Source organism: Sphingopyxis sp. (assembly GCF_016704835.1).
Lineage (GTDB): Bacteria > Pseudomonadota > Alphaproteobacteria > Sphingomonadales > Sphingomonadaceae > Sphingopyxis.
This window is the reverse complement of the sequence record NZ_JADIZJ010000021.1, coordinates 848,927-962,748: the sequence shown is the minus strand read 5'-3', so window position 1 is coordinate 962,748 and position 113,822 is coordinate 848,927. Positions and strand designations below refer to the sequence as shown.

111 protein-coding genes and 7 pseudogenes (2 of these 118 running past the window's edge) are annotated in these 113,822 nt (G+C 62.2%); 61 read left to right on the top strand and 57 right to left on the bottom strand.

Annotation, left to right across the window (positions count from 1 at the left end):
* Both IPF76_RS19840 and IPF76_RS19835 read right to left on the bottom strand, forming a co-directional pair.
* Positions 1-1,336 (bottom strand): annotated as a pseudogene (locus IPF76_RS19840) (type IV secretion system DNA-binding domain-containing protein) (it extends 1,014 nt beyond the left edge of the window).
* Positions 1,323-1,613, bottom strand: a complete 291-nt coding sequence (locus tag IPF76_RS19835; protein ID WP_019054076.1) for a hypothetical protein — start codon at positions 1,611-1,613, stop codon at positions 1,323-1,325. The pseudogene IPF76_RS19840 and the gene IPF76_RS19835 overlap by 14 nt, the downstream one beginning before the upstream one ends.
* Positions 1,614-1,896: 283 nt before the next feature.
* Here IPF76_RS19835 and IPF76_RS19830 point away from each other — a divergent pair, with 283 nt between their 5' ends.
* The gene (locus IPF76_RS19830; RefSeq protein WP_293847356.1) at positions 1,897-2,313 is read left to right on the top strand and encodes a hypothetical protein; all 417 of its coding nucleotides are present in this window, start codon (positions 1,897-1,899) and stop codon (positions 2,311-2,313) included.
* A 160-nt stretch (positions 2,314-2,473) separates the two neighbouring features.
* Here IPF76_RS19830 and IPF76_RS19825 read toward each other — a convergent pair whose 3' ends face one another.
* Both IPF76_RS19825 and IPF76_RS19820 read right to left on the bottom strand, forming a co-directional pair.
* A complete protein-coding gene (locus IPF76_RS19825) occupies positions 2,474-2,785 on the bottom strand; it encodes a hypothetical protein (RefSeq protein WP_066213957.1) in 312 nt (103 codons plus the stop codon).
* A 421-nt stretch (positions 2,786-3,206) separates the two neighbouring features.
* The gene (locus tag IPF76_RS19820; RefSeq protein ID WP_066213954.1) at positions 3,207-4,250 is read right to left on the bottom strand and encodes a DUF2493 domain-containing protein; all 1,044 of its coding nucleotides are present in this window, start codon (positions 4,248-4,250) and stop codon (positions 3,207-3,209) included.
* 691 nt (positions 4,251-4,941) lie between these two features.
* Between IPF76_RS19820 and IPF76_RS19815 the strand changes: the two genes are divergently transcribed.
* Complete coding sequence (locus tag IPF76_RS19815) at positions 4,942-5,211, top strand: hypothetical protein (RefSeq protein ID WP_066214091.1); 270 nt, start codon at positions 4,942-4,944, stop codon at positions 5,209-5,211.
* On the top strand, positions 5,192-6,577 hold the full coding sequence (locus IPF76_RS19810; protein ID WP_293847353.1) for a Fic family protein: 1,386 nt from the start codon (positions 5,192-5,194) through the stop codon (positions 6,575-6,577). Before IPF76_RS19815 ends, IPF76_RS19810 begins: the two co-directional genes overlap by 20 nt.
* A 129-nt stretch (positions 6,578-6,706) precedes the next feature.
* Here IPF76_RS19810 and IPF76_RS19805 read toward each other — a convergent pair whose 3' ends face one another.
* Positions 6,707-7,102, bottom strand: coding sequence for a hypothetical protein (locus tag IPF76_RS19805; protein WP_231729311.1), 396 nt, complete (start codon positions 7,100-7,102; stop codon positions 6,707-6,709).
* Between the two features lie 340 nt (positions 7,103-7,442).
* Between IPF76_RS19805 and IPF76_RS19800 the strand changes: the two genes are divergently transcribed.
* Positions 7,443-7,757, top strand: a complete 315-nt coding sequence (locus tag IPF76_RS19800; RefSeq protein ID WP_231729310.1) for an AbrB/MazE/SpoVT family DNA-binding domain-containing protein — start codon at positions 7,443-7,445, stop codon at positions 7,755-7,757.
* Positions 7,744-8,133, top strand: a complete 390-nt coding sequence (locus IPF76_RS19795; RefSeq protein WP_066213946.1) for a type II toxin-antitoxin system VapC family toxin — start codon at positions 7,744-7,746, stop codon at positions 8,131-8,133. Before IPF76_RS19800 ends, IPF76_RS19795 begins: the two co-directional genes overlap by 14 nt.
* 9 nt (positions 8,134-8,142) lie before the next feature.
* Here the strand turns inward: IPF76_RS19795 and IPF76_RS19790 are convergent, their stop codons facing one another.
* The 4 genes from IPF76_RS19790 to IPF76_RS19775 form a co-directional block, all read right to left on the bottom strand.
* Complete coding sequence (locus IPF76_RS19790; protein ID WP_066213943.1) at positions 8,143-8,640, bottom strand: MucR family transcriptional regulator; 498 nt, start codon at positions 8,638-8,640, stop codon at positions 8,143-8,145.
* 244 nt (positions 8,641-8,884) lie between these two features.
* Positions 8,885-9,139 carry a hypothetical protein gene (locus IPF76_RS19785; RefSeq protein ID WP_066213941.1) on the bottom strand — a complete coding sequence of 85 codons (255 nt, stop codon included), beginning with the start codon at positions 9,137-9,139 and terminating at the stop codon, positions 8,885-8,887.
* A gap of 101 nt (positions 9,140-9,240) precedes the next feature.
* Positions 9,241-9,576 carry a single-stranded DNA-binding protein gene (locus tag IPF76_RS19780; RefSeq protein ID WP_066213939.1) on the bottom strand — a complete coding sequence of 112 codons (336 nt, stop codon included), beginning with the start codon at positions 9,574-9,576 and terminating at the stop codon, positions 9,241-9,243.
* A 493-nt stretch (positions 9,577-10,069) separates the two neighbouring features.
* Complete coding sequence (locus IPF76_RS19775) at positions 10,070-10,414, bottom strand: thermonuclease family protein (RefSeq protein ID WP_066213936.1); 345 nt, start codon at positions 10,412-10,414, stop codon at positions 10,070-10,072.
* Between the two features lie 401 nt (positions 10,415-10,815).
* Here IPF76_RS19775 and IPF76_RS19770 point away from each other — a divergent pair, with 401 nt between their 5' ends.
* Both IPF76_RS19770 and IPF76_RS19765 read left to right on the top strand, forming a co-directional pair.
* Entirely contained in the window at positions 10,816-11,004 is a 189-nt protein-coding gene (locus IPF76_RS19770; RefSeq protein ID WP_066213442.1) for a hypothetical protein, read from the top strand.
* Between the two features lie 171 nt (positions 11,005-11,175).
* Positions 11,176-12,402, top strand: coding sequence for a DUF1173 domain-containing protein (locus IPF76_RS19765; protein ID WP_293847350.1), 1,227 nt, complete (start codon positions 11,176-11,178; stop codon positions 12,400-12,402).
* A 19-nt stretch (positions 12,403-12,421) separates the two neighbouring features.
* On the opposite strand, the gene IPF76_RS19760 is transcribed toward IPF76_RS19765, so the two are convergent.
* From IPF76_RS19760 to IPF76_RS19710, 11 genes are all read right to left on the bottom strand, one after another.
* Positions 12,422-12,922, bottom strand: a complete 501-nt coding sequence (locus tag IPF76_RS19760) for a hypothetical protein (RefSeq protein WP_293847348.1) — start codon at positions 12,920-12,922, stop codon at positions 12,422-12,424.
* A gap of 88 nt (positions 12,923-13,010) precedes the next feature.
* Positions 13,011-13,523, bottom strand: a complete 513-nt coding sequence (locus IPF76_RS19755) for a hypothetical protein (protein ID WP_292949319.1) — start codon at positions 13,521-13,523, stop codon at positions 13,011-13,013.
* A 37-nt stretch (positions 13,524-13,560) separates the two neighbouring features.
* A complete protein-coding gene (locus IPF76_RS19750; protein ID WP_066213449.1) occupies positions 13,561-14,079 on the bottom strand; it encodes a hypothetical protein in 519 nt (172 codons plus the stop codon).
* Positions 14,076-14,420: a hypothetical protein gene (locus tag IPF76_RS19745; protein ID WP_066213452.1), complete on the bottom strand. Its 345-nt coding sequence runs from the start codon at positions 14,418-14,420 to the stop codon at positions 14,076-14,078. The genes IPF76_RS19750 and IPF76_RS19745 overlap by 4 nt, the downstream gene beginning before the upstream one ends.
* Positions 14,421-14,427: 7 nt before the next feature.
* Entirely contained in the window at positions 14,428-14,712 is a 285-nt protein-coding gene (locus IPF76_RS19740; RefSeq protein ID WP_082739420.1) for a hypothetical protein, read from the bottom strand.
* Positions 14,709-15,185 (bottom strand): hypothetical protein, encoded by a 477-nt coding sequence (locus IPF76_RS19735; protein WP_066213455.1) that lies wholly within the window; start codon positions 15,183-15,185, stop codon positions 14,709-14,711. Before IPF76_RS19735 ends, IPF76_RS19740 begins: the two co-directional genes overlap by 4 nt.
* Positions 15,186-15,275: 90 nt before the next feature.
* On the bottom strand, positions 15,276-15,623 hold the full coding sequence (locus tag IPF76_RS19730; protein ID WP_066213458.1) for a hypothetical protein: 348 nt from the start codon (positions 15,621-15,623) through the stop codon (positions 15,276-15,278).
* 162 nt (positions 15,624-15,785) lie between these two features.
* Positions 15,786-16,310 (bottom strand): DUF736 domain-containing protein, encoded by a 525-nt coding sequence (locus IPF76_RS19725; protein ID WP_066213464.1) that lies wholly within the window; start codon positions 16,308-16,310, stop codon positions 15,786-15,788.
* A gap of 165 nt (positions 16,311-16,475) precedes the next feature.
* A complete protein-coding gene (locus IPF76_RS19720) occupies positions 16,476-17,150 on the bottom strand; it encodes a hypothetical protein (RefSeq protein ID WP_156445383.1) in 675 nt (224 codons plus the stop codon).
* An 82-nt stretch (positions 17,151-17,232) separates the two neighbouring features.
* Positions 17,233-17,553, bottom strand: coding sequence for a hypothetical protein (locus IPF76_RS19715; protein WP_293847344.1), 321 nt, complete (start codon positions 17,551-17,553; stop codon positions 17,233-17,235).
* Between the two features lie 18 nt (positions 17,554-17,571).
* Entirely contained in the window at positions 17,572-17,994 is a 423-nt protein-coding gene (locus tag IPF76_RS19710; protein ID WP_066213815.1) for a DUF3768 domain-containing protein, read from the bottom strand.
* 106 nt (positions 17,995-18,100) lie between these two features.
* On the opposite strand from IPF76_RS19710, the gene IPF76_RS19705 reads away from it, so the two are divergent.
* The 6 genes from IPF76_RS19705 (at position 18,101) to IPF76_RS19680 (ending at position 25,670) form a co-directional block, all read left to right on the top strand.
* On the top strand, positions 18,101-18,577 hold the full coding sequence (locus IPF76_RS19705) for a hypothetical protein (protein WP_066213812.1): 477 nt from the start codon (positions 18,101-18,103) through the stop codon (positions 18,575-18,577).
* A 188-nt stretch (positions 18,578-18,765) separates the two neighbouring features.
* The gene (locus IPF76_RS19700) at positions 18,766-20,127 is read left to right on the top strand and encodes a metallophosphoesterase (RefSeq protein ID WP_066213810.1); all 1,362 of its coding nucleotides are present in this window, start codon (positions 18,766-18,768) and stop codon (positions 20,125-20,127) included.
* Positions 20,127-21,155: a GTPase-associated system all-helical protein GASH gene (locus IPF76_RS19695; RefSeq protein WP_066213807.1), complete on the top strand. Its 1,029-nt coding sequence runs from the start codon at positions 20,127-20,129 to the stop codon at positions 21,153-21,155. Before IPF76_RS19700 ends, IPF76_RS19695 begins: the two co-directional genes overlap by 1 nt.
* A gap of 104 nt (positions 21,156-21,259) precedes the next feature.
* The gene (locus tag IPF76_RS19690; protein ID WP_293847340.1) at positions 21,260-22,183 is read left to right on the top strand and encodes a hypothetical protein; all 924 of its coding nucleotides are present in this window, start codon (positions 21,260-21,262) and stop codon (positions 22,181-22,183) included.
* The gene (locus tag IPF76_RS19685) at positions 22,180-23,025 is read left to right on the top strand and encodes a hypothetical protein (RefSeq protein ID WP_066213802.1); all 846 of its coding nucleotides are present in this window, start codon (positions 22,180-22,182) and stop codon (positions 23,023-23,025) included. The genes IPF76_RS19690 and IPF76_RS19685 overlap by 4 nt, the downstream gene beginning before the upstream one ends.
* A gap of 2 nt (positions 23,026-23,027) precedes the next feature.
* Positions 23,028-25,670 carry a hypothetical protein gene (locus IPF76_RS19680; RefSeq protein ID WP_066213797.1) on the top strand — a complete coding sequence of 881 codons (2,643 nt, stop codon included), beginning with the start codon at positions 23,028-23,030 and terminating at the stop codon, positions 25,668-25,670.
* Between the two features lie 205 nt (positions 25,671-25,875).
* Here IPF76_RS19680 and IPF76_RS19675 read toward each other — a convergent pair whose 3' ends face one another.
* The 7 genes from IPF76_RS19675 to IPF76_RS19645 form a co-directional block, all read right to left on the bottom strand.
* Positions 25,876-26,100 carry a hypothetical protein gene (locus IPF76_RS19675; RefSeq protein ID WP_066213821.1) on the bottom strand — a complete coding sequence of 75 codons (225 nt, stop codon included), beginning with the start codon at positions 26,098-26,100 and terminating at the stop codon, positions 25,876-25,878.
* A 22-nt stretch (positions 26,101-26,122) separates the two neighbouring features.
* Complete coding sequence (locus IPF76_RS19670; protein ID WP_231729300.1) at positions 26,123-26,728, bottom strand: hypothetical protein; 606 nt, start codon at positions 26,726-26,728, stop codon at positions 26,123-26,125.
* Positions 26,729-26,738: 10 nt separating this feature from the next.
* Positions 26,739-27,395: a hypothetical protein gene (locus IPF76_RS19665; protein WP_066213793.1), complete on the bottom strand. Its 657-nt coding sequence runs from the start codon at positions 27,393-27,395 to the stop codon at positions 26,739-26,741.
* 88 nt (positions 27,396-27,483) lie between these two features.
* Entirely contained in the window at positions 27,484-28,395 is a 912-nt protein-coding gene (locus tag IPF76_RS19660) for a zincin-like metallopeptidase domain-containing protein (RefSeq protein ID WP_066213788.1), read from the bottom strand.
* 119 nt (positions 28,396-28,514) lie between these two features.
* Positions 28,515-28,742, bottom strand: coding sequence for a hypothetical protein (locus IPF76_RS19655; RefSeq protein ID WP_066213784.1), 228 nt, complete (start codon positions 28,740-28,742; stop codon positions 28,515-28,517).
* Between the two features lie 73 nt (positions 28,743-28,815).
* The gene (locus tag IPF76_RS19650; protein ID WP_293847337.1) at positions 28,816-30,495 is read right to left on the bottom strand and encodes an ATP-binding protein; all 1,680 of its coding nucleotides are present in this window, start codon (positions 30,493-30,495) and stop codon (positions 28,816-28,818) included.
* 107 nt (positions 30,496-30,602) lie between these two features.
* Positions 30,603-32,687, bottom strand: a complete 2,085-nt coding sequence (locus IPF76_RS19645; RefSeq protein ID WP_231729299.1) for a ParB/RepB/Spo0J family partition protein — start codon at positions 32,685-32,687, stop codon at positions 30,603-30,605.
* Between the two features lie 353 nt (positions 32,688-33,040).
* Here IPF76_RS19645 and IPF76_RS19640 point away from each other — a divergent pair, with 353 nt between their 5' ends.
* Positions 33,041-34,036: a hypothetical protein gene (locus tag IPF76_RS19640; protein WP_292949485.1), complete on the top strand. Its 996-nt coding sequence runs from the start codon at positions 33,041-33,043 to the stop codon at positions 34,034-34,036.
* Positions 34,030-34,785, top strand: coding sequence for a hypothetical protein (locus IPF76_RS19635; RefSeq protein WP_066213774.1), 756 nt, complete (start codon positions 34,030-34,032; stop codon positions 34,783-34,785). The genes IPF76_RS19640 and IPF76_RS19635 overlap by 7 nt, the downstream gene beginning before the upstream one ends.
* 180 nt (positions 34,786-34,965) lie before the next feature.
* Here IPF76_RS19635 and IPF76_RS19630 read toward each other — a convergent pair whose 3' ends face one another.
* Positions 34,966-35,412, bottom strand: a complete 447-nt coding sequence (locus IPF76_RS19630; RefSeq protein ID WP_066213771.1) for a MarR family transcriptional regulator — start codon at positions 35,410-35,412, stop codon at positions 34,966-34,968.
* 91 nt (positions 35,413-35,503) lie between these two features.
* Here IPF76_RS19630 and IPF76_RS19625 point away from each other — a divergent pair, with 91 nt between their 5' ends.
* The 3 genes from IPF76_RS19625 to IPF76_RS19615 all read left to right on the top strand — a co-directional run bounded on the left by IPF76_RS19625 (position 35,504) and on the right by IPF76_RS19615 (position 41,398).
* Entirely contained in the window at positions 35,504-36,676 is a 1,173-nt protein-coding gene (locus IPF76_RS19625; protein WP_082739431.1) for an efflux RND transporter periplasmic adaptor subunit, read from the top strand.
* The gene (locus tag IPF76_RS19620) at positions 36,663-39,809 is read left to right on the top strand and encodes an efflux RND transporter permease subunit (protein WP_082739430.1); all 3,147 of its coding nucleotides are present in this window, start codon (positions 36,663-36,665) and stop codon (positions 39,807-39,809) included. Before IPF76_RS19625 ends, IPF76_RS19620 begins: the two co-directional genes overlap by 14 nt.
* Positions 39,810-39,934: 125 nt before the next feature.
* Complete coding sequence (locus tag IPF76_RS19615; protein ID WP_066213818.1) at positions 39,935-41,398, top strand: TolC family outer membrane protein; 1,464 nt, start codon at positions 39,935-39,937, stop codon at positions 41,396-41,398.
* Positions 41,399-41,422: 24 nt separating this feature from the next.
* Here IPF76_RS19615 and IPF76_RS19610 read toward each other — a convergent pair.
* A pseudogene (locus tag IPF76_RS19610) lies at positions 41,423-41,731 on the bottom strand (transposase); the annotation flags it as partial.
* 116 nt (positions 41,732-41,847) lie between these two features.
* Here IPF76_RS19610 and IPF76_RS19605 point away from each other — a divergent pair.
* Positions 41,848-43,144, top strand: a pseudogene (locus IPF76_RS19605) (IS110 family transposase).
* A gap of 209 nt (positions 43,145-43,353) precedes the next feature.
* On the opposite strand, the pseudogene IPF76_RS19600 reads toward IPF76_RS19605, so the two are convergent.
* Positions 43,354-44,137: pseudogene (locus tag IPF76_RS19600) on the bottom strand (IS3 family transposase); the annotation flags it as partial.
* Between the two features lie 200 nt (positions 44,138-44,337).
* Between IPF76_RS19600 and IPF76_RS19595 the strand changes: the two are divergent.
* On the top strand, positions 44,338-45,213 hold the full coding sequence (locus IPF76_RS19595; protein ID WP_066213761.1) for an alpha/beta hydrolase: 876 nt from the start codon (positions 44,338-44,340) through the stop codon (positions 45,211-45,213).
* Between the two features lie 506 nt (positions 45,214-45,719).
* On the opposite strand, the pseudogene IPF76_RS19590 reads toward IPF76_RS19595, so the two are convergent.
* The 6 genes and pseudogenes from IPF76_RS19590 to IPF76_RS19565 form a co-directional block, all read right to left on the bottom strand.
* Positions 45,720-47,449 (bottom strand): annotated as a pseudogene (locus IPF76_RS19590) (strawberry notch C-terminal domain-containing protein).
* 157 nt (positions 47,450-47,606) lie between these two features.
* Positions 47,607-48,611: a tyrosine-type recombinase/integrase gene (locus IPF76_RS19585; RefSeq protein WP_024921905.1), complete on the bottom strand. Its 1,005-nt coding sequence runs from the start codon at positions 48,609-48,611 to the stop codon at positions 47,607-47,609.
* Positions 48,571-49,522, bottom strand: a pseudogene (locus tag IPF76_RS19580) (tyrosine-type recombinase/integrase). Before IPF76_RS19580 ends, IPF76_RS19585 begins: the two are co-directional and overlap by 41 nt.
* Positions 49,516-51,063, bottom strand: a complete 1,548-nt coding sequence (locus IPF76_RS19575; protein ID WP_293847333.1) for a tyrosine-type recombinase/integrase — start codon at positions 51,061-51,063, stop codon at positions 49,516-49,518. The pseudogene IPF76_RS19580 and the gene IPF76_RS19575 overlap by 7 nt, the downstream one beginning before the upstream one ends.
* A gap of 144 nt (positions 51,064-51,207) precedes the next feature.
* Entirely contained in the window at positions 51,208-53,664 is a 2,457-nt protein-coding gene (locus tag IPF76_RS19570; protein ID WP_293847331.1) for a strawberry notch family protein, read from the bottom strand.
* Between the two features lie 54 nt (positions 53,665-53,718).
* Positions 53,719-54,108, bottom strand: a complete 390-nt coding sequence (locus IPF76_RS19565) for a toprim domain-containing protein (RefSeq protein ID WP_293847329.1) — start codon at positions 54,106-54,108, stop codon at positions 53,719-53,721.
* 593 nt (positions 54,109-54,701) lie between these two features.
* On the opposite strand from IPF76_RS19565, the pseudogene IPF76_RS19560 reads away from it, so the two are divergent.
* From IPF76_RS19560 to IPF76_RS19520, 12 genes and pseudogenes are all read left to right on the top strand, one after another.
* Positions 54,702-55,914, top strand: a pseudogene (locus IPF76_RS19560) (AAA family ATPase).
* 291 nt (positions 55,915-56,205) lie between these two features.
* Entirely contained in the window at positions 56,206-56,421 is a 216-nt protein-coding gene (locus tag IPF76_RS19555) for a ParB N-terminal domain-containing protein (protein WP_366499748.1), read from the top strand.
* Entirely contained in the window at positions 56,418-56,975 is a 558-nt protein-coding gene (locus IPF76_RS19550; protein ID WP_293847325.1) for a hypothetical protein, read from the top strand. The genes IPF76_RS19555 and IPF76_RS19550 overlap by 4 nt, the downstream gene beginning before the upstream one ends.
* 155 nt (positions 56,976-57,130) lie before the next feature.
* The gene (locus tag IPF76_RS21035; RefSeq protein ID WP_366499747.1) at positions 57,131-57,382 is read left to right on the top strand and encodes a hypothetical protein; all 252 of its coding nucleotides are present in this window, start codon (positions 57,131-57,133) and stop codon (positions 57,380-57,382) included.
* A complete protein-coding gene (locus IPF76_RS21030) occupies positions 57,352-57,510 on the top strand; it encodes a replication initiator protein A (RefSeq protein WP_366499746.1) in 159 nt (52 codons plus the stop codon). The genes IPF76_RS21035 and IPF76_RS21030 overlap by 31 nt, the downstream gene beginning before the upstream one ends.
* A 67-nt stretch (positions 57,511-57,577) precedes the next feature.
* Positions 57,578-57,850, top strand: coding sequence for a replication initiator protein A (locus IPF76_RS21025; protein WP_366499755.1), 273 nt, complete (start codon positions 57,578-57,580; stop codon positions 57,848-57,850).
* Entirely contained in the window at positions 57,819-58,283 is a 465-nt protein-coding gene (locus tag IPF76_RS21020) for a hypothetical protein (protein WP_366499745.1), read from the top strand. The genes IPF76_RS21025 and IPF76_RS21020 overlap by 32 nt, the downstream gene beginning before the upstream one ends.
* A 1,600-nt stretch (positions 58,284-59,883) precedes the next feature.
* Positions 59,884-61,005 (top strand): Mu transposase C-terminal domain-containing protein, encoded by a 1,122-nt coding sequence (locus tag IPF76_RS19540; protein WP_293847323.1) that lies wholly within the window; start codon positions 59,884-59,886, stop codon positions 61,003-61,005.
* Between the two features lie 37 nt (positions 61,006-61,042).
* A complete protein-coding gene (locus IPF76_RS19535; protein ID WP_293847321.1) occupies positions 61,043-61,546 on the top strand; it encodes a TniB family NTP-binding protein in 504 nt (167 codons plus the stop codon).
* Positions 61,527-61,649: a hypothetical protein gene (locus IPF76_RS19530; protein WP_293847319.1), complete on the top strand. Its 123-nt coding sequence runs from the start codon at positions 61,527-61,529 to the stop codon at positions 61,647-61,649. The genes IPF76_RS19535 and IPF76_RS19530 overlap by 20 nt, the downstream gene beginning before the upstream one ends.
* A 20-nt stretch (positions 61,650-61,669) precedes the next feature.
* Positions 61,670-61,870, top strand: coding sequence for a hypothetical protein (locus IPF76_RS19525; RefSeq protein WP_293847317.1), 201 nt, complete (start codon positions 61,670-61,672; stop codon positions 61,868-61,870).
* An 82-nt stretch (positions 61,871-61,952) separates the two neighbouring features.
* On the top strand, positions 61,953-62,894 hold the full coding sequence (locus IPF76_RS19520; RefSeq protein ID WP_293847315.1) for a hypothetical protein: 942 nt from the start codon (positions 61,953-61,955) through the stop codon (positions 62,892-62,894).
* A 193-nt stretch (positions 62,895-63,087) separates the two neighbouring features.
* On the opposite strand, the gene IPF76_RS19515 is transcribed toward IPF76_RS19520, so the two are convergent.
* On the bottom strand, positions 63,088-63,525 hold the full coding sequence (locus IPF76_RS19515) for a hypothetical protein (protein WP_293847313.1): 438 nt from the start codon (positions 63,523-63,525) through the stop codon (positions 63,088-63,090).
* A gap of 58 nt (positions 63,526-63,583) precedes the next feature.
* Entirely contained in the window at positions 63,584-63,874 is a 291-nt protein-coding gene (locus tag IPF76_RS19510; protein WP_293847311.1) for a hypothetical protein, read from the bottom strand.
* Between the two features lie 211 nt (positions 63,875-64,085).
* Between IPF76_RS19510 and IPF76_RS19505 the strand changes: the two genes are divergently transcribed.
* On the top strand, positions 64,086-64,643 hold the full coding sequence (locus IPF76_RS19505) for a hypothetical protein (protein ID WP_293847310.1): 558 nt from the start codon (positions 64,086-64,088) through the stop codon (positions 64,641-64,643).
* Between the two features lie 139 nt (positions 64,644-64,782).
* Here the strand turns inward: IPF76_RS19505 and IPF76_RS19500 are convergent, their stop codons facing one another.
* A complete protein-coding gene (locus IPF76_RS19500; RefSeq protein ID WP_293847308.1) occupies positions 64,783-64,944 on the bottom strand; it encodes a hypothetical protein in 162 nt (53 codons plus the stop codon).
* 19 nt (positions 64,945-64,963) lie between these two features.
* Between IPF76_RS19500 and IPF76_RS19495 the strand changes: the two genes are divergently transcribed.
* Positions 64,964-65,188, top strand: coding sequence for a hypothetical protein (locus IPF76_RS19495; protein ID WP_293847306.1), 225 nt, complete (start codon positions 64,964-64,966; stop codon positions 65,186-65,188).
* A gap of 12 nt (positions 65,189-65,200) precedes the next feature.
* Here IPF76_RS19495 and IPF76_RS19490 read toward each other — a convergent pair whose 3' ends face one another.
* Positions 65,201-66,451, bottom strand: coding sequence for a hypothetical protein (locus IPF76_RS19490; RefSeq protein ID WP_021224334.1), 1,251 nt, complete (start codon positions 66,449-66,451; stop codon positions 65,201-65,203).
* A gap of 542 nt (positions 66,452-66,993) precedes the next feature.
* Here IPF76_RS19490 and IPF76_RS19485 point away from each other — a divergent pair.
* A complete protein-coding gene (locus tag IPF76_RS19485; protein ID WP_066213715.1) occupies positions 66,994-67,224 on the top strand; it encodes a CHAD domain-containing protein in 231 nt (76 codons plus the stop codon).
* A 109-nt stretch (positions 67,225-67,333) separates the two neighbouring features.
* Here the strand turns inward: IPF76_RS19485 and cueR are convergent, their stop codons facing one another.
* The 5 genes from cueR to copC all read right to left on the bottom strand — a co-directional run bounded on the left by cueR (position 67,334) and on the right by copC (position 71,659).
* Entirely contained in the window at positions 67,334-67,732 is a 399-nt protein-coding gene (gene cueR, locus IPF76_RS19480; protein WP_066213712.1) for a Cu(I)-responsive transcriptional regulator, read from the bottom strand.
* Positions 67,729-67,932 (bottom strand): DUF2933 domain-containing protein, encoded by a 204-nt coding sequence (locus IPF76_RS19475; protein ID WP_293847303.1) that lies wholly within the window; start codon positions 67,930-67,932, stop codon positions 67,729-67,731. Before IPF76_RS19475 ends, cueR begins: the two co-directional genes overlap by 4 nt.
* The gene (locus tag IPF76_RS19470; RefSeq protein ID WP_293847301.1) at positions 67,929-70,274 is read right to left on the bottom strand and encodes a heavy metal translocating P-type ATPase; all 2,346 of its coding nucleotides are present in this window, start codon (positions 70,272-70,274) and stop codon (positions 67,929-67,931) included. The genes IPF76_RS19475 and IPF76_RS19470 overlap by 4 nt, the downstream gene beginning before the upstream one ends.
* Positions 70,275-70,338: 64 nt before the next feature.
* Entirely contained in the window at positions 70,339-71,271 is a 933-nt protein-coding gene (gene copD, locus IPF76_RS19465; protein WP_293847299.1) for a copper homeostasis membrane protein CopD, read from the bottom strand.
* Positions 71,272-71,275: 4 nt separating this feature from the next.
* Complete coding sequence (gene copC, locus IPF76_RS19460; RefSeq protein WP_193829114.1) at positions 71,276-71,659, bottom strand: copper homeostasis periplasmic binding protein CopC; 384 nt, start codon at positions 71,657-71,659, stop codon at positions 71,276-71,278.
* Positions 71,660-71,797: 138 nt separating this feature from the next.
* Here copC and IPF76_RS19455 point away from each other — a divergent pair, with 138 nt between their 5' ends.
* From IPF76_RS19455 to IPF76_RS19425, 7 genes are all read left to right on the top strand, one after another.
* Positions 71,798-72,076, top strand: coding sequence for a hypothetical protein (locus IPF76_RS19455; RefSeq protein ID WP_293847297.1), 279 nt, complete (start codon positions 71,798-71,800; stop codon positions 72,074-72,076).
* Complete coding sequence (locus tag IPF76_RS19450; protein ID WP_293847295.1) at positions 72,073-72,513, top strand: periplasmic heavy metal sensor; 441 nt, start codon at positions 72,073-72,075, stop codon at positions 72,511-72,513. The genes IPF76_RS19455 and IPF76_RS19450 overlap by 4 nt, the downstream gene beginning before the upstream one ends.
* Positions 72,510-73,079, top strand: a complete 570-nt coding sequence (locus IPF76_RS19445) for an RNA polymerase sigma factor (protein WP_293847293.1) — start codon at positions 72,510-72,512, stop codon at positions 73,077-73,079. Before IPF76_RS19450 ends, IPF76_RS19445 begins: the two co-directional genes overlap by 4 nt.
* A gap of 61 nt (positions 73,080-73,140) precedes the next feature.
* Complete coding sequence (locus IPF76_RS19440; RefSeq protein ID WP_293847291.1) at positions 73,141-74,895, top strand: copper resistance system multicopper oxidase; 1,755 nt, start codon at positions 73,141-73,143, stop codon at positions 74,893-74,895.
* Positions 74,892-75,947, top strand: a complete 1,056-nt coding sequence (locus tag IPF76_RS19435; RefSeq protein WP_293847289.1) for a copper resistance protein B — start codon at positions 74,892-74,894, stop codon at positions 75,945-75,947. The genes IPF76_RS19440 and IPF76_RS19435 overlap by 4 nt, the downstream gene beginning before the upstream one ends.
* A 413-nt stretch (positions 75,948-76,360) precedes the next feature.
* Positions 76,361-76,561, top strand: a complete 201-nt coding sequence (locus tag IPF76_RS19430) for a hypothetical protein (protein WP_041550295.1) — start codon at positions 76,361-76,363, stop codon at positions 76,559-76,561.
* Positions 76,562-76,687: 126 nt separating this feature from the next.
* Positions 76,688-77,116: a DUF411 domain-containing protein gene (locus tag IPF76_RS19425; protein ID WP_293847281.1), complete on the top strand. Its 429-nt coding sequence runs from the start codon at positions 76,688-76,690 to the stop codon at positions 77,114-77,116.
* Positions 77,117-77,486: 370 nt separating this feature from the next.
* Here IPF76_RS19425 and IPF76_RS19420 read toward each other — a convergent pair whose 3' ends face one another.
* Genes IPF76_RS19420 through IPF76_RS19410 form a run of 3 tightly spaced genes read right to left on the bottom strand, consistent with a single transcriptional unit; the run spans position 77,487 to position 78,414 of the window.
* On the bottom strand, positions 77,487-77,669 hold the full coding sequence (locus IPF76_RS19420) for a hypothetical protein (protein ID WP_066213678.1): 183 nt from the start codon (positions 77,667-77,669) through the stop codon (positions 77,487-77,489).
* Positions 77,666-77,974 (bottom strand): DUF3147 family protein, encoded by a 309-nt coding sequence (locus tag IPF76_RS19415; RefSeq protein ID WP_366499754.1) that lies wholly within the window; start codon positions 77,972-77,974, stop codon positions 77,666-77,668. The genes IPF76_RS19420 and IPF76_RS19415 overlap by 4 nt, the downstream gene beginning before the upstream one ends.
* A gap of 29 nt (positions 77,975-78,003) precedes the next feature.
* Positions 78,004-78,414 (bottom strand): helix-turn-helix domain-containing protein, encoded by a 411-nt coding sequence (locus tag IPF76_RS19410; protein WP_066213673.1) that lies wholly within the window; start codon positions 78,412-78,414, stop codon positions 78,004-78,006.
* A gap of 71 nt (positions 78,415-78,485) precedes the next feature.
* Here IPF76_RS19410 and IPF76_RS19405 point away from each other — a divergent pair, with 71 nt between their 5' ends.
* The 9 genes from IPF76_RS19405 (at position 78,486) to IPF76_RS19365 (ending at position 88,627) form a co-directional block, all read left to right on the top strand.
* On the top strand, positions 78,486-79,127 hold the full coding sequence (locus IPF76_RS19405) for a cation transporter (RefSeq protein WP_066213721.1): 642 nt from the start codon (positions 78,486-78,488) through the stop codon (positions 79,125-79,127).
* 25 nt (positions 79,128-79,152) lie between these two features.
* Positions 79,153-79,503 carry a DUF3703 domain-containing protein gene (locus IPF76_RS19400; RefSeq protein ID WP_156445382.1) on the top strand — a complete coding sequence of 117 codons (351 nt, stop codon included), beginning with the start codon at positions 79,153-79,155 and terminating at the stop codon, positions 79,501-79,503.
* Complete coding sequence (locus tag IPF76_RS19395) at positions 79,500-79,889, top strand: hypothetical protein (RefSeq protein ID WP_293847279.1); 390 nt, start codon at positions 79,500-79,502, stop codon at positions 79,887-79,889. The genes IPF76_RS19400 and IPF76_RS19395 overlap by 4 nt, the downstream gene beginning before the upstream one ends.
* A gap of 65 nt (positions 79,890-79,954) precedes the next feature.
* Complete coding sequence (locus IPF76_RS19390; protein WP_066213667.1) at positions 79,955-80,413, top strand: hypothetical protein; 459 nt, start codon at positions 79,955-79,957, stop codon at positions 80,411-80,413.
* A gap of 1 nt (position 80,414) precedes the next feature.
* Entirely contained in the window at positions 80,415-81,626 is a 1,212-nt protein-coding gene (locus IPF76_RS19385; RefSeq protein WP_066213665.1) for a TolC family protein, read from the top strand.
* A 3-nt stretch (positions 81,627-81,629) separates the two neighbouring features.
* The gene (locus tag IPF76_RS19380) at positions 81,630-82,511 is read left to right on the top strand and encodes an HlyD family efflux transporter periplasmic adaptor subunit (RefSeq protein WP_293847257.1); all 882 of its coding nucleotides are present in this window, start codon (positions 81,630-81,632) and stop codon (positions 82,509-82,511) included.
* A gap of 104 nt (positions 82,512-82,615) precedes the next feature.
* Positions 82,616-82,810: a hypothetical protein gene (locus IPF76_RS19375; protein WP_293847255.1), complete on the top strand. Its 195-nt coding sequence runs from the start codon at positions 82,616-82,618 to the stop codon at positions 82,808-82,810.
* A gap of 1 nt (position 82,811) precedes the next feature.
* Positions 82,812-86,066, top strand: a complete 3,255-nt coding sequence (locus IPF76_RS19370) for a CusA/CzcA family heavy metal efflux RND transporter (RefSeq protein WP_293847253.1) — start codon at positions 82,812-82,814, stop codon at positions 86,064-86,066.
* A 107-nt stretch (positions 86,067-86,173) separates the two neighbouring features.
* Entirely contained in the window at positions 86,174-88,627 is a 2,454-nt protein-coding gene (locus IPF76_RS19365) for a heavy metal translocating P-type ATPase (protein ID WP_293847251.1), read from the top strand.
* A 212-nt stretch (positions 88,628-88,839) separates the two neighbouring features.
* Here the strand turns inward: IPF76_RS19365 and IPF76_RS19360 are convergent, their stop codons facing one another.
* The 5 genes from IPF76_RS19360 to IPF76_RS19340 form a co-directional block, all read right to left on the bottom strand.
* Entirely contained in the window at positions 88,840-89,895 is a 1,056-nt protein-coding gene (locus IPF76_RS19360; protein ID WP_293847249.1) for an ArsO family NAD(P)H-dependent flavin-containing monooxygenase, read from the bottom strand.
* Between the two features lie 3 nt (positions 89,896-89,898).
* Positions 89,899-90,135 carry a thioredoxin family protein gene (locus tag IPF76_RS19355; RefSeq protein WP_293847247.1) on the bottom strand — a complete coding sequence of 79 codons (237 nt, stop codon included), beginning with the start codon at positions 90,133-90,135 and terminating at the stop codon, positions 89,899-89,901.
* Positions 90,136-90,147: 12 nt separating this feature from the next.
* A complete protein-coding gene (locus IPF76_RS19350; RefSeq protein ID WP_293847245.1) occupies positions 90,148-91,194 on the bottom strand; it encodes a permease in 1,047 nt (348 codons plus the stop codon).
* 1 nt (position 91,195) lies between these two features.
* A complete protein-coding gene (locus IPF76_RS19345) occupies positions 91,196-91,522 on the bottom strand; it encodes a metalloregulator ArsR/SmtB family transcription factor (RefSeq protein WP_293847243.1) in 327 nt (108 codons plus the stop codon).
* Positions 91,523-91,996: 474 nt separating this feature from the next.
* Positions 91,997-92,887, bottom strand: coding sequence for a hypothetical protein (locus tag IPF76_RS19340; protein ID WP_293847241.1), 891 nt, complete (start codon positions 92,885-92,887; stop codon positions 91,997-91,999).
* A 479-nt stretch (positions 92,888-93,366) separates the two neighbouring features.
* Here IPF76_RS19340 and IPF76_RS19335 point away from each other — a divergent pair, with 479 nt between their 5' ends.
* The 4 genes from IPF76_RS19335 to IPF76_RS19320 all read left to right on the top strand — a co-directional run bounded on the left by IPF76_RS19335 (position 93,367) and on the right by IPF76_RS19320 (position 99,790).
* The gene (locus tag IPF76_RS19335; RefSeq protein ID WP_293847239.1) at positions 93,367-94,668 is read left to right on the top strand and encodes an acetyl-CoA hydrolase/transferase C-terminal domain-containing protein; all 1,302 of its coding nucleotides are present in this window, start codon (positions 93,367-93,369) and stop codon (positions 94,666-94,668) included.
* Between the two features lie 87 nt (positions 94,669-94,755).
* Positions 94,756-96,318 (top strand): L,D-transpeptidase family protein, encoded by a 1,563-nt coding sequence (locus IPF76_RS19330; RefSeq protein ID WP_293847237.1) that lies wholly within the window; start codon positions 94,756-94,758, stop codon positions 96,316-96,318.
* 118 nt (positions 96,319-96,436) lie between these two features.
* Positions 96,437-97,138 carry a VIT family protein gene (locus IPF76_RS19325; RefSeq protein WP_006952127.1) on the top strand — a complete coding sequence of 234 codons (702 nt, stop codon included), beginning with the start codon at positions 96,437-96,439 and terminating at the stop codon, positions 97,136-97,138.
* A 66-nt stretch (positions 97,139-97,204) separates the two neighbouring features.
* The gene (locus IPF76_RS19320) at positions 97,205-99,790 is read left to right on the top strand and encodes a cation-translocating P-type ATPase (RefSeq protein ID WP_006952126.1); all 2,586 of its coding nucleotides are present in this window, start codon (positions 97,205-97,207) and stop codon (positions 99,788-99,790) included.
* 136 nt (positions 99,791-99,926) lie between these two features.
* Here the strand turns inward: IPF76_RS19320 and IPF76_RS21015 are convergent, their stop codons facing one another.
* Both IPF76_RS21015 and gdhA read right to left on the bottom strand, forming a co-directional pair.
* Entirely contained in the window at positions 99,927-100,283 is a 357-nt protein-coding gene (locus IPF76_RS21015) for a DUF5655 domain-containing protein (RefSeq protein WP_366499744.1), read from the bottom strand.
* A gap of 156 nt (positions 100,284-100,439) precedes the next feature.
* Complete coding sequence (gene gdhA / locus IPF76_RS19315) at positions 100,440-101,789, bottom strand: NADP-specific glutamate dehydrogenase (protein ID WP_293847233.1); 1,350 nt, start codon at positions 101,787-101,789, stop codon at positions 100,440-100,442.
* 122 nt (positions 101,790-101,911) lie between these two features.
* Between gdhA and IPF76_RS19310 the strand changes: the two genes are divergently transcribed.
* Positions 101,912-103,507, top strand: a complete 1,596-nt coding sequence (locus IPF76_RS19310; RefSeq protein ID WP_293847231.1) for an FMN-binding glutamate synthase family protein — start codon at positions 101,912-101,914, stop codon at positions 103,505-103,507.
* 144 nt (positions 103,508-103,651) lie between these two features.
* Here IPF76_RS19310 and IPF76_RS19305 read toward each other — a convergent pair.
* A protein-coding gene (locus IPF76_RS19305; protein ID WP_293847229.1) for an IS3 family transposase occupies positions 103,652-105,015 on the bottom strand; the annotation gives its coding sequence in 2 pieces (ribosomal slippage) (positions 103,652-104,667 and positions 104,667-105,015; 1,365 coding nt in all).
* A 760-nt stretch (positions 105,016-105,775) separates the two neighbouring features.
* On the opposite strand from IPF76_RS19305, the gene IPF76_RS19300 reads away from it, so the two are divergent.
* From IPF76_RS19300 to IPF76_RS19280, 5 genes are all read left to right on the top strand, one after another.
* Positions 105,776-107,536, top strand: a complete 1,761-nt coding sequence (locus IPF76_RS19300) for a poly-beta-hydroxybutyrate polymerase N-terminal domain-containing protein (RefSeq protein WP_293847227.1) — start codon at positions 105,776-105,778, stop codon at positions 107,534-107,536.
* 2 nt (positions 107,537-107,538) lie between these two features.
* Positions 107,539-108,957, top strand: a complete 1,419-nt coding sequence (locus tag IPF76_RS19295) for a bifunctional enoyl-CoA hydratase/phosphate acetyltransferase (RefSeq protein ID WP_293847225.1) — start codon at positions 107,539-107,541, stop codon at positions 108,955-108,957.
* A gap of 1 nt (position 108,958) precedes the next feature.
* The gene (locus IPF76_RS19290) at positions 108,959-110,176 is read left to right on the top strand and encodes an acetate/propionate family kinase (protein WP_293847223.1); all 1,218 of its coding nucleotides are present in this window, start codon (positions 108,959-108,961) and stop codon (positions 110,174-110,176) included.
* Positions 110,148-110,921 carry an enoyl-ACP reductase FabI gene (gene fabI, locus IPF76_RS19285; RefSeq protein ID WP_293847221.1) on the top strand — a complete coding sequence of 258 codons (774 nt, stop codon included), beginning with the start codon at positions 110,148-110,150 and terminating at the stop codon, positions 110,919-110,921. Before IPF76_RS19290 ends, fabI begins: the two co-directional genes overlap by 29 nt.
* Before the next feature lie 161 nt (positions 110,922-111,082).
* Positions 111,083-112,171, top strand: coding sequence for a phospholipase A (locus tag IPF76_RS19280; protein ID WP_293847219.1), 1,089 nt, complete (start codon positions 111,083-111,085; stop codon positions 112,169-112,171).
* Between the two features lie 882 nt (positions 112,172-113,053).
* On the opposite strand, the gene IPF76_RS19275 is transcribed toward IPF76_RS19280, so the two are convergent.
* Positions 113,054-113,822 carry the 3' portion of an ABC transporter permease gene (locus IPF76_RS19275; protein WP_281824808.1) on the bottom strand. 356 nt of this gene lie beyond the right edge of the window, so only the last 769 of its 1,125 coding nucleotides appear in the window; its start codon lies beyond the right edge, outside the window; it ends in the stop codon at positions 113,054-113,056.

Below are 113,822 nucleotides of genomic sequence, written 5' to 3'. Positions count from 1 at the left end.
CGCGGTTGAGGACGAGTTCGTTGTGCGAGGAGGTGATGAACAGGATGCTGCCCGGCTTGTCATCGTTGCGGATCCACGTTTGAATCGAAAAGGGCTCCTTGCCCTCAGGCAGGAAGCGCAGCGCCTGGGCATTGGTGTTGAACACGGCCCGGATCGACTCTGCCATCTTGGCCGCTTCGGGCGCAGTCAGGGGATCGGCGACGGTGTTTTCGAGCATCTTGTGGACCTCCTTGAGGTCCGCCATCATCAGCCGGCTGGCGAGCGCCTGGTTGGTCGCCTGGCCATCCTTGATGAGCTTGATGCAGGTCTCGACAAACAGCGTGCGCGCAGCGAGCATCCAGAACGGCTCGGCCCCGCCGCCATCGGCCGGAAGCAGGGCAGCGGCGATACCGGTAAAATCGGCATGGTTCTTCGCCTCGCCGAACACCGACCAGGATGGGCAACGCTCATCCATCGGGTTGAGGATCACGTCGGTCTGGGGATTGTAGAACGCCTCGACGTAGGCACCGGTGAGGTCGAAGACGACGGCGCGATCGCGGCGCATACGCATCTGGGCGATCAGCGCGCGCATCTGGGTGGTCTTGCCGGTCCCGGTCGAGCCAATCATCATCGTGTGCGACTGTTCGGTACGCCAGGGGAAGGCGACCCCGGCGAGCGAATAGGCGTGGTGAATGCCGGCCGCTTTGCGCGGGGCAAGTGGCATCGCCATGACCTCGTCGAAGCTCATGTCGGGAAGCCGCTCGGCGATTTCCTGTTCGAGCGCAGCCCGGTTGTGGGCATTGATGACGCCTGCCAGCTCTGCGCCGTCGACCAGCATTGCACCGCGCTGGTGACGTTCTTCGAGGATCGACTTGCCGCGCCGCTTCGAGAAGTCGACGAACCAGATGGCGAGCGGTACGGCGAGGAACAGCGAGATGAACAGCGAGCCCCAGACCGCGCGCATCATCCGGTTCCAGGCGATGGCAACATCGGGGTGTGAGGCGACCATCGAAATCGGCGCCTGGATCACTTCGCCAGAGGGCAGGGTGAGGTTGATGACCTTGCCGGGATTGAACTCCATGAACCCCCATCCGGCGGCGTAAATCCGCATGAGAATCATCTGCACTTCGTGTTCGTGGAGACGCAGCGCGAGCGCGACCGAGAGCACGAGGAGGAAGGTGAAAAACCACACCATGAAAGGCAGGCGCGCGGAGGCAAACCACATCAGGAATTCATGGGTGATCAGCTGCGAACCGCGGGTGAAATCACCGGCATTGCGCGGCATGGTCCCGCGCGCCGAATGGTGCTGCAGCTTGCCCGGCCGAGCGCGGTCGGACCAGGTGTCAGGCCCCGCCATGGAAGGCCTCCATGCGCCGCTCGGCTTCGGTCAGAAGTTCGGTGTGCACCTCGGGGTATTCGCGCTGGACGATGAGGTCGAGCGCGAGGAAGGTATACTCGGACGAGAACTGCCGCCGGCGATCCTGCTCAGATGAACCGGAAAGGTCATCGATGAAGCGCTCGATGGCGATTCGCAGAAGCTTCGATCGGGAGATATTGCGCGAGACCGCAGCGGCATTGGCCGCCTCGGCAACGGGTCCGGGAAGCCGGACCGAAATCAGAACTGTTTCTGTCATCACCAAACCCTTCGAAAAGGGCCCGGTGGAGATTGCGCCTGGATGTTTTAGGCCATCGCCGATGGCTTGGCAAGGGAAGGGGGAGCCGGTGCCTGCCGTATTCAAATGTATTACGCGAAAAATGGCGCAATTGCTTCATCTCCAATTGTGTTCAGCGATTATCATACATTGTGATACAGGGATGCCATTGCTGTATACGCGCGCAGTTCTGCCAATTTCTCTTACTGCCGTGCAGTGTACGGTCTGCACCTTTACCCCTTGATCCGATGCAACTTGGTTCGCGTTGGATTACTGGTTTTTTCAGGATCGAGGATCGGGCCTTCAGTGCCAGTCTCTAGGCGCAGCAGGGGCAATCTATGCTTCGCAGGCGTCGGCAAATTACAGATGGTTTGAACAAGAGGACTTGCCAACAGGCTTTGGCGTTGTGATGCTTTTGCCGGGAGGTTTCAGCGCCAACCCACGAGGTATCATCATGGCCAGGAAAGGAAGTCTTGAAGCGGAACGACAGGCAATCGCAAGGGAGCGAAACGCGCTGGAAGCGCGCGAAGCGAAGCTGCGGGAAAGCGAGCAAAATGCCATGGCCGAACTGCTGAGAAAATCGGCACTCGGCAAGGCACCGTTCGAGCGGGTTGAAGGCTTCTTCGCCGCACTCGGAAAGCTCGGCCTGGACGAAGCGGAAAAGCGCTTGGCGAAAAGCTGAAACCGGTCTCGCGAGAGACCAGCGCAGCCGGGGTTCCCAAAATTACTGCCTGCATCCGCAGGCAGTCGAGGGGGCCCCGGCTGCGCTTTATGGACCGGAGCAAAAAAGGGGCCGGAGAGCCCCTGACGAGCCCTCCGGCGCCGTTCGAAGTTTCTGCATGTCAGAACGGGCAGTCCGCGTCCCATTCGGGATCCATCACCACGCTCATGAAGCTCGCGGCGCGGGCGATGTTCGCCTCGTCGAAATCGTCTGCCATCATGCCCGGCACCGTATGGACGATCCGGTCGATCAGGTGCTGGGGCAGCGCATTATAGTCGCCCTCGTCGATAGCGACGAAGCAGCCCTCGTCGTCCTCGATAACGTGCTGGTCGAAGAAGCTGTGCTGGGCCCGGACGGTGGCGGCGCGCAGTGCGGCGTCATAGCTGATGGGATCGAAAGCCGGGATGTCGAGTGCGGTCGTAAGAGCGTTCATGGGAAGCCTCCTGTCAAAATCATTGAAGAGGCCTCCGAAAAGATGACCGAGCTTGGCCCGGGTCAGGAACGGGCCGCCCGCGGCCCGCCGCGAAGCGGGGGTGGGGGAGCCGATTTTTTCGCATTCTTCATGCGGAAAAATTGGGGGAACCGCCCTTCTTGACGCGGGACAATGGCGGTCATCATGCTTGGAATTCTGCGAGAGTTTTAACCCCTGTTGGTCCGCACCGCCGGTGGGTCCAAGTGCTGGCCTGCCGCCCGGCCGATGCGAAGGCTGGGAAGCGGGCAGGCCGACAGGCCGTCACCCGGGGCCCAGCGAGCGAGCCGGGTCAGACCAGGGGCGTTCCAATCGACAAAAAAGAAGGGCATCCGGCGGTTAGACCGGACACCCTTCGGTAAAGTCGGATCACGTTGTCTCCCGCTCAAAACGGCGGGAGATCGTCACCATTGACCGTGCGCTTTGCACCGCCGCGTTCTGCCTGAGCCGGTGCTTTTGACCGGGCTGGGGGAGCCTCGTTCTGGGCACCGGCCTCGCGCACAATGTGCATCGGCACGCGCGCCTCGCGCAGCCGGTCAGCGAGGTTCGCCTGGATGCCGCCGCCGCTGCACACCACCGCCTCGACCGGCTTGAAGCTGAGCATGCGCGCATTGCGTTGGTAGGGCGCCGAAGGACCCCGCGAGGCATCGGGCTTGCACAGGATGACGGGGACGTTCTTGCTTGATGCCCAGGCCGCCGCGATCACGTCAGCGCCCTTGTTCTGTGCGGTCGTTGCCAGCACCATCGAGGGGATGCGCGTCCGGATTGCGTTGAGGTAGTCTTCAACCTGAGCAATGTCGGTGAACTGCTGCCCGCCCGAGAACACCACAACCGGGCCCGTGGGCGCAAACTGTTCGCGCCGCTGCGCCTTTTGTGCTGCAAGGTAATCGCGCGCCTCGATCATCGAGGCATTGGTCTTGGACGACACCCGCGAGCCGCGCACTGGTGAGAAGGGACGACCGGTCTCCACGAGGTAGATCTTCGCGGCATGGTCGCGCATGCATTCCATCGCGTCGCGGCACTCGGCGAGGCTGCGGGCCTGCATGGTGAGGTCTTCCAGATCGGTCGCATAGACTTCGCTCGGATCGTATTCGCGCAGCTTTTCCTGCAGCCGGTTCGCCATCGAATCCTCTCTGTTGTCGAGGCGCTTGGCGACCACGTGGAAGCTGTTGGCAATGCCCCAGGCGACCTCGCTTGCCATGTCCTCCATCCGGGTGTCGCGGAACAGGTCGAACACCGTTGCGAGCATCATCTCGATTGCCGCCTGCGCCACTTCGGGGTCGGGCATTTCGGCAGCGCTCGGTTCATGCTCGATCGAGAGCTTGGCCAGCTCGGTCTGCTCCATGAATGCGGCAGCATAGTCGGGAGTGGCAATTTCCCGCGCATAGTGTTCGGCAAGGTCGGCGAAGTTCGAGAAACGGTCCGTCATGATAACCTCCAAAAGGAATTGTCTCTCATCACGCTGATGAAAGATGCCCATCGGAGGGACGCCGGAGTCAGGCAGTCAGGGACGGCGGCGCGCACGCGCTGCCGCCGCGAGCAGCGGGCGTGGGGGGAGCCGATTTTTGCTCGCAAGGCGGTAGCCGCAGCAGGCCAAAATCGGGGGGCACCCGCGATCCTTGACGGCCGCCAATCTCCCAGGCGTCATGCTATGGCGATGCTGATTTCGCTCAGCCAACGAGATGAGAGAGAGATTTAGGTTTTGCCCCCGAACCCCCGAGCCTGAAAGGATTGGGGGCGTTCGGGGTTAACCGCAAAACGCCGCCCTGCTGTGGTTCTTCCGCGATCCCGCAAAACCCCCCGCCGCGGCGCGTATCGCGCCCGCGCGGGGCACGAGGGAGCGCTCTGGCCAGCGCCGACGACGGCGCGGCCAGCCTGACGGGAATGGACCCCTTGCCGGAGCAAGTCCGTCGTCCCGTGAAACCCGTGCTTGTCGCGGGGCGCGGGACGGCGACGGAGCCGGAGGCAAGAGTGCCGGCGGCCCAGGGCAGGAAACTCCGCACCCGCAGGAGCGCGCACAAAGGGCGCGCGGGACCGAGTGCGCCATTCTTGACAGGGCCGCTCAATCTGAAATGGCTGCCGTGGGCAGCATAATCGCATCGCTGGAGGGAAGTACCGCCATGGAGTTCGACGACCAGATGCGGCGCTTTTTCGGGACCGATGATCTCGGAGCGGTTTCGTCCGAAGGGCTGGCCAGCGGGATAGAGCGCATGCTGGTCGAGTTCGGTCTCGAGACAGACAAGGGACGCAGGTTCGCTATGTGGTCGCTGCTCTACATGCTGGGTTCGGCGCCGGACCTCGATGTGGCGTTCAAGGACCCTCGCGACCGCGAAGCGGCGCGGACATTCATGGATCTGCTCGATCAGGCCAATGCCGGCGAGCTCGGCTGATCGCATGCCGTTCAGGCAAAACCGGAACCTCGACGAGGATCCCGAACGGCTCGTGCGCCGAAACTGGTATACCTTGATCGCGTCCTATTACCCAGATGCAATCATTGCCGACCGGACTGCACTGGAGAGCAAGCCGGCCGAAGATGGGTCGGTCTTTCTGATTTCGGCAAAGCGGCGCGACACCGAACTTCCGGGACTGGTATTGCGACCGCGGCCAGGACCCGGCGCGCTGGACAGCGACCGCGTTTTCGGAGGCGCGCGCCTCGCTTCGACAGCGCGTGCCTATCTCGAAAACTTGCGGCCTTCGAGAGGTCGTAAAGACCGCACATCGCGAGTGATCGAACGCGGAGAGTTGGAAAGACGGCTCGATGCGATGATCCGCCAGCAAGGGGAGGCGGGGGTCAATCGACTGCGCGACGACGCGCGCAGGATCGCGCCCGAGCTCGGTTACGAGGCCGAAGCGGACGAACTTGATAACCTGATCGGATCGTTGCTCGGGACGCGCGAAGCGGAAATGCAGAGCGAGATTGGCAAGGCACGGCTTGCCGGGCATCCATTCGATCCGGATCGCATCAGGCTATTTGAGGGGCTGTTTGCGGCGCTTCGCGAAACCATGGTGGAGATGCGCCCGGTTCCGCCCCGGACCGCCGAGGCCAATGCGACACTGGCGTTCTTTGAATCGTACTTTTCGAACTTCATCGAAGGTACCGAGTTCAGCGTGGAGGAAGCGGCACAGATTGTCTTCGACGGGGTCATTCCGAACGAGAGGCCAGAAGACGCCCACGACGTGCTCGGAACTTTCCGCATTGTTTCCGACCTGCAGCAATTGAAAGCTCTGCCGTCCGATTTTGGCGGCTTCCGCGACTTGCTACGAAGGCGTCACGCTTCGGTCATGGAGGCACGGCCCGACAAGCTGCCCGGCGCATTCAAGGAACGGGGAAACCAGGCCGGGGCTACCGTATTCGTGCATCCCGACCTCGTCGACGGAACCCTCGAGCGAGGTTTTGAATTTCTGAATGCGCTCGACGATCCGTTCCAGCGCGCGGTTTTCATGATGACACTGGTAAGCGAAGTTCACCCGTTCGCTGACGGCAACGGCCGCGTGGCGCGCATCATGATGAACGCTGAACTTGTTGCCCGTGATCAGGAGCGGATCATCATTCCGACAGCATACCGGACGGACTATCTCTCAGCGCTCAAGGCATTCTCGCACAACGGACAGACAGCTCCGCTGATCCGGATGCTCGATGTCGCGCAAGGCTATACGCACAGCATCGACTGGAGCACACTTGCCAGTGCGAGGTCTGCCCTGATGGCAACCAATGCATTTGCCGAAGGCGAGGACGCAAAGCTGCGGCTTCGCTAGTTCAGTTTATCCCACAGATCGGCGCAAGCCGGAAAATGTGGGATAAATCGGTCGTCGGTGGGCCGAGTGACATCTCTACTTGGCGGCGAAATCGAAGATTGATAATAATGATTATGTTAAATCAACAAGTTAGGCCGCGAACAGCTCGCCCTGACATCTTGCTGAGGATGGAATAACGCTCTGCGTTGCCGCAATCTTCCCAAGCGCCCTGAGAACGACAGGCCGAACCACATAGACCGCATGACGCCCACCGCCGCGGTTCTCGTGATTGGTGGCATAACCCGCATAGTGGCGCGTCACGAGCCCGGCACGCACAAGGTCCGAGATCGCCCGGCTGACATTGGCACGGCCAACGGCCAGGACCTGCTCTTCGACCGCGTGATCGACACGTGCTGTATCGGCGTCAGGATCGCCGGTCAGCTGGTGCTGAAGCGAGATCGTTACGCGGGCCCTCAGGCCTGCGCGGCGCACGCTTTGCTCGCTCATGGGAAGAAGCTGGGTGCATAGCCAGTCGCGTAGCAGCATCGGGGCTTCTCCTCGGCCGACGAGCGGACCGGCACGGCCACGGGCGTCGGCTGCTTCAGCCACGAGCTGGAGGACAAGGAAGGCATATCGCGGGCGTTTCGATGCCGCAGCCAACGCTGCATAGATGGCTCCCACGCCGGAAATGTGTGTTTGGTCCTGCATGGATCAGTTTTGAGCACAAAAGGTGAATCTTGTGAATCCCCTTTCGCGTGCCTCGTACGGTTTGTCAGTTCTGACACTCTACCCGCCGGGTAAAGTGTCACAAACGACAGAACCGGCACAATCGCACAATATGAGAAGCAGCGATGGCTGTTCTCAGCATGGGCTTGCCAAGGATCGGATGCGCGGCTATCTTACTTTCATCTTACCGCTGGAGATCGAGATGGGTATGCAGGAGCGGATCACGACGGTGATCTCGACAAAGGGGCAGGTTATCCTGCCCAAGGCTATCCGCGAAGGGCGACACTGGTCTGCAGGCACCCGGCTGACCGTGGAAGACACGCCCGATGGGGTGCTCCTCAGAGCTACCCCGGCCTTTCCCGAAACCGTGATCGATGCGGTTTTCGGCTCCATGCGCCACAGTGGTCCCGCGCTGTCGCTCGAGGAGATGGATGCAGCTATCGCGAAGGAAGCAAAGCGCCGTGCGCGCGATTGATACCAATATCGTCGTCAGGTTTCTGACCGCCGACGATGAAAAGCAGGCCAAAGCGGCGCGCAAGGTCATCAAGGAAGGCGACGTATTCGTTGCAACGACCGTCGTGCTCGAGATCGAATGGGTCCTGCGCGCCGGTTACAATTTCACGCCCGCGGCTATTGCCGACGGACTCCGCGCGATCGGTGGTCTTCCAGGTATCACACTGGAGGAGCCGGTCGAAGTTGCCCAGGCGCTCGACTGGCTAGGCGAAGGGATGGACTTTGCCGATGCGTTGCATCTGGCCAAGGCCGGGCATTGCAGCGCTTTCGTGACCTTCGATCGAAAGCTCGCAAAGCGGGCGAAGGGGCTTGCCCCCGTGCCAGTCGAGGTTCCCTGAACTGAATACTCAGGAACCGTCCAGCACCCCTCCCGAAACCACACCTTGCGAGCCGAAGGCGACCCCAAGCTTCTTGCGTGTTCGCTTCAGCTTGGCGGGTGCAACCACAGCCACTTGACGCGGTTTGCGTCCGAGACCGATCTTGAGAGCAAGTTCCTTGCGGCGAGCGGCATAGTCCGGCGCTACCATTGGATAGTCAGCAGCGAGGTTCCAGCGGGCGCGGTATTCGGCCGGAGTCATGCCATGATCGGTGCTGAGATGGTGCTTGAGCATCTTGAACTTCGCGCCGCAATCAAGGCAGGTAACCGCATCGGGTTTGACTGATGCGCGCACCGACACGGCGGGCGTACGGACTTCCTCGGTCGGCTCGGGCACCTGACCAAGCGAAGCCAGCGAAGCGTAGACCGACTGGATCAGGCCTGGCAGATCACCCGCCGCGACCGAATTGTTGCTGACGTGGGCTGAAACAATATCGGCGACATGATCCAGGAGCATTTCATCGGCCATTGCGTGCGGTCTTTCTCTAATTGGCGATGGCGGACCCTATGGGCCGCGGCCGCCAAATGCCAGTGCCGTTGGCTTGCGCTCCAGATCGACATGCGCAAAAAAATGGGGCCAGCTTGCGCCGGCCCCTTGGAAAGTTTTGGGAGAGGATGCCTGAAAGGCACTCCTGATATGGGGTGACGCCTTAAATGCTGCAAATGCGAAATAAGGTCCGGCAGTTGAATTTTGTGCAACGCGGCATCCACCTTCACCCCGGCGGTCGGTAGCGCGGGGTCGGATCGGCAAACCGGCGCGGATGAGCGAGTTCGGTGCGGGCGACACGGAACGTGTAGCCATCCCATTCGCGCCAGGGATGGTAGCGGCCTGCCTCATCGAGGCGGCCATAACAGACCCGCGCGAGGACGGTTGGACAGGCAGGATCGTCTTCAAGCAGCGCCACCGTGAAGGTGCCGCCCATGCCGCTCGGCGTATCCCACACCGGCGTTTCGGCAGTGATCGTCATGGGGAATTCCTGTCTTTGTGAGAAATCGGGGGTGCAACGATCCGGCAGGGATTGGCCTCACCCCCCGTTGGGAGGCGGCGCTGCCGCCTCCCGGGCTCCGGTCAGAGGAAGAGGACTTCCTCGGCGACGATCTCGACCGCGTAGCGTTCGACGCCCTCGCGGTCGGTCCACTTCGAGTAGTGGAGGCGGCCCTGGACCTCGACCATGTCGCCCTTCTTCTTGTGCTTGGCGACCGAAGTGCCGAGGCCGTTGAAAGCGGTGACGCGGTGGAACTCAGCGAGGGTCTCGGTGTAGCCGGCCTCGTTCTTGACCGTCTTGCCATCGACCAGCTTGGGGCGGTCGGTGACAAGGGTGAAGGAGGTAATCGCGGTTTCACCGGCGTGACGGGTTTCGGGTTGGCTAGCGATGCGGCCGATCAGGATGACGAGGTTCTTCATGGGGTTTCTCCGTGGCTTGAATTCGGCGGAACCGCCCGCCGATGAAGACCACAGGCAGGGCCAAAGGCCCGGGCCCGCACCGAACGCCAAAAATCAAACGGGCGTGAGGGAAACCCAAAAGCGAGGAGTGGTGCGGCAAGCCCGCAGGGCTTCACGGTCCGCTGCTTTTGGGTTGCGGCCAGGGACTGGCGCTGCAGGGTTCATCGGCAAACGAAGGGCGGTTTCGTCAGTTCAGGCCGCAGGTTCCCAGGCGTTCCTACCCGTCTGCCTTGGTTGCATCCCGTCAGGGCACCCCGGCACCACGCCGGTGTCCATGCGCACCCTCCCCTCGAAGCGGTACTCCCGCCTGCGCATGTCCGGGCAAGTCAGAACGAGATCGCACGAGAAACCTCGATTTCTCTCCGCTTACCGCAACGGCCTTGTGCGTCAGCACCTGCACGAAGAGCGGGCTGATCCGGAAATTTCAGAGTGCCACCGCGTGCGAATGGGCGCGTCAGCGCCAGGGCTTCGCGAGGCCCTGCGCGATCAGGTAGTCGCCGGCGTCCACGCCGTTCACCGAGATTGTGGCAAGCGTCCGCCCATAGGGATCGGTGCCAAGCCGCGTGATCATGACCCGACCGCGCGAGACAAGCCGGACGAGCGCCACGCGCGCCGCCTCGCCTGCCCGGTAATCGCACCAGGCATAGGACACCCGGCGATCCTGGCACTTGGGACTGCCCGGCAGTTCAGGCGCGTCGATGTTGGCGACGCGCACCCGCTCGCGGCCGCAGCGGATGGTGTCGCCGTCATGGACGGTCACGGAAACGCACAAGGCTGCAGCGGCAAGAACGACAGGCATCGACAATCCCTAGCGCGGCCGCTCTGTCGAACCAAGCCCTCCCCTCTTCCCGACTGGCCCCGATCGTCACCCGAAGGGCCGGCATTCTTGCCGGCGAGGTTGGGCGGGCGGCGGCGCGAGAGCGCCGACCGCGCGCCCTAGCGAGTAGAGCGGGTCGCCCCAAGCCCCGCGCGGGGCGCGGGCGTAGGGGTGCCCCCGCCCTCTCCCCTGCCCTTTGCCTCCCAACACCCCAACCACCTTTAGCCCAATACCGATGTGCGATTGTCGCCCGCATGGCGGGCCCACCGCGTCAGTGGATTGCAGCAATGCTCGACCAGCGGCTCTAGAAAGGCTATTGGGGGCCGTTCTGGAAGCGCCCGCAGGGGCAGTGTTTCCATGCGACTGGCAAGGGAGAATCGCGAATGGATCAGGAGGTCCAGATGCCGAGCGCGCGCATGGTCGCTGAGGCCATGGCGACAGTACTGGCAGGCAAGCTCGCCGATCAGGCCGCGAGCGAGATCGTGCTGAGCCGCGAAGAAGCCGCACTGTGCCTCGGGCTTGCCGAGGGAATTGCCGAGAGCCTCGCGCACGAGGCGGGCCAAGCGGACTGACCAAGCGAATCTGGCGGTAGGTTACGCTCTGCGCCGCCGGCCTTGCCGGGGGTCACGGGCAAGGATAGACTTGGCCCAGCGCGCGCCATGCGGGCCGCGTCAGACAAACCAAAGGAGAATGCGCGAGAGGTCGAACGGGCAGCGTCGATCGCGAGAAATTGGAGATCCCCAATGATCCAGCGATACCGTGTGCTCGGGAAGGTCGTCACCGGCGGCCAGGATGACCTGCAGGCTGTGCTCGGCGCAGCCTATGCGCGCAAGGAGCGGGTGCTCTGCGAATGCCGCAGGCACGAAGAGCTGCCGCTCTATATCAGCCACCGCCATGATCGCTACGTGCTGGCGCGCTGGCCAGGTTCGGGCGCACGTCATGCGACGGCCTGCGACCATTACGAGGCTCCGGACTTCCTGACCGGCATGGCCCAGGTCCGGGGAAATGCCGTGATCGACGACGAGGCTTCCGGCGAAACGACGCTCAAGCTCGCCTTTCCGCTGTCACGCGGTGCGGCGCGGCTCGCGCCAGCGGCGCTCACCAACGACAAACCGACGGTCAAGTCCACAGGCCAGAAGCTGTCGATGCGGGGGCTGCTCCATGTCCTGTGGGACCGGGCCGAACTGACGCACTGGCATCCCAAGATGGCGGGCAAGCGCAGCTGGTTCGTGGTGCGCCGCGCGCTGCTCGAAGCCGCGGCCAGCTGCAAGGTCAAGCAGGAAGCTCTGTCCCATGTCCTGTTCGTGCCCGAGACGTTCCGGCTCGAGGACAAGGAGGACCTGCGCGCGCGCCGCCGGGCGGCGCTTGAGCGCGTCTACCGTTCGCGTGACGAGTTGATGGTGGTGGTGGGAGAGATCAAGGAAATCGCCCCGGCGCACGGCGCGGAGCGCATCGTACTTCGTCACGTCGGCGACATGCCGTTCGTCATGGACCCCGACATGGCGCGCCGCTTCCACAAGCGGTTCGCGGGCGAGCTGGCGCTGTGGCAGGCACAAGGGAACCAGGGCCACCTCGTCGTTGCCGGCTCGTTCGCGCGGCGCAGGCAAGGGACATTCGACCTGATCGAAGTGGCGCTGATGCCGGTGACCGGCGAATGGCTGCCCTACGAAAGCAGCGACGAACAGTACCTCATTGCCAAGACGGTCGCTGAGAAGCGCCGGTTCGTGAAGGGTATGCGGGTCAACCTCGATGCCAGCGCGCCGATCGCCAGCCTGGTGCTCAAGGACACCGGCGAGGATGCAACCGCGATCCATATCCATGATGGCGATACTGAGGCCAGCGAACCGCTCGAGGCGCTGCTCGCCTGCGAGGGCGTAACGCACATGGTGTGGAAGGAAGGCGAGCCGCTGCCGCCGCGTGGTCCCCGGCGCCGAACCGGCGACACCCCTCCGGACCGCGCCGCCGCGTGAGTGGGCACGCACCCAGGCGTCAACCGCCGTTCGGCAAGGGCTTTGTCGGTAGCAGGTCGATCCGGCGCACAGCGCCGGGTTCGGAGCGGAGCGCGGCAAGGCGCGTCTCGACCGAGGCCGCGTCCTCGGTGATCTCGATGCGATTGAGCCCGATCAGCGTCCAGACCTTGTGCTCGGGACGCGCGGCGGTGTGGGCCGCGTAGGCGAGCGGCAGCTTGTCGGGGTAAAGCCAGAGGAGAAGCACCGGCACGGCGGAAAGGTTAGGCCTGCCCTCGACATCAGTGACCGACAGCAGGTTGGTCACGGGATCATAGCGGCAGTCGATCCCGAGCGGCACGGGGTGGCCGATGATCCCGAGCAGCGCCTCGCGCGCGTTTGCGCCGAAGGTCGCGTCCAGTTCCGGCCCCGGTTTGGCATCCGGGTCGGTTTCAAGCTGTGCCAGGAAGATGAGCACGGCGAACAGCCGGGCAGCATCGTCGCGCGTGCAGGGAATATCGAGGGCGAGGTGGATTGCGGACATGGGAGTTCCTTCGCGGGAAGCGCACAGCCGCCCCAGACTGGCGCTGCCCAGCGCAGCTGCGTCGGGGACCGGAACGGCAGGGCAATGCTCAGAGTGAGAGGTGGCGTTCGACGTGCGCACGCTCGCGCGGACGCTGGAAATTGTAGACGGGAACGCCGTGGGCAGCGGCGATGCGGATTGCCTGACCGGTCCCGCCCGAGGCTTCGCCATCGGCGGTCCAGCACAGGACGAAGTCGGCGGGCGCATTGAGCTCAGGCCCCAGCACCTGGAACACGTTCCGGGTGTGCAAGGCCTGGATGAAAGGATCGAGTCCGGCGAAAGCGGGGTGCGCCGCGGCAGCAATGGCCCGTGCGCGCTGCCACAGCTCCGGCGGCAATGCGTCCGGGTGGAACTGGCTCGCCGAGCCCCGCCAGCCCGGCGCAGGCAGGAAGATCTGCTTGTCCTCCCCCGCCCCGCGTTCAAACGCGCTGTCGGCGCCGATTGCATGGCCGGAGCGCAGGAGGTAGCCGCGTTTGAGCAGGGCGAAGGCAGCGCGCGTCATCAGCGCGAGCACTTCGGGCGGGGTGCGGCGTGCACCGATTCCGGTGTAAAAGCGGGGCATGGCAGGTCTCCTTGTTCGCCTGCCCGCCGTGTTCCCCCTACCCTCCCGTCGGCATCGCCGGGGTAACGCCCGCCCCGCGTGCGGCCAGCATGGGGCCGTAGGTAGCTTCAAGATTGCGGTGGAGGACCGCGTTTGCGGGCGGAAAGATGCTGCCGTCGTCGCGCGGCCGCGTGATCTGGAACGCGCCAGCGATCACCTCGGCAAAAGGGCGCACGCATGGAAATCCCGAACCTGCGTAAGTGACCGGCGGCGGGAACCCCGCGCTGATCCAGCTTGACGGCACGTCCAGCCCATTGAGCCAGCGCCGGGCGCTGGGCGGCAGTACCGCCACCAGCGAGACGATCCACAGCGTCCGGTACGTCCCGAAATCATGAGCGTTGGCGATCGCCGCGAATTCCAGCGGTTCAGGCGGCGGGCCGTTGACCGCGATCACCGCTGCCTGAAAGGCGCGCAGCTCATGTCTGTTGACGCGCTCGAAATCGGGGGTTCGGCCGAGCTGGGCGCAGGGCTCGTTCGCTGGCCCTGCCCCGAGTTCGAGGAGCCTGTGGCGGGTCACGCAGCAGCCTCCCCTGCCCCATCGGGATACCAGGCGAGTTCCACCGCGTAAGGGTTATCGACATCGTAGGCGGCGATACGGGCCGAGGTGATCCAGGTCTCCGGATCGCGCAGCGCAACATAGCCGCCGTAGAAACGGCCATCGCGGCTGACGAACTGGGCGTGGATGTCCTCGGCTACCGCTTCGGAGACGAAGAAGCCGGCCGCGCCGCGGATATGGGCCGGGGGAAGAACACCCAGCATTTCGTCATGGAAGACCTCGGTCACCCGCGAGAGCGGGAACTGCGCGAGCGTGCGGCCGCGTTCATCAGACGGCGACGCTGCAGAATCGGGATCGGTCATGGGAGCCTCATTCGTAACGGGGTGGGGCTTGCGGGAAGCGGGGCGGAGCCATGTGTTCGAACAGGCAGGCGCGGTAGCGGCCGCCGACGTAGAGCACGGAATCAAGGCGGCAATGGCCGCGCTGGACCAGGTCGAGCAGCCGATTGGCGCGCACCGCGAGCCGCGCTGCAGCAGCTTCGGTAAGGCAGACCCGGTGTAGGCGGACGAGTTCGCCGGTGTCGAACCACCATCCACCTTCCTCCGGCCCGCCGTAAGCGCGATCGACCGCGTAAAAGGCGACGACGTATTTCATGGTAGAGCGCCCTCCCGGGGCGGTTCGGCGCGTGAGATAATGACGAGCGGCGGGACGGTGATCTCGGCCTTGGCCATCGCCCGTTTGAGGTCACGCAGCCGGGTGAAGCCCCTGATCCAGGACGGCGGGAAGAGGACATATTCGTCTTCGCTCGCCGTGTAGTCGCGCATGGGCCCCGTGCCGTCGAACACGACAATCTCGGGGAGATAGGCCCCGGGACAGCCGCCCGACCAGCGCCGGAAGATCAACCCGTGCTCGATGCAGAACGCGTCGACCTCCGTGACCTGCCCACCGTTGAGTTCGGTGCCGTAGAGCTCGAGCGACTCGCCCTCGGTTACCGCCGCCGGACCGAACGGCTCGCCGTCCCATTCGGTGCGCAGATCGTATTCCTCGGCGCAGGCTGCGAGGTCGGCCAGAAGGTCGCGGCGCAGCGCGCCGCCGATGGTGATGTGAACGGGGGCTCTGTCGCCCATGGTACGTGTCCTTTCGCAATAGGTTGATCCGACCGCGATCGCCCCTCTCCCCTCACCAGCCTCTTGCGCGAGCAAGGGCGTCCGGCGCGTTCAGGCTGGCAGCAGCGGCACAAGGTTGGGGTCGAGCGAAAACCCGAGGCAGCGCGCCAGCTCGGCCGCGTGCTCGAAGTCGGCAGTCGTCACATGAAGCAACCGGGCGATGTCGGCCAGCGTCTCGCTTTCGCGGGGCGGCGCTACGCTGTGAAGCTTTCCTGCTTCTGCGGTCACCGCGAAGGGCCAGGTCATGGCGACGGCAATCACGCGCTCGGGCAGCACGATCAGGGTATCGCCAGTTTTGATGCTCTCGTCGCATTGCGACGCGTCATAGGCATTGCCGGTAGTCGCAAAGGCATGGTGCCGCCGCGTGTCGAAGGCGAAGCGTTCGCTATCTGTGAACATGAAGTGTCTCCGTTGCCGCCCATGCAAAAGAAGAGGCGGAACGCCGGGCGGGGGGATGGCCGGCGTTCCGCCTCAGGCCGCAAGTGGGGCGAGCCTGCGGCCATTGCGTGGGAACGGGGACCCGCGATTGGGTCCCCGTTCGGTCGGAGGTGCGGGATGGACTCAGGCGTCGACGAGCGGCGGCAGCGCGCCTTCGTGTTCGGCGCCGTCCTTGGCATTGGCGCGGCCGCGCTTGCCCGGCGGCGTAGCGGTGCTGTCGCCGAGGCCATCGCCGTTATGCCCGTCACTGGCCTCACCGGCATCGGCTGCCTCGCCGCCGGTGAACATGTCGCCATCGCCGTATTCGCTCGAACCCAGCTGGCTGTTGCGGCGGCGCGGACGCTGCCAGGCGATGGCCATCGTGCCGTCCTCGCGCGGGAAGGCGGCGATATAGAGCGGCTGCGACATCGACGGATCGTCGATCTTGCCCTGGTAGAAGATCTCGCCGGTCGAGTTCGAGGCGAGTTCGAACAGAGCGCCGACGGCAACCCAGCGGCGCTGATCGTTGAGCGCGACGATTTCGTACTTGGGCGCGCGGGCGTTGCTGGAGCTGACCGGCCGCAGGCCGATGGTGCGCGTCATCGTCAACGTTTCGACAGTGCCGATCAGCTGGCCGCTGGCGTTCTTCTTGATTTCACCGATGTTCATGGACGTTCTCCTGGTAGGACTGAATGTTGGATTGAATGCGACCGAACCCCTTGTCCGATCACTCATTCCCCCCCCCCCCTTCCCTCCCGGCCGTCAGGCCGAGCTGCGGGCCCTGCCCGCAGTCCTTCTCTGGCACCCTCCATCGGGGACATTCGTCAGCGTGTTTCAGGCGGGCAGACATGCAGGCAGCGCGAGCCATTCGGGCTGGTCGCCCGCAATTGGCAGATCGGTGCTCAGCGCCTGGTTCTCGGTGAAGACGTCGGCAGTATCGAGCGTTCCAAACCCGTCTTTACTGTTCCAGAACAGCAGACCCTCTTCGGGATCACGCGTGGCGATGACCAGTTTGGGGGCGAAGTGGACTGTATCGTGGACCTTGCTGGTCTCGATCCAGTGGATGCCGGCGGCATCGATCATAAACCCGCCGCCGCCGAAGGCATCCGGCTGATGACGATCGCTGTCGTAAGACCAGGTCGCCGCTACCGGGAGCGACTGCGTGATCGTGCGGTGCAGCAGGGCGGCAACCGCGTCAGGCTCGAACTGGTCGGCGGTGGCGAACACCCGGACCGATCCGTCATCCTGCTCATCGAAGGCAAAGTCGGTGCCAAAGGTCGGGAAGTCGCAGTCGGGGAAGATGGCGAGGAACCCCGATATCACTTCCTCGCCGGTAGGCGGGAAGATCATCCGAAACGCCTCAGACAAGCCAAGCCAGCGCTGGATGATGGTTTCAGCGTCGGGTTGATCTTCGACGAATTGCGCCAGCGCGACGGCCTCGCGCAGCAGGCCGCATTCGTCGGCGGTGATATGCAAGACAAAGCAGGAGTGCGTGTAGCAGTTGGACATGGGTGGTGATCCCTTGTTGGATGGAACCGGGCAAACGAGATCGGTGCCCGGGAGCGGACAGCGCCGGTGGGCGGCGTGCGGTTCAGCCAGGGGCTGAACGGGAGCGCCCGAGGAGTTCTTCGAGCAGCTTGCTTGCCGGTCGGTCCGGATTGTGGGGACAGGCGAGCCGGTCGATCTCGAGTTGGCGCGCGAGGCCATCCGGAATTTCCGCATAGGCAGAAGCTATGGCGATGATCTCGCACGGCGCGCCGATCTCGCGCGGACTGGTCCCGCGCCACAGCCGGATGTCGGGCTCGCGGTCGCGGTCGGGCGTACCAAACACCGTCACGAAATAGGTGCCGAGGCCCGGGTCCCAGCCCAGCGCGATCTCGAACAGGTCGGTGTGATGGGCGAGCGGCCGCAATGAAAAGCGCGACATGGCTCAGTAGTCGGTCGCGAGCATAATGGTGACGACACGGAAGCTCGTCTTGGCGTCCCAGGGCGTCTCGGCGCCCCATGAATAGGTTCCATCGTTCTCGTAGACATCGACCTTCCAGAAGATCTTGCGCTCAAGATACGTCACCACCCCGAAGTCCCGCTCTCCGTGTGGATCGTTGCCAGGATCGATCGGGGTCTCGTTGATCAACCGACGCATGGCGCACTGGCCCTGGAACAGCCTGACCTGGCGGATCGCGGGATCGTCCGAGCCCCCTGCCAGCAGGTCGGCGAGCGCACGGGTGAGCACCGTCCGGGAATTTGCCAATGTGCCGGACCGGGCAGCGTCGTTGAGCCGGGCAACTTCGGCGGTCCTCGTGGTCTCTTGGGCTTCGGGCGACGGGGCGACGGGGGCGACGCTGGTGGTCATGGGCAGGCTCCTTCAATTGATCACCGGTTCATCCCCCCTCCCCTCCCTTCCCCAATTGACGGGGTCAGAGCGTTCACGCTACGTTCCGAACTCGAAAGGAATTGCGATGAAGTTGGATGACGTTCTGGGCGGGTTCGATCTCGACACCGTGCTGCGCGATGTGTCGTGTGACGCAGTCAGACGCGCGATTGCCGCGCTGTGCATCGGGGTTGGTATCGACGATGCCTGGCTATCTGTGCGCGAACTGCGCGAGGCAGTGTCCCTGGTCCACGAAGGCGCGGATGGCGGACGCGCGCGGCTTGCAACAATCCTGAGCACGGCTTGCGACGATTTTCAGCGGGCGATTTATTACTGCCTCGCCGGGCGAGGCGTCGGCGAAATGGCGGAAGCGATGGATTGGCTGCTGGCCATCCTCAAGGCGCGTGGCCGCACGGCTGCCTGGCTGAGCCGGTTACGCGTTCACCGCAGGGATTTGGTATCGCCCTACGTGAGCGAGGCCCCCGACGGGCCGCTAGTGTCACCCGATGCGGATTTTGAGCTTGGCCGCTCATGGTTCGTTGATCGGGGACCTGGTTCATACTGAAGGTGAGTGTCGCAACGTTCTCCGACCTGCTGCCGCGCGCGAAAGACAAACAGGCTTCGTCCACAAACGCCTTTAGCCTCAGATAAACCGTACCGTTCGTCATTGATATTTGGCATTTCCGATAGAAATACTCTCTGCGAGCACCTACATCCGTTCCTGTCGCACATTGATTGCGAATTGGGGGGTTAATGTCGGCCATCTTCGTCCACGTATCTGACATTCACTTCGGGCAGGAACGCGACCATGTCGTTCACATCCATGACGATGTGAAGAAGGAGTTGGTTGCGGACGCTGCGGAGGTGATCGCCGGTTCGCCATCCGGCGCGGCGCAAGGAATCCTCGTAACGGGCGACGTCGCGTTTTCGGGCAAGGCCGAACAATACGAAGCCGCCGGCAAATGGCTGGATGCACTCGCTGAAGGGATTGGGTGCCCCATACATCGGGTTCAGATGGTCCCCGGCAATCACGACCTCGATCGGGACAAGCTATCTATAGGCGGAAGTAAACTCCTCGAGTTCATCCGGGCGGGAGGTCCGGCGGAATACGAAAAGGTCATCGCAAACGAGAATGACCGCGCGACGCTCTTCTCCAGGTTCGAGGATTACGGCCGGTTCTGCATTGGCTACAATTGCGGACTCGATGAGGAAGCGAAATACGCGACTAACCTTCGCATTGAAGTAGGGCGGGACCGCTGGATCAGGTTCATCCGGCTCAATTCCTCGCTACTTTGCCATGGCGAAGAGCGCGACGACCAGCCGGAGCTGGTGATGGGCGAACGTCAATTCGTTATCCCCCGGCACGCAGGTGAGGAAAACGTCGTCCTCGTCCATCATCCGCTGAACTGGTACAAGGATGCTGTTGATGTGCGTCAGTATGTGCGCAGCCGGGCGCGGGTGTTGATCTCCGGCCACGAGCACGATCCGAAAGTCGAGGTCGAGGAGGTCGAGGAGGGCTGCGATCTCATGATGCTCGCAGCCGGCGCCGCTGTCCCGTTCAGGTCGAATGACATCTTCACCTACACCTACAACGTCATAGAATTCGACTGGGACGAGGGCACGGACAATCTCGTCGTCACAATGCACCCGCGCACGTGGAACCCAGTGAAGACCTGTTTCGAGCCGGATAACAAGCGGCTGGGCGGGAAGAAGCCGCGTTTCACGCTAGGTTCGCCGAACTTCAAGAAGATCGGTCAGGTTCCAGTCCGTCCGGGGCAGATAGCGGATGTCGTTGAGGATGATTCTGCGGCTGAACCGGTCGTCGAGTTGGTCCCCGCCGAAGGCTTTGAGACCAGTGCAGAGGAGACACCGCCAATGCCGCCGGATGCCGAAGGCTACGAACTCGCCCTGCTGCGATTCTTTCGCGACCTCTACGAAAACGAGCGGCTGAAGATCCTCGTCGAACTCGATGCCATCCCGGCCGAGTCTAACGAGCGGATCAACCAGGGCTTGGAGCGCAGGCTATTTGACTGGCTCGCCCGGGAAGGCAGACTCCCCGATTTGATTTTGATGATCGACAGGCTGATAGGCGAACGAGACGAGAGGGACGCGTAATGGACAACCTTCCAGTACACATGAGGATTACTTCGCTCACGCCGACGAACGAGGACGTCGATGCGCGGCGGACAACTATAGGCGAGCTTTCGGGCGTGTGGGGCAAGATTAGCAACATCGGCGAGATCCTCTGCAAGGCGGAGATGATCGCACAGTCACTGGGGGGTGACGGCCAGCCCAATGAGAACCTTGGTATGGAAGTGCAGGAGGGATTGCAGAAACACGCATCCGCCTTTCTATACGAGGAGAGCCCGCTTGATGTCGGCGTATGTGCCGGTCTCGCAATCGTATCCATTCTTCGCACAGCGCCGAGCACGAGCGGGTGGACCACCGCAGATGTCTATTCGAACGCCGTATGGTCGGCATTGGCTTTCCAGCCGCCGGTGACAGAGGAGAAGCGCGAGAAGTTGCGTCGCGAGGTGCTTGATCTTGCGCAGCAGCGTAGCCGTTCGGCTGCGAACAAGGTGCGTGAACGAAGTGTGGTTCCAGACATGGGCGACTTGACCGTTACGATTGCTCAGGAAGGCAATCCTACCACGACGTTCAAGAAGGCTACTGGGGGCACCATTGAGGCGCTCCGCCGTAACGCTACACTTGATCGAGAAGAGTTAGACTTCCTGTGGTGGGTGCTGTTGAATCGCAGTCGGCTGCTTAAGCGCCCAATCGGCGCGATGGCCGAGCCGTTGCGCCTCGTCGCCTCCGGTATCGAAGCAGCAAGCCACCTGCGCCGGCTTCCCGCCGACCTGCACCACGATCTCGTGCTCCGCACAGTCGAAAAGGACCCCGAGCTCGATCTGAAGGAGTTGATAGGGGTGATCGGCGAAGACCGGACCTTGCTTGCAGCCTCCTTCAACGCGAGTCGCGTTGCCGATCACTCGTCCGTATTTCCGCTCCTCCACGCCCTCACCACAGGCAAAGTCGATGCTACAGGATCCGGCGAGAAGCGAAAGGCATCTACATGGGCTGGCCGTGCCCTGCTTGAGGCAGGTCTGAATCGTATGTGCGATCAAGGGATCATGAAGCTGTGAGCTCCGCTTGCAGTTTCGATGGTTGTGCGGTCGGAGAGACTGGTGTGTGTGCACTGGAGCGTGATCCGGTCACCTGCGAGAACCGGATCGGCAAGGCGGCGGCAGTGACCACTGGTGTTTCGGTCGATGTAGTCGATCCGTCCGACCCAACTACTTTGTCAGCTATAGGCTCACCCGTGCTCGAACGGCCGACTGGCACCTCCTCATTCCCTTCGAGTCGAATTCTCGGTCCCGACGCAATCTCCAAGATGATGGCCTCGCGCTACGTGACAGTAATCGGTATCCTTGGCGATCCGGAGTCGGGCAAGACTGCCTGCCTTGCCAGCCTATACCTGATGATCTCGAACGCTGAACTGGCAGGATGGAAATTCGCCGACAGCAAGAGCCTAATGGCTTTCGAGGACATCGCGCGCGGCTCGCGTGAGTGGAATGCGGGGAACCCGCCCGAGCAAATGACTGTTCACACTGAACTGTCCGACGAACGGCGGCCCGGGTTCCTGCATTTGCGCCTAGTCCGAGATTCGGACGGCCGGAGGGTCGATCTGGCTCTGCCCGACCTACCAGGGGAATGGACTACGGAGTTGGTCAGCACCTCGCGGACCGATCGCTTTGAATTTCTAAGAGCCGCCGAGGTGATCTGGGTCGTGCTAGACGGTCGCGCGCTTGAGAATAAAGAGCGTCGGCAGGGCGTCATATCGCGGGTAGGCCAGCTTGCTGGTCGGCTTGGGACGCTTTTCAGCGGTGAAATACCGAAGCTGATGCTCGTGATCACTCATCGCGATTCCGGTGAGCTGTCGGCCGCCGTCACGACCCGCCTCACGGCGGAGTTGGCGAAGCGCGACGTGGCAGCAACCGTCCTGGCGGTTGCGCCGTTCTCCGATAACGACGAGCAGGTGAAAGCTGGCTTCGGCCTCGACGAACTTATCGCGGCCTCCACTACCAGCGACCTGCCTGCCATGGAATTCTGGCCCTCCTCTGACCCTGTGGAGGGCTCTCGCTCATACATTGGGTACAGGAGGGATCGGTGAACCGCTCGATCGTGCTTCTTGGCGGTCCCGACTCCGGCAAGACTAACTTCGTCGGGCGCGTTTGGCCTGCGCTCGACGCCGGAACCGGCCGATTGCATGCGGCCGTGCAGCCCGAGGACATCCGCTTCGTCCTCGATGTCGCCGATCACTTGTATTCCGGCAACTTCGCGCCGCGATCCGAGCACGCTGACGACCGGCGCGACTTCGAGGTGGTCGTGGCGGCCGAAAAGGGTGGAGAACAAACGACGATTGTGATTCCCGACATCTCAGGGGAATTATGGCTGAACGCAGCCGAGCATGGCGAAGTCTCGACATCGCTGATGGAGGAAATGCGTTCGGCCAACGGGGCATTGCTATTCGTCCGCGTCAACTCGGAAGCTGACATCCGCCCTTTGAACTGGGTGACTTCGAAGCAGCATCTCGCCAAGCTTGGCAATGCCGAAGATCAGGGGCTCCCAACCCAAGTCATGCTGTGCGAGCTGCTTCGATTCCTTGAGACCTCGCTATCGAAACGCCCGGACGGCCAGCCGCCTCGTGTCTCCATCGTGGTCAGTGCCTGGGACATCATCGATCAAGAGAAATTCGTGATGGGACCGAAAGCTTGGCTCGAACGCGAGTATCCGCTGCTCGCGGGTCGCCTAGATGACATTGAGGGGATCGATCTGCGGGTCTTTGGCCTCAGCGTGGTCGGCGGTGATCTAAAGGCCGACGAGAATTGCCGAGACGATGTGCAGGAGAATGGATTGGACGGTCGGGGATGGGTAGCCGTGCAGGATGACGAGGGCATCTGGCACAAGGATCCAGATCTGACTCTGCCAATTGCGTGGGCGGTCGGTAGCTGACCGTGATCATCGTCGAGCGTCAAGTCCATGGATACCGGCAAGGGCATCAGCTCCTCGCCGCATCTGCGCAGCTTCCAAAGGAGGACCAGTCGGTCATTGATCGGCTGTCTGATGTCGCAGGGCCGCTACGTCCACGTGAAAGGTTTGAATCCTATCTGACGGCCTATCCACTCCCGAGTGGCGAAAGCTTCGTGCTGGCGCGGACATGGCAGGACCTGACGGTCGCCCGCGCCGGATGCGTGCGGACCTTGAGTCTGATCATTCCCATGAAGGGCTGGGCAGAGGCTGAGGGGCTGTCGGCCTATCTCGAACTGGTAGACATCGATCGGCTTCCTGACGCCAGCGACGCGACCCGGGTCGTTGTGCAGACGACGTCGCCGGAGCCTCTTCCGCCCGTACCAGGGTTTGTTGGTAGTGAGCTGCTGGAAGCGCTTTTCCTCGAAGAGTCGAGACCGGTTGTCGTTCTTGATGCAGTCGCTCCCGATCTTATCGCCACGCGCCTGCTTACCGCACTGTGGCCTTCGCTTCGCCGGCAATTTGCGTTATCGACATTCGCGCTGTCACCCCGCAAGGTCGCGGGCCGCGATTTCGACCTAGTGTTCGCGCCGAAGGATGCGCGGGCGAAGTTCGCGGATTGGAACGGTCGCCGTGTGGATGGCCGCTCGATTCAGGGTGGTCGGCATCGGTGGACCGATACGATCGTGTCCCGAGTTTTCGACCAACCCTTTCCGAAGTTGCTCTCCGCCAACGAGATTGGATTGGTTGGCGGAGGCGATCAGGACATCGATAACGCAGCCGCGTTTCGCATCGCACTGCTTTGGGACGAATTGGTCGCGAAGCTGCACACCACGCCGACGGCGGCGCTTGGGCTATTGGACATAGCCAACTCCGGCAAAGTCCGTGACTCTCTCGCCCTTGAAGCGGTCGAGCCGTCGATTGCGGATGCTGCGCACCAGGCTTCCGTGACTTTCCCCGAGGTTGAGGCATGGAGCTTCCTCGGCGCCATCGCCCGGAAGCTTCAGGGACGGTCGATGCCCAGGGGCCTAGCTGCGGTCGCCGAGGCGGTCGAGCAGCTCGCTGCGCGTGCGCCGGAGGGCGCCGTGGCGCTTCTTTCACAGGAGGATCCGCGCGGTGTAGCCGCCGACCTGCTGCCGAGGATTGCGTCGGGCATTGGAAACACGTTCACGGACCGTTCGCAGCGAGCGCTGCTCGAAGCTGATCCTGCGGTGCTGGGGCGGCTGCTGGCCCAAGGTGGGTCTCTGATCGGGCGTATTGCCGATGACCGCCCACTAGTCGAACGCCTCGAACTGGTCCTCCCGCAGCTGGATTCTGCCACTCTCGATGTGATTTGCCGGGTATTGTTGCCGTTTTTGACAGAGGATTGGCAGATTCCCGCCGCCGAACCTCTGCTCGACCGGCTGGACGGGTCGCAGTTGGTGATGGAATTACGGCACCTTGGTGAGGTCAACGACTTTGGTGCGGAACAGCTCTCCGGATTGGTTTTGGACAAAGCGCTTTTCGCCTCTTCAAGAATGGATGTGCGGGCGGCGCTTGTATCGCTTTCACCCACTGCACGTCGCGATGTCATGATTACGCGGACACTAATTCCCGGCGTCGAAGATGCGCGTTGGCTCGCGGACAGCGATGCGCTCGATCTGGCAGCAGTAACTGCGATGCTGCTCGATCTGCTGCGTCAAGCCGACGACCGTCAGTTCGCTGCTATACTCATTGACCAGCAGGTAGGGGAGCGCGCGATCGACATGCTGGCGACGCGGGCTCCCGATCTGCTGCTACGTGCCGTGTCCGGCGATGTTCTTCCGATCGCGAGGTTTGTCACAATCCTGCCGCGCGTACTCGATGGGCTGGCCGACGACACAAAGGTGAAACTTGCAAAGCATGCTCTCAACCGTTGCCTCGGCTGCCGCTTCGGCGATGGCGAGGTTGCGTTCCTAGCATCGATGCTCAGCACAGTGGGAGACCAACTTGATGGCGCGTGGGCTGCCCGAATCGGCTTGGAGAAGAACGTCGATGCGGTGATTGCCAGCCGGAACATGGTTGCCTTTGGGAAAGCAACACATCCGGCGAGGCTTCGGTTGATCTGGTCGATCGCGGAGGTAGCTCAGATCCTGCGGGATCGTCGCGGCTTCGATCTGAACAAGGAGGCGGTCGAGGCCTGCGCAGCCTTCATGTTCGACGCTGAGAAGGTCGCGCCAAAGGCTCTCTTGGCGGCTGCAGGCTACCTCTTGCCGACGCTGCTGCGTTCGCGCAACCAGCCCGTATCGCTGATGATCGCAGCGGCGTTCCCTCCTATGCATCGTGAGTTAGCGAAGTCTGACGACGTTCCCGAAATCTTCAAGTTCATACCTTTTCTAGACTGGGATCGATGCAAGGCGGCACGGCGTGAGCTCGTCGACGCCTTTATGTCATCGACGTGGCCGCCCCACGACCTCGCCCTGACCGCGTGCCGCACCAACGAAGTGGCCAAGATCTTGCGGCGAGTGGCCAAGCAACACAACGGTGAGACTTACATCAAGCGGATCGCCTCCGACCTCGATAAGCTGCCGGAAAACTGCAGGAAGGCCGTCAAAAACGTGATTTCTCAGGCGCAGGCCAATCCTGCGGCGAAGTACGATTGGCGCGATTGAGCACGTCGTCGTGAGCGTTCGGACAAGCTAAGGTCGCCGTCTCGCGCTATCCGGCAAGTGTCATCTCGCCATGCCCGATCAGGGTGATAGGGTCGGGTTTGTCGGGGGGATTGCCTGATCGGGCGTCATGTCCCTGCCCAGCGGTTAAAGATTGCACATGCCCGAAGATTAGGCAGATGCGACGGGAAAGGCGATAGGCAGCCGATCAGGGCTCATCATCATTGCAGGTGACCACCCGCGAGACCGTGCGCCCCTGCGGCGCGTTGCTGGCCAGCACGACCCGGAAGGGCTGAAGCGGATTGCCAGTCTTGACCACCGCGGTGTCGCTGAGGATGCGGTCGGCCACCTGCGTCGCGACGCGGTTGGCGTTCTCGATGCTGCACAGCTTGGCACGCTTGGCGGAACGCTTGGGAGAGACTGGGTCTGTCATGGTCTTGCTCTGATGTCCGCTGTCATGTGGCATGGGGCGCAAGCGGCGCAGGAACGATCGTCCACGCGCGCGTCATCAGTGAGGATATGCGCACCCCGACGCCGTCGCTGGCCCGGCGCAAGCTTACCTTTTTGCCCGCTTGCACGACCCGGAAGCTGCGTTCGGCTTGGCCATCGGTGAACGTCAGCGCCTCGGGCAGGACCAGAGTATCGCCGGGGGCGGGTTTGCGCCGCGTGGTGAGCGCGAGACGCTGGCGGCATTGCTCGCGCCACTGCGCCGCGTAGTCGTTGCCGGGTGGCCCCAGAAGATCGAGGATCGAAGCCGGGCAATCGTATTTGTAGGGGCCCATCATTTCGTCCTGGTCCTTGTAGGCGAAGAGGTAGCCATCGCGAGCGGCGGGATTCCATTTGATCAGGCAGATGATCGCGAATGTCTGTTCCGGGCCGTCGGCCGTGTAGCTCTGGCAGGCGGCGTAATATGCGTTCGAGCGAACGGTCGACTTGAGCACGCGAAGGCCCTTGTCCCGGCCCTTCTCCGGGTCCGGCGTATAAGTGCATTGGTTGTCGAGGTAAGCCTTGGGCGTGGCAAAGGTCGCCATGCCGGATCGGGTCATCGAGAGCCAGCCCATGAGGGTTCTCCTATACGAGTTCAGGTTGTCGGCGCGTAATCGCAAGGCCCGTTTCCCGGGTGACGAGCGCTGTGAAGCGGACGGGATCGACGAGGACGGCGATATCGCAGAAGTTGTTGTGCTCGCCCCGGTAATCCTGGCGACCTTTGCAACGGCGGAACATGACCTCACGGCCGTGTCCGAACGAAGAGGTCGTGACCTGGATGTATATCTCGTCGGCGTGGAGGGTGATTTCACCGGAGACGGCTGGGCCTGCCATGTTGTTGCGGAGGTCATATTGATCATGATCCAGCCCCAGATGGCGGGCGGCGATGCGCAGCGCCGAACGGGCTTCGCGGTGGAAGGCACGTTTGGCTTCCGGGTCATAGCTGATCCCGCGGCGGGCCAGTGCGACAAGCGCGGGCTTGGACTTCAGTTCGTCGATCCGGGTGAGGCACTGCCGGCGCAAGGGCAGATCTTCCTCATATGTGGCATCGGCCGGATTGCCGAGTGCGATGCGCCCGACATGCCGGGCGAGGAGGATGGTTGCCGGGTCGCGCGCAGCATCAACGCCTGCATTGCGTGCATCCTGCATCGCATCAACCACGGCCTGGGTGGCGGTAGCGATCGTGCACAGCGCGTCTGGTTGGAGGGCACGGCGATAGCGAAAATCGAGGTCATAGTTCATGGCGGCTGGCTCCTTGACGCACTTGGGCGCAGCCCTTCGTCCCCCCTCCCCTCACCCTCGGAATCCGCGTCAGCGGGTACGCTCGTGTTCAGGCCGCCTCGCGCACCGACTCGATGAGCGCCGGATCGAACTGGCGTAGCCACTTGACCGCCTGTTCGGCCTTGGCCGCAGCGTGAAGGATCGCGGTTTTGTCGGCGCGCAGAATTTTGGCCCAATGGTGAATGTAGGAAGCGTGGCTGTCGTGGAGTTCATTCGGCAGCCCGTATTCGGCGCACAGAATCGACTGCGCCAGCCCGGCGAGCAGCTCCTCCGCCGCGTATGCGTCGTCCCCGAAGCGCTTGCCGAACTGACGATCGAGACGCGAGCCATGGCCCGTGGCGTGGGTCAGCTCATGGCACCTCGTCGAGAAATACGCCTCGATCGAATGGAACGCATGGGGATCCGGCAACGTGACCGTGTCGGTGCTTGGGGTGTAATGCGCACTGCTGCCGCCGTGGACCACCTTGATGGGGATGGCGTCGAGAAACGCGCGGACATTGGCGGAGAGTTCGCCGATCGCCCGAGGATCGGGCGGCTCGGGATAATAGTGGGTGGGCAGGCCATCGATTTGCGAAGCGTTGAAGACGTGGTTCCACTTCATGAAGCGGATCGTCTTTTCGGTGGTTTCCCCGGTGAGCTGGTCAGTGTCGGACTTGCGCGCCGTGTTGTAGTAGACGCTGAACGAGCCGCTTTCGCCTTTGCGGACCTGACCGCCAAGCTCGCTGGCCTGCCGGTACGTCATCCAGAAAGGGCTGGTGTAGCCCGTGGTATCGGCGACGGCCCACAGGAAGAAGCTGTTGATCCCGGTATAGGGGATGCCCTGATGTCGCAGCGGCCTGGTGCTGGACGCCGACCAGGGTTTGAGCCAGGGGGCTGTGCCCTGCTCGATCTTCTCGAGGATCAGGTCGGTAATGGTCTGGGCGACGTCGGGGCGCGCTATCACTGGCCGGGTGCGGCTCATGGGAAATCTCCGAGGGCGGCCGGTGCAGGCCGCTCCCGCACCTTCAAACCGTCACCCGAACCCCCACCCCCTCTTCCACTCTCGGCGTTTCGGCAGGCATGCCGGTCCATTCGCCCGCCTCAAGTTTCCTCGAACGCCGTCGACAGCGTGTCGTAATGAATGCCGATACGGACAAGGTCCGCGTATGACAGGTCGGTATGGTCGTCTTCATCGGCGGGATGACTTTCCCATGCTTCCCAGAGCCTGAGAGTCTTGCCGTCGGGCAGGATGATCGCGGTCCCGGTGGCATTGAGCCGCGAGCCCTCGGTCACGTCGATCGTGCCGGTCAGTTGGTAGTTGAACTTCATGGCAGTTGCTCCCCGAAGTGTGGGATACCAACCACGGCTGCGACCTGGGCGGCGTCAGGTTCAGGCGCGCCCGTCATTGGGGCTTCGCATCTTTCGCGGGGCCAAGTTCAAGGCTGGTATTCTCGTGGGACCAGCTGAGCTGAAGCGTACGCCCGTGCGGGATGCGCCAGGCAACGCGGTCGGCGAACGCCATCCGGATGCCCGCGATGATGGCCGCGTCCTCGCCTTCGAGAATGGCATGGGCGCGCACCGCTGCGTCATGGCGGAACCGGGTTTCCTGCGTATCGTAGCTGTCGGCGTCGGAATCGTCCGATGGCGAAAAGATGGCATCGATGATCAGTTCGGTGAGATCGCCGGGATCGATACTGGCGGTGCGGGTCAAGGCGATCCGCGCCTCGTCGGCGTCAGACCAGCAGTTCTCGCCTTCCTGGATTGCAAAATCGGACAGCAGATTGAGGCGCTTGTCATGCTGATCGGTCAATTCGATCGTGATGACATCGGGCCGGAAGGTCACCGCATCAGTCTCGCAAGCTGTCTCGGATCCGTCGTGCTGACGATGGGTAACGCCAGTCTGGGCGTAGCAGGACAGCGCAACGTACCAACTGTAGCCCTGATACTGCGGCACGGCCGCGAAGAAGGTGATGTCGGCGGGCGCAATGAGCCGGTTGGAATCGATGGAGCGGTCATCGCCGTGCGAGAATGCGATGGCACGGCCGAAAGTCACGGAATCGCAGGCGTCTCCGTCATCATAAATGGCTGCCGTCGGATCAATTTCGGCATAGGGCGCGATTTCATGGTAACTGTCGCGCGCGCAGTGTCCTTGCCAGGAGGGTAATTGCCTTGCTGCTTCGGGTAGCCCGCAACCGGCAAGCCGCGCGGCAAGCCAGTCCTTGTGGGCAAGGCGATGGAACGGTTCTTTGCTGATCGCAGAGTAAATCGCATCGGTGGCAATCTCCATGAGCCGATCGAGCGCGGGGTTGCGGTAGATTTCCTTGCGGGCCGGAAGGACAAGAACGAGCTCGGGCGCGTCGATGATATCGACCTTTACGCGCCATAGCGTGTGGTGGACTTCCTTGATGCTCGGCAGCTTGTGCCTGAGCGTCAGCCCGTGAAAATTGATCGTGGGCACATGATCGAGATTGACGTTTTTGTAGACCCCGATGCGGTAGCCTTCGCGCTCGAGGACGGCATGCGCGCCTTTGAGAAAATCAACGCGCGGCAGTGGCTCGTCGTTGTAGGTCACCTGCAGCGGAAAATGCAACGCAGCGGCTTTGACTGCTCGGTCGAGGTGCCCATCCCTGATGGCGTCGAAGGTGAAGGAGATCGTTGTTCCGCGCGGACCCTGCCAGGGCAGGACATCGATGTCGGCCTCACCCGTCCAGGCCGGTCCGGTAATCGCCAGCGAGAACGACGCTGTGGCGCTGGCCGAACTGACGACAGTGTCGCGCCCGGCCAAACTGAAAAAGCCCATCCCGGCAGGGTCCTCGCGGGCACGACACTCATCCGACCAGTCCGACTGGCCAAGCGAAACGAGATTGGCCGGATCGTCGATCCCCGCCCCGTCATCGCTGACGGTAATCACGCAAGCATCTTCGAGATGCAGCGCCGAAATGGCGACCATGCTCGCGCCAGCACGGCGGGCGTTCTGCAGCAGTTCGTTGAAAATATCGTCGAGCGATCCGTTGAAAATGCGGGTGACTTTGGAGATCGCCTCGGGCGAGACCCGGGCGCGCAATTTGGTGGCGGTATTCATGGGGGCGGAGCCTTCAAATGAGTAAATGGGGGCCGCCGCGCATCACAATCAGGATGCGCGGCGGCCAGTTTGCCCGGAAAATCAGGTGGTGCAGTCAGGCGAGGCGGTCAGGCGTCGAGCAATTCGGGCTCATCGACGGCGTCATTGGACAGTTCGTCCTCGCCGACATGCTCTGGAGCCCCTTCGCCGGAGGGTTCGTCAGAGACTTCAACCACGGCCGCGTTCTTCGGCTCGACCCCACCTTCCCTTGCAGCCTCCCCGGTCGCGATGACGCGGAACCGCATATGATCGGGAACCCATGCAAGCGCGGCTTCCTTGACCTCAGGCGCCACGATGGTCTCGCCCGCGAACAGTCGTTCGCAGGAGGCCGAGAGGTCGCCCTTCTTCGAGCCCATGAAACTCGCCGCCATGGTCGGACCGCCAACTTCGTTGATGTGCGCGAGCAGCGTCTGCTTGCTGACCCGGTCGAAGTAATTGGCCGCGGTCGGCCGCCAGTGGCTTGCCGCGTTGATCGCCATCAGGCTCGCCAGATGATCGTGGAGATCGATGGGTTCCGCGCCGGACTGGCCGGGCTTGCGCGGCGCACCCATGCTGGCTTCGAGACTGCGCGCGGCGCAGTAGGAGAGCCAGCTCGCCTTGGCATCGTCGTCGAGCGCGCTGAAGGCGGTGAAGCGATCGACGGTGCGGTCGTGTTCGGTCCAGCTGGTGTCGAGCGTTTCGCGCATATCGGCCATCAGCATGTGCGCCGGGGATTCCGGGTAGTTTGCCAGATAGAGCGAAGGCGAAGGAGCCCGGATCGTGGTGCCATGCGCCTGCGCGCCGTACGTATGGCCCGCATCGGCAATCGCGAAGATCATGTAGTCGAGCGCGATCGCCGGGTTCGAAGCGAGATTGATCGCGAGGATATCGCGGCGCTGCACCGCCAGTTCGTCGACCAGCTTTTGCGACAGCGGTTTTGGCTTGTTGTCGTCAACTGGTTCGCCATTGCCTTCCGCGCCGCCCGGACCCGCCGCCTTGCGCCGTTGCATCGGCTTGTCGCTGTAGAGGCCACTGTCGATCACCGGTGTGCCATCGGCATTGATAGTGATGAAACAGCCGACATTGGGCTTGAGTTCGTCCGGTATCACAGGCGGCTTGTCGTGGATCGCGTCATAGGCTGCAGTTGCGGCGTCCCAACGTGCCTGGAAGTCGGTTGCGCCAACTTCGTCGTCCTCGTCGATATTCTCGCCTTCGGCTTCGAGCGCCGAGATGGTTTCCAGCAAGTGATCTGCCTGGGCCTGTTCTTCGTCCGAGAGCGGCGCTGGATCGAGGTGAACCTGGTGGAGTTCTTCGCTGGCGCTGTAAGGCACGCGGGTTTCAAGGACGGGACGGACCCAAGCGTAGCCGCTACCCGCAGCGACATCAGCGGCGAAGGTCTGCAGCTTCTCGCCCGCGATGCGCTGGGCGATCTCGGGATCGATCCAGGTCTCGCTGGCGTCGTCGGTGAACAGGTCGCGTTCGATGCGGCCGCCAGCCGCGAGGTATTCTGCCTCGGTCGCGAGGCGGGCGATCGGCGAATTGGATTTGATCGCACTGTTGGTGATCATGCGGCGAATGGAGTCGGGCTGGTTGCCCTGCCAGCTGTTCGACAGCTCGTTCCACACCAGCATCTGGCGCTCACGGTTCGGGCTTGTCGCGTAGGCCTTGGCAACGTCCAGCGTGATCTTGCCTTCCTCGAGCGCGGTGAAGATCGGATCGGCCAAATCTGCGAGCCGCATACGGCCCTCGATGAACCGCCGTGTCCGGCCAAAGCGCTTTGCGATCGCGTCGAGATCGCTGCCTTCGCCCACGAAGTGCTTGTAGGCGCGGATTTCATCGGTCGGGGTCATGTCGAGACGAATGATGTTCTCGATCAACGACAGTTCGGACTGCTCAGCGGCATCGATGTCGAGCACCCTGCAGGGCACCTCGTAACCCTTGTCGATCTTGCCGCCCGCGAGAAGAAAATTGAACGCGCGCAGGCGGCGGCCACCGGCTGTAACGTCGAACATCCCCTTTTTCTTGGCAGGGACAACGATCAGGTTCTGCAGCAGGCCCTTGGCCTCGATGCTGGCGGCGAATTCCTCGATAAAGAGGTTGCTGTCGTTCTTGCGGACATTGGCTTCGGAAAGCCGCAGCTTGCCGAGTGGGATCATCTGGATATCGTTCATCATGGTTCTCCTGAGACCGGAATGGCCGAGCCCATCGGCTCAACCCCTTCCAGCCCCCCTCCCCTCACGGTTTCAGGATTTCCCTGGTCTTGGAACGGCAACGTCGGACGCCTAATGGCGCGGTGTGCCAATGCGGCTTGTTCGGACGGTGAGGCATAAATGCCGGATTTATACCTCACGCGGAGGGCGCATCTGCACCGACTGCGCCGGCCTGCATGCGGAGAATTTGGGTTCCGGGCCGCTGTATCGTGAGCTATTTTTTGTATGGCGCCCGCCAATCTAACATCACAATAGACTTTTAACAGTAGTAATGTTAGATAGGCCTTGTGATGTTAGAACGAGTCCCTGAAGCGCGGTTGGAAGCGCTCGCCGAGGCTGCGGAAGCGTATGTCGATGACACGTTCGGAGAGCGGCTTGGCCTCGTGCCGGTCGCACCCACCAATCTGCCTCATTTCATCATTGACCGCTACGCGATCTGGCAAGGTTCGCTGAATGGCCGCACGCTGCTGCTCATGGCCATCAAGGAGATCCTGCCGCCGGGATCAGGGGCCACGGCGCAGTATTTGAAGCACCGCGACCTGGTTCAGCGCGAACTCGGGGCCGACCTGGTGCTCTTGCTACTCGACCGTGCCCCGAACGCGATCCGCCGTCAGATGGTGGATCGCAAAATCGGCTTCATCGCATCGGGCGCGCAGCTTTATGTCCCCGAGGCGTTCCTGGATTTGCGGGAGCGCGCGCCGGCATTCGCGATTGCCAGCGCCGCGTCGATCAGCCCCACCACGCAATTCCTGCTGCTTGCAATCATGCAGGGCCGCGGCCTGGGCGATCTAAACCTCACCGAACTTGCGGACGATCTCGGCGTATCGATCATGAGCATCAGCCGGACCCTGGATGAGCTAGAGGCGCTCCAGCTGGCAAAGGCTCACCATGTCGGTCGGCAGCGCCGTCTGCACATGCTGCTTCGTGGCCAAAAACTATGGGAAGCTGTTCAGGCGCAGCTCCAATCGCCGGTTCGCAAGGTTCGGGTCGTCTACGCACAGGACGGGGAGAAGATCGGACCGCTTGCCGGGACAAGTGCGCTTGCCCGCTACACCATGCTGGCCCCTCCCCGGACCGAAACAAGAGCCATTCTTGCGGCGAGTTGGAAGAGCCTTGCAGTGGCAGATACGCTGAGGCCTGCCACGGCCTTCGATGACGAGCGCATCGAGGTTCAGACGTGGACCTACGATCCGCGGATTCTCGCAAGGAATGGCGTTATCGACCCCCTCTCGCTGTACCTCAGCGTCAGGGGGAGTCCGGACGAACGCGTTGCACAAGCGGCGGAAGAATTATTGGAGCCATTTGAATGGTGATCGGGGTCGATCGCTTTCGGGCGCACTTTGCGGGCCACGAGCATCAATACGTGTTGATCGGCGGGGCTGCCTGCGAACTGATCATGGACGAGGTCGGCCTCGACTTTCGTGCTACCAAGGATTTGGACATCGTCCTGGTTGTCGAAGCGCTGGACAGCGCCTTCACCGAGCGTTTCTGGGCCTTTGTCGAAGAAGGCGGTTACGAGGTCAGGGAGCGCAGCGAGGGAGCGAAGGTTCTGTACCGCTTCCAGAAGCCTAAGGCGGGGGATTTTCCCGCAATGCTCGAGCTGTTCTCGCGCGCGCGCGAGGGACTGAAGCTTTCGGAGGATGCCCACCTGACGCCGCTCCCAATCGACAAGGCAGCCGCCAGCTTGTCGGCAATCCTACTTGATGAGAGCTACTACGATTTTCTCAAGTCGATGGTCCGCGAAGTCGGCGGCATCCCCGTGCTTGGCGAGGCGGCAATCATCCCGTTCAAGGCACGCGCTTGGCTCGATCTTACCCGCCAGCGCGAAGAAGGAGGCAATGTCGATGAGAAGAACATCCGCAAGCACCGCAATGACGTGGCACGGCTGCTGCAGCTGCTGAGCCAGGAGGCCCGTTATGAATTGCCCAGCTCCGTCGCTGACGACATGCGGTCGTTTGTGGAGCAGGCAACGGCCGAGGCCGATTATGACCCCAGGCAGTTCAAGGTGAACATGACGCGAGACGACGTCGCCACAAGGCTGCGTGCTGCCTACCAGTTGTGAGCAATGAGGTTCTGCAGAGCCGAAGCCCACTCGGGTGTCAGACCCGCCCCCCTATCTCGAACATTCGAAGTGAGGATGGAACTCACCGACAACTGCCATCCGTTCACCAGCCATTCTGACAGCAGCTTCCCTCCCGATCCAAGACGTCTGCGCGCCCGAGTTCTGACGACGGACAGCGTGTCATGATCGACGAAGGTTAGCTGCCAGCATTTCAAGTGTCTTACGGAATTCGTTGATGCGGTCATCAGGCATATCCCGGAGCAATTCGGTATATGTTGCATCGGCTTCGAGACGCAGCCTGGGCAGCAAATCCCGGGCCTTGGGCGTGGCATGAACAAGCTGCAAGCGCCGATCCTTTGAAGAGCGCATCCGTTGGACCAAACCGTTCTCCTCCATCTTGTCCAGAGCAAGGCCAATCGTCATGCGTTCGAGTTCGAGGCACCGCGCCAATTCGGTCTGCGACATCCCGGGATCACGCAGCAGGTAAGCGAGGATACGCCATTGGGTGCGACTGAGGCCATGCGCATGCGTGCGTTCGTCGAACTTTCGACGCAACGATCTCGGCACTTCTTCCAGCAGGAAGGCGAGTTCGTCGAGTGGAGTGGGAAAGGTTTCGTCCGCCTTCATTTTGCAAGCGCCTTATGAGCCACCATCACGGTCCCGCAAAGCATTATTAAAGCGCTTTACGATAATCCCTCTTACAGTCTATGCAGCGTCCATGCATCCCACTGCCATTAAACTCAATCCCAGACAAAAAGGATTGCCACGTCAAGCGGCGGTGGCCGCGCTGCTTCTTCTCTCCCTTGCCGGCTGTGGCTCGCAATCTGGTGATGCGGAAAAAACCGCAGCCGCCTCGGGACAAGGCGCAACCGAAGTCGAAACAGTGATCGTCGAGCGGTCGAACTTGTCCCAACCGGTTCAAGGGCGAGGAACGATCGCGGCATTCCAGCGCAGCAACCTCGGAGCGCTTGTCCAGGGGCCTGTCGATCGAATCTTCGTCCGCGTTGGAGACAGAGTCGCCAAGGGCGCACCTCTGTTTCGCACGAGGCAGGCGGACTACCAGCGCAGGCTGAACGAGGCTCTCGCCGCGGTGAGGCTCGCCCGGGCAGAAGCGCAGCAGGCCGAACGCACCAATGAGAGGGTTCAGGCGCTGAAGCCGCGCGGCTTCGTATCGCTATCGCGCGTCGACGAAGCTGAGACGGCGGTCGCAGTTGCCAAGGCTCGCGTTTCTCAAGCCGAGGCCGTGGCCGCGACTGCACAGCAAGCGCTCAATGACACCATTGTGCGAGCGCCCTACGACGCCGTGGTGACGAGCCGCAATGTCGATGAGGGTGTCTACCTCAGCACCTTTGGAGTGGGTGGACAATCGTCAATTCTGGAAATTCAGGAAGTCGCTTTCGTCGCGGCGATCGTCAGCTTTCCTCAAGACAAGCTCGGGCAAGTCCAGCGGAACCAGCCCGCACACCTGTTCATCGAGGGCTTCGCCAAGCCGTTCGAAAGCTACGTAGCGGTCATCAATGATCGAGTGGATGCCCAGGCGCGGACCGTCGAGGTCAGATTGCCGCTGCGCAATCCCACTTATGAGGTGAAGCCCGGACTTTCGGTGCGCGCCGAAATCTCGGCACCGCCGACACCAGCGCTGATCTTGCCTCGCCGCGCCATCGCCGGAGACAGCGCCGCGCCCTTCGCTTTCGCGGTCGCCAATAGCAGCGTCCGCAAGGTCGCGGTTCGCATCCGGTCGATCGATTTCGACCGGGTGGAAATCCTGTCGGGCCTCAATGCGGGGCAGCGGGTCGTACTCAATCCCCCGTCGATGTTGCATGACGGGATGAAGGTGAAGGAAAGACGGGCAGTGCCCGCGAAAACTGGTTCAGACAATGTGGCTCGTTGACGTTTCGATCCGGCGACCGGTCTTTGCCACAATGATGATCAGCTCGTTGGTGGTCATGGGATTCGTGGCCTTTCGAGGTCTGGGCGTCGATCTCTTCCCGAAGATCGAATTCCCATATGTTTCAGTGCAGACCACGCAGCCGGGGGCTGCCCCCTCGAGCATCGAAACCGAAGTGACAGACAAGATCGAGGAGGCGGTCAATTCGATTTCGGGGATCCGCCAGCTCCGGTCGGTCAGCGCGGACGGGCTGTCGCAGGTCAACATTGAGTTTGAGCTCAATGAAGATCCCGATGTGAAGGCGCAGGAGGTGCGCGACAAGATTTCCGGAATTGTCGCCGATCTGCCTGACGATGCGGATGCGCCCATAGTTGAACGGCTCGATCCTGACGCGGCACCTGTCGTTTCGGTGATGATTGCCGGCGAGCAGCCCGTCGCGGAACTGACTCGCTTTGCCGATGAAGTAGTCAAGGAACGGCTGCAGCGCATCTCCGGAGTCGGCTCGGTCACCCTGGTTGGCGGTCGCGACCGGGAAATGCGAATCTGGCTCGATCCATCGAAGCTGAAGGCGGTTGGCCTGAGCGCGCCCGATGTCCTCAGGTCGGTCCGGAACGAAAACGCCCAATTGCCCGGCGGGCGGTTGGAAACCGAAGCGCGACAACGCGAATTCGGTGTGCGCACGCTTGCCGAGGCCCGCACCGCCGAAGAGTTCAAGCAGATGATGCTCGCCCATCGCGAAGGCGGGCGCAGCACCCGGCTCGACGATATTGCCCGGGTCGAGGATTCCGTGACCGACGAACGAAGCTACGCACAACTCAACGGCGTCGTCGGTGTTGCGCTCGAAGTGCGGCGCCAATCCGGGCGCAACACCATCGAGGTGGCCAAGGCCGTCATGGCCGAAGTCGCTGAGCTCCAGCAGAACGCGCCACAAGGCATGCGTCTGGTCGTAGCCCGCGACATCTCGCGCTTCATCGAATCCTCGATCGATGACGTACTGTTCGATCTGGTATTGGCCGTAATCCTCGTTATCGGAATCACCTTTTTCTTTCTGCTGTCCTGGCGAGCGACTGTCATTGTCGGACTGGCGATCCCGACCTCGATCATGGCGACTTTCTTCATTTTTGGGGTGGCCGATTTCACCGTCAATATCATGACGATGCTTGCCCTGACGGTCGCCGTCGGGTTGCTGGTCGACGACGCCATTGTTGTAGTTGAGGCGGTCGAGCGCGACATCGAGGCCGGCCTGAGCCCGCCTGAGGCGGCCGCTTCTGCCACCCGGCGAGTGGCGCTTGCGGTTCTGGCAGGCACATTTGCTACGTTGGCGGTATTCGTCCCGATCTCGGTGATGGAAGGTATTGTTGGACAATTCCTGATCCAATACGGGCTGACCATTGTCTTCTCGGTCTCGGTATCGTTGCTCGTTGCGCTTACGCTCACACCGATGCTGGCATCGCGTTTCATGCGGCTCGAACATCGTGACCACGGCTGGCTTGGGCGGATCGAAAACTTTCATCGGCGCATGGCGGAACGCTACGCTGAGCTTGTCGCCTGGACTTTCAGTCACACAAAGCTCGTCATTCTTGCTGCGGCAGGGAGCCTGGTGATTGGCGGTATTTTTGCCTCAATGGTCCCATCGACCTTCCTTGGCGAAGCGGACCGCAGCGAGTATCTCGCAACGGTTAAGCTGCCTTTGGGCACTGGCATCGCCACTGCCCGCGATGCGGCTCTGCGCGCTGATGCGGCCCTGCGCAGAGACGATCAGATCAAACTGGTCTTCATCACGGCTGGCGCCGGCATAAGAGGGCGCACAAATCTTCTCGAATTCTACGTCGAGACGACACCCAAACGTGGTCGGTCCGTATCGCAAGGCGAACTCATGAACCGCGCACGTACGACACTCACCAAAACCTTTCCCGAGGCGGTTGAAATTTCGATCAACGAAGTGCCTTGGGTGTCGGGCGGCGGGGTCGCCATGAATCCGATAGAACTGGTGGTCAGCGGCAGCGACATCAACCGGATCGCCCAATATGCCGCGACGCTGGAAGAGCAGTTCCGCGCCGATCCATTATTCACCGACATTCGCTCGACATATGAGGGCGGCCGGCCCGAGGTCCAGGTGAGGTTGGATCGGGCCCGAGCAACCGATCTTGGCGTTGCTGCGCGCGAAGTCGCGAGTGCCACGCAGATCATGCTGGGCGGAGTCGAGGCCGGGACATTTGAGGTAGGTGGCAGGCGCTACGATGTGCGGGTTCGTATGGAGGAAGACCTTCGCCAGTCGCTTTTCGATCTTGGCCAATTACCGGTTCGTTCCGCAAGTGGGGCACTGGCAGACATGGCTTCAGTCGCAGACATCGGCGTGGAATCCGGGCCTACGCAGATCGACCGGCTCAACCGTGCGCGTCAGGTCACCATCATCCTCAATCTCCCACCCGGAACCGCGCTGGGCGATGCGGACGCGCGCGCCGACGAGATCGTCGCGGACTTCCCGCCGCCTGCCGGAATGACTATCCAGAAAGAGGGCATGGCGCGCCGACTGGGCGACACGTCGTCGGCAATCATAGCCGCCTTTGTCCTCGCTTTGATCGCGCTCTACATAGTGCTCGCCAGCCAGTTCGATCGCTTTGCTCAGCCTTTGCTGATCATGCTGACCGCGCCGCTGTCCTTTTCGGGGGCGTTTTTTGCCATGTGGGCGGCCGGGCAGCAAATGAGTCTCTTTGCCCAGATCGGTCTGCTGGCCCTGATGGGTATCGTCATGAAGAACGGCATCCTCCTCATCGACCGTGCCAATCAGTTGCGCGAAGAGGGACGTGGGGCACACGAAGCCATGTTACAGGCTGCGCCAGAACGTCTCCGTCCGGTACTGATGACCGCGATGGCTGCCGTCTTCGGGATGATTCCGGTCGCCCTTTCCCAATCAGACGGAGCGGAGTGGCGCAATCCCATGGGCTTCATCATCATCGGTGGCCTGACGACATCGACCTTGCTGACGTTGGTGGTGATCCCGGCAATCTACGTGGCCGTGGCGGGCGTCGGAAGCAAGTTGGCCGGAATTTTCGGAAACAGGGGCCGGTTGATCGACGTCGTTCCAGAACAAACTCCAGATTCAACGTCTCCTCACAAACCGCGGCTGCCATGAAGCAAAAGCGCACCGGCGTGCTGATTGGCCCGGCACTGACTGAAAAATACGGCTGGAAAGAGGGCGACCGGGTGCCGCTGAAGTCGCTGCTCTCGGCCAATCGCGATCGCGCTACGGGCAACCTGATGTTGAGACAGTACTCATCGTTGAAGCCCGCCCTGCTGGCAGGACTTGTTGCCGCATTGCCTGCGCCGTTGCTGGCCGACGATCTGCGCGATGCGCTAAACGCGGCCTATGCCACCAACCCGTCGCTGCAAGGCGCGCGGGCCCAGCAGCGAGCGACAGACGAAACCGTGCCGATTGCCCGCGCCGCCGGTCTGCCCTCGCTGCAGGGCGCATCAAGCTACACCGAATTTCTCAAGAACAGCGCCAACAATTTTACCTCGCCCGACCGCGCTTTCGATTCCTCCTTACAGCTTAGCGTGCCGGTCTATTCGGGCGGCGGCGTGAAGAATTCGGTGCTCGCAGCAGAAACGCGGGTGAAGGCAGGGCAAGCCGATCTGCGCGGTGCGGAGTCTGGTATATTCAGCCGAGTTGTCGCCAGCTACATGGACGTGATCCTTGCCGAAGCCGTCGTGGGCCTCAATCGCAACAATGTCGAAGTCCTCACAGTCAACCTGCGGGCAACGCGTGACCGTTTCGAGATCGGCGATCTGACCCGCACCGATGTGGCCCAGTCGCAGGCTCGGCTGGCGCTCGCTCAGGGCGATCTGCGCTCTGCACAGTCCAGCCTGATTGCCGCGCGCGAGTTCTATCTGTCCATAGTTGGCAAGCCTCCCGTGGCGCTGCAACCGCCGCCACCGCTGGCCGGTCTTCCGGACACGCCGGCTGAGGCCACCCAAATCGCGCTCGACAACAACCCAGACCTGATCGCAGCGCGTCAGCGCAGCACTGCTGCTGGTTTCGATGTGAAAGCGGTGAGTGCATCGCGCCTGCCACGGATTAGTGTGTTCACCGGACTTGGCTATACCGACTATCTTGGCACGCTCGGTGGCACAGCAGCCGGCACCGGTGCCTTTACCCAGAGCCAGACGACAGCACAGGCAGGCATTCGCGCGTCCATCCCCATGTTCCAGGGCGGGCTTCCCGCAGCCCAGCGCCGTCAGGCACAGGCGCGGGAGAACGCGACGATGGAGCAAGAGATCGCCATTGAGCGTGAGGTCATCGCCACCGTCCGCGCTGCCTTTGCCTCTTGGCAGGCTACCGACGAGATCATCGCGTCGAGCCAAAGCGCAGTCGATGCTGCAACTCTCAGCCTTGAAGGGGTGCGCGCCGAAAACAGCGTCGGCAACCGCACCATTCTGGATATTCTCGATGCCGAGCGTGAGTTGCTTCAAGCCCAGACCCGCCTCGTCACTGCGCGGCGCAATGCCTATGTCGCGGGATTCTCGCTGCTCTCAGCGATGGGCATGGCCGAGGCACGCGACCTCGGCCTCGATGGTGGCCCGCTGTATGATCCCGATGTCAACTACCAGCGCGTGCGCGGCAAGGTGTTCGACTGGGACAGTGACCCGGCACCCGTCGCCAAATCCACGCGAACGGTTGACTCGGCACCGCAAGACGGGGCACCGTCTGACGTGCCGGAGTGAACGACGGCACTGGCTGAATATTCGCTAATTATTTTCAGTTTGCGTTGTTTGGAGGCCCCCATTTGGGAGGGATCCCTCCGACTCTAGTCGGATACTGGCTTCAGCCCTAGTATTGCGTGATAGCCTGTAACCTTGGGAAAGTGGACCATACGTCCTTAAGGTGGTTCCCTCGGCAGCCTTGGCATCGACGGCGCGGTAAATGCCCTTCAGCGCGGTCACCAGCGGCTTGCGGTCTTTCCATGAGAGGAAGTCCGTCGAGTTCCGGAGCAGATGGACGATGCAGGTCTGGACCATGGCCTCGGCGAAAACGGCGGTGATCGCCTCGGGCGATCCGTGCCTTGGAAAACTTCGTCCTCATCATCGCTCACTCCGTATCCTGGCCCTATGATCTAACTGGAATTTTCCAGCTCAAAACGGTCCAAGATTCCGGGCGCAGGTCATGACCGACCATGACCAAGCGTAGTTCTACTCCCGCCGATGCCGTGCTGGTAGCCATCGATATGTCCAAGCACCGTCAGGAGGTGCTGATTGAACGCCCGGAGGGTGGCCGGCGGCGGCGCATGACGGTGATGGCCACCAAGGCGGATTACGACCGTCTGGCGGCCGACCTGGCGGACATCGGCAGACCTGTCATCGTCGGCTTCGAAGCCACCGGCAACTACCACCGCACATTGGCACACCGGCTGCTATCTGCGGGATTCGAGCTTCGCTTGATTTCGTCGGTCGCGTTGGCCCGGACGCGCGAGGCTCTGCACAATGGCTGGGACAAGAACGATTCCAAGGACGCCCAGGTAATCCTGCACATGCTGCAGATCGGCGCGACCCAGCGCTACGTCGATCCGCTGGCCGCCGGTATCAACGATCTACAGGAGATGTCGAAGACGCACGAAGCCATTTCAAAGGCTAAGACCCAGACATGGCATCGGATCCTGACACACTATCTCCCGCTGTACTTCCCAGAGATCGAGCGCTTCGCAGGCAACAGCAGGTCGGATTGGTTCCTGGCCTTGCTCGAGCGGTTTCCAACGCCAACGAGCATGACAGCGCTCAGCCAGGAGGCCTTCACGCGCGAGGCGTGGTCACTGGTCGGCCGCAAGGTCTCTAAAGCCCGCTTAATCAACGATATTTACGAGACTGCCTGCGCGTCGGTTGCATTGCCGATCGGCGAAGATTCCGTCTCCATCGCCATGTTCCGCATGGTCATCGCGCAAGCGCGAAGCCTGATCCGGCAACGAGACGAGATCGAACGAACAGCCCATGCCCTGCTTAGCGAGAACCGTGATTACCAGCTCCTGCGAATGATCCCCGGGATTGGGCCGATCAACGCGCTGACCATCCTCGCGGAGGCCGGCGACCTTCGACGATTTGCTCACCACCGCCAGTTTTTGAAGTTCTGCGGCCTCGATCTTGCCACATGTCAGTCCGGCACATTCCGCGGGCGGACCAAGCTTTCAAAGTACGGCAATGCTCGGCTCCGCCGTACCTTCTGGATGGCAACCCAAGTTGCCATCCGCCAGCGCGACAACAGCTTTCGCGACAAGCTCGGGCGATACGTCGCCGGGCATGCAAACGACCCTGATCGCCGCCGAAAGGCGATGACCGCACTCACCGCCAAGATGGCGCGTGTCGCACACGCCGTCATCAAGACGGGAACCGAGTACCGTCCGTTCCTGGAACGGGCGGACACCAGATGGAAGGACCCCTCTCTGTGGAGCCGTGAGGGCGCAGCTGCGACCCTGTAGATAATGTTCGGGCCTTCCATCTGGCATCTGCATCTCATCTTAAGGACGGTGAGGACCACGACCCCCAAGATCGATGGATCCTGTGTTTGCTATGGCCGAGAGCACATTCCTTGACGATGGAAGCCATCTGGATCAAAAAGACAGCAGCGCCGATCCTGATCGGCGCAATGAGATCTGCTGGCCTGTTGCCGCTGCTGCTTCCCAACATAGGACGTTGTCGCTGACGATCATGCCCGGCTTGCCGCGCTCGACGATCAGATCGCTTAGCTCGCGCACGACCCTGCGTCCCGAGATCGACGTATCCGGCACCGCACGCAGGCACTCGCGGGTTACATCGTCGACGATGTTGAGCACCCGGAACCGGCGTCCGGACGCCATCTGGTCGTGCACGAAGTCCAGGCTCCATCGCTGGTTGGGCAGCGCCAGCACGGGCGCCGGTGCGCGTGCACCAATGGCGCGACGCCGGCTCCGCCGACGCCGGACTTCCAGCTTCTCCTCGCGGTAGAGCCGCTGCGTCTTCTTGCGGTTGATCACCACGCCCTCGCGACGCAGCAGGATGTGCAATCGGCGATAGCCGAACCGACGGCGCTGCTGCGCGAGCTCGCGCAGCTTCGACCGAAGCTCGGCATCATCATCCCGCTGCGACCGGTAACGCATGCTCTTCCGATCAGCGCCGATGACTCGACACGCCCGCCGCTCGCTCATCCCCAGGACCGCCTGGAGACGAGCGACCGCCTCTCGCTTCGCAGCGGGCGTTACCAATTTTTTGCGAGAAGATCCTTCAGGCCCGCGTTGTCCAGCATCGTCTCGGCCAGCAGCCGCTTCAGCTTGGCGTTCTCATCCTCGAGCGCCCGCAGCCGCTTCGCCTCCGAGACCTCCAGGCCGCCATACTTGGCCTTCCAGTTGTAGATCGTCGCGTCGGACACGCCGTGGCGCCGGCCTCGGCCTCCTTCAACACGCCAATGATCTGCTCTTCCGTGAACCTCAATCGCTTCATCGTCCGTCCTTCCTTCAGGGCCGGACTCTAATCATGCGTGGAGGAAAATCAGGGGGTCACGTCACCGCCCACCACATCACGTCACTTCTGCCAAAAGGCAGATCATACAATATGCCACGAACTCTAGATTCAGGTGACTGGCGCCAAACTCGAATATTAAATAGACTTTTTTGTAAATCGCCTTACAGTATAATGCCGTCATGTCGGATCAATCAATCACATTCGCCGGTCAGTCGGGCCTTACCATTGCGGCGTCGATAAATGGCCCGGAACGCGGCTTTCCGGTCATTCTGGCGCACGGAGGCGGGCAAACGCGCAGAGCGTGGAAAGCCGTGACCGAGCTACTCGCCAGCCACGGATTCCGGACGATTGCGGTCGATCTGCGCGGGCATGGCGAAAGTGCATGGGCGAGTGATGGGGCCTATCATATTTCCGATTTTGCGGCAGATCTCGTCGCGATCGCTTCGGCGATCGGGAAAAAGCCAGCCATAATCGGCGCGTCCCTTGGCGGAATAGCCGGGATTATGGCTGAGGGAGAATGCGCACCGGGAAGTTTCAGCTCGCTCACCTTGGTCGACATCACGCCCCAGATGGAACCCGGCGGCGTCGCCCGCGTCGTCGGTTTCATGACCGCTCATGCGCGTGAGGGTTTCGCCTCGACGGAGGAAGCCGCACGGGTCATTTCCGAGTATATGCCGCACCGGCCGAGCCGAAAGGCATCGTCCGGGCTCGCAAACTACCTGCGCCGCAAGGAGGATGGACGCTATTACTGGCATTGGGATCCGGCGTTCATCGACGGAATGATGCGGCGCCGCGGGGACTCCAGCGATCAAGGGAGCGCTGAACTCAGTGCAGCGGCGGCCAGCCTCAAACTGCCCGTGCATCTGATCCGGGGCGGTTCGAGCGACCTCGTCTCGCCGGAAGCCGTCAAGCATTTCCAGGGTCTCGTCCCCCACGCGGCATACAGCGACATTGCGAATGCGACGCACATGGTCGTTGGTGATCAGAACGACGCTTTCGGTCAGTCGATCGTCAACTTTCTGCTTCGCACCCACGGATCGGAGCTGAAATCGTGATCCCCCTGCCGCGGAGCCGAGCTTCCGAACGGGATCCGTCACTGGCACTCTATGGACACGGCGCAAAGTGGTTATTTGATCGAACCACAAGCAATGGACGCCCCTCAAAATTCCGAGGCCAAAAGCACGCGAAGCTCGCCTCTTAGATCGAGGAAGGCCCACGCCGGGCTCCTCATGGCGGCGGTCGCAGCCGTCCTACTCGGCTTGTGGTGGCATCTGGATTATCAGTCCCGAAGCAAAATTCTGCAAACCACCAATGGCGCCACCATTCAGGCGCATTCGGTAATTGTCGCGCCCAGGGTGGGCGGCTAATTCGCTCGCGTTTTCGTTGCCGAGAACCAATCTGGCCTGCACCGGTGACTGCTTACCCGCGATTTGTCCCTGAATCCGGACAGTCCTAAAGGTCGAACATCGCCGTCGTTTCAATTATGCAGATATCGCCTGCTTGATGGCGTGAAACGCGCCGCCCATCAGACGGGTACCCTCAGCACGACTTACCTGATTGCTCAGGTCTGGACCGCAATGCTGGTGATGATCGCGTCCGCCCGATCGAGGGGCACGAACACCCGCGTCTTGTAAGCGATGATCTCGGTGAAGCAACCCTTAGCCTTGAGTTCGGGAATACGGGCAGCTTCGGCACCCGCAATCTCGATCCTTCGGGAACCGTTCACGCGGGATGTGCGAATGGTGAAATTGAGTGGGTGCGGCGCCTTCCAGGTGCCCCCGCCGAGGATGGCGGCTGCAATTTTAGCCGGATCGGTCGGCACCTTGCGACTGACCCCGAGCTTCTCGAGGGTCGCGTCGACGTAAAGGTCGTGGACATGGCGGCCGAGCCAGGAAGCGCCCGATTTGTCGACAATGCGGTTGACCGTGAGGTCTTCCTTCGGAAGCGCACCCCAAATGGGCAGTAGCAAGCCGGTCGCCAGGTACACCGTCTCGGTGACCAACTGGCTTTCGTCGGCGGCGTACTCCGCTTCCCAAAGCTTCGCGAATTCTGCCTCCGACGCGGTTTCCACGCCGATTCTGCAAGGCGTTCGGCGTGAAGGTATTCGCTGCGCAAGGGGCGGACGAGTTCGTGCCGGTGGATGGTGTTGCCTTCCTCGTCCATGTGCGACGGAGCCCGGATTGCCAGTGCGACCTTCCCCGACTTCTCGTTGCGCAGGAACAGTGGCTTGTCATCGTAGGACGCCAACTTGAGCACCCGCTCAAGCGACAGGACCTTGCGGCGCTGGGTGAGCGACAGTTCGAGGAGGTGGGAGGTCGCGCCGGTCACGGGGTCGGTTCGGATTACCGTATCCGATAGCACCTGGCAGGCCTCAACCGAGATCGTCTCGACGCCAATGTCGAATGTCCCAGCTTCCTTGGCGGCCGCAACGCGGGTTTCGACAAGGGTTAGGAACTCGTCGAAGATGGCGTTCTGCACCGCGATCTTCATGGCAAGAAGGCGGTTGAGCCAGCGCTGGATTGGCGGCAGGTCCTCGCGCAGCACACCGTCCTGGTCGGTAAGTTCGAGCCCGCTCATCGTCTGGAATTCGGCAAAACTGGTGCTCTTAAGCTTGCCGGTGGCGAGAAGCCCGTACCAGTCGTGCAACGCATGTTTGGCATAACTGCTCTCAAGGTTGTCGGCGGCGTCGAACATTCCCTGCCCCCCGGTCTGGCGCTGCCCGCGCGTGAGCGCCCCCAGCGCATCGAGTCGCCGCGCAATGGTGCTGGTGAACCGGGCTTCGCCCTTGCAGTCGGTGGTAACGGGGCGGAACAGCGGCGGGCAGGCCTGGTGGGTGCGGTGGGTGCGCCCGAGCCCCTGGATCGCCCGGTCGGCGCGCCATCCGGGTTCCAAGAGGAAGTGAACACGGCGCTGCTGATTTTTGGCATCAAGGCTGGCGTGGTAACTGCGCCCCGTGCCACCGGCATCCGAAAAGACCAGGATACGCTTGGCCCCGGTCATGAATGCGGTGGTTTCGGCAAGGTTGGTGCGCGGTGATCGGCTTTCGAGGCGCTGCTGTCCGTGTGCATCGCGGACAAGCCGCTTCGACCGTCCGGTCACCTCGGCAACAGCACTGGTGCCGTAATGTTCAAGCAGGGCATCGAGCGCGGTCGGGATCGGCGGCATCGCGCAGATATGTTCGATGAGGTCTGCCCGCGCCGCCTCGGCCTGCGGGTTATAGACCGGGCTCCCGGCCTCGTCCCACATCGGGCGCGAGCGAACATCGCCAAGCTCGTCGACATATTCCTCCATCTGCCGGGTCGGGAACGCACGGGTAAGGTAATCGGCAATTGCTTCTTTGCAGTCGCAGTTTATGTCGAGCGTGGCGGCGGGAGGCGCAGGTTTTCTTCGGTTTTCCATGATTTCACTCCAGATAATATGAGGGTCAGGGGGAATGTTCGGAGACGGGCTAGGCCCGCCTTCGAACGTCGGTAAGCATGGTAATCAGGGCATCGGATGGCGGCTTGAAGCGCCCGGGCTTGATGGCGGGGGCACCGTGAGCCGCGAGGATTTGCAGCTTCTCCTCGGGATCGGCCCGCAGGTAGGTCTCGGTGCTCTGTATGCTGGCATGGCCAAGCCACAACGCGACCTTGCGGATGTCCCCGGTCGCCGCGAGCGTGTGCATCGCGCAGGAATGGCGCAACACATGCGGCGTAACCCGTTTGCCGAGGATCGACGGCTGCTTTGCCGCCGCTGCTTTGACGTGTTCAGCCAGTCGGAATGCAAATCCGTCACGGGTCATAGGCTGCCCGTTGGCATTGAGGAATATCTCGGCAGCTTGCGCGTCGGGCCGTATCGCAAGCCACGCGCGCAATGCGAACTGGGTCTCCTTCCAGAGCGGCAGGACCCGTTCACGCCGACCCTTGCCCATGATGTGCACGGTGGACAGGGAGCGGTCCGGGAAATCGCGCAGCTGAAGCGACACAAGTTCCGATACCCGGAGCCCGCCGGCATAGGCCAGATGCAGCATGGCGCGATCGCGTGTGCCAAGGCGAGTGCGGGGATCGGGGGCGTCGAGCAACGCCTTGATCTCGGCCCGGTCGAGGTAGTCGATCAGCGCCTTGTCGGTCTTCTTGGTCGGGATCGATCTGACGCGGAGCGCCTGGTCCAGGCAGGCCGGAATGCGATACTCTATGTACCGGAAGAAGGACCGGATCGCGGCGAGCCTGCCGTTGCGGGTCCGCACGCAGCTGCCGCGACCGGTCTCGACATGGTCAAGGAAGGCCATGATCATGTCGGTGCCGAGATCCTCGATCTCAAGATCGGTCGGTCGGCGCTTCAGCCGACCGGCAGCGAACTGGACGAGGAGGACGAAGCAGTTGGCATAGGTCTTCACCGTGTGCGGACTGACAGCGCGTTCGCGTGGCAGATGTTCACGCAGGTATGCCGAGAGATGCGGAGCGAGCGCCGTCATGCGGCCTCTCCCGGTAAAGTTGCTCGCTGGCGGCAGCGATGTCGCGCAGCAGCACCGGCGTGGCCTCGAGATACCAATACGTGTTGGCGACCGACGCGTGCCCAAGATAGACGCTGAGTCCGGCCATGTGGTGTGCAATCGCCTCCCTGTCGGGTGGGCAGGACTCAAGGGAACGCACGGCGAAAGTGTGCCGCAAGTCGTGTAGCCGCATCCCGGCCGTTCCAGTTGGTCCGCGGTATCCAAGCTGTCGGGCCAGCCTGACGAACACGATGTGTGCGCGCACTTTATGGGGGGCTCTTCCCCGGATGGTCACGAACAGGTCATTGCCCGTGGCACCGAGCCTTGCCCGGGTGGCGAGATATGCTTCGAGCGCCTGACGGGTCGATGGCTGCAACGCTACAAGCCGCTGTTTACCGAACTTGCCGTTGCGGACGATCAGGCCATCCTCGACCAGATCGCTGCATTGTAACGCGAGGGCCTCGGAAATCCGGAGTCCTGTCGCGGCCAGCAGACCGAACAGGTAGTGATAAGTGTACGGGCTGATCATGCCCTTGGGAGGAACGCCCAGTGCCGCCGTCATGATCGCCCGGACCTGCTCGGGCTTGATGATCGTGGGCGTGGGGCGGGGCCGCTTGCCTCGGCCGAAAACGCCCGCAGGTGGAACCTCGTGGCCCGAATCCTCGGCATGAGCGAAAAGGCTGAAGTTACGTGCGGTGTCGAACCTCCGGCGGGCCACATATTGTGAGCTCGACGTGTGGCACCAGTCGTAGATGCGCTGGACCTGGAGTGTGCCGATCGCCGAAACCCTCGGCGTAGGCAGCGTACTGGCGGAGCATCCGGTCCTGTTCGGAATACTTCCGACCCAGGCTGCGATGCAAAGCGACGTATCTTGAGATGTGTGTGTTCAACATGGCAGGTCTCCGGGCCAGGGCTGCGCGATCTTCATGAGCATCGGCAGATCGACCTTGGCGTAGATGGCAGTGGTCTCGGGCGAGCTGTGACGCAGGATGGTCCCTACGGACTCCAGGCCCGCGCCCGCGCGCAGCAAGTTGGTGGCAAGCGAATGCCGGAATATGTGCGACCCGGTCGGCACCCCTTCGATCCCACCGCGCTCGTGCGTGCGTGCGACGATGCCTGCGATCTCCGCGGACGAGCTGAATGGCCGGAACGGAGCTTGCACGCGCAGGAACAGATGGTCTTCGACGGCCTTCGGGCGGGCTGCCGCAAGATATGCCAGAATCGCGTCGCCGACATCCTGCGGCAGTGGCAACCGGTCCGGCCTTCGGGTCTTGCCCTTGACCCGGATGTACCCGCCCCGCCAATCGATATCGTCGAGCCGCATGTCCCGGACATCGCCCGCTCGCAGTCCGAGCCTGGCGAGCAGGAGAATGATGGCCTTGTCGCGGACTTCCACCGGCCGATCGGTCGGACAGGCTGCAATGATCTTCTCGATCATGGCCGGGTCGACGTGACGGGGTAACGCCGAAAGGCGGTAGCGCTGCACTGATGGTATCGCGTGCAACAATGCCGGTCGGCACTCGCCTTGCACGATCAAAAACCGAATGTAGCTCCTCATTATCGTGACGAGCAGCGATGCCGAACCCGGCGTCTCCTTGCTTCGTCGTTGGAATGCGCGCCTGAGAGCGGCTGCATCCCATTGTGAAGGCTCGCCGAGCATGGGCAGGAGCCGCGTGATATCGGTCCGGTAACGCCGGATCGTCTCGTCGGTCGCGCCGCGATGTTGCTTGAGCCATGTAAGATATGCCGCCATGTGCGGGTTATCGTCCACCACCGGTTCGACCGATGGGATGACGCCCCGACCCCGCAGAAACTCGACGAAGTGCCGAGCGCAGCGCCGCCGCCGCTTGGTGCCCGTGGCGACCAGCTTGCCCCGCTTGCGCCAGACCGGGCAACGGCAATCATGCACGGCGTACTGGTCGATGATCGTGTCGTCGATATCGGCCCACCGTCGTCGCGCAATGCGAAGCCAGGCCACGACATGCTCGGCCTCGGATCGATAGGACTGCGCCGGTCCCTGCGCGAGTTGCAGACTATTGATCGCGTCGAAATAGTCGGCGAGGTGCCGTGGCAAATCGTCGATCCCGTCGTCGACTTCGACGTAGCCTTGATCTTCCAGGAAGCGGACGAAGCGTCTGACCCGCGCTGCAATGTCCGCCTTATATACTGGCTGCTGCGCCGAATACCGGTGGCACCGGCACCGGTGCTTCTCGAACCGCCGAACAGCCCGATCGTCGATCGTGCGGACTGCGATCCCATGCAGCTCCAGCCAATGCAGGAAATGGCGGGCAGCAGCGCCAAACAGAACCGCACAGGCTGACCTCTCGTCGAGCGACAGAGAGGAGAGGAATGCGGTGAGTAGGGTGCCGTGACTGGGCGGGTCTTCGACCCGGAGCGGGGCCGCTCGAAACGGCAATGATGATCTTGTTCGCATGTAGCTTCCTTCGACTTGTTGAGGTCGAAGGAACTGTAATTATCTGAGTGAAATCATGGAAAACCGAAGGAAACCTGCGCCTCCCGCCGCCACACTCGACATAAACTGCGACTGCAAAGAATACGTCTAATGTTGAGCTCAACATTAGATCGCCTCACGGGGTGACAAGTCCAGATCGAGCGCCTCGCGTTCCTCGGGATCGAGCTCATTAAGCCGCCGATTGAGGATTGATTCCGCGGTGCTGACAAGCTGGACGACGACGCTTTCGCCCGCTGCCAGATGCTCATCGACCGCCGGATAGATCGAAGGCAGTTTGAGCGAGAGCAGCACCTGGGCAAAGAACCGCTGCTTGGTGCCCTCAAACCGGCTGCGCGCCGCCGCCTTGGCTCCGCTGTTGAGCGTGCGGTTCTCGAGCGGGTCGACCACGCCGGTCAGTTCCAGCGCGTCCTCGAGGTGCTGGTGGATGATGGTCCAGGCCTCAGCATATTTGTCGTAGATGGCGATCTGCGCTGGGGTGAGTTCATGACGCAGGATGTCGTATTCGATGCCCCCAAAGCTCAGCGCGCGTGAAAGATAGAGCCCCGAGGCCTTGAGATCGCGGGCTACCAGCTCCATCGCGGCGATACCGCCATCGCGGATTTCGCTGATGAACTGCTCGCGGCCCGCAAAGGCCGTGCCCGGCCCCCACAGACCAAGCCGCACCGCATAGGCGAGGTTGTTGACGTCGGATGCTCCCGTTGCCGAGGCATAGAGCACACGAGCGCGCGGTAGGGTGTTTTGCAGCAGCACCCCGGCGATACCCTGCAACGAGCCCTCCTTCTGCCCCAAGGCCCCTTCCCCACCCGCCACACCGCCCATTTCATGAGCCTCGTCGAACACGACGACGCCCTCGAAGTCGGATCCGGCCCAGCGCACGATCTGATCAAGGCGCGTGTCTTCGACGCGCGAGGAACGCAACGTGCCATAAGGAACGAACAGGATGCCCTCAGGCGCGGTTATCTCCTCGCCAATCTTCCAGCGCGACAGTTCAAGAATGTCGGCAGGCAGACCGCCGATCGCACTCCAGTCGCGCTGCGCGTCTTCCAGGAGCGGCGCGTTTTTGCTGATCCAGATGTGACGGCGATTACCGCGCAGCCACTGGTCGAGGATGCAGGCCGCAGCTTGACGCCCCTTCCCTGCCCCGGTGCCATCGCCGAGGAAGAAACCGGTTCGGTAGGCCTCGCCATCTGGGTCCTCCTTGAGCGCAACTTCGCTGGGCGGATGGGTGAAGCGTCCATACAGATCGCGCGACCAGGCCTCGCCGGCATAGATCACGGTTTCAAGCTGGGCGGCTGACAGGAGCCGCGCGGTGACTGTGCGCTCGGGCAGATTGGGCACATATTGCGGTTTGGGAGCCGCGATCGACGCCATGGCGGCGGATTCGACGAGGTGCGTTGGGTGTTCGCCTGCTTCGGGCAGAACCACTCGCGATGGCCGGTAATCGGCATAGACCCCGCGCTGCTCGCCCATTGGGGCCGGCTCATCGAGAACCACATAGGCAACAGGTTTAACCTCGTTGGTTTGTGGGCGACGGATCACGACAGGGCGCGCAGGCCCGCTTTTCACCGCCCGGAAGAAGCTCAGCTTGCCGGCGCGGGAGACTGGGGGCGGCGTGGATCCGCGCAGCGAAGCACGCGTCGGGATGACGGGAATTGCCTCGTAGAGTTCGAGCGGGCTTTGCCTGTTGATGGTCGAGACCGATATGTCGCCCGCAACCTTGTCGATCACAAACACCCGGACCGCGATTCCAGTGCCGTGTTTGGCATAGGCGCCCTTATCGAGCCGCAGCGACAGGACAACCCGCGCGCCTTCGAGCGTATGACGAAATGCATGTGCGTATTTGGCAGACGTTGTGAACCAGTCAGGCATGATCGCGACGACGCGCCCGCCGGGCAGCAGATGGTCGAGCGCTGATCGCAGGTGCCGTGCCGCCGTGTTGGCGTCTTGCCCATGTGATTGCGATATTGAAAACGGCGGGTTCATAACGATGGCGCTCGGACGCGGCATTCCTGATAGCAGCGCGCTGATCTTGGCCCCGTCGTGCCGGGTGACGGGCAGAGCCGGGAACAGACCTTCCAGGATCCCGGCGCGGGTGGGCTCCAGTTCGTTGAGCTGGGTGTTGGCGACATGCGGGCGTGCCAGTGACGCGATGATCCCGGTGCCAGCGCTCGGCTCGAGGAACACGTCGTCAGATGTCAGCCGCGCCAGCTGGATAGCGAGCAATGCGAGTGCGGGCGGGGTCGAGAACTGCTGATACTCGATCTGATCCTCGCTGCGCACGGTATGGGTAGGAAGCTCGCGCGTGATCGCTTCCAGTGTCCGGATTGCCGATGCGCCGTCGCATCTTGAGGTAAGTTCGTGCGCAGTCAGCGTAATCGCCGCCTCGAGCGCCTCGAAACTGTCGCGCTGCTGCCAAAAGCCATCTGCATCGCTGCCACCGGCGGCCTCGGTCATGGCCTGGGTGAGCGCGGCACGGTCGACCGGAATGGCGAGGAGTATCTTGGCGGCAAGGGTCTGGGCGGCAGCAAGGATCGCGGCGGAACGCGAAATCGTCGAGGTCATGGAATTCTCCCGGGAAGGGCCAAAACGGCCGCATCCCTTCGTCCCCCCCTCCCCTCACCGCTTCAGGAGCTGCGCCCAGTCGTTCATGCGCCCCGGTGGCCATTCGGTCTCGATGGTGAGGCCCGGACGTTTGTATGCCTCCCTGGCGCGATCACGGGCACGCCGGCCTTCGGTATCGTTGTCGGCAAGCAGGATCAGCGTCTCGACATCTGATGGGATGGTCAGTTGGTGGAACCGTTTGGCCCCCATGGTCGCCCAAGCCTGAATACCGGTAAGCGACATGTAGGCGGCAGCCGTCTCGAACCCTTCGCACAGGCCAATGGTTCGAGCGGGAGGCCCATTGGTCCAGGCCGCCCCAATTGCCTGCCCGAGACAGAGCTTTTTCAGTCCAGTTGGCCGTGCCGGGATCGAGGAATATCCGCTGGATCGCGGCGATTTCGCCAAGCTTGTGCATGGCGACCAAGAGCGCGGGCTCGAATCTGGCAAAGGCCCCCTGCCCTCGCGGACATTGTGGGTGGAATCGGACATCGCTGAGCGGCGCCCAGATGCCACGTGTGTCGCGGATGTAACGCTCGGCGAGCGTTCCTCGATGGCATTGGCCGCGCGCCAGATGGCGAGATGGGCTTGCCGGGACCGCCTGTTGCTTTCAACGATAGCCCGACGAAAGTCGGGCAGGTGCTCGATGCGTGCAAGTTCGCGCAGAACGTCTCTGGCATCGCAGCCCGCATGGCAGGTGACGAGTATGCCTCGGTCCCCCTGGCGGACCGACAGCGACGGGGTTCTGTCGGCATGGGCCGGGCAAGCGCACATGGCGGTGTCGCCGGACCAGGTACCGCCAAGACGGTGGACCAGGGACCGGAGCTCAGCTGTGGGTCTGTTGCGAACAAGGGACATGGGCATCGAGCCCAGTCCCCTCCCCTCCCCGCGTGCCAAGATCGACGCAACGGCGGCTTCTAGTTCAAACTTCCCGCGCTGGACTGAATGAATTTGACTTGCTATGTGCTCGAAAACATTCATTCGCGCGCATCGGGGCAGTTATGAATTCAGAAGTCTCCCGCATTGCCGAAATGGCTGAAGCTGGCGAAAAAATGATTGAGCGGTTACGGCGGCAGGCGTTCCTTCCGAGAGTCGCAAGGCGCTTTCCGTGCGCTATGGCATCGCCGAAGCTGCAGCACTACTTGGCTGTTCGACCAATCGCATCCGGATGGCCGAGGACGACGGTCGACTACCGCCTCCCCGCCCACCGAAATGGTCGCCGACCGGGCTATTCGATCGAAGCACTTCTCAATATGCGCGATGTTCTGGGTGCTTCGCCTGCCCGAGCGCCACTCGACCGACCTGCAATCATTGCTGTGCAGAATTTCAAAGGTGGTGTCGGCAAGTCGACTGTCACGACACATCTTGCGCACTACTTCGGCGTTCAAGGCTATCGGGTGCTTGTGGTCGACTGCGACAGCCAAGCGACGACTACGACGCTGTTCGGCTTTAATCCGCATTTCAACATAGCCCGCGAGCAGACGCTTTACCCCTATTTGTCGATCGATCCGACACAGACTGACCTGCTCTATGCCGTCCAGAAGACCCCGTGGCCGAACGTCGACCTGATTCCGTCAAACCTGGAATTGTTCGACGTGGAATATGAGCTCGCGGCATCCGGGGCAGACGGCGGCTCGGTCCTCGCATCGCGCTTTCGCAAGCTGAAACGCGGTTTGCAGGGATCTCGCGCGCGACTATGACATCGTCATCCTCGATCCTCCCCCTGCCCTCGGCACGATCAGCCTAGCGGTGATGCAGGCGGCCAATGCTTTGCTGGTACCAATGGCAGCGACGACGCCCGATTTCTGTTCCACGGTTCAGTTCCTCTCGATGATGGATCAGGTGACCTCGCAGCTCGCGCAGGCGGGGATCGAAGTTGAGTATGATTTATTCGGCTGATCTGTTCCAAATTCGATTCCGGAATGATCCCAGTCACGCCATGGTGCGGCAAATCATGGAACAGACGTTCGGTCCTGCGCTTTTGCGGGTCCCGATCCTTGAAAGCGCAGAAATCAGCCATGCGGCTTTACGCATGATGACCGTGTACGAGCTTGAGCGCCCTATCGGCACACCGCGCACCCAAAACGCTGCCGGGCCAACCTCGACGAAGCCCTGGGCCAGGTGGAAGCCATGGTGCGGCGCGGCTGGGGTATAGCGGCACCCGCGAGCGAGGGAGGCAGTGGTCAATGGATAGGATGCCTGCTCGGGAATTGATGTTCATGTTATGTTCGACTATCTTTCGGGAACGCTGGATGGGGAGTTTGTCTGATGGCCCGCAAGCAAAGCGATTATCTGGCCGGTCTCCTTGCCGATGAGGCACCGCTCCCGCCGGGAAAGCCCGGCGATCCCTTTGGTAGTTGAAGATGACCTCCCTGCCCCGCACATTGCCGGACCAGCGCGTGCCAGCAACAGGGCCGGCTTGAGTCTGGCCGAGAGAATGCACTTGCGCGCGCGGCATCGGGTGAGGTTCGGCAGGTCACCCAGCTTCTGATCAATCCGGCCAGGGTGCGCCTCTGGGCTGGTAATGCTCGAATTCAGGAGCGTCTCCTGGTTGAGGCGGTGCAAGATCTGATCGACTCAATCCTCGCCGAGGGTGGTCAGAAGGTTCCTGTCGTGGTGCGCCATGTCAGCGGTGATCCCGACTATGACTATGAGGTGATCGCGGGCACCCGGCGGCATTTGCGATCTCGTGGCTGCGCGCCAACTCTTATCCGGAAATGAAGCTGCTCGCCCAGGTCGCCGATCTGGATGACGAGGCAGCTTTCCGTCTCGCCGACATTGAGAACCGCGCGCGCAAGGATGTCTCGGATATCGAGCGAAAGCGCAACTATGCTGCGGCGCTTGAAGCCCATTATGGCGGCAAGGCGGTGCGCATGGCCGAACGCTTGAAGCTGTCCAAGGGCTGGTTGTCCAAATGCTCTAGGGCCGCCACAATTCCGGACACCGTGCTGTCTGCGTTCTCTGATCTAAGCGAACGGACACTGAATCCCGCTTATGCTCTAGCGAATGCGTTGGACGACCATAATCGCGCCCAGGCAATCGTTGCCGAAGCGGGTGCCATTGCCACTTCGAACGCGGCGGCCTCTGCCATTGCTTCCCCACCGCTTGCTGGTGCTGTCCTCAAGCGCCTGATGGACGCGTCGAGCGCCCCTAAAGCTCGAGTGGCCGATACGCGGATTGAAATTGCAGGCAGTTTGGCCGACCGATCTTATCCGGTCAATCCGTTACTCGTCAGGGTGCACTCTCCATTTGCCTACAGGTGGCGGTGCCAGTGACGAGCAGTTGCAGAAGGCTTGGCAAACCGTGCTGGAGACATTGCGGCAGAACGGGGTTTCGCTAGCTTGAGCTCGCTTAGTGCCCTTGTAGGAGAGTTTCCTCCGAGGAAACTTCTGTCTGGATGGGGCGAAATGTTTCCTGAGGAAACTTCCCGATGAGCGCTACGAGCACTCCTGAAACACGGGCCGCCAAGCGCGCAATCAACGAACAGTTCGATCTGTTTTGCCGTATCTCGCCGACCTCACTGCGCGATCAGCGCGAGATGATGGAGCGTCCGTTCTTCTCACTGGCCAAGACCAAGCGGGTAAAGGCGATTGATTACACGTCGCCCGATGGCAACTATGGGTCAACGTCTCGTCCAACCCGCAATTTGGCATGGCAACTATCTGGGACGCCGACATCCTGATTTACTGCGCCTCGATGCTGGCCGACATGCAGCGACGCGGGCTGAACGACATTCCTCGCACGCTTCATATCATGCCATACGATTTGTTGCGGCGCCATTGGACGCCCCACTACGGGACGGGCTTATGAGCTGCTTTGGCCAGGCACTGGATCGACTTGTGTCTACTACTGTCAAGACCAATATCCGCGCTGAGGAATCGCAGAGAGCCACTTTCAGCTGGCTCGATGGCTGGACCCAATTGATCGACGAGCGTACCGAGCGATCCAGGGAATGACTCTGGAACTCAGCAACTGGTTCTGGGAAGGCGTGCTGATGAAGGGCGGGGTGCTGTCTATCGACCGCGCTTATTTCGACATCACTGGCGGCCGCGAGCGCTGGCTTTACCGCGTCGCGAGGAAGCATGCCGGTGGGGCGGGGAGGGGGCTTCGCAATTTCCATGCCCACTCTGTTTGGAAAGAGCGGAGCTGAGGGCCCCTATCGTCGCTTCAAGTTCGAGATCATCAAGATCGCTGCAAAGAACGCATTGCCGGGCTACCAGCTGTCCATTGAGGATAGCGAGGGTCGCAAAGAGCCGATGCTACGCATGCGTCGTGATGATGGCGCCGCTGAGCCCGGTGATCCAAGGAAAGCTGCCACAGAACCAATCCGGATTAGCCAATCCATCGTTGCCCTTAAAGTTTCCTCCAGGAAACCTTCAGACGAAAGCAAGCCGGTACAGGCCACTACCGCTAATTCGCCCGCAGCAAAATTTGACGCTACTTCGCTCATCAACAAAGCCGTAGTCGGACTCAGCGACAAGGCCACGCGCGGCTTTATGACCGACGAGACCCTTACTCTACTGCGATCAGAATGCCCGGGCTGGGACCTCTACAACCTGCATGCGGAGTTTGAAGCCTGGTAAACGCGGATCCCTCCCGCACGCCCGCCAACTGGCAAAGGGCATTTATCGGCTATGTTCGGCGCTGGCATGAAAAGCACCGGCACGAGCTACGGGAGGTTGATGCTCTGGCGACGCGCCAATCTGCGCGTGGCAAGTGACACAAGAGGGCATCACACATCCTCCGCTTTCTCATAAGCTCCAAAGCCACGAACATCCAAACCTCGACGCCGTTCCCATTGTGTCGTGTTGCACGCGGACGCCAATCCTGCCGACTGGCTCGCTCAACACCTCAGGCAGCCAATTGAACCTCTTTCCGAATCCCGCCTTACAAACTGATTCAAATGACTCGCTCAAACAGCGGATAATCCTGCGCCTTCGACCTTTCAGGAACAACATCCGACACAAGAGGAACGATCCAACGATACATCGGGAACGGAATGCCCGACATTTCAGGAACCGATCATCGATCCTCCGGGAACGGCCCTCAACAAGCGACTCGTGGATTCAAGCTGGTCTACGCTCCAAACCAAAGGGCTTAACCTTCTAAAGATTCATATAAACCGTCTAACATCAACATGATGTTTGAATTTGGATTTCTTGATGAAGATTCACAAGAGGGGAGGAGTCGGCGCTACGTCGGACATCTTCAGGCCATCTCAGCGTCGCGGCATTACGGGTTGCAACGGTCGCTCTTGGGTAGGCGGCGCAATCAGCCCCGCCTGTTCAAGAGCCAGTGCTATCTGCGAAGCAGTTCGTGGGGTCACCTTGAGCCCACGAGCCAGATCGGCACGGGTGAGGGGGCCGAGCCCCAGAAGCAATGTCCAGGCCGCAGGGGCGTGCGAGGAGGCATAGCGACCCGCCAGACACTCCTGACCGTATTCCAGACCCCTGTGGAGCGTTTCCAGGTCGTCTTGCCCCCAACGCGCTGCTGTCGCCACGGCAGAGCCCAGCAGCGCTGGAATCGGATGTCGGCTGCCAAAGTTTATGGAAACCGCATTTATGCACTGAATATCAATGTATTATCCTGATTTCCATGCCAACAATTCTGGCAGGTTAGGATTCCGTGTCGATGCCTCTGCCAGAATTGATGTCATTGAATCGGTCGATATCCGGCCACGGGAGGTCGGGTGATCGAACGCAAACCGAGCCGCACGAAAGTCGCGTCCACGGAAGCTCTGGCGACAGGTGCGGAACTCTACCCCATCTTCAGACGCCTCGTCCCACTCGACGGGCCACTGACAGCACAAGTCATTGACGCTGTCGCTGCCCAGTCAGGGCTGAGCGACCGTCAGATACGACGACTAGTAGGCAGATTTCGCGCAAATCCTGTGGCGTCGAGCTTGGCTCCAACCCCCGCGGTCCCCGGATTGGCAGTCATCGCATCGCCGAGCCGGTGAGGGAGGCGATCGACCGGCTTACCCAGGAAGTATTCCTGACAAAGCCACCGCCACTGCGGCCCTGGCAGCCCGGGAAATTCATGGTCTTTGATCGCGCAGGATGGGGAGTTCTGCTTCGCGCCGGGCGAGGTACCGAGCGAGCGCACTCTGATCAGGTTGATCGGCGAGATATCCGGAGCCTCAGCGGGCCTCCTCGAGCATGGGCTCGAAGCAGCGCAGCGCCCATGAGCCTCATCCGGGCGCCTATCACAGCGGGCCTGCTCGATCTCGTGCAGATGGATCATACGCGGGCAGATGTGATTCTCGTCGACAGCGTACATCGCGAGGAGCTCGCCCGCCCCTGGATAACGTTGCTGGTTGAGGTCTGGACCCGCAGTATTCTGGGCTTTTATGTCAGTTTCGGCGATCCTTCGATTTTCCGCTGTGGCCGGGCGGTGGCCAACGCCTTGCTGCCCAAGGAACCGCTGCTTGAGCAATTGGGCGTCGATGTCTCCTACCCGATGTATGGGCAATTCCGGCGGCTCCATGCCGATCACGCAGCACCGCACCGGGCGGAGAGCTTCAGGCGAGCTTGCCTGGCCAACGGCATCGATCCCGACATCCGTCCACGCGGACCGGCCCACTTCGGAGGCCACATCGAGCGCCTGATCGGCACAATGGTTGGGAAGATGCGGCTGCTACCTGGTGCGACGGGCGGCAATGTCACCCAGCGCGATGGTTATGACGCCGGACAGGCGGCAGCGATGACCTTGCCCGAATTCGAGCGCTGGCTGCTGTTCCAGATCGCCATCTATCACAACGGTCCGCACAAGGGGCTGGGCGGACAATGTCCTGCACAGGCGTGGAAAACGGCGGTTTCGGGCCATTCTCCGCTGCTACCGGCTTGCCTTGATGTTGAGCATCTCACCCGCCAGTTCCTGCCGGCGCGGCAGCGAACCGTTCAGGCTTACGGCGTTCAAATCCTGCACCGCCGCTACTGGAATCCGGTTCTGGCGGCCCGAATTGGCCAACAAATCACCGTGCATCATGATGAGCGCACGCTGCAGCGGATCTATGCGGAGATCGATGGCCAGTTCGTAGTCTTGCCCGTGGTCGGCGACTACCCAGATATCAGCGAGCCCGAATGGGAAGCCGAACGGCAACGCCAGCGGCGGGCAGGGGCGGCGTTTCAGGCGGATGGCGCAAAGGCAGCGACCGCCCGGTACATTCAGGCCGCGCGGCGCGAAGTCGCCATGGCACGGCAGCGCACAGCGAGTAGCCGACAAGAGCGCAAGCGGCAGGAGCGCGAAGGCGTGGCACACTCACCCCAGGCCAAGGGGCGGATCGAACGGGCCGAAGTTCATTGATCCCGGCTGCGGATCTGCCGGACAATGATTGGCTGAAATGGCGCAAATGAGCGGAAATTCAGCCTTCTGGATCGATTTCGACGTAGCGCGCACGGCGGTTACGACACTGGTCGAACTGGCGCACGACGAGCCTGACGAGCGACCGCCCTGCGTCTTGCTTGTCGGCCAGTCGGGGATGGGCAAGACCTCGATCCTGCGCGAGACCCAGCGCCGGATTGCGCTCGATTTTCCCGAACCTGCCGATTGGGGTGAGGCCCGTTACGAGCCGATGTTGCGCACGGTCATTCCGTCGGGTTCAACCGCGCTCAAGATCAACCTGACGCTGCTGTGGAAGCAGGGCTGGCCGATCACCGGGAAAACCCACCGTATTGCCGATCTCAAGGTGGTTGAACTCCTGCGTCGGCAGCGCACAAGGCTCGTGGGGATCGATAATGTCCATGCCATCCTCACCGCTGGCGGCAGGGCGCGGCGCGACACGCCTGATGCATTCCGCTTCCTGGATGAGCGAGGGCAATGTCCCGATGGTGGTCGCCGGGCCTGACGTCGCGGCGGACATCTTTGCCGAAGATGTCGAGCTGGCCTATCGCTCGATCATCGTGCGGCTCAATCCCCTGGCGCGCCTGGCGAGGCATCGCAGCGGCTGATCCGCGTTCTGGCGCACGGGATGCAGCTGATTGAGCCTGACCGGCTTGCTGAGCCGGAAATCGCCGAATTCCTGTGGCGCCACAGTCTCGGGGTTACCGGCAACTTCAAACGGCTGCCGCACTGGGGACAGAAGGTTGCGCGTCGTCACGGCCGCGAATGCGTCGAATTCGCCGATATCCGTGAGGCTGCGGGTTTGCTCCCCGGTCACCCGGCGCGGTGATCGCGCTCGGGCTCGAGCCGGAGCCGCTGGCGTTCCGGGTGCGACCGCTTGCCGATGAATGTTTCGACTCCTGGATCGACCGGTGACCCGGGCCCACGAGACGACCCGTGCGGCGCTTTTCCGCCATGTCGGGATCGAACCGGCTCTTGCTGGATACGACCCAGCGCGCGGCGCGGGGGCTGGACGTGGCTTGGCACAGTGCCTTGCCAATCTGGTCGAGCGCCTCGCCTGGGCCGTGCAATGCCAAAACGACAGGATTTCCGCCACTTTTCTCGCCTGCCAGGCGCACGACGTGCTGCCGCGGCGCATAAGGCGATACGCCTGTGCGCGCTGCTGGTACGAAGCGGGACGGGCGGGCAAGCCGATGATCGTCCGCCGGGAATGGATCTTGCGGGCAAGCTGGCGTTGCCACGACCACGAGCTGCCGTTGACCGACATGGCCAGCCTGTTGCGGGACGTTGCGAGCCCGATTTCGCAAGCGGATCTGGGATTGGCTACCATTGTGGCGGAGCGGCGACGCTGGGCATACCGGGTTCGACCAGGCGCGCTGCGGCGTAATGCGGCGGAATTGGCCTATCTGGCCGGCTCCCGCGATGGGCATGGCATGGCGCCGCCCAACAAACGCTACCATGCCCGTTTCGCCGCAAACCTGTTCCACTTTTCGGCCGATCGCATCGGCATGCTGGCCCTCGCGCATGGCAACCGGCATGCGCTTGCGCGCCGCTTCGAGCGTCTGGTTGCGGCACGATTGCCCGAATGTCCGACAGTCGGCGGCGGCGTTCAAGCGCCTGTGAAAATGCCTTACCGCCTGCGGGCCTGTGCTCCGCCCAAGTCAGCCTCGGCGTGGATGGCGCCGGAGTTCCTCGACTTGCTGCGCGCCTATGCCTGGGTGCGGGAGCGCAGGGATATCGATGAGGCCAGGGCGGCGGTGTTCGAGCGCCACTTCGGCGGCCTGCTGGGGCTGCCCGCGGCAGCTATTTTGAGCCCAGGTAACGCCAGTCGGGCATGGCCACCGGGATATTGAGGGTGCACAGGAAGGGCGCGAATGGCCCCGACTGCGCGCCAAATGGCCTGCCTCCAACTGGCGCAGGAGCTTGCCTGCCCCGGCCTTGGTCGCTGGCAGCGCGCGGGCGAGCTGGGCCGGCGTCAACCCGCCGAGGCCGAATAGCAGCATCCAGGCGAGGTACAGCCGCGAGTTGGTCCGTTGGCTCGGAAATTCACGCGTGAAGACCTCCGCCGCGCGCGGAAGCCGGGCGATGTCGCAGGCGGTGGCGTGCAGCGCCTCGAGCAGATGTTCGCGGCGCGTCGGCGCGCCTTTCTTGCGCGCCGCGATCAGCGCGGAACAGCCGGCGCTGGGCCAGGCCCGGGAAGGGCAGGGCGGTCTCGCTCAGGCGAAACGCGTCGCCGCGCGCTGTGGCGGCCAGGTTGATCGCCCAGCACGGGGTTCGCGCGGTCGCGGACAGGGGATCGGGTTCATCGCCGGTTGAATAGCGAAACCCGTCGACCAGCTCGAGCAGGCGCTCCAGCGGCGCAGTGGGCCGCTTGGGCTGGGCGAGTACGGTGAGCACCCGCTCGAGCTCATCGGTGCTTGCTGCGACGATCGTTTCGGCCTCGGTGACCTCGCTCGCCATCGGCCGGATGGCGATCTTGCGCACGGTCCGGACCGCCTGGGAAAGCAGCTTTCGCGGCGCGGCAGGGCCTGTTCGAACAGGGTCAGAAGGCATTGCGCTCGGTCGCGCATTCGGCCCCGATCAGCGCGGGACCGAGTGTGATTGCCCGGTCCTGGCGGTATTGCTGCCACGCCCGGCTGAGCCAGCGCAGCGCCAGCGACGCGCGCATTTCCGGGGAATAGAGGGCAGGGGAGGCGAGCAGGGTCTTGGCCAGCGCGTCGATCTGGCCGATCCGGAAAGCGATAGGACTGGCGTCGGTTGACTGTTTCACTGGAAATGTCTCGGCGCGATGTACATCGGAAGGTGGGATAATTGCGCCGGAAAATGCGGTCAATGCAAAGTTCACCTAAACGCCAGTTTGGTATCCTATCATTCGACCCCCTGAAAACACGGATTTTCCATAATCGGATGTTATGGTAAAATCGAGCTTGCCGGAAATGCCCATTTTGGCCAGAAATTGCCCCATGCACGCCGCTCGAAGTACCCTTCGCGTATGACCGCTGATCGACCTTTCCGGTCCTCGGTCGAGCTGGTGCTGGGCGCGCATGCCCCGCTTGGTCGACGCGCGCGCCGCGCGCCCGCTGGCGCTCGAGGCGGCGGTTGCGGCGATGGCGCCGGCGACAAAGGCGGCCATCACCGCCGACCTCCGGTGCTTCCTTGCCTGGTGCAAGTCGCGGCGGCCCGTCGTCACCGCGGTTCCTGCCGATCCGGAAAGCCTCGTCCACTATCTTCACTGGCTGGCCAAGGGATCGGAAATCCGGGCCCCGGCCAAACCCGCGACGCTGGCGCGGCGGATCGCCTCGATCGCCCGGATCCACCGCATCCTCGGGTTCGGCGAGAAGGAGCCGCTGCCAACGCAGGCGGGGATGGTTCGCGACACGCTGAAAGCGATCCGGCGTAAGAGGCGCGAACGGCAGCGTCAGGCCGCGCCGCTGCGGTTTGGCGAGGCGATGGCGGAGGGGCAGGCGCCGCCCGAAGGGGTGACGATCAGGGGCTGCTCGCCTCGTGCGGTACCGACATCACGGGCAAGCGCGATGCGGCGCTCATCAGCCTTGCCTACGACGCAGGCCTGCGAGTTTCCGAGCTGGTCGGGGCAACGGTAGCCGATCTCAGTCAGGCTGTGGATGGGAGCGGGCGGCTTGAGATCGCGCATTCGAAGACCGACCAGCTGGGGAGGGGCTCTGGCTTGGCTCTCGCCCGACACCATGGCGCGCCTCTCGGCCTGGCTGCTGGCGAGCGGGATCACGCAAGGGCGGTGTTCCGGCGGATCAACGTGCTGACCAGTCCGCCAGACGATGCGGGGAGCAGACTCAGCGGCACTATATCGGCCAGAAGCCGCTCACCCGGCAAGGCGTGGTGGCGATCCTGCGCCGCCGGGTGTTCGAGGCTATCGACCTTGGCCATGTTGGAGCTGGAAGCCGGGATGGAAGGAGACACGGTCCGCTCGCTTAGCGCCCATTCGTTCCGGGTGGGGCTGACCCAGGACTTGTTCGCGGCGGGCGAAGACGGCGCCGGGATCGCGCTGGCCCTACGCTGGTCGTCGCCGACCACCGCGCTGCGCTATGCCCGCGAGCTGGCCGTAGGGAACAATGCCGCGGCGCGGGTGCTGGGACGCTTGCGCGATGGTGGCGGGCAGCCGGGTTCCTAGTCTGCCATGACGCTATGACGCGGCGATCCCATCAGAGTACGGGTGCATCTTTCGGCGCTGTGCCTCCGCATGGGCCAGCGCCTCAAGTTGGGCCGCGCTTGAAAGACTTGCATCCTTCCGCAACGAGGCCGCGAGCTGGAGCACGGCGCGCTGGAAGGCTTTGTTGCCGCTGACCCGTTGCCGGACGCCAAGGTTGTAAAGCTCGGCAAGATCCAGCGCGAGCAGGGCGACCGCTTCGGGGATATCCGAGAGGACAATGTCGCGGATGGTGGCGACATACTCGTACGCGCCGCGCCCGAACAGATTGAGTTCGACCAGGCCGTCGGCCATCACGTGGCCGAGCGGTTCGTCGACGAAATGAACCTGGCCCGAGGCGGCGACCAGGCCGTGAGCCAGGTTCCACGCCAGTTTGTCGCGATTTCGGGCAAGCCAGCGCGAGAGCAGCAGAAACTTCTGGCGAAAGGCTTGCTCGAAGGGTTTGCTGTAGGTGGGCCAGACGTCGAAGGCGGCGGGAATGCGCTCGAGTTGTTCGGTGAGGCGAGGGCCGTTGAAGAACGCTTCCGCGCTGAAATGGCGCAACTCCAAGTAGCCCTTGTCCAGCTTGGCGAAATTGGCGGCATAGCCTTTGTCGCGCCCGGCGCGGGCCTCGAGCAAGTTACCAAGCGCCGAGCCAAGCAGGAATTTGCCGGTCGGATCATGCGCCAGATGCCGCAATAGCGGCACGCCGACGGCATGGCGCTGCAAGGCCGTGTAGCGGCTGAACAGCCGGTCGTTGTTCGCGAGCAGCAGCAATTCATCGACGCCGACGATGAACCGGTCGGGATCGAGCCGATGGCCATTCCCGGCATCGATGTTGATGTGCCAACCGCAGTTGGCGGTATGCTCACTTTCGAAGAAGTTGAAATCGCCGTCGATCTCGTAGATCGCGTCGCATAACTCAGATCTGACCATCTCGGCATCGTCCAGGGGCAGGGGAGGGGTCAGCAATTCTACGCCTGCCAGGCGATCTTCAGGCCAGTTCAGTGGATCGAGCCCATATTCAGGGACGACATAAAAGCCGGGCTGCTTCGGGGTTCCGGATGGGGCGGACCAGGCGCGGCCTGTCCGGTCCCGCAATTTGGCCGCGAATGCTCGGCAGAAGGCGGGCGAGGCCTCGTCCATGGCCTCTCCTTCGCGCAGCTCTCTCTCAAAACGAGGCTCGCCGAGGTCGCCAAGAATGACTTCCAGCTCGAAGCCGGCACGCCAGGAAGGGGTTTCGGACATGGTCGGGAAGGTAAATCAATTGCCGGGCGTGTAAACGCACGAGCGGCGTTGTCGTTAATTATGGCACGGAAGTCCTACGATCGAACGCTGCGATGACATCAACTTTGGCAGGCGACAGCTATGTGCGGGCCGCTGAGTTGTTTGAGGATCATGCGGGGGAGAGGTTCTTGTAAAGAGTGTGCGAGTAATGGCACCGATGCTTTCACCGATCCTCTTCGGGTTTCCACTATGCCTATATGCGAAGTGCGTGACCACTATGTTCGCTTTTGGTGATGGGATTTGCTGCTGTACGCCACGGCGGGGGCTTCTTTTGGGGCTGCTTGGCTTCTTTCTTGTATTAAGTCTCAAACGAAGACTGCAAGTTTGACCTGCATTTTTCCCCGCTCATTCTAGGATTGTTCGCCTTCTCATTCTTGAAAGGCATCAGCGTTAAATGGGAAATATTCAAGTTCGCAATTGATCATCAGTTCATCTTGACCATGCAAATGCCGATGTTGGGAGATCGTCCGGCCTGACTGACACGATGTGGAATCTTGTCGTCAATGCCTAGCAGCAATGACGACAAAAAATCGCGCTATGCTGCGGCACTTTTCAAAAACCTGTTCGAACGCAAGCGCAAGGGGCGACAGTTCAAGAAGTTCGCCGCCGCCTTTGAGGAATTTCAGGATCAGCTTGGCGCGCTCGATGGTCTCACGACTGCGATGCAGATGCTTGAGCGGTTAGGCGTTGTAAACGATCCCGGTGCAGTAACGCTGCTCTCTAAAGACACTTAGGAAGCTAAACTGGAAGCAGCCGCTGATGCCCATGACGAATGGATCGAAACAAAGCGGTATTGGCGATGACGGCTTATCGCTTATGCTGGCGATCTGCCAAAGTGTCTGATTATCGAGCCCGCCGCTCTGCCAGCCCACTCAATATCGGACAATCCGGCCTGTTGTCGCCGCTGCACCCTTCGGCAAGTTCCAGCAAAGCGCAGCGCATGGCTTCAAGCGCCGCCGCCTTGCGACCAAGATCTTCGGCATGTGCCAGGGCAACGGTCTTCACCTCACTGCTCGTCCGCTCGCGGTCGTCCCACAGGCCGAGGAGAGTGGCGATCTCCTCCAGCGAGAACCCAAGATCGCGGGCGTTCGCGATGAAGCGCAGACGCTCGACCGATTGCGGCGAATAATCCCTATAACCATTGTCGCGTCGGTCAGGGGGCGGCATCAGCCCTACGCGCTCATAGTGTCGGATCATCCGCTCCGACACGCCAGTGGTCTTCGAGGCCTGTCCGATGTTCATGGCTGCCGTTCGCCGAACTTCGGGTGGCGTCCTTGGTGGTGGCCGCCATGGAAGAAGTGCAGCAGCGGGCAGGCGAACAGGAATGCGTAAGGGATCAGCCCGAAGAAGTGCTGCCGGTGTTCCGGATAGAGCAGGAAAGCAGCGATCAGCGCGGCCGAAGCCGCGGCCAGCAGCCACGCGCGCTTGCTGGAAAGGTTCATAGCGCAATCCTCCTGAGACGCAGCGAATTGCCGATGACGCTGACCGAGGAAAGCGCCATCGCCGCCGCTGCGATGATCGGTGAAAGCATGATGCCGAACAGCGGGTAGAGCGCGCCCGCAGCCACCGGGATACCAGCGACGTTGTAGGCAAAGGCGAAGAACAGGTTCTGCCGGATGTTGGTCATGGTTGCATGACTGAGGTGCCGGGCACGCGCTATCCCCGTCAAATCGCCCTTGAGCAGTGTGATGCCTGCGCTTTCAATCGCAACGTCTGTGCCGGTGCCCATGGCGATGCCGACATCGGCAGCGGCAAGCGCAGGGGCGTCGTTCACACCGTCGCCTGCCATCGCCACGATTCTGCCTTCGTCCCTCAAGCGCTTGACGATCGCGCTCTTTTGGTCTGGCAACACATCGGCTTCGACGTCGTCGATGCCAAGCCGCCGCGCGATGGCCTCAGCCGTGACGCGATTGTCTCCGGTCAACATGATGACATGGATGCCCGCTTCGGCCAGCGCCTTGAGCGCGGCAGGCGTAGTCTGCTTAACCTGATCGGCAATGCCGATGGCACCCGCAACCTTACCATCTATGCCAAGGAAAATTGCGGTCGCCCCGTCAGCGCGCAGGGCGTCAGCACGTTGCGCCAACTGGGCAGTCGAGACCCCTTGTTCCTCAAGAAAGCGGGCATTTCCAGCAACAAGCCGATGTCCGTCGACGATGCCGGTTATGCCCTTGCCGACTGGCTGATCGACGTCGCCCGGTTCGCTGATTGCGAGCCCTTTGGCTTCTGCATCCCTGACAATCGCCAGGGCCAGCGGATGCTCGCTGCTGCGTTCGAGGCTCGCGGCAAGGCGCAGAACCTCTTGGCTGTCGAACCCTTCAGCCGTCTCGATCGCAACCACCGCGGGCTTGCCCTCGGTGAGTGTACCGGTCTTGTCGACGACAAGCGTATCGACTTTCTCCATGCGTTCGAGCGCCTCGGCGTTCTTGATGAGGATACCGGCCTGCGCACCGCGTCCGACCCCCACCATGATTGACATCGGGGTCGCGAGGCCAAGCGCACAGGGGCAGGCGATGATCAGCACGGCCACCGCTGCAATCAGGCCATAGCCCATTGCCGGCGTTGGGCCGACCAGGGACCAGACGACGAACGCGATCGCCGCGACAGCGATCACCGCCGGCACGAACCAGCCCGACACGGTGTCGGCAAGCCGCTGGATCGGCGCACGACTGCGCTGGGCTTCTGCTACCATCTGGACGATGCGCGCCAGCATGGTGTCGCGCCCGATCTTCTCGGCGCGCATCACGAGGCCGCCGGTCTGGTTGATCGTGCCACCGATCAGCTTTGACGCAGCCTCCTTGGTCACCGGCATGGACTCGCCAGTCACCATCGATTCATCGACCGTGCCGCGGCCCTCCAGCACCACGCCATCAACCGGAACCTTCTCGCCTGGGCGAACGCGGAGCGTGTCGCCGACCAGAACCTGGTGGAGTGTGATCTCCTCGTCACTACCATCAGGACGAACCCGGCGGGCGAGCTTGGGCGAAAGGTCGAGCAATGCGCGAATCGCACCGCTGGTTGTTTCCCGGGCACGCAGTTCAAGCAGTTGGCCAAGCAAGACCAGCACGGTAATGACCGCAGCCGCCTCGAAATAGACCGCGACTGAGCCGTCCATTGCGCGAAACGCGGGCGGGAACATACCGGGCGCGAGCGCCGCCGCGATGCTGTAGATCCAGGCAACGCCCGTTCCCATCGCAATCAGGGTGAACATGTTGAGGTGGCGGCTTTTCACCGAGGCCCAGCCGCGTTCGAAAAATGGCCAGCCCGCCCACAGGACCACCGGCGTCGCCAGAACCATCTGGATCAGGTTGGCGATGTTTCCATCCAGATAATGGCGCAGTCCGGTCAGATGCCCGCCCATTTCGAGCGCAACCACCGGCAAAGCGAGGATGAGGCCGATTACAAAGCGCCGCTTCATGTCGGCATATTCGGGCGACGGTCCATCGTTGAGCGTCGGCGTCATCGGTTCCAAGGCCATGCCGCAGATCGGGCAGCTTCCCGGCCCGGACTGCTGGACCTCCGGATGCATCGGGCAGGTCCAGATCGCGCCGTCTGGCACCGGCTCTGCCGGTCGCGGCGCATCGCTCATATAGCGTGATGGGTCGGCCTTGAACTTGGTTAGACAGGCAGCGCTGCAAAAATAGTGATGGACGCCGTCATGGGTCGCTACATGCGTGGTCGTCGCAGAATCGACGCTCATTCCGCAGACGGGGTCAATCACCGTTCCTGGAGCCTTCGATCCGGAATGGGCGCATTTCGCATGGTCATGATGCGACTCGGTCATACTTCGTACTCCTCTGGTCGCCACACTCATCAACCTTGACATCATGTCAGGGTCAAGAGGTAATTCACCCGTGCGCCATGATCGGTTCCAGTGTACCCAGCCAGGCCACCACAGCGAGGATCGTAAGCACTGTGGACGTTTCCAGAACCAGGCTTTGCCGAAGACCACGTAACGCGGGGGCCGGATTGCCGTTGGCGATGGCTGCACCAAGAGCGGGTGTCAGCCGCCAGCGGTTGACACCCGCCAACATCAGCATTGCAGCAAACAGGGCGAGCTTGATAAGCAGGAGTTGGCCGTAGCGCGAAGCGAACAAGGCGTAGGGATGCGGCAAGCCCATCAGGCTCAGGCTGTTGATGATGCCCGTGAGAACGATCAACGCGACCGCAAGCGTCCCAACCCGCGAGAATTGTTCAAGCGCCCGATGCGCGATCCTGATCTGCGCATCGGATTGGTGCGCCAATGGCTGAAAAAGCAGCCAGGAGAACGCGGCAATTCCGCCGATCCATACAGCCGCCGCCAGCATGTGGACGATGTCGCTCAGCCGGTGGAGGGATCCAGTCCACCCTTCGGTTGCACCGGCATGGCCAGTCCAAACCAGCGTGGCGATGGCAAGCACAGTCGAGGCAAGCAGACAGTATCTTGCAAGGTGTGGGCTTCGGCCAAGCGCCAAGGCGGCAAGCAGGGCTATTGCAACTGCCGCCATGCGCACGACCCAGGCGCTACCGATGGCGCTCTGTGTAACGATTTCCCTGAAGGCCGAGCCATCGACTGCCCAGAGGCTTGTCCCGGTCATGGCTGCGACAAGTGCGATCATGCCGCCGCCGGACAGCAGCAGTCCGAGCAGCGAAAGGAGGAGGGCAGGTTTGGCCAGCGGCAGCAAGGCAGTGCCTCGCTCCTCGGGTTTCAGCGCGTAAAGCGAGAAGGCCGTCACACCTGCCAGCACCATCAGGTCGGCGTAAAGCGCGAACCGGATGGCGATGACAGGCAGGTTGTCCATGTCTTCAGCGTACGGTGAAGCTGAAGTTGCCGCCCATGCGATGCGTGTCGGCTCCGGCCGCGCTCCAGGTCACGCGGTAAGTCCCGCTGGCAAGGGGCCGACGGAGCAGCAACGTCATCGATTTCCTGTCATTGCCAAGCCGGGCGGTGAAACCCGTGATCGGCATCGGCGCATGGTTTGCCATACCCGGCATTCCGGTCATTGCGATCTCGGCCCTTGCCGTTGCGCCGATCACGGCCTCATTGAAGCGCAGTTCGACCTTTGTCGGCGCTGCGACCGTGGCATTGGCTGTCGGGGTCGAAGACACGAGCTGCGTATGCGCGCTGGCAACCTGCGGCACGATGAGCCCCAGAGTCGCAACGGCAACGGCAAAGCTGGGCAAACGCATCAGTTATCTCCTTGGAAATGGCTATCAGGTTGAGATACGCGGCCCGGAACAGCATCCCTCAAATTGGGCGGGCTCAGTTTTCCTGAGGGATTGGGAATATGGCCGCGTATAGGATCACAAGACCTCGGGAGACCCACCATGTCCGAACTTGATCAGGCGCTCCGCCGCCTGGGTACACTTCCGGCTCCTTCGGGGCTGGCGACTATCGACGATGCTGTGCTTGCCGGGCTGGCTGCGAGCCGCCGTGAGGCTGCGGCCGGGTCGCGGCTGATGGGTTTCGCCGCAGCCCTGGCACTGGTGGTCGGCGTAGCCGGTGGCGGACTGGCGGGCGGCGAACCCGCCACGGCTCAGCCCATCTCTCCCTTTGCGCCTGACAATCCCCTCGCACCTTCGACCTTGCTGGATGTCCACCCGTGAATTGGACCACGCGGCTGATCCTGATCGCGCTTGTCGCATTTGCGGCGGCGCTGGGCGGCACTTATGCCGGCCGCGTCCTGTTCGCACCGGAAAGGCAGAGCGAGACCGAACTCCACGCCTTGCTGCACAGCGAGCTCGAACTCGATGCCGCACAGGAAGCAAAGATCGAGGCAATCGAGCAGCGTTTTGCCACACGCCGCAAGGCGCTCGAACTTGAGATGCGGGCCGCCAATGCCCATCTGGCCGAAGCGATGGAAGTGGAACACGGCTATGGTCCGCAAGTCACGGCCGCCATCGACCACACCCACAAGGTCATGGGTGAAATGCAGAAGGAAACGCTTGAGCATCTCTTTGCCATGCGCGCCGTCCTGAGGCCTGATCAGGCGGCCAAATTCGACAGGTCGGTTACCAGAGCCCTTACCCCAGAAGTGCGGTGAGCCTTCCGCTGTCCGAGGGGAGCGACGGCGAGCTCGCGGCACTGGCGCTCGCGGGCCGGCAAGACGCTTATCGCGAATTGCTGGCGCGCCACCGTGACGCTGTGTTTCGCTTGGTGCGAGCGTCAGTCGGCGATCCGCACGAGGCCCTCGACGTCACCCAGGAAACCTTCATTGCCGCTTTCTCGGCTCTTGGGCGTTACGACCATGGGCGACCGTTTGTGGCATGGCTCAAGCACATCGCGCTCAACAAGTGCAGGGACTGGGGACGAAGGCGCAAGGTGCGCGCCTTCTTCACGCGCGCAGTGCCGCTCGAGATGGCTTTCGATGTTTCAGACGATGCCATTCCCGCCGATGTGCAAGCGGCAGACCGGGCCGAACTGGCGCGCGTGACCGCTGCCATATCCCGCTTGCCATCCCGTCTGCGCGAGGCCCTGGTCCTCCGCACGATCGATGGCCTCGGCCAGGCCGAAGCTGCCGACGTGCTCGGTGTCAGCGAGAAGACGGTCGAGACCCGCCTCTACCGGGCCAGGGGGAAATTAAAGGCGATGCTTGGCGACCAGATCTGAGGGCTAGGGAAAGCGGCTGCGTAGAGGACGATGAAGCCGTCAATCTTACCGGATACCACTCATGCATTCTTTTGCGCTCGATCGCCGTACCCTCATTCGTTCGGCTGCCTTGGGGGGCGGGGGCCTCGCGCTTTCGGCAGCGCTCCCCGCGTGGGCGCGCAGTGGAACTCCTGGCCTCGCAGGCCCGATGTTCGTGGTGTCCGGGGAGCAAATCGCACTATCCATCGGTCATGCCTCGCTCCGGGTCGGCGGACGTGAGGGGCATGCCATCGGCATCAACGGTGCGACACCTGGCCCGGTCATCCGATTAAAGGAGGGCCAGAAGGTTCGCTTCGCCGTGAGCAACACGCTGAACGAGGAAACCTCGATTCATTGGCACGGGCTGCTCGTGCCCTTCCAGATGGATGGCGTGCCGGGGGTGAGCTTTCCGGGGATCAAGGCTGGCCAGACCTTCGTGTACGAGTTCCCCGTCAAGCAGTCTGGCACCTATTGGTATCACAGCCACTCCGGCATGCAGGAGGCGATGGGAATGTATGGCGCGATCGTCATCGATCCCGCCGCGCCCGATCCGGTCGCCTATGACCGTGAACATGTAATCATGCTCGCCGACTGGAGCTTCATGCATCCGCATACCCAACTGCGCAAGTTGAAGGCGCAGCCTGGCTACTTCAACATGCAGAAGCAGACCCTCTCCGGCCTGCTCGCGGGCAAGGACCAGTCGGCCTCCGAACGCCGCATGTGGGCCGGGATGCGGATGGACCCGACCGACATTTCCGACGTCACCGGCGCAACCTATCATTTCATGGTCAACGGTCATGACAGTACCGCGAACTGGACCGGACTGTTCGCACCCGGCGAGCGGGTGCGCCTGCGCATCATCAATGCAGCCGCCATGACGAATTTCAATGTCCGGATTCCGGGTCTCGCGATGACGGTGGTCGCCGCGGATGGGCAAAACGTGCAGCCAGTCGAGACCGACGAATTCCAGATCGGCATCGCGGAGACCTATGACGTGATCGTCGAACCCAGGGCCGACGAGGCCTATGGCTTCATTGCCGAGGCCATCGATCGCTCCGGTCAGGTGCGCGCGACGCTTGCTCCGCGCCTCGGCATGGCCGCGCCGATTCCGCCAATCCGCGAACGTCCGCTGCTCACCATGAAGGACATGGGCATGGGCGATATGGCTGCGTCCGACGGCGATACAAGCGGAGCAGACCACGCAGCCATGGGCCACGACATGCCCGGGGCGGATCATGGTTCGATGAAGATGCGCGATCCCTCGGTCGCGCCGCAGGTCAAGCTGGGGCCTGGCGTCGCAACGCTCTCGCCGATGCCCATGGACCGCACGGGAGAACGTCCGACCGGTCTTGAGAAGGTCGGGCACCGGGTGCTGACCTACCGCGACCTCAAATCGCTCGCGCCCAATCCAGACAAGCGCACGCCGTCGCGCGAGATCGATCTGCACCTGACCGCCAACATGGAGCGCTACATGTGGTCCTTCGACGGCGAGAAGTTCAGCGAAAATACTGAGCCAATCCCGTTCCGCCACATGGAGCGGGTGCGCATCAATCTCATTAACGACACCATGATGCCTCATCCGATTCACTTGCACGGACACTTCTTCGAACTGGTTACTGGCAGTCCTGGCCATCATCCGCTGAAACACACGGTCAACGTCCTGCCCGGCGGCAAGGTCTCGTTCGATCTGACTGCCGATGAGCTCGGCGACTGGGCATTCCACTGTCACATGCTGCTGCATATGATGTCGGGGATGTTCCGGGTCGTGACCGTGCGCCATGAGGAGGACGCGGCATGAAGACGACCCTTCTCATCAGTGCTGCGGTCCTGCTGGCAGCGCCTGGCATCGCGGCGGCCCAGTCCTCCATGTCAGATATGGCAATGAAGGATGCGCCGGCGCCAATTCCCCAAGGCGCAGCTCCGCAGCCTGCTGCAGATCATTCCGGCGATGATCAGTCAAAGTCCGCAGTTTCCGAGCCCGCCGCGGCCGATCCCCATGCCGGACACGCTGCCGAGCCGAAGGCGGCCAGTGCGCCAAAGGTCGAAGCCGTGGATCATTCCGGCCACGACATGAATGCTATGGCGGGCATGTCTGAGGACGGTCCGGTGATCGGGACTGCGCCCGCCCCGGCGCCGCCAAGTGATCATGCCGCCGATGCTGTATTCGAACCTGCCGAAATGGCGCGGGCGAGAGAGGCGCTGCGGCGAGAAAACGGGGCGTTCTCGGGATCGATGGTGCTTTTCGATCTCGCGGAATTTCAGGCCCGAGAGGGCCGGGACGGATATCGCTGGGCGGGCGAGGCCTGGTTTGGCGGCGATATCGATCGCCTCCTGATCAAGACAGAAGGCGAGGGCACTTTCGGCAAGCCAGTCGAGGACCTGGAGATTCAGGCGCTCTATTCGCGCGCGATCTCGCCATTCTGGAATGCCCATGTCGGCGTGCGGCACGATATAGTCCCCAATCCCTCGCGGACTTATGCCGTTGTCGGCGTCGAAGGGATCGCGCCGTACTGGTTCCATCTGACCGGACAGATGTTTCTTTCGGACAAGGGCGACCTGCGCGCGCGCCTCGAGGGAAGCTACGACGAGCGGATTACCCAGCGTCTGATCCTACAACCAAGGGTGGAGTTTAATCTTTCCGCTCAGGACATGCCGGCGATCGGGGTAGGGTCGGGTCTCACGGACTTCGAACTGGGCGCGCGCCTGCGCTATGAGATTCGGCGGGAATTCGCGCCCTACGTTGGCGTGGAATGGAGCAAAAAGACTGGCGAGACTGCGCGATTGGCGCGGCTTGCCGGGGAAGATCCCGAAGCAGTCAGTTTCGTGGCCGGGCTCAGGGTTTGGTTCTGATGGCAATGGGCAAAGACTTGGTCTGGACCTATAGGTCGCGCCGGAGAAAGACTTGATCCTATGAAATCGGCCGTCGCTCTCATGGTTGCGCTTGCATTGGTGTTCGGCTCAGGCCCGCTTTGCGCCGCGACGGCACAGGCTCCGGTGCAGACGGTTAGCATGGAATGCGGCGACATGCCGGGAAGCGGCGACCGCTCACATCGTCATGACACACCAGACGTGGCGCGGGCCTGCCATTCGTGCATCTTTCCGGCACCCGCCATCGGCACCAATCTGAATGCCACTGGATGGCATTGGATCAGTCCTGAGGTCCGGGCTCCGCAAAGCCTGTCCGGGTTGACGCTTGAACCGCCGACACCGCCCCCGCGCCAAGTGGTTCCTCGATCCGTTTCAATCTTATCTGGAGAATACACATGAAATCCAAGTATCTGCTGGGCGCCCTCGCGCTCTCGCTTTCTACCGCCGCGTTTGCAGCGGAGCCTGCACCGACGCCAGAAAAGCCGTGCTGTTGCTGTAAGAAGGACGAGCACGGCCAGATGGCCTGCTGCAAGGAGCATGGCGAGCAGGCTGGTGAGCATGCTGGTCACGACATGAGCGGCATGGACCACAAGTAAGTCAAGGTGCGCGGAGGGTGGTCCGCTACCCTCCGCGCATTGCCATGTGACTACTGGCAAATGTGGACTGGACCTTAGTTTACACCGGAACGGTTCAGCGGCCACCCGCGGATAGGGAGATCACACATGCGAAAGCTCGTTTTGGCACTGGCGTTGTTTTCGACCCCCGCGCTAGCGGCAGGCGACATCCTGATGCATCGCGATCCGGGGTGTGGGTGCTGCGAACAATGGGCTGCGCGGGTTCGGCAGACCTTCGGCAGAAATGTGCGAATCGTCGATGACGCGAACCGTACCGCGTTCCAGCGGCAGGTGGGTCTTCCCGCAAACCTGGTGTCATGCCACACCGCGATCGTGGACGGGATCGCCTTCGAGGGACACGTTCCTATTGCGGACATGCGCCGCGTACTGGCGAGCCGCCCGAAAGGTGTTCGTGGGCTTGCAGTTGCGGGAATGCCCATCGGAACGCCGGGCATGGAGGTGCCGGGTGTTCGCGCGCAACGGTATAACGTCATTGCCTTCGGGGCCGCGCGCACCAGCGTATACGCACAGCATTAGTCGTCGCATTAGATGCGAGCGTCTTCATATCTGCTCCCGCGAAACCCGGAGCACATCCGGGCAAATCGAATGAGAGCGGGGCAAGATGCTTCCGCGAGTTGTGTTACGTTTGGAGTGGGGGCTTTTTCGCCTTGATCGCGATGAAGGCCGCGCCTGCAGTCGTCCTTCGCCCAATCCAGCCCGCTTCACGGCGTTCTGTGATCTGGCCGAGGAGGCTGCAGCGCCGTATACCCCCCCCCCCCCCCCCCCCCCCCCCCCCCCTCCCCCCCCCCCCCCCCCCCCCCCCCCCCCCCCCCCCCGGCGTCACCGAGGGAATTGCCGTGCTCCTTTGCGGCCATAGTAAGCCCCTCAGGATTGCTATCTCCCGGCGTCAGAACACCAGAACCTTGTCCGCCTCCAACGCATAGGCAAAGACGATCAGTGAAAGGACTCCGGGGGCCAGCCATGACGGCGATCGCTCGAGCCGAAGGACTGCCCAGAACGCAAAGCACCCGGCGATTTCCGCGATGGCCGCGAGCACGTACCACCCGATGGTCGTCTGCCGGACGGTCACGGCCGGATATCCCCGCGGGCGAGTAGCGCCGCCATGCCCATGTACAGTACAATGGTGAGAACCCAGCCTGCTGCGAGTGCAGTCCAGAACGCGAAGCCGCGCTTGAGAAGTGCCGGGATTAGCAGGAACATCGGCAGCGAGGGCAGTACATACCAGAAGGTCCCCTGGGCATATTGCGCCATGCGATCGGCATCGCCGGTATCGCGCCACAGCCAGATCATGCTGAGCACCGCAATGAGGGGGAGCGCTGAGATCAGCGCGCCGATACCGGGACTTCGCCGTGCAACTTCCGAGACTGCTACGATGATGATCGCAGAAAGGATCGCTTTCAGGATCAGATAACTGATGCCCGGGCGTCCTTCGGCCCCAGCGTTTCAATGATCTTGCAATCCCCCACTGTTCCCCTGCGGCAACTGCCGATCACGCGGTCGAGTTCGGTACGCAGAGCAGCCAGATCGCTGATCTTGCGTTCAATATCTGCGAGATGAACCCGTGCGATACTGTCGACTGCCTCGCAGGACCGCGCCTTATCGTCGGACAGCGTGAGCAATTCTCGGACCGCTTCGAGCGTGAAACCTAGGTCTCGGGCACGGCGAATGAATGAAAGGCGGGCGAGATGCTCCTTGCCATAGGCTCGATAGTTAGCCGAGGTGCGCGCGGGCGGCGCTAGCAGCCCGATTTTCTCATAGTAGCGCACCGTCTCAACTTTGGTCGCGGTTGCGCTCGCCAGCTCGCCGATCTTCATCGCTTGACCCTGTAGTTGCTACAGGGTGTAGATAGATGTCCGACTCGGGATTTGTCGAGGAGGATAATTCGATGGCAGACAGTTGCTGCGCAAGCGCCTGCGGTAGCGAGATGGCCAAGGCCGACCCGCGCTGGCGGCGCGTTCTGTGGGTGGCGCTGATCGTCAATGCGGCAATGTTCCTTGTCGAAATGGTGGCAGGCGCGGCCGCAGACAGCCGCGCGCTTCAGGCCGACGCGCTCGACTTTCTGGGTGACGCCGGCAACTATGCGGTGAGCCTTGCGGTCGTTGGCGCGGCGCTTTCATGGCGGGCGCGGGCGGCGTTGCTGAAATCACTTTTCATGCTGGGCTTTGCCGGCTGGGTCTTCGGCAGCGCGGTCTTTGCATTTATGAACGGTACGTCGCCGGACCCTGCGATGATGGGCGCGGTCGGCGCACTGGCGCTGGCCGCGAATGTTGGCGTTGCCCTGTTGCTTTATCGCTACCGTACGGGCGACGCTAATATGCGTTCGGTCTGGATATGCTCACGCAACGACGCCATTGGCAATGTCGCCGTGATGCTGGCCGCGCTAGGCGTGTTTGGCACAGGTAGCGCCTGGCCCGACCTGATTGTTGCGACTATTATGGCTGCGTTGGCCTTGACGGGCGGCCTGCAGGTGTTCCGACACGCGATGGCTGAGCTGAAAGCTGCTCCCGCCGCGGTAGAACAAGCATGAAAGCCGGTGGCAGCGAGGTAACGGTATGATGCTCGATCTGGCCCGAGACCTCATCGCGGAAGAAATGGCCAGCTTTGGCGCTGCCAGACGTGCCAGTGACAGGCTGGCAGCTTGGCGTGCGCTAGAACGCGCTCATATCGTGGCGCAGCCATATTTTGGACTGCATCTGGCCAGTCATTGGACAATGCTCAGTTACGCGCTTCGTGAAAGGGACTTCAAAGAAGCCGGGGGGCAATGCTTACGGCTCGCACTCGTACCGCTGGGTGCCATTACTGGTCGATTGCCGACCGGTAATACTGGCCGGTCGAATGTTAGCGCCTTTCGGCCGATGCCAATTCCGCAGGATCTTCTGGCTCGAATGGACGATCAATCGTGAGCATTTTCTTGCTGGATTCGAGAGTGGCTGGTAGGCGCGCTAATATGCGGGTCCGCCTCTTCTCGATGCTCCTTATGTTTGCCATTTTGTTTGGCGGCCTTGTCGCGCCCGAAACTGCGCATGCCGACAATCTGCTGGCTGGACATAGCGTCGAAGTTCTCGACAAGCATGATCATGCTGATGACGGCAACCAAGAGGACCCTGGGCAGAAAGGCGGATCGCCATGTCATGCCCTGGTCCATCATCATTGCGGCGTGGCGCTGGCTACAGACTCTGAATCCGCCTCACTAACGATCTGGGACGGCAAGGCGGCGATCACGCCGCTTATCGTTCAGCCGATGCGTTCGCTTGCTCTCGCTCCGCCGACGGAGCCGCCCGCAGCCTGAAATCCCAGCTTTAAGCGCGCCGGTCATTCCGACGCCGATACTGGCAATTTCAGGATTCTCAAACCATGCGAAACCTCCTTCTTGGCGCAATTGCGCCTGCGGTGCTCGTCGCCGCAGCCCCTGCTGACGCGCGTTCGACCCGCGTCGATATCCCGGTCCAAATTGACCCGAAAGCGTCGGTCTATATTCTATGGGTTAAGGTTCAGACTGACGGCAGCCATACGCTCGTCAGCGGCTATGTCCGTCAGAAGCGCTGGTTCGCCCGCCACAGGGGCGACCTTCACATAGAATTTCTCAGACAAGGCCAGCGAGTCGCCTGTCAGGAAACAGACTGGAAGAAATACCGGTATCGTTCGCGGGGGCAGTGGCGCTTTGCAACTTCGGCGGACTTATCCCCCACAACGGTCGACACCGTCCGCATTTCGCACGTGATCCACGACCGTGAGCAGGACCGCACGCCCGATCCTGTGAATGCTTGTTCGGGATTGACCGTGCCCTCCGCACTGAATTCCGGCGGTGCGTGACATGAAGTTCCGATTGTTGATTGCATCAGCCATTCTGGCATCCTGCTCCCACGCCTGGGCGGCCGAAGTTTCACTGCCTGATGCACTGGCGCAAGGTGCGCAGAATTCGCCGCGCATCTCCCAAGCACGCGCCCAGGCTCAGGCTGCGGAGGCACGGGCACGGCAGGCCGGCGTCTCGCCTAATCCCGAGATTTCGCTCGAGGTCGAGAACTTCGCCGGGACTGGCCCTTATCGTGACACTCGGAGCGCCGAGACGACTCTGGCACTCAGCCAGCGTATCGAACTGGGCGGCAAGCGTAGCGCGCGGGTGGCAGTGGCGTCGTCCGAACGCGATTTTGCCTTGCTGTCGCTACGCCGCGCCGAAGCCGATCTTGCGCGCGATATTCGCGTCGGCCATGCCGAATTGCGCGCTGCCGAGGACCGTGCAGTGCTGGCGCGGGATAATGTCGGGCAGGCGCGCGAATTGGCTCGAACCGCTCGGTTGCTGGTGGACGTTGGACGCGATCCCCCGTTGCGCCAGCTCCGTGCGGAAGCGCTGCTCGCCGAAGCGCAGGCCGAGGAAGCGCGGGCCTTTGGCGAGTTGCTTGCCGCTCGCCGCATGCTTGCCGATCTGATCGGGAGCAGCGATCCCGAACTGTCAGTGCCAGCGTGGGTCGATGAGGCGGTGCCAGGGGCATTCCCGCCCGAGACACCTTCCCTCGACGAGCAGCTTGCCGCTGCCGAGCGCGATGCTGCTCAGGCGCGCATCCGGGTGGCACGTGCCGATGCGGTCCCTGATGTGACAGCAAGCGGCGGTGTGCGGCGTATCAATGACGGGCGTGAGACGGCCTTCGTTGCCGGCTTTTCCATTCCTCTCCCTTTCAGAGACCGCAACCGTGGCGGGATTGAAGCGGCGCAGGCGGATGCACTCGCCGGCGAAGCCGCACTTGCTCAGGCGCGGCTCACCGCGCGCCGCGCGCAGCATGACGCGCGCATGCTGCTCGGGGCTGCCGATGCACGGGTCGAGGCGCTGTCCGGGCCATCGCTGGCGCAGGCAGCAGAGGCCGTGCGGCTCGCGCGCATCGGCTACGGCGCAGGCAAATTCAGCCTGCTGGAACTGCTCGATGCGCAAGCCGCGCTCACTACCACCAAGACCGCGCTGATCGAGGCCCGCCTCGACCGCGCTCGTGCGCTGGCCGCACTGATCCGCGCCAATGCGCGCGCAGGGGATTGATCGATGACTGAAGAGAACAACAAGACGAAGCTGATCGCTGGGGTCGCCATTGCAGCACTCCTGCTTGGCGGGGGCGGCATAATGCTTGGCCGCTCGGTATTCGCGCCAGAGCCTACAACAGCCGCCTCGACGGAAGGCGAACATGCCGAAGAGAAAGAAGAAGGGCATGTCGAGGGTCAGGTCGAGATTGACGCGGCACGTGCCCAGGCTGCCGGTATCGTCACCGAAACCATACAGTCTGGCGGACTGGGTGCTGAAATTCTGGCACAGGGCGTGGTTGCCGCAACTCCGCAAGGCGAAGCGGTACTGACGGCACGCGCTGACGGTGCGATTGTCCGGATCAACCGGCAACTGGGCGACTATGTCCGAGCCGGAGAGCCAGTGGCAACCATGGAGAGCCGTGACGCAGCCTCCATCGCCGCTGAACGAAGCTCGGCGTCGGCAAAGCTGGCGCTGGCGCGCTCGACATATGCGCGCGAAAAGCGCCTGTTCGATGCGCGCGTGACGGCGCGCCAAGACCTTGAGGGTGCAGCCGCAGTGTTGGCAGAGGCCGAGGCTGAGGCACGGCGGTCGCAGTCAGCTGCATCTGCCGCCAGGGTGTCTGGCGATGGCCGAAGCCTCTCTGTCATCAGCCTCATTTCCGGGCGGGTGACCAAGGCCGACGCGAGGCTTGGGGCTTATGTCCTCGCCGGCACCGAATTGTTTCGCGTTTCCGATCCCACCCGCATCCAGATCAACGCATCGGTGCTGGCCGCCGATGCACGGCGCATTCAGCCAGGCGATAGCGCTGTGATCGAACTGCTGGGCGGGGAGACCTTGAATGCAGTGGTGCGCTCAGCAACTCCCACCTCGATCCCGATAGCAAGACCGCGACTATCATCCTGACACCGCAAGGTATTGGTGGGCTGACACCCGGTCAGGGCCTGCGCGCCCGGATCAAGCCGCGTGGAGGTGGCGATAACGGCCTTATCGCGCTGCCGGAGGAAGCCGTGCAGACCGTCGAAGGGCGCGAGGTCGTATTCGTCAGGACCGCCAAGGGGTTTCTTGCGACCACTGTCGTCACCGGCAAGCGCGGAGGTGGACGGATCGAGATCGTCGATGGGCTGAAACCGGGCGTCACCATCGCGACCAAGGGCGCGTTCCTGCTCAAAGCCGAACTCGGCAAGGGCGAGGCGGAGCACTGAGATGATCGAGAAACTTCTTGATGCGTCGATCCGCTTCCGCTGGGGCGTGGTCATCCTGACGCTGATCATTTCCGCCTACGGCTTGTCGGAGCTGATGAAGCTGCCGATCGATGCCGTTCCAGACATCACCAACAAACAGGTGCAGATCAATACGGTCGAGCCCAATCTCGGGCCGCTCGATATTGAACGGCTTGTCACCTTTCCCGTTGAAACGGCGATGGCAGGGATCCCGGGTCTGGAAAGCTCGCGCTCGATTTCGCGCAACGGCTTCAGCCAGGTAACTGTGATCTTCGAGGATCACACCGATCTCTATTTTGCGCGACAGCAGGTGGCCGAGCGGCTCAATCAGGCCAAAGGAACCCTGCCCGAAGGGGTCGAGCCGCAAATGGGTCCGGTTTCAACCGGACTGGGCGAAGTGCTCATGTACATCGTCGATTTTGCCAAGCCCGGCAGCAAGGCGGCGCCCAAAGTCGCTGGCAAGCCCGGTTTCCAACCCGATGGCTCGTATATGACACCGTCAGGTGAAATTCTGACCGATGAGGTGGCCAAACTCGGCTATTTGCGCACGGTTCAGGACTGGGTGATCCGCCCGCAGCTCAAGACCGTATCGGGCGTTGCCGGGATCGATTCGATCGGTGGCTATGAGAAGCAGTTCGTTGTCCAGCCCGATGCATCCAAGCTCTCTACTTACGGCATCTCCTTCTCCGAATTGGCCGAAGCCCTTGAACGCGCCAACATCTCTGTCGGCGCTAACTTTGTCGAACGGGGCGGCGAAGCCTTCCTTGTCCGCGCCGATGGCCGCATCCGCTCGGTTGATGAAATCGGTCGCGCGACGGTCGCCAGCCGTGGTGGTGTCCCTGTCGCGGTTCGCGACGTTGCCACGGTCCAGATCGGCGGCGAACTGCGCACCGGCTCGGCTTCCGAAAACGGCAAGGAGATCGTTGTCGGAACCGCGCTCATGCTTGCCGATGGCAATAGCCGGGTCGTCGCTTCCGCAGTTGCAGATCGCCTTGAAGAGGTCGCCAAATCGCTCCCACCCGGCATTACGGTCAAGTCGGTTCTGGACCGCTCTCAGCTGGTCGATGCAACCATAGGCACGGTTGAAAAGAACCTGCTGGAAGGTGCATTTTTGGTCGCGATTGTGCTGTTTTGGCTGCTCGGAAACATCCGCGCGGCCATCATTGCCACGCTTGTCATCCCGATCTCGTTCCTGATCATGGGGACGGGCATGAACCTTACCCGCACATCGGGCAATCTGATGAGCCTGGGAGCACTCGATTTCGGTCTGATTGTCGATGGCTCGATTATCATCATCGAAAATTGCCTGAGGCGATTGGCCGAACGGCAACATCATGAAGGGCGACTGCTCAGTGTGAGCGAGCGGCTGCACGAGGTGTTCGAGGCATCGCGCGAGATGGTGAAGCCGACCCTTTACGGGCAGGCGATCATTTTCCTCGTGTTCGTGCCTCTGCTGACCTTCACCGGGGTCGAGGGTAAAACCTTTTCGCCGATGGCAATTACGGTCATGCTGGCATTGGCTGGCGCGTTCATCGCTTCACTGACGTTTGTGCCCGCAATGGTTGCGTTGCTGATCCGTGGCAAAGTCGCCGAGAAGGAAGTGCGGGCGATCGCATGGATGAAGGAGCGCTACGAGCCCGTGCTCAAGCGGGTGATTGATCGTCCCTGGCCGTGGATCGGCGCAGGAGCGGGTACTTTCGCCGCTGCGGGCCTGGTATTTTCGATGCTCGGCAGCGAGTTCATCCCAACGTTGGGCGAGGGCAATCTCGCCATGCAGGCGCTGCGTATCCCTTCGACCTCGCTGAACAAATCGCAGGAGATGCAACTCCAGGTTGAAAAGGCTGTCGCTTCCTTGCCGGAAGTCGCCTTCATCTATTCCAAGACCGGCACGGCGGAAGTTGCGAGCGATCCGATGCCGCCCAACGCCTCGGATACGTTCATCATCCTCAAGCCGAGGGAAACCTGGCCTGTGGGCGTAAGCACCAAGGACGATGTGATCGCACGCGTGGAAAAGAAGCTCGCACCACTCGTCGGCAATGCGTTTGAAATCAGCCAGCCGATCCAGCTGCGCTTCAACGAACTCATCGCTGGTGTGCGCGGTGACATCGCAATCAAGCTCTATGGTGACAATCTCGAGGAAATGGGCCGCGCGGCCCAGCAAGTGGCAGCGGTACTGAACACCGTCCCCGGCGCTGCCGACGTAAAGGTCGAGCAGACGGCTGGCTTCCCTGTCCTGGACGTCCAGTTCGACCGGGATGCCATCGCGCGATACGGACTGACCCTTCAGGATGTCAGCGATACCGTTTCCATAGCCCTCGGCGGCCGGGAGGCGGGAATCGTGTTTGAAGGGGACCGGCGTTACGATATCGTTGTCCGGCTTGACCGGGCAACGCGCGATGATCTCGACGCAGTAGGCGCGCTCCCTGTGTTGCTACCCGGCGAAGGCGGCGCGCGTGCATCGGTGCCTTTACGCGAACTGGCGAAGTTCGGGTTCTCCGAAGGCTTGAACCAGGTCAGCCGTGAAAACGGCAAACGCCGTGTCGTCGTGCAGGCCAATGTGCGCGGCAATGATCTGGGCTCATTCGTTGCCGAGGCGCAGGAAAAGGTTGCAGCGCAGGTCAAACTTCCGACCGGCAGCTTCATCGAATGGGGCGGGCAGTTTGAGAACCTGCAAGCCGCGTCTGCACGGCTGTCTGTGGTGATCCCGATCATCTTCGCCGCCATCTTTGGCATTCTGTTTTTGGCATTGGGCGGCGTGCGTCAGGCGATTGCGGTCTATTCGGCAATTCCGCTGGCACTGGCGGGCGGCGTGTTCTCGCTGCTTCTGACCGGATTGCCCTTCTCGGTCTCTGCTGCTGTTGGCTTCATCGTGCTTTCGGGTGTGACAGTGCTCAACGGTCTGGTCGTGATGACCAGCATCAACACCCGCATCGACGCAGGCAAGCCGGTTGATATGGCGATCAGTGAAGGCGTGATGGAGCGCGTTCGTGCGGTCCTGATGACGGGCATCGTGCCGGCCATCGGCTTCGTGCCGATGGCACTCGCCACCGGCACGGGTGCCGAGGTGCAGAAGCCGCTCGCGATCGTCGTGATAGGCGGCTTGATCACCTCGACCTTGCTGACCCTGTTCGTCTTGCCTGCCATCAGCCACTTGCTGCTGCGGCGACGCCACAAGCATCATGTCACTGGTGACTACGGCGATGTCGACACGTTCGGTGCGGAGTTGCCAGTCAAATGAAAATAGTGGCCGATCGTGTCAACGCGATGCGTCGGCCACTCACCTTTTAGGGCCGGTTGGCCTGGATTTCCAGCGCTTCGCATCGAGATAATTGAAGGATAGTCGGCATGAAGGAAAAAGCGCAGTTCGATATTCCGCTTGTCCTGCCCGGGGTGGCCGATGCTGCAGATGCCTGCGTCGAACGCATTATCGGCCGATTGAGACCGCGCGCTGGTGTCGATGAAGTCCACGTCCTGCCAGCAACTACTGATCAACCAGCGAAGCTGTGCATCCATTATGATCCCGATGCACTCTCGCTTTCGACCGTCCGGGCCGAAGTCAGTGCGGCCGGAGCCGAGATCGCGAACCAGTATGGACACCTAATTTGGCAAATTGCTGGGCTCCATGCCCGGCGGGCTCGAACGATTGGCGATCGGCTTGCACAGCTCCCGGGAGTTCTCGAGGTCAATGTCAATCCGGCTGGACTGGTCCGTGTCGAATTTGAGCGAGCAGCGATCACCGAAGACACACTCGCCAATGCGCTCACGGAAATGGGAGCCGCGCCAACTGAGCTGGTCGCCAAGCCAGCCCACGTATCTGAAGAGAAAGCGGACGGCGAGGAGGAGCACGACCACGATCACGGGGGGCCGTTCGGAGCCAACACGGAGCTGATTTTCGCGCTGGCTTGCGGCGCACTGCTGGCCGCCGGATTTGCAGTCAGCAAACTCTGGGGATCTGCGCCTGTCTGGCTCCCTCTCGCGTGCTACGTTGCAGCCTATGGGTTCGGTGGTTTCTTCACCGTTCGTGAGGCGATCGACAACCTCCGGCTCAGACGCTTCGAGATCGATACACTGATGCTCGTGGCGGCGGCTGGCGCCGCCGCGCTGGGCGCCTGGGGCGAAGGTGCGCTCCTGCTCTTCCTGTTCAGCCTTGGCCATGCACTCGAGCATTACGCGCTGGGCCGCGCGAGGCGGGCCATCGAAGCGCTTGCCGAACTTGCACCGCGCACCGCGCTGGTGCGCAGGGATGATGGGAGCACTGCGGAGATTGGTGTCGAGGAACTCGTGGTGGGCGATGTTGTGATCGTCAAACCCGACGAGCGGATCGCAGCAGACGGCTTCGTTATCAAGGGCGACAGCGCGGTCAACCAGGCGCCGGTAACCGGTGAGAGCATTCCCGTCGATAAGCACGCGGTTTCAGATGCCGCTCAGGCCCGCGCCAATTCGGACCGGCTCGATGCCGCATCCCGCGTCTTCGCCGGTACGATCAACGGCAGCGGGGTAATCGAAATCGAAGTGACCCGGCTAGCGAGTGACAGTACGCTCGCCAAGGTCGTCCGCATGGTCAGCGAAGCCGAGACGCAAAAATCGCCCACCCAGCGCTTCACCGACCGGTTCGAACGCGTATTCGTGCCGGCAGTGCTCGGCCTCGCCACGCTCCTGCTCTTCGCCTGGGTCGTTGTCGACGAACCCTTCCGCGATAGTTTCTATCGCGCCATGGCTGTGCTCGTTGCTGCGAGCCCATGCGCGCTTGCAATCGCAACACCCAGCGCCGTGCTTTCCGGTGTAGCCCGTGCTGCTAGAGGCGGGGTTCTGATCAAGGGCGGCGCACCGCTCGAATTGCTGGGCTCGCTGGATGCCATGGCCTTCGACAAGACTGGGACGCTGACCAGCGGTGAGCCACGTATCCGTGAAATCATTCCCGCGTCAGGCGTGTCGAAAGAGGAATTGATGGCGATCGCCGTCGCAGTCGAAAGCCTGAGCGACCATCCGTTGGCGCAGGCCATCGCACGGGATGGCAAGTCGTACATCGGTGACCTCGCTCTGCCCTCCGCCAGTCAGCTCAATAGCCTGACGGGACGCGGTGTATCGGCTGTGGTCGATGGTGAGCAGATACTCATTGGCAAGGCCGAAATGTTTGGCGCTGAAGGTGTCGCACCGCTTTCGCAATCCATGGCGGAGGCCATCGAGCAACTTCGGCAGAGCGGGCATACGACGATGGTCGTGCGCCGCGGTGATCGGGACCTAGGTGCCATTGGCCTGATGGACACACCAAGGGAGACAGCCAAGGCCACGATTGAACGTCTTCGTGAACTGGGAATACGCCGCATGATCATGCTTTCAGGCGACAACCAACGCGTCGCCGACGCGGTCGCAAAACAGGTCGGCATAGATGAGGCCTGGGGTGATTTGATGCCCGAGGATAAGGTTGAGGCTATCAAGAAGCTGCGCGCCGAAGCTAAGGTCGCCATGCTGGGTGACGGCGTCAACGATGCGCCGGCAATGGCAAGCGCTACTGTCGGCATAGCCATGGGCGCCGCCGGCTCAGACGTTGCCTTGGAGACGGCCGACGTGGCTCTTATGGCCGACGATCTTTCGCATCTGCCATTTGTAGTAGGACTAAGCCGCCAGACCCGTTCGATCATCCGTCAGAATGTATTCGTCAGTCTGGGCGTGGTTGCGCTTCTGGTTCCGGCGACGATCTTCGGTCTCGGCATCGGGCCTGCTGTTGCCATGCACGAAGGCTCGACGTTGCTTGTCGTGTTCAACGCCTTGCGACTTCTCGCGTATCGCGAGGTATGAGCCGAATCGCGAAAGCGCAGGTTGGTTGGCTCCCCAGCCTGGTGCGGCTCCTCTGAGCGGCGCAGACCCCTCCGATCCTTGGCCTAAGGGCCAAAGTTCGGCCTTGAAGCCAATTAATTCGCCAAGAGGCTCTTTTCTCGACCAGCTACCTAGAAAGCTATGTCTCGATAATCTGCTTCAGGACGTCCATCGAAATTCTCTCTCTGGTTCGTTCAGGTGGCGCTGGCAGCTGGCACTTCGGCGGTCATCCTGGCAGCCAGATCACGCGCAGTTCTTGCAGCGCCCATCAGAGTAGCCGATCCCGGGCCGCTCCAGTCGCCATAGCCTGCGAGCCAGAGCCGCGGCTCCTTGATCGAGCGCTGGCCATCGACCAACACGCGCCCATCTTCCTCGACCACACCGAGCGGTGCCAGGTGATCGAGCGCAGGGTGAAAGCCGGTGCACCAGATGATCGCGTCGACTTGCGTTTCCGAACCGTCGACCCAGACAACGCCATTGGCCGTCATCCGTTCGAAGGGGCGCACAGAACTGAGGTCTCCGCGTGCGCGGGCTTCCTTGACCGCGGGGACCATGACGATATCCCCGATCCCGCCTACCGGCGTGTCGCTCGGGCCAGCCTTCATGCGCGCGACTGCGCGTTCGAACAGGACGCGGCCATCGACATCGTCGGGTAGGAACAGCGGATCGTGGGTCGTGACCCACAGAGTGCGTGCGACGGGTGCCAGTTCCGCCACGATCTGCGCGCCGCTGTTGCCGCCCCCGACAACGATCACCGTTTGTCCGCTGTAATCCTCGGGTCTGACGTAGTGGGCCGAATGGACCTGCACGCCCTTGAACGTGTCGCGTCCCTTGATTTCGGGGATGTAGGGATGCGACCAAGTGCCGGTGGCGCTGACGACTGCCGACGCGGAAAACCGGCCCTTGTCGGTCGCAACTTCAAGGTAATCGCCGGTCCGCTCGACACTGACCACCCGGACCGGACGCTTGATAGGGAACTCGTATCGCGCCTCATAGCGGCCAAGATAATCGAGAACATCGTCGCGGGTTGGATATCCTTCATGGGCGGGCGGGGGCATCAGCCAGCCCGGCAGTGAACTGTAACCGGCGGGCGAGAACAGGCGCAGCGAAGCCCAGCCGTGCCGCCACGCGCCGCCGGCACCACCCTCGGCATCAAGGATCAGGAAGTCCGCCCCGGCGCGGCGCAGGTAGTAGCCCAGCGAGAGCCCCATCTGGCCGCCGCCGATGATGACGATGTCGTGCGTTTCCACTCCTCAGGCCTGAAGCCAGCGCTGGAGATCATTGGTCTTGGGCAGACCTCCGGCGTGAACCACTTTGCCATCAATGACGATACCGGGCGTCGAGACGATGCCGAATTTGGCGATAGCCTCATAGTCGGTGATCTTCTCGACCGAGACGTCGATCCCGAGCTTGGCTGCCTCCATCTTGACCATCTCTTCGGTGGTCTTGCAGCGGGCGCAGCCCGGACCCAGAACTTTCACTTCTTTCATCACATGATCCTTTCACGAAAACAGGAAATTGAACAGGAACCCCACAGCCAGGATGCCGGAAGCAACCACCGCGACGAAGACGGCAATCAGCTTCACGCTCAGCACCTTGCGCAGGATGATCATTTCCGGGAGCGACAGGGCGATCACCGACATCATGAAGGCGAGCACGGTGCCCAAGGCCGCGCCCTTGCCGAGCAGGGCCTCGACGACGGGGATGATGCCCGCGGCATTCGAATACATCGGCACGCCGAGCAGCACTGCCGCAGGCACCGACCACCAGGCGTCAGCGCCCATGATCCGCGACAGCAATTCGGCAGGGACATAGCCGTGGATGAATGCGCCGACCGCAATCCCGGCGATGATCCAGTACCAGACTTTGCCGACGATCTCCTTGACCGCGTCCCAACCAGCCTTGAACCGGTCGATCCAGGTCAGTTCATCGGGCTGGAGATCGACGTCGCCCGCGCGAATATTGCGGACCCATTCCTCGAGCCAGCCTTCGAGATGGAGGCGTCCGATAACCCAGCCCGAGACAATCGCAATCGTGAGGCCGAAGGCGAGATAGGTCAGGGCGACCTTCCACCCCAGCAGCGCGAAGAGCAGACCAAGCGCGACCTCGTTGATCATCGGCGCGGCGATCAGGAAGGAGAAGGTGACGCCAAGCGGCACGCCTGCGGAGACGAAGCCGACGAATAGCGGCACGGCTGAGCACGAGCAGAACGGCGTGAAGATGCCGAGCCCGGCAGCGGCGACATTGCCAAGCCCTTCGCGCTTTCCGGCCAGGATCGCACGCGTGCGTTCGGGGGAGAAGAAGCTGCGGACCACGCCCATTGCGAAGACGACGAGCGTCAGGAGCATCAGCACCTTGGGCGTATCGTAGATGAAGAATTCGACCGACGAGGCGAGCGCGCTGCCTTGCGGGATCGGCAGTTGCGCCACTGCCCAGCGCGAAAAGGGCTGGAGCTGCCGGTAAAGCGCGAACCAGATTGCCACGGCGAGGGCGATGCCGCCGATCCAGGCACCGGTTGATCGCTTGAGGGGAAGGGCCTGCGTGGTCATGTCATGCAACTTTCATTTGGGCGGCGATCACCGCAGGCCTTGCCGCAAGCACGGCATCAATGATGGCGACCCATGCCTCAGGGATATCGGGGTTGCGGCGATAGCGCACCCACTGGGCGTCTCGCCGATCCGTGAGCAATCCGGCGGCCTTGAGCCGCGCCATATGGCGCGACATGCGCGATTGCGATGCGCCGAGACGATCCATCAGCTCGCACACACAATGCTCTTGCCCGTCCCAAACGACCTGAAGCGCGGCGAGCCGCGTCGGTTCGGACAGGGCCGCCAGGAGATCTTCGAGGGAGGAACGGGAGGTCATGCCAATGCGCATATGCGTCTATCCGCATGAATGCATTGACCTTGGTCAAACCGATATCTGGCTCGGTGTGCATGTCGATACGCGCCACATGCCGCGGGTGCGGGCAGTCATGGATGCCGTCGTTGAGGCTCTGCGGAGCAATTCCGCAACCCTCGATCCCGGGTCTTGACGTAGCCGTCTGCGCTGGGGTTTGCCGACTTGTTCGCGGCCATGCATCCGGATGAATGCTGGCCGGAGGCATGTGTCCGCCGGTTGCATCCACTCGCCCTGCCAACAATGACGGATTGGCAAATCACGGCACGACTTTTTCTGCATCAGTCGAATCCATACAATCGCAAATCCAGAAAGGATGTAAGCGGGAAAGTGCGACCCGAAGGGCTCGTGGCTTTTGTGCTGCGTGTTCCTGACTTTCAAAGCGGTTCCTGGACTTGGTCTGGCGAACCGCTTTTTTGTGCGATTGCTCAGTTTGAAAACAGCAAATCCGCCTCAAATCTGTTCGGCGCAACCGTTCCGCTTTTCGCCCTGGACAAGAAGCTCCACGGTCACAGGGTAGCTCTTGTCCGACATGCCGTCGGAACAGCCGCGCGCCGCACGGGTCCGCAGTTCGAACGGGCGCCCGTCAAGCGCGCCTGTCCACACGCCGCCCTCCGTTGTGGGCGTGAACCGGGTCCAGACGCGTGTGCCTTTCTGGTCCTCCGGGTGGGAATAAGTGACGCAGCGCCCTTCGATCCGCGCGTCCCAGAACGGTTCGGTTCCGATTGCGCGCAGGTGCTGGGCCGAAAGTTCGCGGCCGTCCTGAACGAAGCAGGGGCTGACCGGACGGTCTGGCAATCCCGCGCGCGGCGTCCCTGCGGATGCCTGGCTGCGACAGGCGACGACGAACGACGCGACAATCGCCGTCGGCACGGAAGGGTGGGGGCCGCTGGTCTGGGAGCCATAGCTTGCCGACACCGGGCCGCCCATGAGCGCCGCGAGGTTGGCCGGAACTGCTCCTGCGGCGCTGACACCGCCAAGCCGGCGATCTCCGCGGAAATCTGCGACAAGCGCTTCCACTTCGCCGCCACTGCCAAATGACAGCCGCTCCTCGCTGCCGATTGGCGTGAAGCCGGGCACGATGACTTGCAGCCGGTTTCCTCCCGAAGGGCAAGTGAGAGACAGGATCGGGCTCCCAGTTTGTGCCTGCAGGACCAGTACACTGGCCTCAGCGCCTGGCTGCAGGACCCAATAGGCTTCTGTTCGCTTTGCGGCATCAGCCGTTGGAGAGTCCGATGGCTGGGCATCCGCTGCCGGGGCGCTGCTGCCGCGCCGAGTGGGCTCCTGACGATCACAGGCGCCCAGCAGCATTACAGCAATGATGATCGGAAGTAGGTTGCGCATCCGGACATCCATGCACGGGAAGGGGCGGCAGAACTGCAAGGCGAGTCCTGGCATTGTGCATCCCCGGCTGGCGCCGAGTTTGCAATGCAGGCCATCGCCAAAGCATTATGCCTTTGGACTGCCAGGAGGCAACCGCATTACGGATGCATTTCGCCCCGCCGTGCGGTGGCAGGCCATCATTTCTTATATCCAGCGCAATCTGCGAATTGGCCGACGCCAAGACTTTGCAGCTTCCGGCTTTTCGCACTCATCCCCTAACGCAAATCAGCCTTTATAATTCCGTCAAAAGGCCATATCGGGACTTTGCATTCAAAAACCAGATCGCGAAATTCTTGGCCGGTTGAGCCGTTGAGCGACTTACTCTTTCGCGCACCTCTCCAATTCCGCTGGCTTGGCCTGCGCCATCTGGAACGGCGTTGATCGACTATGACCTGCCACCTACGCAGCTGTGTCTGGCCAGCAGCACCGGAGATCGCAAATTGACCAGTTCACGCATTGCCAATGTCGCGCTGCAATCGCGAGTGATGGGTGCCGATGCCGCCGCCCTGCTGATCGCGCCGGGCACCACGGTGGGCATGAGCGGTTTTACCGGCTCCGGCTATCCCAAGGCAGTTCCGCTGGCGCTGGCGCGGCGGATCGAGGCGGCGCACGATGCCGGCGATCCCTTCTCGATCAGCGTGTGGACCGGCGCTTCCACCGGGCCTGAACTGGATGGCGCTTTGGCCAAGGCCAAGGGCATCGATTTTCGCCTGCCCTATAATTCCGATCCGATTGCCCGCGGACAGATCAACCGCGGCGAGATGAACTATTTCGACATGCACCTCAGCCAGGTCGCGCCGATGGCCTGGCAGGGCTTCCTTGGCCCGCTCGATACCGCGCTGGTCGAAGTGACGGCAATCCTGCCCGATGGCTCGCTGGTGCCGGCCTCCTCGGTGGGAAACAACAAGACCTGGCTGGACCGGGCAGACCAGATCATCCTGGAGGTCAATCGCTGGCAGAACCCCGCGCTGGAGGGGATGCACGACATCTATTACGGCACGGCGCTGCCGCCGCACCGCGTGCCGATCCCGCTGATCAGGCCAGATGACCGGATCGGCCAGCCCACCTTTCGCTGCGATCCTGCCAAGATCGTCGCCATTGTCGAAACCGACACGCCTGATCGCAATCAGGCGTTCAAGGCGCCCGACCAGAGCGCGACCGCGTTTTCGCTCAGCCCGGAGGCGGCACACCCGCTCAATGCCGACATGGACCGCTACCGGGAACGGATCATCCTGCGCCCGCAGGAAATGAGCAATCATCCCGAACTGATCCGCCGGCTCGGCTGCATCGCCATGAACGGCATGATCGAGGCGGATATCTACGGCAACGTCAATTCCACCCATGTCATGGGATCGGCGATCCAGAACGGTATCGGCGGTTCGGGCGATTTTGCCCGCAATGCCTATATCTCGATCTTCATGGCGCCTTCGACCGCCAAGGGTGGGGCGATCTCGACGATTGTGCCGCAAGTCAGCCATGTCGATCACATCAATCAGGATGTGCAGGTGATCGTGACTGAACGTGGCCTGGCCGATTTGCGCGGGCTTGCGCCAAAGCAGCGTGCCCGGCTCGTTATCGAGAAATGCGTTCACCCTGACTATAGGGCAATGCTCGCCGATTATTACGAGCGGGCACTGCGCGATTCCTATGGTAAGCACTCGCCCGCCTTGCTGGGCGAAGCCCTATCCTGGCACCAACGCTTCATCGCGACTGGCTCCATGCAATTCTTTTCGGGACAGTGAGGTTCCAAGAGGCGCATCAATTGAACTGGCGAGGTAGAGCACGGATGTATCGGCGCTTACGCCATCAAGCTTGGAAGATGACCGCCCGTGCCTTTGAAACTAAAACATATTTTTCCGGTGGTCCTTGTGCTGACTGCCGGTTGCAGCGGTCCAGAGGTAAGCAAAACAAGGGAACCTGAGGCTCAATCAGAACTTTCTGAGCTCCCCCCGAGCATTCCAGCTGCGGAATTGCAGGCAGAGGCGCAGGACACACAAGTCCGCGAGTTCTACGAAAAGGCCGGCTGGGCGGCCATTTGGTCGCCGCGTGCAGAGCAGGCATTGAGGGCCGCGCTTGGAAAGCGGGCGGACCACGGCCTGGACCGCGTGCATTTTCACCCGGAATTATCGAAGCTATCCGCCCCAGCGCGCGAGATTGCCCTGACCAGTGCTGCCCTGATGTTCGCAGGCGCGCTGGCTCGCGGTGTCGCTGATCCAGCGAAGCTCCACACCATATACACCCATCCTCGCCCTGAGGTAGATCTCGCATCAGGATTGGCCACAGCGGTTCGGGCTGGCCGGGTGGATGCGTGGCTGGATAGCCTCGCGCCGGATACCCCTGAGTATCGCGCTTTGGCGGACACCTACCTGCAGCAGCAAAAGGCAGCGTCCCAGGAGAACGTCGCGCAGATTGCCAGCGGAGACCTGATCCATCCAGGCGACCGGGATCCACGGATCCCCCAGATCGTGACGGCGCTCGTGGAACATCGCTACCTGGCTATGCCGGTGACGACCGAGGCCTCGCCATCGCAGGCCGTAGATGGCACCCTTTACACCGTAGGTATCGTAAGGGCCGTGAAGGCCTTCCAGCACGACTACGACATCAGGGATGACGGTGTCATCGGCGTCGATACGTTATCCATTCTCAATGTGCGGCCTGGCGACCATGCGCGGTCGATTGCGGTGGCGATGGAACGATTGCGGTGGCTCACACGCGAGCCACCGGCGACACGCATCGACGTGAATACTGCGGCGGCTGAACTGAGCTATTTCCGCGATGGCGAACTGGTCGATCAGCGCAACGTCGTCGTCGGCAAGCCGGGCAAGGAAACGCCGCAAATATGCACTTCCATGTTCCGCCTCGTTGCCAATCCCACATGGACGGTGCCGAAATCGATCCAGAGGGGGGAATTGGCCGGAAAAAGTGCAGCCTATTTCCGGCGCAACAACATGAGCTGGCGCAACGGCTGGATCGTTCAAGGGCCCGGGCCCCGCAACTCGCTTGGCCTCGTCAAGTTCGACCTGCAAAACAGCCTGGCAATCTATCTGCACGACACGCCCGCAAAAACGCTGTTCGACAAGCACCAGCGTCAATTGAGCCATGGTTGCGTCCGCGTCAGTGACGCGCTGGGTTTTGCCCAAATGCTCGCTGAACAGCAGGGTATCGCCGACCAATGGTCCAGGGCGCGTGCGAGCGGCAAGATCGCTTACGTCAGGTTCCCCGAAGCGATACCCGTCAGGCTGCTCTATCGCACCGTCTATGTGAGCCAGGCCAACCAGGTGACGTACCGGACAGATCCCTACGGCTGGAATGTTGCCGTTGCAGAGGCGCTTGGCTTTGGCAAAGATGCCGGCAAGCAGTTCAGGAGCGATGTAGACGACATCGGGCCGTGATGTCTCGTGCCGCCTCTGCCTTTCTATTCGGATTGTTCAGGGCGGACACGATTCAATCTACCGGATACCGATCAATATTTTGCAATTAAGTTTAACGTCAATGTCAGGAGAAACACCGGTGTCCCGACTTCACCTACACCCGGAAAGCCATCTCGTCTCGCGCATCGGCTGGTTGCGGGCGGCTGTTCTCGGGGCCAATGACGGGATCGTTTCGACGGCCAGTCTAATCGTAGGCGTGGCAGCGGCATCCACCGCCACCTCCGAGGTTCTGATCGCAGGCGTCGCCGGCCTCGTCGCCGGGGCCATGTCCATGGCTGCGGGCGAATATGTTTCCGTCAGTTCCCAATCGGACACCGAACAAGCCGATCTCGCCCGCGAGCAGGCAGAGCTAGCCGGCCAGCCGGATTACGAATGCGAGGAACTGACACGCATCTACATGGACCGTGGTGTCGATGCAGACCTCGCCCGACAGGTGGCTATCCAGCTGATGGCAAAGGACTCGCTCGGTGCCCATGCGCGCGACGAACTTGGCATTTCGGAGATGACCGCAGCTCGCCCGATCCAGGCGGCGCTAACCTCTGCAGCGACATTCGCCGCTGGCGCTGCCATGCCGCTCGCCATGGTCTTGCTGATGCCGCGCTCCCTGCTGGTGGCGGGCGTCTCGATTGCCTCGCTGATTTTTCTGGCTCTTCTCGGGGGCATCGGCGCGCGCGCTGGCGGAGCCAAGGTCGTGAGGGCCACCCTGCGCGTAACCTTCTGGGGCGCTCTAGCCATGGCATTGACGGCAGGCATCGGAACGATCTTCGGGACGGTGGTCTGATCGTCTTGAGGAATCGCAACCCAGATCAAGTCCGGCAATTCCGGTTGCAAGCAAGGCCCGAGAGTTATGACGAATCCTGAAATCTCGGGGCAACAGCCAAGCCAGGCTTCGCTCTCCGGATTGAGCGACGCCGAGGCCGCCGAGCGCCTGAGGACGGAAGGTTACAATGAACTGCCGCGTACCGGGCAGCGCACATTTGCGCGCATTATCCTTGATGTCCTGCGCGAACCCATGCTGGCGATGCTGATCGGGGCGGGCCTCATATACATGGCCCTGGGCGACCTTCAGGAAGCCCTGATCCTGGTTGCGTTCGCCGGGCTTTCGATCCTCATCACTGTCGTCCAGGAAACCCGCACCGAACGGGCGCTCGAAGCTCTGCGCGATCTGACCAGTCCGCGGGCTCTCGTCATCCGCGATGGGGCAAGGAAGCGCATCGCCGGGCGGGAGGTGGCGCGTGGCGATCTCGTGGTGCTGGCCGAAGGCGATCGGGTGCCCGCCGACGGATGGATCACGCAAAATGACGGGCTTCATCTCGACGAATCGCTGCTGACCGGGGAATCCGTTGCCGTCCGCAAGACCGCCTGCGGGGCTGATGCGCCAACGGCCATGGCGCGTCCGGGTGGAGACGACCTGCCGTTCGTCTATTCGGGATCGCTGGTCGTGCGCGGGACGGGGCTTTGCGCCGTCACCGCAACAGGTCTTGCCAGCGAGATCGGTCGCATCGGCCGTGTTCTCTCCACGCTTGAAACCGAAGCGCCCCGCCTCAGGCAGCAGACGCGCCGGTTGGTGTTGTGGTTTGCGGCGACGGGCGCTGCGGCCAGCGTGCTCGTTGTCCTTCTTTACGGACTGTTTCGCGGGAGCTGGCTGGAGGCCGCACTGGCCGGGATAGCGCTCGGCATGTCGATGCTGCCCGAGGAATTCCCGGTGGTGCTCACCATCTTCATGGCGATGGGCGCCATGCGCATGTCTCGCAACCGGGTGCTGACCCGCCGGGCGGCAGCGATCGAGACACTGGGTGCTGCCACGACCCTTTGCACCGACAAGACCGGCACGCTGACGCAGAACCGGATGCGGATAGCCGAACTGCGTCTCCCTGACGGCCGCATCCTGCTGCATGACGATCAGCAGAAACTCCTGCTGGAGGACGAATTCCACCTTCTCGCCGAGTTCGGCATTCTGGCCAGCGCCCAGCAGCCGCTGGACCCCATGGAAGTGGCCTTCCACGAACTCGGTGATGAACACGCGCCGGAAACCGTGAGGGTGCGCCAGAACGCTGGCTGGACACTGGACCATCACTATCCGCTCGACCCCGCCCTGCTGGCGATGTCGCATGTGTGGGGCAACCCGGATACGGCCGAGGAACGGATCATCGCCACGAAAGGCGCGCCTGAAGCGGTCGCCGAACTTTGCGGTATGACCGGAAACGAGAAGGCGAGGCTGAAGGACACCATCGATGCCATGGCCAGCAAGGGATTGCGGGTGCTGGGCGTTGCCGATGCGCGCTGGTCCGGCGCTGAACTGCCGAAATCACAGCGAGCCTTCAGCTTCACTTTCCGTGGCCTGGTCGGCCTTGCCGATCCCCTGCGCGCTTCGGTCCCCGATGCCGTGCGCCACTGCCGCGAGGCCGGCATCCGCATCATCATGATCACCGGCGATTACCCGCAGACTGCCCGCGCCATCGCGCGGCAGGCAGGGATAGATGCCGACAATGTGCTGACGGGCGAAGACCTGGCGGCCATGTCTGAAGACGACCTCAGGCAGCGCATCGGCTCGGTCAACGTCTGTGCGCGCATCATGCCGGAACAGAAACTACGTCTCGTCGAGGCGTTGAAGGCATCGGGAGAAATCGTCGCCATGACGGGCGACGGCGTAAACGATGCGCCTTCGCTCAAGGCGGCACATATCGGCATCGCCATGGGCGGACGCGGCACCGATGTTGCCCGCGAGGCGTCGGCCATCGTGCTGCTCGATGATGACTTCGGCTCGATCGTCAAGGCCATCCGTATGGGACGGCGAATCTATGACAATCTGCGCAAGGCAATGGGCTTCATCGTTGCGGTGCACATTCCGATCGCTGGCCTCGCGCTGCTGCCGCTGCTGACCGGCATGCCCTTGTTGCTGGGCCCCATCCACATCGCCTTCCTGGAGATGATCATCGATCCTGTCTGTTCGCTCGCCTTCGAGGCCGAGGAGGACGAGCGCAACGTCATGGCCAGGCCGCCACGCAGACCGGATACATCATTGTTTTCGCGCTGGCTGGTGGGTTGGTCGGTTATCCAGGGTAGCCTGGCATTTGGCGTGACAGGGGGGCTCACATTCTATTTTTGGAGTTTGGGCATGGGCGAGGAACAGCTCCGTTCCACCGCCTTTCTCACGCTCGTTCTCGGTATCACCAGCCTGATCCTGATCAACCGCCGCTTCAGCTCTTCGATCATGGCGGCGCTTCGCAGGTTTAATCCGGCGCTCAGCGTAGTGCTTGGGTTAGTGGCCGCGATCTTGCTGGCAACACAGTTTATTCCTCCGATTGCCGACTTGTTCAATTTTGCGCGCGTCGCTCCTGAGGAAATAGGGATCATTGCGCTCGCCAGCATTGTCATGCTGTTCGTCCTCGAACGGCTGAAGCCGCTGTGGGGTAGCCGATTGCTGGAATAGGTTGGGTTTTGACCCCGGTCATGGCAAAACCGGACTTAGCAGGTCACCCTACAAAATGTTACGATCAGATCCGACCCCGCTTCGGCTCAGTCCGCCATATGCATCACCGCAACTGTCATCTTCTGGCTCTGATCAGTCACGTAGCAGATGTCCATGCCTCCCGCAGCCACTCCCGAACCTGGTGGTCGACTTCTGTTGCGCCATTGATCTCCAGGTGATGAGTGAAGCGACCTGGCTCGGGCTCGACTATTTCCTTCCAGCGCAGAGATCGGTCTCTTCGCTGTAGGAAAATGCTCAAAACCAGCGGTGGATGGCTTCCGCTGAGATATTGGTTCGGCCGCCAAACAGCGGCAAATGGGTACTTCCGATAAAACCCGATCTGACTTTTCGATACGCGCCGTTCCCCTTCGCCAACTGCTCTCACCGCAGAGTCGATTGCGGAGAATATCGAGCGGGCGCGCGCGTCCGACCCAAGATAGTCGCTCTCATTCAAGCAAACGACCCCGCAACTGCTTCCTCTCAATTCGTGGCAGAGCGGGGAATGCTCCAGTAGGTTGCTAACACATATTCTTAGCGACCATCGCCCCCTGAATGCTTCAAATTAGGGCGAGCTCAGCTGCAACCCCATCATCAATGAGTCATCCTGAACCTAGATGACGCCAAAGGCTGTCATGGCAGCTGCTACACGCTCAAACCCTGCGATATTTGCACCCAGAACATAGTCGCCAGGGGCGCCGTATTCCTCGGCGGTCTCGGCACAGGTATCGCGAATGTTGCGCATGATGGCGGCGAGGCGTTCCTCGGTTTTCTCGAAGCTCCAGCTATCGCGCGAGGCATTCTGCTGCATTTCCAGGGCTGAAGTCGCAACTCCGCCGGCATTGGCCGCCTTGCCCGGCCCAAACAGCACTCCCGCGCCCTGGAAGACGCGGACGGCATCGGGCGTACAGGGCATGTTCGCCCCTTCGCCCACAGCCACCACCCCGTTCTTGACCAATGCGCGCGCATCCTTGCCGGTCAACTCGTTCTGCGTGGCCGATGGCATGGCAACATCGCACGGAACATCCCAGATCGAACCGCCCTCAATGTAATGGGTGCCGTTGCCTTTCCTGCGCGCGTACTGCGAGATCCGTTCGCGGCGAATCTCCTTGATCTCTTTGACCAGATCGAGATCGATGCCATTTTCATCGACAATGTAGCCATTGGAGTCCGAGCAGGCGATGACAATGCCGCCGAACTGCCGGATCTTTTCAATCGTGTAGATCGCCACGTTGCCGGATCCGGACACCACGCATTTGCGGCCTTCGAAATCCATGCCCTTAGTGGCGAGCATGCTCGAGACGAAATAGGTTGCCCCGAACCCAGTGGCTTCGGTCCGCGCCCGTGAGCCGCCGTAGACCAGCCCCTTGCCGGTCAGCACCCCGGCTTCGTACCGATTGGTCAAGCGCTTGAACTGGCCAAAGAGGTAACCGATCTCGCGCCCGCCAACGCCTATGTCGCCAGCAGGCACATCGGTGTATTCGCCCAGATGTCGTTGCAATTCAGTCATGAATGACTGGCAAAAACGCATGACCTCGCCATCGGAGCGTCCACGAGGATTAAAATCCGAGCCGCCCTTGCCACCACCAATCGGCAGTCCTGTAAGCGCATTCTTGAAGATCTGCTCGAACCCAAGGAACTTGATGATCCCGAGGTTGACCGAAGGGTGGAACCGCAGGCCACCCTTGTAGGGGCCGAGCGCGGAGTTGAATTGGACGCGAAAGCCACGATTGATCTGCACCTGGCCCTGATCGTCAACCCATGGCACGCGGAAAATGATCTGACGTTCAGGCTCGCACAGACGCTCTATCAGGGCATGATCGGCATAATAGGGCTTCTTGGCGATCACGCGCCCGAGACTTTCCAGCACCTCGATGACGGCTTGGTGAAACTCGGTTTCGCCGGCATTGCGGCGCAGCACCTCAGCGAGGATGGGTTCAAGCTTTTCATCAATCTTGGTCATTGAAATTTCCTGGGTCCGACGCTGGGGTGGGCTACTGCTTGCGTGCATAAGCGAGAGTGACCGACTTTTCGATAGACGTGCTACCGTGCTGGCAATTGTGGTCGTGCTGACGGAGCTTTGCATTGTTCTTGAAACGTTTCTCGATCTTTGGCTGCGCCCTTCTTGCGGCTGTTGTCTCTGGTGCTTTTCTCCCTGCAGCATGGGCCGTCTCTGTTTTCGCAATTTCGGGGGTCTTGGTGCTGATCGGCCTGTTTGACCTCGCACAGCCGGTCCATTCGATCCGGCGCAATTACCCGATCATTGGTCGTATGCGCTGGTTTTTCGAGGATATTCGTCCGGAGATACGCCAGTATCTAATCGAGGATGACCATGAGCAATTGCCCTTTTCCCGGAGTCAGCGGTCACTGGTCTACGCGAGGTCGAAGAACGAAAGCAGCGAGCGCGCATTTGGCACCCAGCTCGATGTGTATGAAAGCGGCTATGAATTTATTGGGCATTCGAACCGTCCGGTGCCCCCCGGTGATCCCGCCACGTTCCGCGTCGAAATTGGCGGGGACGCTTGCAGGCAACCCTACCGAGCATCCATCCTGAACATCTCGGCGATGAGCTTCGGATCGCTGAGTGCCAACGCCATTCTTGCACTGAACCAGGGCGCAAAGCTGGGAAGCTTTGCCCATGACACCGGCGAGGGGAGTATCAGTCCGCACCACAGACACCATGGCGGCGATCTGATCTGGGAAATCGGCAGCGGGTATTTCGGCTGCAGAAACGCCGATGGCGGCTTTGACCCACGAGCCTTTGAGGAGAAAGCCACAGATCCGCAGGTCAAGATGATCGAGATCAAGCTCAGCCAGGGCGCCAAACCTGGCCACGGCGGAATTCTGCCGGCCAGCAAGATCACAGAAGAGATCGCCCAGACCCGCGGTGTGCCAATGGGCCAGGACTGCGTTTCTCCCGCCCGGCACAGTGCCTTTTCCACGCCGAACGAGATGATGGCCTTTATCGCAGAGCTCAGGCAGCTTTCCGGCGGCAAGCCTGTCGGGTTCAAGCTGTGCATCGGCCAGCCGTGGGAATTCATGGGTATGGTCAAGGCCATGATGGACACAGGCATCCTGCCTGATTTCGTCGTGGTCGATGGTGCAGAGGGCGGGACAGGCGCGTCGCCTCTCGAGTTTTCAGATCATCTCGGCATGCCCATGCGGGAAGGCCTGCTCTTTGTGCACAACACCTTGGTCGGCACGGGCCTGCGCGACAGGATCAGGATCGGCGCTGCGGGAAAGATAGTCAGCGCCTTCGACATCGCTGCGACGCGCGCCCTGGGTGCCGACTGGGTGAATGCCGCGCGAGGGTTTATGTTCGCTCTGGGGTGCGTTCAATCGCTGTCCTGCAATACCAACCGTTGTCCCGTTGGCGTCGCGACGCAGGATCCGCTGCTCCAGCGCGCCCTGGTGGTGCCCGAAAAGGCCGAACGCGTGTTTAATTTTCACAGGAATACGCTTCATGCGCTGGCGGAAATGCTGGCCGCCGCAGGCCTCGATCATCCCAGCCAGATCGGTCCGCATCACTTGGTGCGTCGGGTCAGTCAGACCGAGGTCCGCCTGTTTTCGCAACTTCATACCTTCCTGGCCGAAGGAGAATTGCTAAGCGGAAGCTGTCACTCCAGTTTCTACAAGAACGTGTGGGACATAGCTCGTGCCGACAGCTTCGAGTTGTTGTGACATCTTTTCCGGCGCGGCGTGAAGCCTGGATAATTGATAGTCCGGCCACTGGGTTCACGTATGTCAAATCTGTCCGTCGTCAGAACATTTGGCACAACTCGCGGCGTAGATTAGCGGAGTGCGGGCTTCGTCTGGGGGTTGATGTTAAGCGGCGAGCTTGCGGTGTTGCAAGCGCCGATGTTCGATGGTCTTTCGCTTGATCCTTTCACGCTGTTTGATGATGGCCGGTGCCCTGCCGAAGTAGGCGTCGGCAGGTGTCACGTTGCTCAGGCTCTCGTGATAACGCTGGTGGTTGTAGTGCTCGATGAAGGCCTCGATCTGGGCCTCAAGGTCGCCGGGCAGGAAGTAGTTTTCCAGCAGGATGCGGTTCTTCAGTGTCTGGTGCCAGCGCTCGATCTTGCCTTGGGTCTGCGGGTGCATCGGGGCGCCGCGCACGTGGCTCATCTTCCGGGCCTCGATGTATTCCGCCAGTTCACCCGCGATATAGCTGGGCCCATTGTCCGACAACAGCCTTGGCTTGTGCAGCACCGTGGCGCTGTCGCAGCCCGATGCGGCCAGTGCCATGTCCAGCGTGTCGGTCACGTCCTCGGCGCGCATGTTGGTGCACAGCTTCCAGGCGATGATGTAGCGCGAGAAGTCGTCGAGCACGGTCGACAGGTACATCCAGCCCCACCCGATGATCTTGAAGTAGGTGAAGTCGGTCTGCCACATCTCGTTCACCCGCGTGGTCTTGGTGTGGAACTGATCGGCGGCCTTGATCACCACATAGGCCGGGCTGGTGATCAGGTCATGGGCCTTCAGAAGGCGGTAAACCGTGGCTTCCGACACGAAGTAACGCTTCTCGTCGGTAAAGCGCACCGCCAGCTCCCGTGGGCTCAGCTCGGACTGCTCCAGCGCCAGTTCGATGATCTGATCATGGATGTCAGGCGGGATCCGGTTCCACACGCGGCTCGGTGCCGATGGCCGATCTTCCAACGCCTCCGGTCCGCCTTCGAGGAACCGGTCGTACCAGCGGTAGAACGTCCGGCGTGCGATCCCCAGCTTGTTGAGAGTGAGCTTCGCCGGCAGATGCGACTGCTCGACGATCCGGATGATCTCGAGCTTCTCGGATGCGGGATACCTCATTCGTCGTCGCCCCCATCCGCGATCATGCTTTTTTTGAGCAGACGGTTCTCGAGGGTCAGGTCGGCCACGCATTCCTTCAGGGCACGGGCTTCGCGGCGCAGGTCCTGCACCTCGCCGCTGGTCGCGGCACGAGCCGTGTCACCCGCCAGGCGTCGCTTGCCCGCTTCCATGAACTCCTTCGACCAGGTGTAATACAGGCTCTGTGCAATGCCTTCCTTGCGGCATAGTTCGGCAATGCTGTCTTCGCCGCGCAGCCCATCGAGCACGATGCGTATCTTGTCTTCGGCCGAGAAGTGCCGCCGGGTCTGCCGCCGGATGTCCTTCACCACCCGCTCAGCAGGGGCCTTGGCAGGCGATTTTTTCAAGGAGTGTTGGGGCTTCATCTTCGTTCCTTCGTCACTACGACGAAGCCCCAACACTCCTTAAATCACAACCTCAAATCTGTGCCATTGGTGCTGACGGGGAACAGTGTTTGTGATTGTCACTATTGTGCTGGGATACATCGTGGCCACCGAAATGACCAAGGCATGGTACTTTCGGCTGGAAAGACGCGAGGCGCCCAGAAAGGTCGAAACCTGATGATCCCTGCGGTGAACGCCGACTGCGCGGCCGCGCACATCGCGACTGAGGCACCCTATGAACGGCTAGGGAGCAAAGTAGCGCAGCTTGATCAAGGTTGGCTCGCTTGGCTGTCCCTTGAGCGCGACCCTTCCGTCGGCATCCACGACGCCCAGGGAAGCGAGGTGCTCCAAAATGTCTGCCGGGAAAGGGTTTCACGCTAGCCGCCACCCCGACAACAGATCGTGATAAGCTTGGGCGCGCCTGAGTTGACGTCTGGCACCGATCGCGGGGCCGGACGGCCGAGATCTGTGTTCCAGCGACGACAAGGACTCCACCGCTTCAGGTGAGCAGCCGCCGAGCCAGTCAATGGACTTGCGCAATATCTAACCTTTGCAGTACCGTTTTGCAGTTGCGAAGGCACGATTCGCTTCCCGCGCTGTGTCATGCTCTCCGCCATGTGTACGAATATAAGATATGTTCCCCGACGGGTGGGTGCCGCAGCATGCGGTGTGGGGCATCTACGTAATGCACTTGCGCTTGTGCAGCCTCAGTACCGATGCGATTTTTGTCAGGAGTTCTAAGATGGCAGCCGCGCATTCACACCAGGACGCGTCCGATCCGCTCGACGGCATCGCCGAAACCCTTGATCGGGCCGCTATCGCAAGCCTCGCGCAGATCACACGCGGGCTCTCGCCGGCGACGATATTGCAGGCCTTCTCCGATTGGGCCATGCATCTCGCCTTCTCACCGGGTACCCAGTTGAAGCTGGCGGCTAAGACCGGGCGAAAGTTCGCACGCCTCGGCGACTACGCTGCCCGTAGCATCGGCGACGATGACGCCGCCCCGGCGATTGAGCCCTTGCCTCAGGATCGTCGCTTTTCAGATCCGGCATGGAACAAAGCGCCGTTCAGCCTTATCAGCCAGGCGTTCCTGCTCAACCAGCAATGGTGGCACGCGGCAACAACCGGCATTACCGGTGTGACCAGGCACCATGAGGATATGGTGTCGTTCGGCGTGCGACAGATCCTCGATACGATGGCGCCGAGCAATTTCGTCATGACCAATCCCGTCCTTCAGCAGCGGATTGTCGAGACCCGCGGGCAATGCCTTGCGGATGGTGCAAGACTGCTGGTCGAAGATATGCAGCGAATGATGCGGGGCGAGCCACCAGCGGGGACCGATGCCTTCACGGTCGGTGAGGCTGTTGCGGTGACACCGGGCAAGGTCGTCTATCGCAACGACCTGATCGAACTGATCCAATATGCGCCGACGACTGGAACCGTACGGCCCGAGCCGATCCTGATCGTGTCAGCCTGGATCATGAAATATTATATTCTCGACCTGTCGCCGGAGAACTCGCTGGTCCGCTGGCTGACCGGGCAGGGCTTCACGGTCTTCATCATCTCCTGGCACAATCCCGTCAGCGCCGACCGTGATCTAGACATGGAGGCCTATCGGCGTTTGGGACCGATGGCAGCGCTCGACGCGGTCACGGCGATCACGGGATCGCCGGCGGTACATGGCGTTGGCTATTGCATCGGCGGGACAATGCTGTCGATCGCCGCGGCCGCGATGGCGCGCGACGGCGATGAGCGGTTGGCGACGGTCACGCTGTTCGCCGCGCAGACCGAGTTTAGCGAGCCGGGCGAACTTGGCCTATTTATCGACGAGGCGCAGCTCAACGTGCTCGAGAATATGATGTGGAGCAAAGGCTATCTCGACGGCGCGCAGATGGGCGGCGCATTTCAGATCCTGCGCTCCAACGATCTTGTCTGGTCGCGGATCCTCAATACCTATCTGATGGGGGAGCGGGAACCGATGTCGGACCTGATGGCCTGGAACGCCGACGGCACGCGAATGCCCTACGCGATGCACAGCCAGTATCTGCGCCGCCTGTTCCTCGACGACGATCTTGCCGAGGGACGCTACAAGGTCGATGGGCGGGCGATCAGCCTGTCCGCGCTGCGCAAGCCGATGTTCGTTGTCGGCACCGAGCGCGACCATGTCGCGCCGTGGCATTCGGTCCACAAGATCCACATGCTGAGCACTGCCGAGATCACCTTCGTGCTGACCAGCGGCGGCCATAATGCCGGTATCGTGTCGGAACCTGGACATAAGGGGCGCCGCTATCATATCCTCACCCGCGAAGCTGATGCTGCCGCCCTCGACCCGGACGATTGGGTGATCCGCGCGCCGGTTCGGGACGGTTCCTGGTGGGTCGCCTGGGGCGAATGGCTGGGCGAGCGCTCAGGCGAACCAACTGCGCCACCGGCAATGGGCGCGCCGGACAAGGGCTACCCGGTCCTCGAAGACGCGCCTGGCCGCTTCGTGCTCGAGCACTGAGCGTGAACAGTCCCGACATGATCGAGAACCGCACGTTCGACGAGATCGCTGTAGGCGACACCGCGAGCGTCATCCGCACGCTGCGCGAGGAGGACATCCAGCTGTTCGCGCTCGTCTCGGGCGACGTGAACCCGGCCCATCTCGATACCGATTATGCGGCGACCCACCTATTCCACCGCGTGATCGCCCATGGCCTGTGGGGCGGGGGGCTGATCTCGGCCGTTCTGGGCACCGAGTTGCCGGGACCGGGCGCAATCTACCTCAGCCAGTCTTTGCGCTTCACCCGGCCGGTGGGCCTGGGCGACGCCATCACAACCTCAGTGACCGTGACCGAAAAACGATCCGAGCATCATGTGCTTTTGCTCGATTGTCGCTGCGTCAACCAGAATGGCGCCGAGGTCATCACCGGCCAGGCCGAGGTCAAGGCGCCGACTGAGAAGGTCCGCCTTCCGCGCATCGCGCTGCCAGACATTCGCATCTCCGACCATGACGGCTACCGCAAGCTGATCGAGCTCACCAGAGAATGCACGCCCGCGCCGACCGCCGTGGCCCATCCGTGCTCCGCCGCCGCCATCGTGGCGGCTGTCGACGCAGGCGAGGCTGGCCTTATCGTGCCAATCCTGGTCGGCCCCGAAGCGCGAATCCGCGCGGCGGCGGAGGACGCGGGGAAAGACATCTCCGCCTACCGGATCGTCCCCGCGCCGCACAGCCATGCCGCTGCTGCGGCAGCGGTTGCCCTGGTCCGTTCGGGCGAGGCCGGGCTACTGATGAAGGGGTCGCTCCACACAGACGAGTTGATGGCGGCCGTGGTTTCCTCGACGACCGGTCTCCGGACGGAGCGGCGCATCAGCCATGCCTATCTTATGGATGTGCCTGACCATCCGACGCCGCTCATCATCACCGACGCCGCGATCAACATCGAGCCGAGCCTTGAGGAAAAGGCGGACATCATCCGCAATGCGATCGACCTCGCGCACGTCATCGGCATCGAAGTACCCAAGGTCGCGATCCTGTCGGCGGTAGAAACGGTCAATCCCTCGATCCGATCGACGATCGACGCCGCCGCGCTTTGCAAGATGGCGGATCGCGGCCAGATTACCGGCGGGGTGCTCGACGGGCCATTGGCATTCGACAATGCGATCAGCGAAGCGGCGGCGAAGGAGAAAGGCATCTTCTCTCCCGTCGCGGGCAAGGCAGAGATCCTCGTCGTGCCGAACCTCGAGGCGGGCAACATGCTCGCCAAGCAGCTGACCTTCCTCGGCGGAGCGGATGCGGCGGGTGTTGTCCTGGGCGCACGAGTGCCGATCATCCTCACAAGCCGCGCGGATTCCCAGCGAACCCGGCTTGCTTCGTGCGCCGTTGCCGTCCTGCTGGTTCGCGCCGCCACCAAGGCGGCGCCGGGCCTTCAGGGGACCGGCTGACATGGAGGCAGTCGTCAGCCTCAATTCCGGCTCGTCGAGCATCAAGTTCGCACTGTTCACCCTGGGACCGGACGGGCCGCAACATGCGGCCGTCGGCAAGCTCGAAGGAATCGGCACTGCCCCCCATCTCGTCGCTCGCGACGCCAATGAGGTCATCCTGGTAGACAGGGGCTGGGACAATGGCGCAGCGCTTACCCATGAAGCCCTGCTTCACGACCTGTTCGCGTGGGCGGGCGATCACCTGCCCGATCACGACATCGTCGCGGCCGGGCATCGCGTCGTCCATGGCGGGACCGAGTTCTTCCGTCCACTGTGCGTCGATGATGCGCTGCTCGCCGCGCTGGACGCATTGTGTCCGCTCGCGCCTCTTCATCAGCCCCACAATCTGGCTGCCATCCGTGCCATCCGCACGCTCGCCCCCGAGCTGCCGCAGGTCGCCTGCTTCGACACCGCCTTCCACCATGAGCTACCGGAAGTCTCGACCCGCTTCGGGCTGCCACGCGCACTGCACGACAAAGGTATTCGGCGGTATGGGTTTCACGGCTTGTCCTATGAATATATCGCCCGCGCACTCCGCGAGGCCGATCCGGTTCTCGCATCTGGTCGCGTGATCGCCGCCCATCTCGGCAATGGCGCCAGCCTCTGCGCGATGCGGGACGGCCTCAGCATGGACACCACCATGGGCTTCACCGCGCTCGACGGGCTGCTGATGGGAACGCGCTGCGGCACGATCGATCCCGGTGCCGTGCTTCATCTTCAGACCCAGGAAGGTATGACCGCGCCGGCTGTCGAGGCGCTGCTCTACAAACAGTCCGGGCTGCTCGGCGTGTCCGGCATATCCAGCGACATGCGCGCGCTTCACATGAGCGACGACCCACACGCCGCCGAGGCTATCGAGCTCTTTGCCTGGCGCGCGGCGCGCGAAGCCTCGGCCCTCATATTGTCGCTCGGCGGCATCGACGGCATCGTCTTCACGGCCGGCATCGGCGAAAATGATTCCGTTATCCGCTCGGCGATCTGCGAGCGATTGGCCTGGCTGGGCATCGCCATCGATGCGCAAGCCAATACGCGCAATGCGCCCGTCATCAGCATGGCGGACAGCGAGATCATCGTTCGTGTCATTCCGACCGACGAGGAACGCGTGATCGCCATTCACGCCTCGCCGCGCTCGTTCCTGCAGGAGATGCCTCATGAAGCCGCTGGTCGATCTTGCCGGTAAGCGCGGCCTCGTCGTAGGCATCGCCAACGAACACAGCATCGCGGCCGGCTGTGCCGAGGCGTTCGCGCAGTGCGGGGCCCGGCTCGCCGCAACCTATCTCAACGCCAAGGCGGAGCAATATGTGGCGCCGGTTGCGGAATGTCTGGGGGTCGAATGGACGGCGCCTTGCGATGTTCGCGTTCCAGGCGAGTTGGAGGCCCTTTTTGAGAAGGTGAGGACGAAGTGGGGCGGCCTCGATTTCCTGCTCCATTCGATCGCTTTCGCGCCGCGGGACGACCTTCACGGCCGAGTCGTCGACTCCTCGGCCGAGGGCGTCGCAATCGCCATGGATGTCTCCTGTCACAGCTTTTTACGGATGGCCCGACTGGCCGAACCGCTGATGCCCGACGGAGGCTGCCTGCTGTGCGTGACCTTCTACGGATCGGACCGGGTTGTGGAGCATTATAATCTGATGGGGCCGGTCAAGGCGGCGCTGGAAAGCGCGACCCGTTACGTTGCCGCCGAACTGGGGTCCAAGGGTATCCGCGCCCATGCGATTTCCCCGGGTCCGATCGCGACGCGGGCGGCGAGCGGCATCGAACGCTTCGACGAGCTGATAGAGCGCGCCGCGGCGGCCGTCCCGGAAGGCAAGCTGGTGGAAGTAGCCGATGTCGGGGCGCTGGCGGCGTTCTTGGTCAGCGATGCCGCGAAGCGAATCACCGGTACGATCATTCCGGTCGACAGCGGTCTGCACCTCCTCGCATGAACGACCGCCATAAAAGACACATGCCGTTCCGGCCGCGCACTGCGGCCATCCTTCTTTCCGCGCTGTGTTCATCTGCCGCGCTTGGTACGCCAACGGTCGAGACGTTCATAAGCGCGATCAGGCCATCGGCTGACGTTGGCGCTGTAGACGTCGATCTTCGTTTGCTGAATGGTGAACCGGCCGCGACCGCGATGACGCTGCCACCGCGGCTCGAGGCCGAAGTTACGATCGATGGCCAAGTCGTACACGCCTGGCTCGAACGATCGTCCGGATCGCCCGCCACTGTGCGAATTCCGGCAGGCGGTTTTTCGCGCGCGCAGTATCGGCTTCGCTTGCCAGCATCGAGCCCTTCACAAAAGCATGCTTCGCTCTCAATCATGGGCTGGGCCGCGCCGCCTGTTGCCTTCGACATTCCTTCAGCGCCTCGTATCGCGCAAGCATATGCCTGCTCTACGGGTCTCGCCTCGGATGCCGGACCGGCGGATGCGAAGGCTGTTGCGCCCGCGCCCAGCGATCGCTCGGCCGGAAACGCCTTCCTGGCCAATCTTTCAGCCTATGAGCCGATCTACGCCGTCTATGGCCCCGGCACGAACACCGAGGCGCGGATCCAGCTCAGCTTCAAATATCAGCTGTTGGGCTATCGCGCGCAGCAGGACAAAGCACGGTCGCTCCCGAACGGTCTCTATTTCGCTTATACGCAGCGAATGTTCTGGGATGTCGGCGCGAAGTCCTCGCCGTTCCGCAATGTCGATTATCAGCCAGAGCTATTCTATCTCTCGCCGCCGCTCACGCTGTCGAGCGGGGCGACGGTCAGCGCGCAGGCCGGCCTGCGGCACGAATCCAACGGCCGCGACGGCACGGCTTCGCGCAGCCTGAACACGGTCTATGTCGCGCCCATGGCCGCTATCCCCCTGAGCGGCGGCTATCGGCTGACGCTGGCGCCGCGGCTCTGGCTCTATGCCGGTGATCTGGGCGACAATCCCGATATTCGCCGGTATCGCGGGAATACCGGGCTCTTTGCCGAGATTGGGAAGGATGACGGACTGCGCCTCTCCACCTCCACCCGCTTCAACTTCGGCAGCGGCAAGGGGTCGGTCGCGGCGGATATCTCCTATCCGCTCAGCCGCGTGCTCGGCGGCGGACCGGATTTCTATCTCTTCGGCCAGAGCTTCGTCGGCTATGGCGAGAACCTGCTCGACTATCACCGGCGAACGACGCGCTTACGCATCGGTGTGGCGCTCGTCCGGTGACCACCGCCGACTGGCGCCTTGACGATGGTGATGTGCCCACGCTTCACCCCAGCGGAGACGGGACGGGGCTCGGCATGGGCGACGTAGCAGCCCGTCTGGTCGGGCGAATGGGGCTGGACGGCGGAGCGCATCCCCTCGATGTTTCGGACCTGGGACGGGTGGATCCAGCCGGTGCGGGGACGCTGCTGCGGTCGATGGCGAACGGCGCGGATGTCGAACTGCTGCCCCAGAGAGGATCTGCGCAGACTGATCGACCTCGTGCGCCCTGCACTTGAGAAGGAAACCCCAGCGGAACAGGGCCTCAAGGGGATGGACAGCTTTTTCGACCGTTCGGTCGCCACGTCGTCCAGTTCGGCGGCGACGTTTACGACATGCTCGATTCACCGTCCGGCTGGTCGTGGCGCTCGGGAAGAGGGTCAGGCACCGGCGCCGCCTGCGCGTGATGCCGCTGGCCACGATGATGCAGGATGCAGGCGTCAACGCGCTCCCGATCGTCTCGCAATGGCTCCAGCGTGATCGCATCGCGGCATTTGAAGATGTTTGTGGACTATAAGGGCTTCGCTGGCGGGACGCCTTGACGCTGTCGGGCTTCCGCGATGGCGAGGGGGCCTGCGGATACCGATACGGATTGAGCGAAAGAAAAGCCGCTCGGCAAGCCGGAGCGGGAGAAGGTCGGTCAACGGGGCAGGGAGGAGCCCGCGTCCGATTACGAACAGCGGCCGATTCGCGTGCCCGGACCTTGATCTGCGTCAAAAGCATCGGTTCGGTGTCGCGAACGGGCTCCCGCTGCCGACTCACGAACTTGACGGGGATCTCGTCTGTCGGGTTCGCCGCTCTGCGCTGTCAGCTAACGGAACGTCAGAGGTAGTCCGGGCGCAATCTTCAGGCCATGGTCCCGATGGTACGGCGAAACCGCGCAAGCGCTACCACGAAGAACACCGCCCCGATCGCAGCGATGGCCAAGAATTGGGGCCAGACGACATCGAGCCCGGCGCCGCGATAGAGGATGGATTGCGCCATCTTGACGAAATGGGTGGTGGGCGCGGCGAGCATCACCGTCTGCACGAACTCCGGCATGCTCTCGCGCGGGGTCATGCCGCCGGACAGCAGTTGGAGCGGCAGCAGCACGAGCATCAACAGCAGCCCGAACTGCGGCATCGATCGTGCGATCGTCCCCATGAAGATGCCGATCGACGTCGTCGCGAACAGGTGAAGTGCCGCCCCGAGAAGGAACAGCGGGATCGATCCCTCGATTGGCACCTTCAATATCCCTTCGACCACCACAATCAGCGCGAAGGCGCAGGCGGCCAGCACGACGAGGCCCATTGCCCAAACCTTGCTGGCCATGATCTCGAGAGGTGTGACCGGCATCACCAGCAGATGTTCGATGGTGCCATGCTCGCGCTCGCGGATCAGCGCGGCGCCGGTCAGCACGATCGAGAGCATGGTGACGTTGTTGATGATTTCCATCACCGACCCGAACCAGCTTTGCGCAAGGGTCGGGTTGAAGCGGGCGCGCAGGGCGAGGTCGACGGGCGAGGCGGCAGTCGCCCGCGTACCCCTCATGAACTCTGACACCTCCCCCTGAACGATCTGCTGGATATATCCGCCGCCGGTGAAAGCCTGGCTCATGCGCGTGGCGTCGATGTTG

Bases quoted from the DNA above. Each gene is read 5' to 3' on its own strand.
- IPF76_RS19710 (WP_066213815.1), bottom strand. From the start codon at position 17,994: ATGACCACCAGCGTCGCCCCCGTCGCCCCGTCGCCCGAAGCCCAAGAG.
- IPF76_RS19470 (WP_293847301.1), bottom strand. From the start codon at position 70,274: ATGACCGAGTCGCATCATGACCATGCGAAATGCGCCCATTCCGGATCG.
- IPF76_RS19735 (WP_066213455.1), bottom strand. From the start codon at position 15,185: ATGGGCGACAGAGCCCCCGTTCACATCACCATCGGCGGCGCGCTGCGC.
- IPF76_RS19595 (WP_066213761.1), top strand. From the start codon at position 44,338: ATGTCGGATCAATCAATCACATTCGCCGGTCAGTCGGGCCTTACCATT.
- IPF76_RS19765 (WP_293847350.1), top strand. From the start codon at position 11,176: ATGATCCAGCGATACCGTGTGCTCGGGAAGGTCGTCACCGGCGGCCAG.
- IPF76_RS19365 (WP_293847251.1), top strand. From the start codon at position 86,174: ATGAAGGAAAAAGCGCAGTTCGATATTCCGCTTGTCCTGCCCGGGGTG.
- IPF76_RS21020 (WP_366499745.1), top strand. From the start codon at position 57,819: ATGCCCACTCTGTTTGGAAAGAGCGGAGCTGAGGGCCCCTATCGTCGC.
- IPF76_RS19730 (WP_066213458.1), bottom strand. From the start codon at position 15,623: ATGTTCACAGATAGCGAACGCTTCGCCTTCGACACGCGGCGGCACCAT.
- IPF76_RS19745 (WP_066213452.1), bottom strand. From the start codon at position 14,420: ATGACCGATCCCGATTCTGCAGCGTCGCCGTCTGATGAACGCGGCCGC.
- IPF76_RS19670 (WP_231729300.1), bottom strand. From the start codon at position 26,728: ATGGGCTGGCTCTCGATGACCCGATCCGGCATGGCGACCTTTGCCACG.
- IPF76_RS19800 (WP_231729310.1), top strand. From the start codon at position 7,443: ATGCGCGGCTATCTTACTTTCATCTTACCGCTGGAGATCGAGATGGGT.
- IPF76_RS19740 (WP_082739420.1), bottom strand. From the start codon at position 14,712: ATGAAATACGTCGTCGCCTTTTACGCGGTCGATCGCGCTTACGGCGGG.
- cueR (WP_066213712.1), bottom strand. From the start codon at position 67,732: ATGAACATCGGACAGGCCTCGAAGACCACTGGCGTGTCGGAGCGGATG.
- IPF76_RS19380 (WP_293847257.1), top strand. From the start codon at position 81,630: ATGACTGAAGAGAACAACAAGACGAAGCTGATCGCTGGGGTCGCCATT.
- IPF76_RS19770 (WP_066213442.1), top strand. From the start codon at position 10,816: ATGGATCAGGAGGTCCAGATGCCGAGCGCGCGCATGGTCGCTGAGGCC.
- IPF76_RS19350 (WP_293847245.1), bottom strand. From the start codon at position 91,194: ATGACCACGCAGGCCCTTCCCCTCAAGCGATCAACCGGTGCCTGGATC.
- IPF76_RS19645 (WP_231729299.1), bottom strand. From the start codon at position 32,687: ATGATGAACGATATCCAGATGATCCCACTCGGCAAGCTGCGGCTTTCC.
- IPF76_RS19575 (WP_293847333.1), bottom strand. From the start codon at position 51,063: ATGCGAACAAGATCATCATTGCCGTTTCGAGCGGCCCCGCTCCGGGTC.
- IPF76_RS19650 (WP_293847337.1), bottom strand. From the start codon at position 30,495: ATGAATACCGCCACCAAATTGCGCGCCCGGGTCTCGCCCGAGGCGATC.
- IPF76_RS19785 (WP_066213941.1), bottom strand. From the start codon at position 9,139: ATGACGATCACTGCCGAAACGCCGGTGTGGGATACGCCGAGCGGCATG.
- IPF76_RS19620 (WP_082739430.1), top strand. From the start codon at position 36,663: ATGTGGCTCGTTGACGTTTCGATCCGGCGACCGGTCTTTGCCACAATG.
- IPF76_RS19455 (WP_293847297.1), top strand. From the start codon at position 71,798: ATGTCCGAACTTGATCAGGCGCTCCGCCGCCTGGGTACACTTCCGGCT.
- IPF76_RS19780 (WP_066213939.1), bottom strand. From the start codon at position 9,576: ATGAAGAACCTCGTCATCCTGATCGGCCGCATCGCTAGCCAACCCGAA.
- IPF76_RS19425 (WP_293847281.1), top strand. From the start codon at position 76,688: ATGCGAAAGCTCGTTTTGGCACTGGCGTTGTTTTCGACCCCCGCGCTA.
- IPF76_RS21035 (WP_366499747.1), top strand. From the start codon at position 57,131: ATGAGCGCTACGAGCACTCCTGAAACACGGGCCGCCAAGCGCGCAATC.
- IPF76_RS19390 (WP_066213667.1), top strand. From the start codon at position 79,955: ATGCGAAACCTCCTTCTTGGCGCAATTGCGCCTGCGGTGCTCGTCGCC.
- IPF76_RS19440 (WP_293847291.1), top strand. From the start codon at position 73,141: ATGCATTCTTTTGCGCTCGATCGCCGTACCCTCATTCGTTCGGCTGCC.
- IPF76_RS19370 (WP_293847253.1), top strand. From the start codon at position 82,812: ATGATCGAGAAACTTCTTGATGCGTCGATCCGCTTCCGCTGGGGCGTG.
- IPF76_RS19485 (WP_066213715.1), top strand. From the start codon at position 66,994: ATGCCTAGCAGCAATGACGACAAAAAATCGCGCTATGCTGCGGCACTT.
- IPF76_RS19345 (WP_293847243.1), bottom strand. From the start codon at position 91,522: ATGCGCATTGGCATGACCTCCCGTTCCTCCCTCGAAGATCTCCTGGCG.
- IPF76_RS19300 (WP_293847227.1), top strand. From the start codon at position 105,776: ATGGCAGCCGCGCATTCACACCAGGACGCGTCCGATCCGCTCGACGGC.
- IPF76_RS19535 (WP_293847321.1), top strand. From the start codon at position 61,043: ATGGCGCAAATGAGCGGAAATTCAGCCTTCTGGATCGATTTCGACGTA.
- IPF76_RS19675 (WP_066213821.1), bottom strand. From the start codon at position 26,100: ATGACAGACCCAGTCTCTCCCAAGCGTTCCGCCAAGCGTGCCAAGCTG.
- IPF76_RS19405 (WP_066213721.1), top strand. From the start codon at position 78,486: ATGGCAGACAGTTGCTGCGCAAGCGCCTGCGGTAGCGAGATGGCCAAG.
- copC (WP_193829114.1), bottom strand. From the start codon at position 71,659: ATGCGTTTGCCCAGCTTTGCCGTTGCCGTTGCGACTCTGGGGCTCATC.
- IPF76_RS19695 (WP_066213807.1), top strand. From the start codon at position 20,127: ATGGACAACCTTCCAGTACACATGAGGATTACTTCGCTCACGCCGACG.
- IPF76_RS19550 (WP_293847325.1), top strand. From the start codon at position 56,418: ATGAAGCTGCTCGCCCAGGTCGCCGATCTGGATGACGAGGCAGCTTTC.
- IPF76_RS19720 (WP_156445383.1), bottom strand. From the start codon at position 17,150: ATGTCCAACTGCTACACGCACTCCTGCTTTGTCTTGCATATCACCGCC.
- IPF76_RS19525 (WP_293847317.1), top strand. From the start codon at position 61,670: ATGCAGCTGATTGAGCCTGACCGGCTTGCTGAGCCGGAAATCGCCGAA.
- IPF76_RS19810 (WP_293847353.1), top strand. From the start codon at position 5,192: ATGCCGGCGAGCTCGGCTGATCGCATGCCGTTCAGGCAAAACCGGAAC.
- fabI (WP_293847221.1), top strand. From the start codon at position 110,148: ATGAAGCCGCTGGTCGATCTTGCCGGTAAGCGCGGCCTCGTCGTAGGC.
- IPF76_RS19755 (WP_292949319.1), bottom strand. From the start codon at position 13,523: ATGCCCCGCTTTTACACCGGAATCGGTGCACGCCGCACCCCGCCCGAA.
- IPF76_RS19530 (WP_293847319.1), top strand. From the start codon at position 61,527: ATGGTGGTCGCCGGGCCTGACGTCGCGGCGGACATCTTTGCCGAAGAT.
- IPF76_RS19790 (WP_066213943.1), bottom strand. From the start codon at position 8,640: ATGGCCGATGAAATGCTCCTGGATCATGTCGCCGATATTGTTTCAGCC.
- IPF76_RS19725 (WP_066213464.1), bottom strand. From the start codon at position 16,310: ATGAACATCGGTGAAATCAAGAAGAACGCCAGCGGCCAGCTGATCGGC.
- IPF76_RS19835 (WP_019054076.1), bottom strand. From the start codon at position 1,613: ATGACAGAAACAGTTCTGATTTCGGTCCGGCTTCCCGGACCCGTTGCC.
- IPF76_RS19630 (WP_066213771.1), bottom strand. From the start codon at position 35,412: ATGAAGGCGGACGAAACCTTTCCCACTCCACTCGACGAACTCGCCTTC.
- IPF76_RS19290 (WP_293847223.1), top strand. From the start codon at position 108,959: ATGGAGGCAGTCGTCAGCCTCAATTCCGGCTCGTCGAGCATCAAGTTC.
- copD (WP_293847299.1), bottom strand. From the start codon at position 71,271: ATGGACAACCTGCCTGTCATCGCCATCCGGTTCGCGCTTTACGCCGAC.
- IPF76_RS19410 (WP_066213673.1), bottom strand. From the start codon at position 78,414: ATGAAGATCGGCGAGCTGGCGAGCGCAACCGCGACCAAAGTTGAGACG.
- IPF76_RS19340 (WP_293847241.1), bottom strand. From the start codon at position 92,887: ATGCGCAACCTACTTCCGATCATCATTGCTGTAATGCTGCTGGGCGCC.
- IPF76_RS19500 (WP_293847308.1), bottom strand. From the start codon at position 64,944: ATGGCCAAGGTCGATAGCCTCGAACACCCGGCGGCGCAGGATCGCCAC.
- IPF76_RS19660 (WP_066213788.1), bottom strand. From the start codon at position 28,395: ATGAGCCGCACCCGGCCAGTGATAGCGCGCCCCGACGTCGCCCAGACC.
- IPF76_RS19435 (WP_293847289.1), top strand. From the start codon at position 74,892: ATGAAGACGACCCTTCTCATCAGTGCTGCGGTCCTGCTGGCAGCGCCT.
- IPF76_RS19570 (WP_293847331.1), bottom strand. From the start codon at position 53,664: ATGACCTCGACGATTTCGCGTTCCGCCGCGATCCTTGCTGCCGCCCAG.
- IPF76_RS19655 (WP_066213784.1), bottom strand. From the start codon at position 28,742: ATGAAGTTCAACTACCAACTGACCGGCACGATCGACGTGACCGAGGGC.
- IPF76_RS19400 (WP_156445382.1), top strand. From the start codon at position 79,153: ATGATGCTCGATCTGGCCCGAGACCTCATCGCGGAAGAAATGGCCAGC.
- IPF76_RS19820 (WP_066213954.1), bottom strand. From the start codon at position 4,250: ATGACGGACCGTTTCTCGAACTTCGCCGACCTTGCCGAACACTATGCG.
- IPF76_RS19775 (WP_066213936.1), bottom strand. From the start codon at position 10,414: ATGCCTGTCGTTCTTGCCGCTGCAGCCTTGTGCGTTTCCGTGACCGTC.
- IPF76_RS19625 (WP_082739431.1), top strand. From the start codon at position 35,504: ATGCATCCCACTGCCATTAAACTCAATCCCAGACAAAAAGGATTGCCA.
- IPF76_RS19815 (WP_066214091.1), top strand. From the start codon at position 4,942: ATGGAGTTCGACGACCAGATGCGGCGCTTTTTCGGGACCGATGATCTC.
- IPF76_RS19585 (WP_024921905.1), bottom strand. From the start codon at position 48,611: ATGACGGCGCTCGCTCCGCATCTCTCGGCATACCTGCGTGAACATCTG.
- IPF76_RS19635 (WP_066213774.1), top strand. From the start codon at position 34,030: ATGGTGATCGGGGTCGATCGCTTTCGGGCGCACTTTGCGGGCCACGAG.
- IPF76_RS19700 (WP_066213810.1), top strand. From the start codon at position 18,766: ATGTCGGCCATCTTCGTCCACGTATCTGACATTCACTTCGGGCAGGAA.
- IPF76_RS21030 (WP_366499746.1), top strand. From the start codon at position 57,352: ATGGCAACTATCTGGGACGCCGACATCCTGATTTACTGCGCCTCGATG.
- IPF76_RS19320 (WP_006952126.1), top strand. From the start codon at position 97,205: ATGACGAATCCTGAAATCTCGGGGCAACAGCCAAGCCAGGCTTCGCTC.
- gdhA (WP_293847233.1), bottom strand. From the start codon at position 101,789: ATGACCAAGATTGATGAAAAGCTTGAACCCATCCTCGCTGAGGTGCTG.
- IPF76_RS19355 (WP_293847247.1), bottom strand. From the start codon at position 90,135: ATGAAAGAAGTGAAAGTTCTGGGTCCGGGCTGCGCCCGCTGCAAGACC.
- IPF76_RS19805 (WP_231729311.1), bottom strand. From the start codon at position 7,102: ATGCTGCTACGCGACTGGCTATGCACCCAGCTTCTTCCCATGAGCGAG.
- IPF76_RS19615 (WP_066213818.1), top strand. From the start codon at position 39,935: ATGTTGAGACAGTACTCATCGTTGAAGCCCGCCCTGCTGGCAGGACTT.
- IPF76_RS19505 (WP_293847310.1), top strand. From the start codon at position 64,086: ATGCCCCGCTTGGTCGACGCGCGCGCCGCGCGCCCGCTGGCGCTCGAG.
- IPF76_RS19825 (WP_066213957.1), bottom strand. From the start codon at position 2,785: ATGAACGCTCTTACGACCGCACTCGACATCCCGGCTTTCGATCCCATC.
- IPF76_RS19475 (WP_293847303.1), bottom strand. From the start codon at position 67,932: ATGAACCTTTCCAGCAAGCGCGCGTGGCTGCTGGCCGCGGCTTCGGCC.
- IPF76_RS19760 (WP_293847348.1), bottom strand. From the start codon at position 12,922: ATGTCCGCAATCCACCTCGCCCTCGATATTCCCTGCACGCGCGACGAT.
- IPF76_RS19495 (WP_293847306.1), top strand. From the start codon at position 64,964: ATGGAAGGAGACACGGTCCGCTCGCTTAGCGCCCATTCGTTCCGGGTG.
- IPF76_RS19665 (WP_066213793.1), bottom strand. From the start codon at position 27,395: ATGAACTATGACCTCGATTTTCGCTATCGCCGTGCCCTCCAACCAGAC.
- IPF76_RS19705 (WP_066213812.1), top strand. From the start codon at position 18,101: ATGAAGTTGGATGACGTTCTGGGCGGGTTCGATCTCGACACCGTGCTG.
- IPF76_RS19385 (WP_066213665.1), top strand. From the start codon at position 80,415: ATGAAGTTCCGATTGTTGATTGCATCAGCCATTCTGGCATCCTGCTCC.
- IPF76_RS19540 (WP_293847323.1), top strand. From the start codon at position 59,884: ATGAGCCTCATCCGGGCGCCTATCACAGCGGGCCTGCTCGATCTCGTG.
- IPF76_RS19430 (WP_041550295.1), top strand. From the start codon at position 76,361: ATGAAATCCAAGTATCTGCTGGGCGCCCTCGCGCTCTCGCTTTCTACC.
- IPF76_RS19490 (WP_021224334.1), bottom strand. From the start codon at position 66,451: ATGTCCGAAACCCCTTCCTGGCGTGCCGGCTTCGAGCTGGAAGTCATT.